The following is a 115343-nucleotide window of genomic DNA, read 5'->3' as shown; positions in this document are numbered from 1 at the left end:
GCTCGTCGACGACCTCATCGACACCGGCGGCACGATCGCCGAGGCCGTGCGCGTCATCCTCGCCGCGGGCGCGCGGTCGGTCATCGTGGCCGCGACGCACGGCGTGCTGTCCGACCCGGCGGCCCAGCGCCTGTCCGAGTGCGGGGCGAGCGAGGTCGTCATCACGGACACGCTGCCCATCGCGGCCGAGAAGCAGTTCCCGCAGCTCACGGTGCTCTCCATCGCGCCGCTCATCGCGCGCGCGATCCGCGAGGTGTTCGACGACGGCTCGGTCACCTCGCTGTTCGACGGCAACAGCTGAGGCTCAGCCCAGCCACCCGGCCAGCGCGGTGCGCAGCCGGTCGCGCTCCGACGGGGTGAGCCGCAGGCGCACGACGCGCGACCGCACGGCGCGGGCGACGTCGTCGGGAAGCCCCTCCTGGGGCAGGGCGCCCACGTCGTGCGCGAGCAGCACGTCGAGCACGTCGCAGCGGCCCGGGAGCGCCGGGAGGTCCGCCGCGAGGTGCGCGGCGGCGCGCACCCTCGCGGCCTCCTCGGGCGTCGTCCCGAGGAGCGCCGCGAGGTCGGGCGGGGGGACCGCCACGATCCGCTGCTCCGTCGTCAGGCCCCACGCGCGCAGGGCCGGCGCGTACCGGGCGAACGGCGCGACGGAGAGCAGGTCGAGAGGGTCCTGGCCGAACTCCGCGGCGTACTCCGGCCGCTCGCGGTACGCGGCCAGCATCGGGTCGTCGTGGAGCCACGTGCGCAGGTCGGCGAGCACGACCGCGCGCCGCAGTTGGTCGGTCGTGCGGAGCGCGTCCGCGGCATCGAGCGGCTTCGTGCGGACGGCGTACGTGCACGCCAGGTTGTACTCGCCGGTCGGGGTCGTGGGGGACGGCGGGTCCGCGCCCTCGGGGTCGCGGGCCAGGGCGGCCCGGTAGGCGCGCCGCAGGCGCTCCCGGGGCGTCTCGGCCGTCTCGCTCGGCTCGGTCCGCCCGCTCGGGTCCGTCCGCGGTGCCGCCGGCGCCCCCTGCGCTGCCACGGGCTCCAGCGCCCGGGCCGCGGCCTCCGCCTGGCGGTAGAGGCTCTCGACGGCGTCCTGGAGCCGGACGACGAGCGCGTCCTCCCGCCCCGCGGCACGCTCCACCGCGAGCGCCTCCAGCAGCGCGCGGACCGCGTCGACGGCGGTCGCGTCGAGCCCGCCCGCCGGGTCGTCCCCGTCGCGGCCCGGGGCGAAGCACGCGTTCACCGTCGTCGCGGCGCGCGAGTACTGGGCCCGCAGCCGCAGCGAGCGGTACCCGCTGCGGCCCTCGCTCCGCGTGACGAACCGGTCGAGCCAGTCGCCGTACGCGTCGAGGTCCTCGCGCAGGGTTTGGTGCCGGCCCTCGGCATGGGCGAGGGCGACCTGGGCCAGGTCGTTGCGCGGGTCGACGTCGACGGCGCGCGCGAGGAGCTCCCGCTCCCGGTCCGGCGCGTCGGTGAGGTCGCTCTGGGCGACGTACTGGAGGGCGAGGCTGCGCCACGACGTCGCCCCGCACAGACCCTCGAAGCCCGCGTGGTGGCGTGCCAGCGTCAGCAGCACGACGGCCGCGGCGGCACGGTAGAGGTCGACCTGCGCCGCGGCGGCGGCCGACGTCGGGTCCTCGGGGTCGAACCGCAGGAGCCCCGCCCGGTCGAGCGCGGCGGAGCCCGCGGCCCGTCCGTTCCTGGTGACGACGACGGCCAGGTGGTCGGCGTCCCGCTCCTCGACCGTGACCCGCCAGGGGACCGACCCGACGACGCCCTGGGCCAGGCTGACGACCGCCTTGACGAACGCGCCCTGGGGCAGCTCGGACAGCGCGGACCCGCTGAGGGCGCTGATGTCCGTGCCGCGGGGCACCTCCAGGCCGCGCGGCGGCTCGGCGCCCAGCTCTGCCAGGAGCGCGACGAGGCGCGCCCCGCCCGTCCCCTCGTGCGACGTCGTCCGGTCGCCCGAGCGGCCCGACGTCACCTCGATCGTCAGCCGCAGCCGGGTCGCGAGGACCGTGGCGACGAGGAGCACGCCGAGCGCCGCCAGGACGGCCCCCGCCACCAGGGACCCCGCCGCGACGGACCCCGCCGCGACGGTGCCCGGGCCCCCGAGGGCGCGGGCCGACAGCACGACGGCCGCGACCGCGGCGACGCCGGCCACGGCGGTCGCCCACGCCCACCAGCGGGTGCGGTCGTGGCCGGCACCCGGCGCGACGAGCCGCCCGAGGGCGAGCGCCACCGCCACGACACCGGCGACGAACCCGAGCACGAGGACCACCACCGCGAGGGTCGCGCCCGCGACGCCGGAGCCCGTCCACGTGCTCGCGCCCGCGGCGGGACCCCACACGAGGAGCGCCGCGCCGGCGACGAGGGCCCCCCACCCGGCGGCGCCCGCGCGCACGCGCTCGCCCGCGGTCAGGACGGGCCAGCGCAGCGTCACGGGGACGACGAGCCGCGCGACGACGGCGAGCACGAGGACGCCGACGAGGAGCGCGAGCAGGGGCGGGCCCAGGGGCGACACCGCCTCGACGAACCCGTCCCAGGCGGACGCCGCGCGGTCCGGGACCGTCGTCTCCTCGTCCTGCGCCGCGCGGACCACGGCGGCGGCCCGCGCGTCCTGCGCGTCGAGCGCGAGCGCCTGCTCCGCGCGGGCCTGCGCGGCGGCCCAGGACTCGGCCTCCCCGGACGTCGGCCGCGCCCCGCCGGGCTCGAGGGCCTCCGCCTCGGCGGCGAGCGTCGCGGCGGTGTCCCGCGCGGCGACCGCCGCGTCCCGCACGTCGGCGCACGCCGTGGCCCGCGCCGCCGGGTCCGCGGGGGACGTGGCCGTCGCGCGGTGGGCGTCGATCAGCGCGACAGCGTCCCGGGGGCGGGAGTCGTCGAGCAGCGCGAGCGCGTCGGCGCACGCGCGCGGGGTCGTGGCGGCCGGGTCGGTGCCCGCGGCGTCCGCGGCGACCGCCCCCGGGGCGGGGGCGAGCGCGACGAGCAGCGCGGCGAGCGCGAGGAGACGTCTCACGCGGACCTCCCGGGTGCGGGGACGGGCACGACGTCGTGCCCCTCTTGACACGAGAGTGGCAGGCCGCGGGCCGTCCGTGCCGCGCTCACCCGGGTGAAACGGGGGCGACCCCGGGCGGTCCGTGCGAGCATGACGGCCATGAACGGCTCTGGGGTGACGACCACCGGTCAGGGAGCGGTGACGGCCACGCCGGACGTCGCCGTCGTCGAGCTCGGCGCCGAGGCGAGCGCGCCCGGCGTCCAGGACGCGCTCGACCGCGCCAACGCCGGGCTCGCCGCGGCGCGGGACGCGCTCGTCGCGCACGGCGTGGCGCCGTCCGACCTGCGCACGTCGCAGACGTCCACGTGGACCGAGCAGCGCGAGGACGGCCCGCGCACGACCGCCCGCCTCACGCTGCGCGCCACGCTGCGCGACGTGGGGGCGAGCGGCGAGGTCGTGCGCGCGGCGCTCGACGCCGCCGGCCCGACGGGCCGGCTCGACTCGACCAGCCTCGCCGTGGGGGACCCCGCCCCGCTCGCGGCCGCGGCGCGCGAGGCCGCGTTCGCCGACGCCCGCGCCCGCGCCAAGCAGTACGCCCGCCTCGCGGGACGCTCGCTCGGCCCGGTCGTCGAGATCCGGGAGGACGACGGCGCGCCCGGCCCGGTGGCGCGCGCCCTCGCGGCGAAGGCGACGAGCGACGTGCTCGTCGTGGAGCCGGGCAGCCAGGAGGTCCGCGCGACCGTCACCGTCCGGTGGGAGCTCGCCGACCCGGCGGACCGGGGCCCGGCGTCGCCGACGGCGTGAGACCTGCACCGGGCACCGGTGACAAACGGCAGGTGCCCGACCCCGTCGCCCGGTCCTAGCGTGGACGCATGCTCATCCTCGAGGACTACCTGCTGCTCACGCTCGACGACGTGACCGGGAAGGCCGTCGTCGACGCCTCGTACCGCGAGCAGGTCGCCGCGGGCGCGCTGCTCGTCGAGCTCGCGCTCCTCGGCCGGGCCGACCTCGCGGGCGACGGCGACGGCGGCCGGGTGGGCCGCATCGTCGTGCGGGACGCCTCCCCGACGGGCAACGCGCTGCTCGACGAGGCGCTCGACGTCGTGCGGGCGCGCGAGGGCTCCACGCCGAAGGCGCTCGTCGCGCCGATCGCCAGGCTCCGGCCCGCCGCCCGCGCGGTCGCGGCGCTCGCGGAGCGCGGCGTCCTGCGGCGCGAGGAGGGCCGCGTGCTCGGCATCTTCCCGACGACGCGCTTCCCCGCGGCGGACTCCCGCCACGAGGACGCGGTGCGGGCCGACCTGCAACGCGTCCTCGTCGAGGGGCAGGTGCCGGACGCGCGCGCGGCGGCGATCGTCGCGCTGCTCGCCGCGACGGGCCAGGCGGGCCGGGTGCTCGCGAGCGGCGGCAGCGACGCCGACGGCGGGCCCGGACGCACCGCCGCGGGCCGTCGCGACGTCGACGCCCGGGCGCGCGAGATCGCGCGCGAGAGCTGGGCGAGCGAGGCCGTGCGCGCGTACGTCGAGGAGGTCACCGCGGTCATCCTCGTCGGCGCGACCGTGGCCACGACCGTCGCGACGACCACCGCGACGGGCTGAGCGCACGATCTCGCCCGGGTGAAATGACGGCGAGGCCCTCGTGGCCGTCGCCGTCGCGAGGGTAGGTTCGCACGGTCCGCGTCGGTCCCGACGGCCGGGGGTCTCCCGGTCCGGTCGTGGCAGCGCCCGCGCGGTCCCGCCCGCAGCGTCCGGAGGTGACGACGTGCCCCGGCAGCAGACCGCCGAGCGAGTGCGCCTGCGCTGGCCCGACGCCGCGCGCGGCCTCGCGATCCTGCTCGTCGTCGTGCTGCACGCGACGCGCGCGCTCGGCGACCTCGACCTCTCCGGCGCCTGGGGCACGGTCCTGGCCGGGTGGGACCGGGTGAACGCGGCGCTCGGCACGATGCGCATGCCGCTCTTCTTCGCCGTCGCGGGCCTGTTCGCCGGAAAGTGGGTCCGCGGGCCCTGGCGCGCGCTGCTCGCCTCGAAGGTCGCGCTCTTCGCCTGGCTCCTGCTCCTGTGGCCGTTCGTCCGGGCGCTCGGCTACCTCCTCGGGGCCGTCGTCGCGGGCGACCCCGACCCGGTGCACGAGGCGCTCGTCGGGCTGGAGCTCCCGCCCGGCCTGGCGGACGACGGCGGCCCCGCCCTGCAGGTCGGCGCGGCCGCGCTCTCGGCGTGGGTGTGGCCGTCGGGGATCCGGTGGTTCCTCTGGGCGCTCGCGGTGTTCTTCGTCGTCGCGAAGCTGCTCTCGGGGCTGTCCCCGCGCGTGCAGCTCGTCGGCGCGGCGGCCGTGTCGCTCGCGGCGTTCGCGTTCGCGCTCGAGCTGCCGAACAACGCCTGGGACAGCGCGCCGAAGTACTTCGTCTTCTTCCTGGGCGGCCTCCTCCTGCGCGACCGCGTCCTGGGGCTGACCGAGCGCCTGACGCTGTGGACCGGCGCGGGGGTCGTCGCGCTCTGGGTCGCGGGCTGCGTGCTCGCGGCGCACGTGGCGTCGGGCGTCCTGCTGTGGGTCGTGTGCGTGCTCGGGGTGGCCGCGGGCATCGTGCTCGGCGTCGCGACGAGCGGGCTGCGGCCGCTGCGCGCGCTCGGGACGCGGACGCTGCCCGTCTACCTCACGCACATGCTCGTCATCCACGCGATCCTGCTCGTCGGCGGCGACGCGCTCGACGCCGTGCCCGCCCCGGTGGCCGCGCTCGCGCCGCCCGTGCTGGCGCTCGTCGCGACCCTGGCCTCGGTCGGCGTGTACGCCGTCGTCTCCCGGACCCCGGTCTACTGGCTGTACGAGCTGCCCCGGGGCCTCGCGCGCCGCCTCGCCGGCCGGCCCGCGCCCCGTCCCGAGACGGCCCGCGCCGACGCGACGCCCTGACGTCCGTCCCGACGACGGCCGCACGCCTCGCGGCCGCGGTTCCGGGTCCGGCGGCGGGGAGCGGGTTTCCGACTCGCGCCGCGCCCGGGTACAGTTATCAGGTTGCCTCGGCGAGGGACGTCTGACGGCCGGCAGCGCTGGACCGGTGAGCACACCGGCGGCGCGGGACCGCACGTGTCAGCCAGACCTGTTGGATCTCCGTTATCGACTGGGCGGTCGTCCTCCTGCGCGCCCGTCACACGTCCCGCGCCGACGCAACCGCCCGTCCGGGAGGCCCTCTCACCGTCCGGACAGCCGACCGTCCCCCACTGGCGGCCGGCCCGCAACGCATCTTCCAGGAGTGATCCACGTGTCCGAGATCAAGCTCGCCGCCGAGGCCCGCACCGAGTTCGGCAAGGGCGCCGCGCGCCGCATCCGCCGCGCCGACAAGATCCCCGCCGTCCTCTACGGCCACGGCAGCGCTCCGGTGCACGTCACCCTGCCGGGCCACCAGACGATGATGGCGCTCAAGCACTCGAACGCGCTCTTCTCCATCGAGCTCGAGGGCAAGGGCCAGCTCGCCATCGCCAAGGACGTCCAGCGCGACCCGGTCCGCAACGTCATCGAGCACGTCGACCTGCTCATCGTGAAGAAGGGCGAGAAGGTCGCCGTCGAGGTCCCGGTCGCCGTCACCGGCGAGTCCGCCCCCGGCACCATCCACCTCGTCGACCTGCAGACCCTCGCCATCGAGGCCGAGGCGACGCACCTGCCCGAGTCCGTCGAGGTCTCCATCGAGGGCCTCGAGGCCGGCACGACCGTCACGGCGGGCGAGGTGAAGCTCCCCTCCGGCGCGACGCTCACGACGGACGCCGAGCTCGTCGTCGTGACGATCTCCGTGCCGCAGGACAACTCGGCGGACATCGAGGCCGCCGAGGCCGAGGCTGCCGAGCAGGCCGCCGGCTCCGAGGCCGCCGCCGAGGCGACCGCGGGCGAGTGACCCCCCGCGCGGACGTCGTCCGCGCCATGCTCTCGTCGAGGCGTCCGGCACCCTGGTGCCGGACGCCTCGTGCGCGTCGGGAGCCGGGACCGTGCAGGACGTCAGCGAAGGAACGGTGCACATGAGCGACCAGCCGTGGCTCGTCGTCGGGCTCGGGAACCCGGGCTCCGGCTACGCCGGCAACCGCCACAACCTCGGCCACATGGTCCTGGACGTCCTCGCGGGCCGGGCGGGCGCCCGGTTCGCGCGGCACCCGCGCGCGCAGGCCGCCGTCGCGGAGGCGCGCCTCGGCATGCTGCCCGGCGGGCGACCCGGGCCGCGCGTCGTGCTCGCGAAGCCCACGACGTACATGAACGTCTCGGGCGGGCCCGTGGCGGGCCTCGCGAAGTACTACGGGATCGACCCCGAGCACGTGGTCGTGGTCCACGACGAGGTGGACATCCCCTTCGGCGCGGTCAAGCTGAAGATCGGCGGTGGCGAGGGCGGCCACAACGGGCTGCGCGACATCACCAAGGCGCTCGGCACGAAGGACTACGTGCGCGTCCGGGGCGGCGTCGGGCGTCCGCCCGGCCGCATGGACACCGCCGACTACGTGCTCAAGGACTTCAAGGGCACGGAGGCGAAGGAGCTGCCCTTCCTCCTCGACGACGCGGCCGACGCGGTCGAGATGGTGCTCACCGAGGGGCTGCTCGCGGCGCAGGGCAAGTACCACGCCCGCGCCTGACCAGCCCCGCCCGTCACGGCCCCTCCACCCCGTGCCGCCGGGGAAATCACCCGGGTGAGGCTCCGGGAACCCGGCCCCACGGGCCCCGCGCACCACTAGCCTCGCAGGAAGGCACAGGGCGGCAGGGCGGGAGTGACGGTGGCGGCGACGCTGAGCATCGCGATGGTGGGCACGCGCGGCGTCCCGGCACGGTACGGCGGCTTCGAGACGGCGGTCGAGGAGGTCGGCTCGCGCCTCGCGGCGCGCGGGCACCGCGTCCGCGTCTACACGCGCACGGGGAACACCGAGGACGTCGTCCGCGAGCACCTCGGCATGGAGGTCGTCACCGCGGGCGCGCTCCGCAGCCGCTCGCTCGAGACGCTGAGCCACACGGCCGTGTCGGTCGCCCACCTCGTCGCGCACCGCACGGACGCGGCCTTCGTCTTCAACGCGGCCAACGCCCCGTTCCTGCCGCTGCTGCGCGCGGCGCGCATCCCCGTCGCGACCCACGTCGACGGGCTCGAGTGGCGGCGCGCGAAGTGGGGGCCCACGGGCCGCCGTTACTACCGCGCGGCCGAGACGACGGCCGTCCGGTGCTCCGACGCGATCATCGCCGACGCCCGGGGGATCCAGGACTACTACGCGCGCGAGTACGGCGTCCCGTCGTCGCTCATCGCGTACGGCGCCCCGCTGCTCGACGACGACCGCGGCGCGCGCGTCGCGGAGCTCGGGCTCGAGCCCGAGGGCTACCACCTCGTCGTCGCGCGGTTCGAGCCCGAGAACCACGTGCAGGAGATCGTCGAGGGCTACGTGCGGTCCGCCGCGACGAAGCCCCTCGTGGTCGTCGGCTCGGCGCCGTACTCCGCGGAGTACACCGACCGGATCGACCGGCTCGCGCAGGGGGACGAGCGGGTCCGGCTGCTCGGCGCGGTGTGGGACCAGGAGCTGCTCGACGACCTCTACGCGTCCGCGTTCACCTACGTCCACGGCCACTCCGTCGGGGGGACCAACCCGTCGCTCCTGCGCGCGATCGGCGCCGGCGCGCCCGTCGTCGCGTTCGACGTGGACTTCAACCGCGAGGTCGTGCGCGACCCCGGCCTCTACTTCCGCGGCCCGCACGACCTCGCCGGGATCCTCGAGGAAGCCGAGCGCGACGAGCTGGGGACGCTCGAGCGCGGCCGCGCGAACCGCAAGCGCGCCGAGGACTACTCGTGGGACGACGTCGCCGACGGGTACGAGCAGCTCGCGCGCGACCTCGCGGCCCGGCGCACGCCCGGGCCGTGGCGGACCGCGCGCCGTCGCGCTGCGGCCGCGGACCGGCAGGACGCGCCCCGCCCCGCCGCAGCCGCCGGTGACCCGGCCCGCGACGACTCTCCCCGCCGGGTCCTGTTCGACGCCTACTGGTGGGACCGGGGGCCGTTCTCGAACCGGTCGGTCCAGCGCGCGCTCATCCACCACTGGCACGAGCGGTTCCCGCAGGACGAGCTCGTGCTCGCCGTCCGCGGTGGCGAGGGCGCCGCGCCGTCGGACCTGCCGCCCGGCGCGCGGACGATCGGGACGCGCCTGTACCCACACGCGCTGTCGAACGCGGTCGAGCTCGGCCGGCTCGCGCGGACGGTCCACGCCGACGTCGTCGTCGCCCACAACTACACGCCGGTCGGGCGGGTCCCGGCGGTGACGTTCGTCCACGACGTGATGTTCCGCGACCACCCCGAGTGGTTCTCGCGGACGGAGCGCGCGTACTTCGCGCCGATGATCCCGCTCCTGCGCGCGGCGGACGCGGTCGCGACGTCGTCGCGCACGGAGGCGGACCGCATCGAGGGCCGCTCCGGCCGCCCGGTCACGCCCGTGGGGCTGGGCGTGCCGCGTACCCTGACCGACGCCGTCCCGCGCCCGCCCGCGGGGATCGACCCGGGGCTCCCGTTCGCGCTGTGCGTCGGGCGCCTCAACGTCCGCAAGAACCTCGAGGCCGTGCTGCGCGCCGTCCCGCTGTCCGCGCGGCTGGGGCCCGAGGCGCCCCTCCTGGTCGTCGGGGGAGCCGAGCACTCCGGCGTCGCCCCGGACCTCCCGCCCGGCACGGACGCGCTCCTCGCGAGCGGTGCGGTGCGGCTGCTCGGCGCGATCGACGACGCCGAGCTCGCGTGGCTCTACTCCCGCGCCGCCGTCACGGCGTTCCTGTCGCGCGACGAGGGCTTCGGGTTGCCCGTGCTGGAGGCGACGCACTTCGGCTCGCCGCTCGTGCTGGCCGACACCCCCGTGTTCCGCGAGCTCGCCGACGGCCTCGCGCGCTTCGTCCCGCTCGACGCGCCGTCGCGCGACGTCGCGACCGCGCTGGACGCCGCCTGGGGGACGACCCCGGACGCCGCGCTGCGCGAGCGGCTGCTCGCCCGGTACGAGTGGGACCGCGTGGTGGAGCGGCTGCGCGGGCTCGTCCCGTGACGCGGCCGCGCGTCGTCGTGCACCTCGCGCACGAGCAGGACCCGGTGGCGTGGCGGGCGCGGTACGCGGCGGGGGAGACCCTGGACCGCACGCCCTACGGCTACGACCTCGCCGCGGGCACGGTCGACCTCGCGTGGAGCGTGTCCCACCGCGAGCGGCCGTCCGTGGCGCGCGTGCGGCGCGCGCTCGCGGCACGGCTCGGGACCGACGTCGTGCACGCGTGGCGCAACCGCGCGCTCCTGGGGAGCGCCGACGTCGTGTGGACGCACACGGAGCGCGAGCACCTCGCGGTCGGCCTCGTGCGCGCGACGCTGCCCCGGCGCCGCAGGCCCGCTGTCCTCGCGCAGTCCGTGTGGCTCTGGGACCGGTGGGACGACCTCGGTCGCGCCCGCCGCCGTCTCTTCGCGGCCGTGCTGCGCAGGCACGCGGTCGAGGCCGTGCACAGCGACGTCAACCGGCGCGTGGCGCTGGACCGGGTGCCCGGTCGTCGGGTCGTCCTCGTCCCGTTCGGGACGGCGCCCGCCACGGGGGAGGTGCGGGCGGCCGGGACCGACGGCGCCGCGTCCGCGCCCGAGGTGCTGGCCGTGGGCAACGACCGGGACCGGGACTGGGCCGTGCTGCGCGCCGCGCTCGACCTGCTGCCCGGGGTGACCGCGCGCGTCGCGTCGCGGTCGGCGGCCGCGGCCCGGGTCGCGGTCCCGGGCCGGGTCGACGTCGCGCCCGCGACGGGCCGCGCCGAGCTCGCGCGGCTCTACGCGGGCTGCCGGGTCGTCGTCGTGCCGCTGCGCGAGAACCGGCACGCGTCCGGCGCGACGGCGTGCGTCGAGGCGATGGCGGCGGGCCGCGCGCTCGTCGTGACCGACGCGGGCGGGGTACGCGACTACGTCGCGGGGACGCGGGCCCGGCTCGTCGCCCCGCACGACGCCGCCGCGCTCGCCGAGGCGGTGCGGCACGCGCTCGGCCCGGGGGAGGCGACGAGCGCCGCGGACGTCCGGGCGCGGGGCCTGCGGCAGGAGGACTACGTCGCGCGGTACGTGCTGCTCACGCGGGCGCTCGTCGCTCAGGCGGAGATCCCCGCCGCGGTCTCGTCGTTCGAGCCGGTCGCCGAGGAGGCGGGCGTCGCTCCCTGAGGCGTCGCGCCGTCGCGGGCGTACTGCCGGTGCAGGTGCCCGAACGCGCCGGCGACCATGCCCCGGCCCCGGTGGCTCGTGCGCAGACCGCGCGCGTCGCTCTCCAGGTCGCCCGTCCAGCGGCCCCAGACGTGCCGGGCCGCGCCCGCGACGGTGCGTCCCGCGCCCCCGACGAGGGCGCGCGCCCGCACGAGAGCCCGGCGCGCGGGCCCCCGGGCGAGGCGGAGCTCGACCTGCACCGCGCCGTTGCCGCCGTTGAACGCGCGCCGCATCGCCCAGGCCCGGGTCATGCGCTCGGCCGGGACGAGGTCCTCCGCCTCGGACTCGTTGCACCACACGATCCGGCCGCCCGCGGCGACGAGCGCGCGCGAGAAGAGCGTGTCCTCGCCCCCGGCGAGGCCCAGCGTGACGTCGAACCGGGTCCCGAGCGACCGCACCTGCCGCAGGTCCAGCAGGAGGTTCCCGCTCGCCGCGACGGGGATCTCGAGCCCGGTCGGGCGCGGTCGACGGCGGAACACGCCCGTCGCGAGCAGCCACGGGTCCGGCTCGTGCGCGAACACGGAGATCACGCGGCCCATGACGGCCGCCGGCCGACCCGTGTCGCGCCACGTGTCCACGAGGGCCGCGAGCCACCGCTCGCGCGGGCGCTCGTCGTCGTCGAGGAACGCGAGCAGGTCGGCGTCGGCCGTCTCGTCGAGCGCGCGGTCGCGCACGGCGGCGATGCCCGGGCGCGGCTCGACGACGTAGCGCACGGGCAGCGGGGCGTCCCGCACGACCTCCCGTGCCGACCCGGCGGGGTCGTTGTCCAGGACGAGCACCTCCACCCGGGCACCCTCCACCTCGGCCAGCCGCTCGGGCAGCCGCGCGAGCAGCCCGGCGAGCGTGGCGGGGCGCCGGAACGTCGGGACCGCGACGACCAGCCGGAGCTCAGGAGGGGGCGTCACTGCGGATGAACCTCATCTTCCCGCCCACCTGCGGGATGTGGTCGACGAGCTCGAGCGTCACCGGCACGAGGCCGCGCGTCGCGCGGCGCAGCGTCGCGAGGGCCTGCTCGATGTCGGCACGCTCGTCGCTCGCCGGGATGCAGCGCAGCGTCACGGCGTAGTCGTGGGCCTGCACGATCTCGAACTGCCGCACCGAGAGCGGCGCGTGGTCGAAGATGTGTCCGAGCGCCCCGGCGATGGTCGTCCCGTCCGGGAGCCGGACGGCGTCGGAGGCCCGGCCCGAGACCGCGCCGAGCCGGGGCAGGGAGCGCCCGCACGCGCACGTCTCGCGGTGGATGCTGCTCACGTCGCCGAGGCGGTACCGCACCACGGGGAAGACGCGGTTCGTCAGGTCGGTGACGACGACGTTGCCCTCCTGCCCGTCGGGGACCGGGCGGTCGTCGTCGTCGAGGATCTCGACGCGGCGCACGTCCCAGAACACGTGCATCCCGGACTGCTCGGCGCACTCGCCGGCGATCCACGGCACCTCGGCGCTGCGGTAGTGGTCGTAGACGGGCGCCCGGAGCGCCGTCGCGATCTCCGCGCGGACGCCCGGGGCGAGCGGCGCGGCCGTGACCGCGACCGCGCGCGGCGGCGCGAGCTCGATGCCGAGCCGTCCCGTGCGCCGGACCAGCTCCAGCACGCCCCCGCCGTAGCCCAGCAGGAAGGGCGGTCGCAGGCGGTTCCAGCGGCGCGCGAACTCGGTGACCGTCTCGTCGGTGATGCGGAACGCGTCGAGCTGCACGCGGCGGCTCGGGAGCCACTGCAGGTCGTGGCGGACGCGCGCGAGGCCCTCCAGCATGTGCCGCGTGATGATCCCGCGGTCCTCCCACGGCTCGACGCCCCACCACCGGAACAGCCGCCACTCGAGCGCGCGCGCCGGGAAACGCAGGTCGCGCAGCACGTGCAGGGGGAGGCCCGTGCTGCCGCCCGTGCGCGACGTCGCCGACGTGCGGTCCGTCGCCTCGTCGGTGCGGATCGTGTCGAAGTGCTCGCGCAGGGCGGGCTTGTCGACCAGGGGGAGCGCGGCGAGCACCGCGTCGTCCCGGAGGTCGGCCGCGGTGATCCCGGCGTCGCGGTAGAGGTCCCGGTAGAACGGGCTGTGCTCGGACGCGAACCGGGCGTGCCGCAGGGCGCGCTCGCGCGAGAGCTGCTCCAGCGCCGGTGCGGGGAGGGCGTCGTGCCGCACGAACGCGTCGAGCTGGGCCGTGCTGTCCCGGCCCACGACGGCCGCCTTGGCGCGGAACGCCGCCTCGGCGATCACGCGGCTCCCTCCCGCCCGGCGCGGCGGCGCGACCGGCGGCCTGCGAGCGCGGTGCGGTAGGCGCGGGCGTGCGCCGCCCCCGCGTCCGTCCACTCGCGGCGCGACAGGTCCGGACGCGCGCCCTCCGGGATCGCGGCCGCCTCGGCGAGCGCCCCGACGAGGCGCTCGCCCGTGAGCCGGTCGTCGAACATGAGCACCCACTCGTCGCCCACCTCCTTCGCGAGGGCCTCGTTCACCGCGTTGCGCGGCACGAGGACCGGACGGTCGAGCGACAGGGCGGCGAGCACGCTCCCGGAGTTGTGCATGAACCGGTAGGCCAGCACCACGAGCTGGGACCGCGAGGCGAGGGCGACGAGCTCGTCGTCCTGGAGGAAGCGCAGGGTCAGCTCGACGCCGGGCAGGTCCGCGGTCTCCGCGCGCAGCGAGGTCTCGAGCTCGGCCGACGACGGGCGCCCGCCGATCTCCAGGCTCAGGTCGTCGCGCAGGGCGCGCGCCTCGCGGTAGGCGCGCACGAGGTCGCCCACGCTCTTGTAGCGCCGCACGCCGCCGAAGTAGCCCGCACGCCCCGGGACCCGCTCGTCCCGGGCGTACCGGGCGAACCAGTCGCGGTAGTGGCCGTGGAGGATCGTGGTGCGCGGCTGCTCCGGGGGCAGCTCGGTCGTCTCGTTGAGGACGATGCGATGGTCCGTCGAGCGGTCGACGCGGACCAGGAGCCAGCGCGAGACGCGCGGGACGTCGGGCAGCTCGACGTTGTGGACCGTCCGCACGACGACCACGCGGCTCAGGCGGTGCCGCACGAGGATCGCGGCGACGAGCGCGTGCTTCGCGGCGGCCTTCCACCACGTGGTGCCCTCGAGCTTGCCCTCGGGCCAGTGCCAGTGGAAGACGTCGTAGCGGCCCACGATCGCCGTGCGCCAGTCGAAGCGCAGGTGCTCCACGGACGGCTCCGCCGCGAGGGCCGCGTCGAGCTGGGTGATGTACGGGTTCGTGGTCGGCCGCGGCGCGCGGAACGACTGCATCACCCGCACGGGCCTCACGAGGGGACTCCCGCCGTGGTCGCCGCGCCGCGTTCCAGGGCCTGGAGCGACCGGTACCACCGCACGGCCGCGAGGGGCAGGACGAGCGCGTTCACGACGGCCAGCGCGGTGTACACGACGAGGAACGCGGAGGGGAGCCACAGCAGCGCGAACGAGAGGCACAGGAAGCCGTAGTCGGTCGGGAGCACCGCGAGCGTGTAGAGCGGGTGCTCGCGGAGCCGGCCCCCGGTCCCGTGCGCGGCCCCGCCCGGCGAGCCCTTGGCGCGGCGCACCAGGTCGACCGCGACGATCCCGAAGAAGAACGTGCTGCTCACGACGCAGAACGCGAGAGGCACGACGAGCCAGCCGGCGTCGACGTCGTAGTACCGGAACCAGCAGACGAGCACCGCGAGGTGCAGGGCCACCGTCTTGAGGGCGTCGAAGAAGTGGTCGAGCCACTCGCCCGCCGCGCTCCCCGACCGCGAGAGCCGCGCGAGCTGGCCGTCGGCGGAGTCGAGGGCGTACCCGAGGACGAGGAGCACGACGGCCGCGAGCGACGACGCGAGCGTCGGCTCGGCGAGCGCGATGGTCGCGATCCCGGCGAGCGTGGTCGCCGCGCTGACGAGCGTCACCGCGTCCGGCGTCAGGCCGAGCACGTACGCGCCTGCGGCGAGCGGGCGGCCGAGCGGGCGGTTGACGAAGCGCGAGTACGCGGCCGCGCCGCTCGAGGACTTCTGCGCGTCGTGCAGTCGCGTCATCGCCGCGCCGAACTCGGACATGGGCACCTCGCGAAAGAGACGGGGAGAGCTTCTGGGAAGCGGCGGCGACGGATTGTCTGCCCGCCCCCGACCGTGCCGAGAATCGTATCCAGGCGGGGGCGGGTGAACAGCGGGTGAGGTTGTATCTCGCCCGGGTGAATTCCGGCGTCACGGCCCGACGGCGGGCTTAGGATCGCCGCGACGGCCGACGTGTCAGGACCTGGAGGTGACGACCGTGGACGACGTCGCGGACGCCTCCGGCGACCTCGCGATCGTGATCGTGAGCTACGGCTCCGCCGCGCTCCTCGAGCGCAACCTCGGCGCGCGCGGCGCGGTCGGGGAGACCCGCGTGGTCGTCGTCGACAACCGCTCGACGACGCCGGAGCGCGAGCGGGTCTCCCGCCTGGCGGACGAGCGCGGCTGGGACCTGCTCGCCCCGGCGGAGAACCTGGGCTTCGGCGGCGGCGCCAACCTGGGGATGCGCGCGGCGTTCGACGCGGGCGCCGCCGAGGTGCTCCTCCTCAACCCCGACGCGACGATCGCCGCGGCCGACGTCCGGACCCTGCGGGCGGCCGTCCAGGACGACCGCCTGCTCCTCGTGTCCCCGGTGGTCCTCACACCCGCCGGGCGCCGCTGGTTCGGGGGCCTCGACGTCTACCTCGACGACGGCACGTTCCGCGCGCCGTCGCGCCGCGACGAGCACCCGGGCGCCGCGCGCGTGGAGTGGCTCAGCGGCGCGTGCCTGCTCGTCACCCGGGAGGTCTGGGAGCGCACGGGCGGGTTCGACGACGCCTACTTCCTCTACTGGGAGGACGTCGACCTGTCCTACCGCCTGCAGCGCGCGGGCGGCCGGGTCGCCGTCGTCGAGGACGCCGTCGCGGTCCACGACGAGGGCGGGACCCACCGCGACGGCCGGCAGCGGCCGGAGGCCAAGTCCGAGACGTACTACTACTACAACATCCGCAACCGGATGCTGTTCGCCGCGCTGCACCTCGACGAGGTGTCCGTGCGGCGCTGGCGGCGCAGCGCGCCGGGCAACGCCCGCGCGGTCCTGCGGCGCGGCGGCCGACGCCAGTTCCTGCGGCCGGTCGTCCCGCTGCGGGCGGCCTGGCGCGGGCTGCGCGACGGCCGGCGGGCGGCCCGGCAGGGCGCCGCGACGGCGGACCGGCGCGAGCCGGCACGGAGCACGACCGGAGGCGGACGATGAACGCGGAGAACGACGGCGCCCCCGAGGACGCCACCCCGACGCGGCGGCCCTCCCGCCGTGCCGTCGCCGTGATCGGGGCGGCGGTCGCGCTCGCGGTCGCCGTCACCCTCGTCGTGCTGCAGCCGTGGCGGTCCGACGGCGACCAGTCCCCGGGCGGGACGGTCACGCCCGCGCCGGTCGCCTCCCCGGAGGAGAGCGGCGACGCCTCGGCGGACGCGACCGCGGACGACGCGGGCGACGCAGGCGACGGGGACGGCGCCGCCGCGGCGGGCGGCGACGCGACCGCCGGGACGGCCGAGGGCGACGGGGCGGACCCCGCCGTCGTGCCCGTGGCCCCCGAGCTCGAGCCGGCCGAGCCCGACCAGACGGTCCAGGCGCCCGACGGCGTCACCGTCCGGCTCGCGCAGGTCGAGCACGTCGAGGGCGAGGCCGTGGCCGCGGGCGAGACCTCGGGTCCGGCCGTCCGCCTCACCGTCGAGGTCACGAACGGGACCGACGCCCCGCTCGACCTCTCCTACGCCGTGGTCAACGCCTACACGGGCGAGGACCGCGCGCCGGCCGGGCGCCTCGTGCAGCCCGGCGGCCGGCCCTTCGAGGGCGAGCTCGCCCCGGGCGAGAGCGGGACGGGCGTCGTCCTGTTCTCCATCCCCGAGGCCGACCGCGACGACGTCACCGTCGCGGTGGAGTACGCGCCGGGCACGTCGACCGTGGTATTTCGCGGCGATCTGTCCTGACCCGCGCGGGAAGGGGCGGTAAATTTCGCCCGCTCGCGCCGTTCTGCGGCCGGTTCTCCGGCGCTACAGTCACAACGTCCGGCTGATGGACCGGCATTTCCGCGGGTCCGCGACGAAGAGAGTGACCCATGAAAAACAATGATGTGAGTCGGACGGTCGTCCAGGGCTCTCTTCGTGGCGCGCCGCCGGGACGGCGACGTGTCGTCGGCCGGGTCGCCGGGCTGACCGTCGCCGCCCTCGTCGCGACGGCGCTCGTCGCCCCGGCGGCCGGCGCGGTCGAGAGCGCGGCGCCTGCCGCGGCCCCCGCCGCCGTCGCGCCCGACGCGCCGGTCGCCGCGGCCGCCACCCCGGCCGACTCGACCGTCCCGGTCACGGCCGACCCCCTGCCCACGACCCAGATCGACGGGATCGTCTGGGCGCAGACCATCGTCGGCGGCCGCGCGTACGCCGGCGGACAGTTCACCTCGGCACGCCCCGCGGGTGCGGCGGCCGGGACGGGGGAGACCCCGCGCGCGAACATCCTGCGGTACGACGTCGAGACCGGCGTGCTCGACGGGTCCTGGAACCCGGGCACGAACGGTCGCGTCCTCGCGATCTCGTCGTCGCCGGACGGCAAGCGGCTCTACGTCGCGGGCGCGTTCACCGAGATCGCCGGCCAGACGCGGTACCGCCTCGCGGCGTTCGACACCGCGACCGGCGCGCTCGTCTCGAGCTGGAACCCGGGCACGAACTCCACGGTCTACGACATCAAGGCGACGAACTCCACGGTCTACATCACCGGCGAGTTCTCCAACGTCAACAACACCGCGCGCGCCCGCATCGCCGCCCTGGACGCGTCCACCGGTGCGCTGCTCGGCTTCGCGCCGGAGCTCGCCGGCGGGTACGGCGGCCGCGCGATCGAGATCTCGCCCGACGGCGCCAAGGTGGTCGTCGCGGGCTCCTTCACGAGCACCAACGGGTCGACCAACCCCGGCCGCGGCATGGCGGCCCTCGACGCGACGACGGGCACCGTGCTCCCGTGGGCCGTCAACTCCGTGATCCGCAACGGCGGCGACAACGCCGCGATCTACTCGCTCGCGTCCGACGGCGACAGCGTCTACGGGTCGGGCTACGACTACGGCGGCAGCAAGACGGAGGACGACTTCGAGGGCTCGTTCCGCGCGAGCTGGTCCGACGGGTCGCTCGTCTGGATGGAGGACTGCCACGGCGACACGTACTCCGTGTACCCGGCCGGCGACTCCGTCTACGTCGCGACGCACGCGCACTACTGCGGCAACATCGGCGAGTTCCCGCAGACGGACCCCTGGACGGTGAACCACTCGCTGGCCTTCGCCAAGGAGCCGTCGGACCGCAAGATCACGCCGGACATCTGGGGCTACCGCAGCTTCACGGGCCAGACGGCGGGCAAGCTGCTGCACTGGTACCCGACGTGGAGCACGGGCAGCGCGTCCGGGATCTCGCAGGCCGGGTGGGACATCACGGCCAACGACAAGTACGTCGTGTACGGCGGCGAGTTCACGCGCGTCGCCGGCGCCCGGCAGCAAGGGCTGGTGCGGTTCGCGCGGCGCGACGTCGCCCCGACGAAGATCGGCCCGACGATCCAGGGTGGGCAGTACGTCATCTCGACGCGGTCCCTCGTCAGCGGGAGCGCCCGCGTCTCCTGGCCGGCGAACATCGACCAGGACAACGCCGAGCTGACCTACGAGCTGTACCGCCGCGGCACGACCGCGCCGATCTCCACGCAGAAAGCGTCGTCCACGTACTGGGTGCGCCCGACCATGGGCTACACCGACTCGGGCCTCGCGCCGGGCAGCACGGTCGAGTACCGCGTCAAGGTGATCGACGGCGACGGCAACTCCACGGTCTCGAACTGGACGCCGGTCACGATCGCGGCGCAGGGGTCGAGCACGGCCTACAACGACTCGGTGCTCGGCGACTCGCCGGTGAGCTACTGGCCGATGAACGAGGCGAGCGGGAGCAGCGCGACCGACTGGGCCTCGCTGTCCGACCTCGCGCTCACGAACGGCACGACCCGCGGCGTCGACGGCAAGGACGTCCCGCCGACGGCGAAGGCGACGCGCTTCTCGGGCGCCAACGGCGTCTCCGGGAGCACCCCGACCGCGACCACCGGTCCGCAGCGGTTCTCCGTCGAGGCCTGGTTCCGCACGACCTCGACGTCGGGCGGCAAGATCGTCGGCTTCGGCAACGCCAAGACCGGCACGTCGTCGAGCTACGACCGGCACATCTACATGAACAACTCGGGGCGCCTGACGTTCGGCGTCCACCCGGGGATGGTCCGCGAGATCACGACCGCCGGCTCGTACAACGACGGCGCGTGGCACCACGTGGTCGGCACGCTCGACGGCTCCGGCATGACCTTCTGGGTCGACGGCGTCAAGGCGGGTCAGCGCAGCGACACGACGTCGGCGCAGTCCTACTCGGGCTACTGGCGCGTCGGTGGGGACAGCCAGTCGGGCTGGCCGAACAGCGGGAGCTCGAACTTCTTCAACGGCACCATCTCCGACGTCGCCGTGTACGACCGTGCGCTCACCCGCGGCGAGGTCGCCGACCACTGGACGGCGAGCGGCCGTCCCGCGGCCGGGGCCACCGCGCCGCAGGACGCGTACGGCCAGGCGGTCTACTCGCTCGAGCCGACGCTGTACTGGCGGCTCGGCGAGTCCTCGGGCTCGGTCGCGAAGGACTCCGGCCCCGACGCGTCCGACGGCTCGTACTCGGGCCCCGTGACGAAGTCGCAGACCGGCGCGCTCACGGGCGTGACGGACACGGCGGTGCGCTTCCAGCCGACGAAGAACATCTTCGGCACCTGGAACGGCGGGCTGGTCGCGAGCCAGCGCAGCTACGCCAACCCGACGGTGTACTCGGTCGAGACCTGGTTCAAGACCGACACCACGACCGGCGGGAAGCTCATCGGGTTCGGCAGCAGCCGGACGGGCACGAGCTCCAACTACGACCGCCACGTGTACATGTCGGCCGACGGCAAGGTGAAGTTCGGCGCGTACGACGGCGCGCAGCAGGTGCTCAGCACCACGGGCTCGTACCGGGACAACGCCTGGCACCACGTCGTGGCGACGCAGTCGAGCGAGGGCATGCGGCTCTACCTCGACGGCGAGCTGGTCGGGTCGAACGACAAGGCCGTGCCGGAGAACACCACCGGCTACTGGCGGCTCGGCGGCGACAACGGCTGGGAGGGCGACACCTACTGGAAGGGCTACCTCGACGAGGCGGCCGTCTACCCGGTCGCGCTCACGCCGGCCCAGGTGAAGCAGCACTTCCAGCTGGGCTCCGGCACCACGCCGAACGTCCCGCCGCAGGCGGTCGTGACGGCGCAGGCCGACGGGCTCACGGTGTCGGTCGACGGCTCGGGGTCGAGCGACCCGGACGGTACCCTGACCGGGTACGCGTGGGACTTCGGTGACGGCGCGACCGGCACCGGGGCGACGGCGACCCACACCTACGACGCGCCGGGGACGTACACGATCACGCTCGACGTGACCGACGACCGCGGGGCGACAGCCACGGCGACGACCTCGGTGAAGGTGCTCGCGCCGAACGTGAAGCCGCAGGCGGCGTTCACGGCCTCCGCGACGGACCTCACCGTCGCGGTGGACGGCTCGTCGTCGAGCGACCCGGACGGCACGATCGCGTCGTACGCGTGGAGCTTCGGGGACGACGCGACCGCGGAGGGCGCCACGGCCTCGCACACCTACGCGCAGGCCGGGACGTACACGGTCACGCTCACGGTGACGGACGACCGCGGGGGCACGTCCTCCGTGTCGCACGACGTCGTGGCGACCGCGCCGGCGGAGGACGTCGTCGCGCGCGACACGTTCGACCGCGCGGTGACCTCCGGCTGGGGCACGACGACGTCGGGCGCGGCGTGGTCCGCGCTCGGCGGGGCCGCGGCCTTCTCGGTCGCGGGCTCGGCCGGCACGTTGACGATGTCGCCCTCCTGGACGCGCGAGGCGCGCCTGGCGGGGGTCTCGGAGTCGCGGGCCCGCACCGAGACGACGTTCTGGTCGGACGTCGCGTCGGTGGGCGGGACGACGTCGGTCACGCTCATCGGCCGGCAGGTCGGGACGAGCACGTACTCCGCGCGTGTCCGCCTCGAGCCCAACGGGCTCATGCGGCTGTACCTGCTCCGGGACGAGACGCTCCTCGGGAACCAGCTGCTCCCCGCGACGTACGCACCCGGCACGCGGTACACGGTGTCGGTCTCGGCGGTCGGGACGTCCCCGACGACGCTCTCCGCCAAGGTGTGGCCCACGGCGGCCGGCCCGGCGCAGGCGTGGCACCTCGAAGCGACCGACACGACGGCGGCGCTCCAGGCGCCCGGCACGGTGAGCATCAAGGTGGCGGTGAGCTCGGCGTCCACCAACCCGACCACGCGCGTGTCGTTCGACGACGTCAAGGTGGTGCGCGAGCCGTAGGCCCGCCGCCCCGCACGTCCGCCGGTGCCCCCGGGTCCTCGACCCGGGGGCACCGGCGCGTCCAGGGGGCTCGGTGGGTGTTCAGGGGCTACCGAGCGGGGTGGTGCTGCCGCGGTCGGGCAGCGTGTACGGCGTCGCGATCGCCACGCCGAGCATGAGGACGGTGGCGGACACCGAGTAGAACGGGCTGAAGAGCAGGTCCCACGCGCACGAGAGCGCGAGGTAGAGCAGGAGCGCCGACGCCGCGTTGCGGCCGAGGTCGGCCAGCGTGCCGCGCCAGACGACGACGACGCACGCGACGGCGAACAGCATGCCGACGAGCCCGAACCGGATCCACTGGTCGCCGAGCACGGAGTGCACCTCGAAGCCCGACCCGAAGAGATACTTCTCCACGTAGCCGTTGTTGGGGTCGTAGTTGAGACGTGCCATCCCGGTCTTCGCGGTGAGCAGGTCCTGGAGGTTGGGCACGGCCCCCGCGCCGTACCCCCAGGGCCGGGCCGCGACGAGCGCGGTCGCAGCGCCCATCTCGGGCCGTCCGCCCGTGAAGACGGAGCCCGACGTCTGGATCTGCATCTCCGTGCGCTGCTGCGCGTCCGCGCCGAGGTAGCCGTCGAGCACGAGCGTCTGCATCCCGAGGAAGACGACGAGCGCGAGCACGCCGAGCTGCGTCGCGACGCGCACCCCGCCGGACCGCACGCGCAGGCCGGTGCGCATCGCCTGCCAGGCGACGAGGAGAGCGACCATGAGCATCGTCGTCGCGGCCGAGCGCGAGTCGTTGACCGCGGAGACCCCGGCGAGCGCGAGGGCGGCGACGACCTGCAGCCCGCGGGACCGCGTGCTGAGGCACAGCGCGAGCACGAGCACGGTCACGGGCATGCCGTACGTGTACTTCCAGGGGTTGTCGGCGCCGCCGGTGCGCAGGGCGGCCGCGACGAGCGCGCCGACCCCGAAGAGGACGGCGACGGTGGACGTCTCGAGGACGGCGCGGCACCACAGGAGCACCCCGGCGCCGAGGACGAGCGCTGAGAGCGTGATGAGACCGTCTCGCAGGGCCAGCGACGACAGCACGCGGTCCGGGGCGGAGAGCTCGGTGAGCAGGACGCCGCTCAGCAGGGCGAGGACGCCGAGCCCCACGAACCACCGGCCGGGCCGGGACCGGCGCACGACGGGGAGCCACACGGGGAGCAGCACGAGCCCGACGACGATCGCCGGGGTGATCCCCGCGACGATCGGGATCCAGGCGCCGCACGCGAGGGCGGCCGCGCCGGCCGCGATGCGCGTCGCGACGTCGGACACCCCCGGGAGGGGCTCCGCCGTCGGGACGGTCGTCGAAGGCCCGGTCCCGGGCTCGGCCCCGGCGCGCGCCGTCATCGCGTCGTCACCCGGTCGTCACGGCGTCGTGCGGCGGTCCGCGTCCTCGACGGCGCGCGGCGCCGCCGCGTCGTCGGCCGTCGCGGCGGGGCTGACGTCGGGGGACCCGGCCTCGCGCGAGAACGCGCCGGGGACGCCGACCCGGGAGTCGTTGACGTAGTAGGCGCTGCGCCCGCGCGGCTTGACGTCGTTGAGCACGATGCCGATGACGTCCGCCTCGCCCCGCTCGAACTTGTCGACCGTCTGGCGCAGCCGCGAGATGCGGGTCTTGCGGGCCCGGGCGACGACGAGCACGCCGTCCACGGCGCGCGAGAGCCAGAGCGGGTCGCTCAGCGGGAGGATCGGCGCGGTGTCGATCACGACGTAGTCGTAGTGCGTCCGCAGGTCGCCGATCACGGCGACGAGCCGCTCGGAGGACAGCAGCACGCCGGGGTTCGCGGGCAGGACGCCGCTCGGCAGCACGAAGAGGTTGGGGCGCGTCCAGGGGAGCACGATGTCCTCCTGGGCCACGTCGCCGACGAGCAGGTTCGTCAGGCCGACCGACCCCTCCAGCCCGGTGACGCGCGCGATCGAGGGCCGGCGCAGGTCGGCGTCGACGAGGAGCACGCTGCTCCCGTCCTCGGCGAGCGAGAGCGCGAGGCTGATCGCGATCGAGCTCTTCCCCTCGCCCGCGTCGCCGGAGGAGACCATGAGCACGCGGCGGCCGTGGTCGACGTCCGCGAAGCGCACGTTGGCGACGAGCGTGCGCACGCTCTCGGACGGGCGGCTCCCCGGACCGGCGGCGACGACGGCGGGCAGCGACGTGCGCGACGGCACCTTGACCACCTCGCCGAGGAACGGCACCCCGAGCATCGACTGGATCGACGACGAGCTGACGACGCGGCGCGCGAGCAGCTCGCGCAGGACGGCGTACGTCACGCCGACGGCGAGCCCCGCGGCGAGGCCGACCATCATGAGCATGCGCGTGTTGGGCGCGATGGGGTTCACGGGCTGGCGCGCGGGGGCGATCGTCGTGATCCGCACGGCCGACGAGCGGTCGGCCAGCTGCGGCGACAGCTCGGGGACGGCCAGCGCGAGCTGGTCGCTGATCCCGTCGGCGATCTCCCGCGCGCGGTCCGGCGAGGTGTCGCTCACCGCGATCTCGATGACGACCGTGTTGAGCGGCGTGTTCACGCTGACGCTGCGGGCCAGGCGGGCGGGCGTGGTGTCGAGGCCCAGGTCCTCGATCACGGGCTCGAGCACGTACGGCGACTGCGCGAGCACCGCGTACGACGCCACGAGGTTCTGCACGTAGTTCGAGCCCTGCACGAGCTCGGCGGCGTTCTCGCCCTGCTCGGGGACGACCATCACGGACGCCGACGACTGGTACACCTTCGGTTCCGAGCGCGCGTAGCCGAACCCGGCGACCGCCCCCAGGACGGCGCACACGGCGACCACGACCCAGTGGCGCAGCACCGCGGTCACGTACTCGCGCAGCGTCATCTCTCGCCCTCCGCGGCCGGTCGGCACCGTCGGCGACGGGCCCTGCCGTCCACCGTAGTCGGGCGCACCGGACGGACGCCGCAGGTCGGGCGGGATTCACCCTCCCGCGACGGTCGGATCTCGTGGAGAAGGTCCTAAGATCGTGAATTCCGGGCAGCGGACCGGCGCTCGGGCCTGCGGGCGACGCACCGGGAGCACGAGGAGGACGAGTGGGCCTCTGGCGTTCGGTGACCGGGACGGCCGGCGCCAAGGTCGCCGTGATGGGCCTGGCGGGGCTCCTCGGGATCGTCACCAGCCGCCTGATCATCGAGCACTTCGGCGTCGCGTCCTACGCCCAGTACGGTCTGCTCAACGGGCTGCGCAACCTCCTGCCGTTCGCCGACCTGGGCATCGGCGCGGTCGTCATCAACGCCATCGCGGAGGCGTCGTCCCCGCGCGAGTCGGAGCGGGTCCACCGGACGCTGACGACGGCGCTGCGCGTCCTCACCGTCTCGGGCCTGATCATCGCCGCCGTGTGCGTGGCGATCCAGCTCCTCGGGTGGTGGCCCCTCCTGCTGGGCGACGGCCTCGTCGCGGGCGGGGACGTCGTCGCGACGCTGTGCCTCGTCGTGTTCGGGCTGTCGCTCCCGCTGGGGATCGGCATCCGGGTCCTCATCGGGCTCAAGCAGAACGTGCTCCAGACGTTCCTCCAGGGCGTCGTGTCGCCGCTCTTCTTCGTCGGCGTCGTCGTGCTCGTCCTTGTCGGCAAGGGGCAGGGCGGCGACTACGTCGCCCTCGTCTCCTACGTCGCGGCCGGGCTCGCGTCGGCGATCACGGTGAGCGTCGCGGCGCGCCTGCTCGCGCCCCAGGTCGGCCGGGCGTTCCGCGACGTCCCGCGGCGCCGGGCGGTGCCCGGGGTGCCGGTGGCCGCGGTCGCGGTGCCGATGCTCGTGCAGTCCGTCGCGATGCCGGTCGCGATGCAGAGCGACCGGCTGCTCCTGTCCCACCTGTCCACGACGCAGGCGCTCGCGCAGTACACGTTCGCGACCCAGCTCTTCGGGCTCGTCATGCAGGCGATCATCGCGGCGGGCGTCAGCATGTGGCCCTACTTCGCGCAGGCGCGGGCGCGCGACGAGGTGATGAGCCCGTTCCGGATCTCCCTCGCGTTCCTCGCCGGGGGCGTGCTGCTGTCGACGGTGCTCGCGCTGTGCCTGCCGTTCCTCCAGGATGTGGTCGCCGACGGCAAGATCACCGTGCCGCTCGCGCTGGTCCTGGGCTACTGCGCGCTCGTCGCGGTCCAGGCGCTCAACTACCCGCCGGGCATGTACATGACCGACGAGCGCGGCCTGCGGTTCCAGGTCGTCCCCGTCCTGCTCATGACCGTGAGCAACGTGGCGCTCTCCTGGGTGCTCATCGAGCCGCTGGGCGCGGCCGGGCCGGTCGTCGGGTCGGCGGTCGCGATCCTCGTCTTCCAGGTGGTGCCGAACTCGATCTGGGTCGCCCGGGACCTGCGCGCCCGACGGCGGGCCGCGGCGGCGGGGCGCTCGGAGGAAGCCCCGGTGGCGGGGGCCTGACGCACGCCCGCGCGCGGAACGATGTGGGTCCACGCGCGTAGTGTGGACGCCGGACCCGATCGCCCGCCCCGGTCGGGACCGTCGTCGTGCCCTCTCCTCGAAGGACCTCCATGAACCTCACCGGCATCCTGCCCGCGCTGCTCGCCGACCAGGCCGCGGCGGCCGCGGTCGAGCACGTGCGCGCCCGCGGCGAGGCCGACGTCGTCGGCCCGGCCGGCGTCCGCCCGCCGCTCCTCGCGGCGATGGCGGGGGCGCGCGCGACGGGGCCGGTGCCGGACGGCGACGCCCCGGCGTCGGGCGGCGGGGGTGGCCCGGCGTGGGCCGCGGGCTCGCGCCCGCTCGTGGTGGTCACCGCGACGGGGCGCGACGCGGACGAGCTGGCCGCGAGCGTGCGCGCCTACCTGCCGGACGAGCTGGGCGACGTCGTCGCGGTGCTGCCGAGCTGGGAGACGCTGCCGCACGAGCGCCTGAGCCCGCGCGCGGACACGGTCGCCAAGCGCATCGCGGTGTTCCGCCGCCTCGCGCACCCGGACCCGGAGGTCGGCCCGTCCGGTCCCGTCCGGGTGCTCGTCATGCCGGTCCGGGCGCTCCTGCAGCCCGTCGTGGACGGGCTGGGGGACCTCGAGCCGGTCGAGCTGCACGCGGGCACGACGGCGGACCTCACCGACGTCGCGGAGCGGCTCGTCGCGGCGGCGTACACGCGCGTGGACATGGTCGAGCGGCGCGGCGAGTTCGCGGTCCGCGGCGGCATCCTCGACATCTTCCCGCCCACGGAGGACCACCCGCTGCGCGTGGAGTTCTGGGGCGACGAGGTGTCGGAGATCCGCTGGTTCGCGGTCGCGGACCAGCGCAGCCTGGAGATCGCCGAGCACGGGCTGTGGGCGCCGCCGTGCCGCGAGATCCTGCTCACGGACTCGGTGCGGGCGCGCGCCGCCGCGCTGGTGGAGGACCTGCCGGGCGCGACCGAGATGCTCGACCGGCTCGCGGCGGGCGTCGCGGTCGAGGGCATGGAGTCCCTCGCGCCGGTGCTCGTGGACCGCATGGTCCCGGCGCTCGAGCTCGTGCCCGACGACGCGCTCCTCGTCGTCGACGACGCCGAGCGCGTGCGCCGTCGCGCCCACGACCTGGTGGCGACCACGGAGGAGTTCCTCGCCGCGGCCTGGACGGGCGCGGTGGCGGGCGGCAAGGCGCCGGTCGACCTGTCCGCGGCGTCGTTCGAGACGTTCTCCGAGGTGCGCGCGGTCGCGCAGCGCCGCGGCCTCGGCTGGTGGACGCTGTCGTCGTTCGCGCTCGACAACCCCGACCTCGACGTCCCGCCGGACGCCGACGGGAGCGCCGCTGCGGACGCCGCCACGTCGAGCGGCGGCGCGGGCACGACGGCCGCCCACGTCGGCGAGAGCGCCGACGGCGTGCCGACCTTCACGCTCGGCGCGCGCGACGTCGAGTCCTACCGCGGCGACGTGGCGCGCGCGCTCGACGACGTGCGGGGGCTGCAGCACGCGGGCTGGCGGCTCGTGCTCACGACGGAGGGCCACGGGCCGGCCAAGCGCATGGTCGAGCAGCTCGGCGCGGCGGACACGCCGGCGCGCCTCGTGCCGCGGCTCGACGACGAGCCCGAGGGCGGCATCGTCCTCGTCACGCCGGCGATGGTCGGCAAGGGCTTCGTCGCGCCGGGGCTGCGGCTCGCCGTCTTCTCCGAGGCCGACCTCACGGGCCGGGCGGGGACGAGCACGCGCGACATGCGCAAGATGCCCAGCCGGCGTCGCAACGTCGTCGACCCGCTCCAGCTCAAGGCGGGCGACTTCGTGGTGCACGAGCAGCACGGCGTGGGCCGCTTCGTCGAGCTCGTGCAGCGCACGCTCGGCACGGGCGGCAACGCCGCGACGCGCGAGTACCTCGTGATCGAGTACGCGTCGAGCAAGCGCGGCCAGCCGGGCGACCGCCTGTTCGTGCCCATGGACCAGCTCGACCAGGTCACGAAGTACACGGGCGGCGAGGCACCGAGCCTCAACAAGATGGGCGGGTCGGACTGGGCCAAGACGAAGTCCCGCGCGCGCAAGCACGTCAAGGAGATCGCGGGCGAGCTCATCCGCCTGTACTCGGCGCGCATGGCGACGCAGGGCCATGCGTTCGGCCCGGACACCCCGTGGCAGCGCGAGCTGGAGGACGCGTTCGCGTACGTCGAGACGCCCGACCAGCTCGCGACGATCGACGAGGTCAAGGCCGACATGGAGAAGACGGTCCCGATGGACCGGCTCGTGTGCGGCGACGTCGGCTACGGCAAGACGGAGATCGCGATCCGCGCGGCGTTCAAGGCGGTCCAGGACGGCAAGCAGGTCGCGGTGCTCGTGCCCACGACGCTGCTCGTGCAGCAGCACCTCGAGACGTTCTCCGAGCGGTACGCGGGCTTCCCCGTGACGGTCAAGGCGCTGTCGCGCTTCCAGACCCCCAAGGAGTCCGAGGAGGTCGTGGACGGGCTGGCCCAGGGGACGGTGGACGTCGTCATCGGCACCCACCGCCTCATCACGGGCAGCGTGCGGTTCAAGGACCTGGGCCTCGTCATCATCGACGAGGAGCAGCGGTTCGGCGTCGAGCACAAGGAGACGCTCAAGCAGTTGCGGACCAACGTGGACGTGCTCGCCATGTCCGCGACCCCGATCCCGCGCACGCTCGAGATGGCCGTCACGGGCATCCGCGAGATGTCGACGCTCGCGACCCCGCCGGAGGAGCGGCACCCCGTCCTCACGTACGTCGGGGCGTACGAGGAGAAGCAGATCGCCGCGGCGCTGCGCCGCGAGCTCCTGCGCGAGGGCCAGGTGTTCTACGTGCACAACAAGGTCGAGACGATCGAGCGCACCGCGGCGCGGCTGCGCGAGCTCGTCCCCGAGGCCCGCGTGGGCGTCGCGCACGGCAAGATGAACGAGCACCAGCTCGACCAGGTGATCCGGGCGTTCTGGGAGAAGGAGCTCGACGTCCTCGTCTGCACGACGATCATCGAGACGGGCCTCGACATCTCCAACGCGAACACGCTGATCCTCGAGCGCGCGGACATGCTCGGCCTGTCCCAGCTCCACCAGCTCCGCGGCCGCGTGGGCCGCGGGCGCGAGCGCGCGTACGCGTACTTCCTGTACCCGCCCGAGCGGCCCCTCACCGAGACCGCGCACGACCGCCTCGCCACGATCGCGGCCCACACCGACCTCGGCGCAGGCATGCAGGTCGCCATGAAGGACCTCGAGATCCGCGGCGCGGGCAACCTGCTCGGCGGGGAGCAGTCCGGCCACATCGCGGGCGTCGGGTTCGACCTGTACGTGCGCATGGTGGGGGAGGCCGTCGCGAACTACCGCGGCGACGGGCCCGAGGAGCAGCCGGAGGTCTCGATCGAGCTCCCGGTCGACGCGCACCTGCCGGAGTCCTACATCGCGACCGAGCGCCTGCGGCTCGAGGCGTACAAGAAGATCGCCGCCGCGGCGGACGCGCCGGAGCTCGCCGAGGTGCGGGCCGAGCTCGTCGACCGCTACGGGGCGCTCCCGGACGTCGCGTCCGCGCTGTTCGACGTCGCGGACTTCCGCAACCACGCCCGCCGGGCGGGGCTCACGGACGTCACGGCGCAGGGCAAGTTCATCCGGTTCGCGCCGGTCGACCTCCCCGAGTCGGCGCAGCTGCGGCTCAAGCGCCTCTACCCGGGCACGCTGCTCAAGCCCGCGATCCGCGCGATCCTCGTGCCGTACCCGACGACGGCGCGCATCGGCGGCCGCCCGCTGCGCGGTGCGGAGGTCCTCGGGTGGGCGCGCCAGCTCATCGACGCCGTGGTGCTCGGCGAGGTGAGCGCGGCCGCGACGGTGGGGACGTCGTCGGCCCGCTGACGCGCGGTCAGCGCAGGCGCCAGCTCCGCCGGCCGCCGTGCCGGGGGGAGCTGCTGCCGCCGCGCCCGGTGGGGTCGGTGCCGTCCCCGCCGCCGGGGAACGGCGGCGTGCGCGCGCCCCGCTCGGTAAGGGTGGGGGACCACTCGAGGCGCCGGGCGGCGGGCGGGTGCACGACGCGGGCGACCGCCGCGACCGCGGTGTCGATCGTCGTGAACGCCTGCCGGTAGGCCCGCTCGGAGCGGCCGTGCGGGTCCGGGATGTCGAGGGGCGTGCGCGGGGTGATCGTCCGGACGCGCTGGGCGCTCGCGATCTCCGGGAGGCGGGCGATGCGGTCGGCGTCGCTCTCGTCCGGGTCGACGGGCAGGTCGATCGCCGAGAGCAGCGCGGCGAGCTCCAGGAGCGTGTAGGTGCGTCGGACGGCCTGCGGGACGAGGGTGACGACGGCGGCCCGCTGGGCCCGGGACATCGTGAGGACGAGGTCCGCCTGCTCGATCATCGCCGCCGTGAGCTGCCGCCCGGTGTGCGTCGCCGCCTCCAGGCCGCGTGCCGCGAGCAGCCGCGCCATCGGCTCGTCGAGCGGTGCCCCCTCGAGCGCGTGCGTCCCGGCGCTCGACACCGTGACGCTCGTGTCGCTGCGGATGCTCAGCAGCCTCTCGGCGGTGGGGGAGCGGCAGACGTTCCCGGTGCACACGGTGAGGACCTGGGACGGCATGACTGAGGTCGGCACTCCCTCCGGTGCGCGGGGACGTCGTCCGGAAAGGCGACCGACCGAAGGTAGCACGCAGCGATCGGGCCCCTGCCGGGCGGGCGGGCGGGCGGGTGCGCTCCCACGCGCTCGTCGTGCCCACAATTCACCCGGTGGGCCGCCTTCTTCACCCTCGCAGGGCGTGGTTGCGGGCCTCCTCCCGGTCCTAGCCTGGACGCGGCCCCCTCGCCGTGCGGGGCGCGCGGCCGAGGACGGGAGGACGGGCATGAAGGTCGGGTACGCCCCCGGTGCGTGGGACCTGTTCCACGTCGGGCACCTCAACGTCCTCCGGCACGCCCGCAGCGAGTGCGACTACCTCGTCGCGGGTGTCGTGGACGACGACATGCTCGAGCTCGCCAAGGGCCGGCGCCCGGTCGTCCCCGTCACGGAGCGCGCGGAGATCGTCCGCCACGTCCGGTTCGTCGACGAGGTGTTCGTCGAGACCCAGCCCGACAAGCTCGAGACCTGGCGCCAGCGCCCGTTCGACGTCTTCTTCAAGGGCGACGACTGGCGCGGCACCCCGAAGGGCGCGGAGCTGGAGCGTCGCTTCGCCGAGGTGGGCGTCGAGGTCGTCTACTTCCCCTACACGGTGCACACGTCGAGCACGGCGCTGCGGCGCGCGCTGACGCTGCTGGAGCCGACGGCCGGGCTCACGGTCGAGGGCTGAGCCCTCCCGCGGTCAGCTCTTGCGGCCGTCGAGGAAGTAGGCGATGGGCCCGACCCAGTTGACGAGGAGCGCGAGGCCCCACGCGAGCTTGGTCCCGTTCACCTGCTCCGCCGGCCGACGCACGAGGTCCCGGTACGCCGCGGCGGTGAGCGTGACCTGGGCGGCTCCCACGACCCCGACGGCGATCCGCTGACCCTTCGTCAGGTCCTTCCACCGGCGCTTGGTTCCCATGGCGTCTCCTCTCGGTTCGTCCTCCGACGCTATGCCGTCCGGGCCGCCGCCGCACCGGCACGACCCGTCCGCACGACCCGTCGACACAGGTCGTGACAGCCCGCGCCTGCCTCTGTAAGGTTGCAGCAACATCCGGAAACATCCTGCAAAGCCGCAGGTGCCGGTCGCGCCCGCCACCCCGGGGCGCTCGTCATCACCGCGTGGCCCGTCCGTGCTCGACGCCGAGCGAGGGGCGGCCGCATCCTCGAAGGAGCTGCAATGACGCGCACCACCGACCTCGCCGGACCCCCGGCGCCCATCCCCGTCCCCGCAGGACGCCCCGCCCGCCCGCGCGGCGGCCGCCTGCGCCGCGTCCTCGCGGCGGGCGCCTCGGCGGCCCTCGCGCTGACCGCGGCGCTGGCCGCGGTCCCGGTCGCCGCACCCGCTGCGGCCGCGCCGCCCGTGCCGACGCCCGTCGTCGACTCCCCGAACGGACGGGGCGACGTGATCCTCAACCTCTTCCAGTGGACGTGGGACTCCGTGGCGGCCGAGTGCACCAGCACCATCGGCCCGGCCGGGTTCGGCTACGTCCAGGTCTCACCGCCGCAGGAGCACATCCAGGGCACGGCCTGGTGGACCTCCTACCAGCCCGTCAGCTACAAGCTCGAGTCCAAGCTCGGCACCCGCGCCGAGTTCCAGCGCATGGTGAGCGCCTGCAAGGCGGCGGGCGTGGGCGTGATCGTCGACGCGGTCGTCAACCACACGGCGGGCGCCGACACCGGGTCCGGCACCGGGACCGGCGGGACGAGCTACTCCGTGGACAGCTTCCCCGGCGTCCCGTACGGGCCGAACGACTTCAACGACTGCCGGTCGAACATCAGCAACTACGGCGACCGGTACAACGTCCAGAACTGCCGCCTCGTCTCGCTCCAGGACCTGCGGACGGGCTCCGACTACGTGCGCGGCAAGATCGCGGGCTACCTCAACGACCTCCTGTCGCTCGGCGTCTCGGGCTTCCGCATCGACGCCGCGAAGCACATCCCGGCCGCTGACCTCGCGGCGATCAAGGCGCGGCTCACGAACCCGGACGTCTTCTGGGTGCACGAGGTCATCGGCGCGAGCGGCGAGCCGATCCAGCCCTCGGAGTACCTCGGTTCCGGCGACTCGCACGAGTTCTTCTACGCGCGCGAGCTCAAGTCCCGGTTCGACGGCCAGATCAAGGACCTGCGCACCATCGGCGACAACAAGCTCCCCTCCGACCGCGCGGGCGTCTTCGTCGACAACCACGACACCGAGCGCAACGGCGAGACGATGAACTACAAGTGGGGCGCCAAGTACCGGCTCGCCAACGCGTTCATGCTCTCGTGGCCCTACGGCGCACCGAGCGTCTACTCGGGCTACACGTGGAGCGACAAGGACGCGGGTGCGCCCGGCGCCTCGGCCACCTCCGTGCCCGACGCGAGCTGTGCCGACAGCGCCTGGGTCTGCACGCAGCGCTGGACCGAGATCGCGGGCATGGTCGGCTTCCACAACGCGGTCGCCGGGACCCCGGTGACGGGCTGGTGGGACGACGGGAACAACCACATCGCCTACGGGCGAGGCGCCAAGGGCTACGTGACGATCAACAACTCCGCGAACGCCGTGACGCGCACCTACCAGACCCCGCTCCCCGCCGGGACGTACTGCGACGTCGTGGCGTCGAAGGACTGCTCGAAGACCGTCTCCGTCTCCGGCTCGGGCACCTTCACGGCGACGGTGCCCGCGTACGGGGCGCTCGCGCTCCACGTCGGGGCGCGCGGCGACGGCGGCACCGGGGGCCCCGGGCCCGTCGACCCGGCCGGCACGACGACCGTCTACTACGCGACCGACAAAGGCTGGAACGCGTACAACGTCCACTACAAGGTCGGCACGGGCGCCTGGACCGCCGTCCCCGGGGTCCCGATGACGGCGGCCTGCACGGGCTGGGTCTCGCGGCAGATCAGCCTGCCCAGCGGGGCGACGGGCGCGGCCGCGACCGTCACCGCCGCCTTCACGAACGGCTCGGGCGCCTGGGACAGCAACGGCGGCAAGGACTACTCCCTGTCCGGCGCCGCGGTCGCCGTCTCCGGCGGGACGGTCACGGCGGGCGACCCGTGCGACGGCGGCGGGTCGCCGGGCGGGCCGGTCGAAGGGCAGGGTGACGCGTCGTTCTCCGTCACCGCGACCACCACGTGGGGCCAGACGGTCCACGTCGTGGGCAGCATCCCGGCGCTCGGCTCCTGGGCGCCCGCGAACGGCGTCCCGCTGTCGTCGTCGGCCTACCCGGTGTGGACCGCGCGCGTCGACCTCCCGGCCGGCACGACCTTCCAGTACAAGTACGTCAAGCGCGACGGCGGCGGGAACGTCGTCTGGGAGAGCGGCGGCAACCGCACGGCGACGGTCGGCGCCGACGGCTCCGTGACGCTGTCGGACACCTGGCGGTCGTAGCGCTTCCGCCATCCCCACCACGCGGTCGTGGCCCGGCCCGGGTCACGGCCGCGTGCTCGACCGGCAGCGACGGCACGCTCGACCGGCGTCGACCGCGCGCCGCCCGGCGAACCTACGATGAGGCGGTGACCGCCCCCGAGCCCTCGGCCGCCCCGGACCCGCACGAGCCCACGCACGACCGCGCGCCCGGCACCGCGACCGACCCGCTGCGCGACGTCGTCGCCGTCATGGACCGCCTCTACTCCCCGGGCGGGTGCCCGTGGGACCGCGAGCAGACGCACGTCTCGCTCGTGCGGTACCTCCTCGAGGAGGCGCACGAGCTCGCGGACGCCATCGAGACCGGCGACCGCGCCGGGATGCGCGAGGAGCTCGGCGACCTGCTCCTGCAGGTGCTGTTCCACGCGCGCATCGCGAGCGAGGAGCCGGACCCGTTCACCGTCGACGACGTCGCCGCCGACCTCGCGGCGAAGCTCGTGCGGCGCCACCCGCACGTGTTCGCGGACGCCGACGCGACCGACCTGCACGGGCAGTGGGACGCGATCAAGAAGGCGGAGAAGCAGCGCTCGTCGGTGCTCGAGGGCATCTCGCACACGCAGGGGTCGCTCGCCCGCGCGCAGAAGGTCCTGTCCCGGGCCGGGCGCGGCGGCCTCGGCGACGTCGTCGGCGCGGCGCTCGCGGCGCCGTCGGGCACCGGGACGGGTGCGGTCGGCGAGGACGGCGCCGACCCGACGCCGGACGAGCGGCTCGGGCACGAGCTGCTCGCGCTCGTGGCCCGCGCGGAGGCCGACGGGCTCGACGCGGAGGCCGCGCTGCGGGGCGAGCTGCGGCGCGTCGAGGCGCGGATCGTCGTGGCCGAGACGTCGGCAGGGACGCCTGCGGAGCCCGGCCCGGCGGCGCAGGGCTGAGGCGGGACGTTCGTCCCGATCGTCGACGCGCAGGTCCCCGACCCGGGGCCCACGGACCGGACGCAGCGGCGCAGGTCACAACCGGGCACTAGGCTGTGGTCGTAAACCCACCATCGTCGCGGGCGCGCACGCGGCGTCCCGGGTTTCCCTGCCCGGGTCCGCCACCACCGTTCGAAGCGCCCGCAGCCCTGCCCCGAAGGAGCACCTGTGGCCAGCATCGAAGCCGTTGGAGCGCGCGAGATCCTCGACTCCCGCGGAAACCCGACCGTCGAGGTCGAGGTCGTCCTGGACGACGGGACGTTCGCCCGCGCCGGAGTGCCCTCGGGCGCGTCGACCGGTGCGTTCGAGGCCGTCGAGCGTCGTGACGGCGACAAGTCCCGCTACCTGGGCAAGGGTGTCGAGGGCGCGGTGAACTCCGTGATCGACGACATCGCCCCGGAGCTCATCGGCTTCGAGGCCGAGGACCAGCGCCTCATCGACGCCGCCCTCATCGACCTCGACGGCACCCCGAACAAGGGCAAGCTCGGCGCGAACGCCATCCTCGGCGTCTCGCTCGCCGTCGCGAAGGCCGCCGCGAAGAGCGCGGGCCTCGACCTGTACCGCTACGTCGGCGGCCCGAACGCGCACGTCCTGCCCGTGCCGATGATGAACATCCTCAACGGCGGGTCGCACGCGGACTCGAACGTGGACATCCAGGAGTTCATGGTCGCCCCGATCGGCGCGTCCTCGTTCCGCGAGGCGCTGCGCACCGGCGCCGAGGTCTACCACGCGCTGAAGTCCGTGCTCAAGGAGAAGGGCCTGGCCACCGGCCTGGGCGACGAGGGCGGCTTCGCGCCGAACCTCGCGAGCAACCGCGAGGCGCTCGACCTCATCCTCGTCGCGATCGAGAAGGCCGGCTTCGCGCCGGGCACCGACGTGACGCTCGCGCTCGACGTCGCGTCGACCGAGTTCTTCAAGGACGGCGCGTACCAGTTCGAGGGCGGCGCGAAGACGCCGGCCGAGATGATCGCCTACTACGAGCAGCTCGTGCGCGACTACCCGCTGGTCTCCATCGAGGACCCGCTGTCCGAGGACGAGTGGGACAGCTGGTCGCAGCTCGTCGCCGAGGTCGGCGACCGGGTGCAGATCGTCGGCGACGACCTGTTCGTCACCAACCCGGAGCGTCTCGCGAAGGGCATCGAGCTCAAGGCGGCGAACTCGCTCCTCGTGAAGCTCAACCAGATCGGCACGCTCACCGAGACGCTCGACGCCGTCGAGCTCGCGCAGCGCAACGGCTTCACCGCGATGGTGTCGCACCGCTCGGGCGAGACCGAGGACACGACGATCGCGGACCTGTCCGTCGCGACGAACGCCGGCCAGATCAAGACGGGGGCCCCCGCCCGCGGCGAGCGCATCAACAAGTACAACCAGCTCCTGCGCATCGAGGAGGCGCTGGACGACGCCGCCCGCTACGCCGGCCGTGGCGCGTTCCCGCGCTGGACGGTGCAGGGCTGACCTGCGGCTGACCGTCGGTCGCGCACGACCCCGCCGGGGCGACCCGGCACCCGGAGCCCGGAGGGCCGCTCGTCGGCCCGCCGGGCTCCGGCGCGTCCGGGCGGGTGAAGAAGTCGTGTCGATCGCCTCACGTTCGCGGGCGCACCGCGCGTGCTCCCGGCGCGCCGCGTCTCGCGGCAGCACAATCGGGGCATGCCGTCCTCGCGTCGTCCCCCGCGCCCCGGTGCCCCCGCGCGGCCGGGCTCCGGGCCCGCGCGCGGCACGTCCGGGACGAAGCCCACGAAGCGCTCCGCGTCCTCGGGGGCCGCGAGCCCGCGCCCGGCGTCCACGGGCGCCCCGCGGACGGCGTCGGGCTCCTCGGCGAAGTCCCCGGGCGGCGGCTCGACCGCCCGGACCCCGTCGTCGTCCGGCGCGCGCCGCCCCGCAGCCCGACCGAGCAGCGCGACGTCGACGCGACGTGCGGCCGGCCCGGCGCCCGAGGACCGGCGCCGGAGCCGCTACGGCTTCCTCCTGCCCGAGGTGGTGACCGTCCGGACCCTGGTCCTGTCCGTCGTCGTGCTCCTCGCCGCGGTGCTCCTGCTGCCGACGCTGCGCGCGTACGTCAACCAGACGGGGGAGCTGCGCGAGCTGCGCGCCGGCCTCGAGCAGGCGCAGGCGGAGCACACCGAGCTCGAGGCCGAGCTCGCCCGCTGGGACGACCAGGCGTACGTCGAGCGCGAGGCGCGGGACCGGCTCAACTTCGTCATGCCGGGGGAGCGGCCGTGGCGCGTGCTCGACCCGGAGACGGTCGTCGACGACACCGACCCGCAGACCGGGCGGACGATCACGGACGGGCCCGTCCGGGGGTACGAGGAGGGCACGCCCTGGTACGAGGCCATCTGGGAGTCGGTGCAGGTCGCGGGCGGTCCGCGCGCGTCCGCGGGCGACGACGCGGGAACGCCCGACGGGACCGCGCCCGCGGGCGAGGAACCGGCCGGCGACGAGGACGCTCCGCCGAGCGGGGAGAATGGGTGAGGCGTCGTCCCGACGCCGCCGACCGACCCGAAGGAAGTCCCGTGCCCGACGCCCGCCTGGCCATCCCTGCCGACGACCCGGACGCCGTCGTCTCCGAGCGCGACCTCGAGACGCTCGCGGAACAGCTCGGGCGCACGCCGCGCGGTGTCGTCGGCATCGCCGCGCGGTGCGTGTGCGGGCGTCCGCTCGTCGTCCGCACGGCGCCGCGGCTCGAGAACGGCACGCCGTTCCCCACGACCTTCTACCTCACGAGCCCGGGCGCGGTCGCGGCCGCGTCGACGCTCGAGGCGAACGGCGTCATGAAGGAGATGTCGGAGCGGCTCACCGAGGACGAGGAGCTCGCCGCCGCCTACCGGCGCGCGCACGAGCACTACCTCGCGCAGCGCGAGGCGCTCGGCCACGTCGAGGAGATCGACGGCATCTCGGCGGGCGGGATGCCCACGCGCGTGAAGTGCCTGCACGTCCTCGTGGGCCACGCGCTCGCGGCCGGCCCGGGCGTCAACCCGCTGGGCGACGAGGCGCTCGAGCGCGTGCGCGACGTGTGGCGCCCCGACCGCTGCACCTGCTGACCGCGTGGCACGCTTGGACGCATGACCTCTGGCTCCACCTCTCCGCTCACCCGGGACCCGGGCGCGACCGCCGCGCCGGCCACCTCGCCCGCCCCCGTCCCGCCCGGCGCCTCGCGCGTGGCGGCGATCGACTGCGGCACCAACTCGATCCGCCTCCTCGTCGCCGACGTCGACCCGCAGGCCGGGACGCTCGTCGACCTGGACCGCCGCATGGAGGTCGTCCGGCTCGGCCAGGGCGTCGACCGCACGGGCCGCCTCGCCCCCGAGGCGCTCGCGCGCACGCTCGACGCCGCGCGTCGCTACGCGCAGGTGATCGCCGACCTGGGCGCGACGCGGACGCGCTTCGTCGCGACGTCGGCCACGCGGGACGCCGAGAACCGCGACGAGTTCGTCGCGGGCGTCCTCGACGCGCTCGGCGTCGAGCCCGAGGTCGTCTCGGGCGAGGAGGAGGCGGCGCTGTCGTTCCGCGGGGCGACGTCGACCGTCGCGGCCGTGCGCCCCGGCCCCTACGTCGTGGTGGACCTCGGCGGCGGCTCGACGGAGCTCGTGCTCGGCACGACGACGCCCGACGCCGCGTACTCGATGGACGTGGGGTGCGTGCGCATGACGGAGCGGCACCTGCGCTCCGACCCGCCGACCCCCGCGGAGGAGGCGGCGGCCCGTGCGGACGTGCGGGCCGCGCTCGACGACGCGGCCCGCGTGGTGCCGCTCGGGCAGGCGGCGACGCTCGTCGGGCTCGCCGGGTCCGTCACGACGGTCACGGCCCACGCGCTCGGCCTCGCCCGGTACGACCGCGACCGGATCAACGGGTCCGTGCTGCCGGTCGACACCGTGCTCGCGGCCTGCGACGACCTGCTGCACCGCACGCGCGCCGAGCGCACCGCCCTGGGGTTCATGCACCCCGGGCGGGTCGACGTCATCGGCGCGGGCGCGCTCGTGTGGTCGGAGGTCGTGCGCCGCGTGCGCGACGACGTCGCCGCCGCGGGCGGGTCGCTCACCGAGGTCGTGACGAGCGAGCACGACATCCTCGACGGGATCGCCTGGTCGCTCGCCTGACCCGGGGTCGCCCCGGCGACCCTTCCTGCCCGACCGCCGAGCCCGGCGTCGCGGCACCGGACACGCCGGTGCCCGCGGCCCGGGCTCCGGCGTGTCCGCGCGAGGGGCGTGTCGTGTGCACGGTACTGCGCATCGCGCGGTAGTGTGCATCCCGTGATCCCGGTGGCCGAGCACCGGGACGGACCGGGGCCACGCCCGACGGAGGGACGGATGGACACCACGCAGCTGCTCAAGGGGGTGCTCGACGCGGCGGTGCTCGCCGCGGTCGAGGCCGAGGACGGGTACGGGTACGACGTCGTGCGGCGCCTGCGCGCGGCGGGGCTCGAGGACGTGGGGGACGCGTCCGTGTACGGGACGCTGCGGCGCCTGTACGCGGGCGGGGCGCTGACCACCTACGTCGTGCCGTCCGACGCCGGGCCGCACCGCAAGTACTACGGGATCAACCCGCAGGGCCGGGCCATGCTCGACCTGCACCGCAAGGAGTGGCAGACGTTCGCGGGCACCGTGTCCGCGCTGCTGCGGACCGGAGAGGTGGCCGCCTGATGAGCACGACGACCCCCGCGCAGCCGCCCGCCGGCGCGCCCGTCGGACGCGCCTTCTACGGGCACGTCCACGCCTACGCCCAGCAGGTGCGCGCGCACCTCGCCGACCTGCGCCCCGACCAGGTCGAGGAGCTCGCCGACGGGCTCGAGGCCGACCTCGCCGAGGCGGTCGTCGACGCGCCCGGCGCGCTCCCGCGCCGAGCCCCCGCTTCGGCGCCGTCCGACGGCGCTCCGGCCGGCACGGCCGGCACGGCTGGCACGGAGGCGCTCGACGACACGGGCCTCGACCTCGTCGCGTTCTTCGGTCCGCCCGCCGAGTACGCCGCCGAGCTGCGCACCGCGGCCGGCCTGCCTCCCGTCGCCCCGGGCGCCGTGCGGGGCCCGCGCCCCGGGCTGCGCCGTCGGCTGGCCGGGCTCGGCGCGATGCTCGCGGCGGACTGGCGCGCGGGGTGGCAGCCCGTCACCTCGTCGCCGCAGTGGGCCTCGACGGCCGAGTTCCTGCGCGCCCTCACGCCCGCGTGGTGGATCCTGCGCGGCTGGGTCGTGGCGACGCTCCTGCTCGCCCTGGTCGCGGGGTACCAGGTGGCCGTGCTCCCGCCGGACCTGTCCGCGCGCGTCGTCGTGCTGATCGCGGTCGTCGTGAGCGTGCAGTGGGGCCGGGGCCGGTGGCTGCCCACCCGCGGGCTGCGGAAGGTCGGCCGTCCGCTGTCGGTCGCCGCGGCCGTCGCGGCCGTGCCCGCCGTCCTCGTCGCCGCCTCGGCGAGCGCGTCGAGCCCGTACGCGTGGGACCGCGGCTACGAGCAGGGCCGCAGCGACGCGAGCAGCGGCCTCGTGAGCAGCGTGTCGTTCGGGAGCGGGGACTCCCCGGGCACGGCGGGCGTGTGGGTCGACGGCGCGCAGGTGTCCAACCTCTTCGTCTACGACGCGGCGGGCGAGCCGCTCCGCGACGTCCAGGTCTTCGACGACCGCGGCCGCCAGGTCCGCACGGTCACCGAGGAGGGGGCCTCCGGGATGTGGGCGGTGCCGGACGTCGAGGGTATGTGGTACTTCCAGCCCGCCCTCGCGACGGACGGGCGTGAGCGGTGGAACGTCTACCCGCTGCGCGCGGTCGCCGAGGAGGACGTCGAGTACCCCGAGGGCGACGGCCGCCCCGTCCCGGCGACGGGGACGCGCACGCGCGACATGCCGTGGCCGTTCCTCCAGGCACCGACCGCGGTGCCGTCGAGCGTGGGGACGGGGGAGACGTCGTCGGGCACGGGCGGTACCAGCGACGCGCCGGCCGACGAGCCGGCCGAGGGCGACCCGGCGCCGTCGCAGGAGGCGCCCGCGACCCCGCCCGCGGGCGGGGTGCCGCCCGCACCGACCGGCCCGACGCCCGTCGTCGGCGCGATCGGCTGAGCGGTGGGGCCGGGGTGGTGCGCCGTCGGCGGACGGCGGCGCCCCACCCCGGCCCCGGGCCCTGCGGAATGTCGCCTGTGCCCGCGTGTGCCCGCCTCTGTGCCCGTCCGTCCGCGCGGCGTGGGGCGCGTCACGCCCGTCAGGCGGACGCTCCGGCTCGCCTGTGCCGCAACCGGTAATACTCTGGAACCATGCCTCAGAATGACCTGACCTCGGTCAGCCGTGCCCAGACCGCTTCGCCGCGGCCCCGCAAGGTGCCCCGCGTCGTCGTCCTCGGCGGCGGCTCCGTGGGTCTGTACGCCGCCCGCCGGCTGCGCAAGAAGCTCGGTCGCCGCGAGGCGGCGATCGTCGTCGTCGACCCGCGCCCGTACATGACGTACGCGCCGTTCCTCCCCGAGGCGGCCGCGGGCTCGATCGACGGCCGCGACGTCGTCGCGCCGCACCGCCGTGCGCTCAAGGGCGTCGACGTGCTCCAGGGCAAGGTCGTCTCGATCGACCACACGGACCGCCGCGTGACGATCCACCCGGAGGAGGGCGACGACTACTCGGTCACGTACGACCACCTGATCGTCGGCCTCGGCTCGGTGTCGCGCACGCTGCCCATCCCGGGCCTGGCGGAGAACGCGATCGGCTTCAAGAACGTGGAGGAGGCCATCGCGGTCCGCAACCACGTGCTCAACCGCATGGACGTCGCGTCGTCCACGTGGGACGAGAAGCTGCGTCGCCGCATGCTGACGTTCACGTTCGTCGGCGGCGGGTTCGCGGGCATCGAGGCGCTGGCCGAGATCGAGGACATGGCCCGCTACGCGACGCGCAACTACGCGACGATCGAGGAGAAGGACCTCCGCTTCGTCATGATCGAGGGCGCGGGCCGCATCCTGCCCGAGCTCAGCGAGCCCATGGCGCAGTACGCGCTCGACGAGCTGAAGAAGCGCGGCATCGAGTTCCACCTCAGCACGTTCCTGTCGTCGTGCGTGGACGGCCACGTCGTCACGTCGACCGGGGTCGAGTTCGACTCCGACACGATCGTCTGGACCGCGGGCGTCAAGGCGAACCCGGTCCTCAAGGAGTCGTCCGACCTCCCGGTCGACAAGCTGGGCCGCATCACCGTGCTGCCGACGCTCCAGGTCGCGGACGCCGACGGCAACGTCGTGCCGAACGCGTGGGCCGCGGGCGACTGCGCCGCCGTCCCGGACGTGCTGAACCCGGGCAAGTTCTGCCCGCCGAACGCGCAGCACGCCATCCGTGAGGCCACGCGCCTCGCCGACAACCTCGCGCTCGAGCTGCACAGCGAGCCGCCGGTCGAGTACCGCCACAAGAGCGTCGGTACGGTCGCGTCGCTCGGCCTGTACAAGGGCGTGGCGGAGCTGTTCGGCGTGTTCAAGCTCCGTGGGACGCTCGCGTGGCTCATGCACCGCAGCTACCACGTCATGGCGATGCCGACGGGAAACCGCAAGATCCGCATCTTCATCGGCTGGATCGGCCAGTTCCTCATGGGCCGCGAGCTCGTGTCGCTCGGCTCGCTGCACGACCCGCGCGCGGAGTTCCGCGCCGCGTCCGTCCCGCCCAAGAAGGACGGCGACCCGGTCAAGCAGACCGCGCAGGGCTCGGCGGCCGCGGCGGAGTCCGGTGCGGGCACCGTCGACGCCGACGACCGGACGCCGGCGGCGAAGGCCTCCTGAGGTCGCGGCCGGGCCCCGGCCCGGCCGTCGTGCCCGACGACGAGGGGCGAGCCGCGCGTGCGGCTCGCCCCTCGTCGCGTCCAGGTCCCGGGCGGGCGGCCGTCGTGCCGACGGGCCCGGAGAGCGCCGCGCGCGCGGTAGATTCGGCCCGCGCCCCCATGGCCCAACTGGCAGAGGCGGCCGGCTTAAACCCGGCGTGTTCCGGGTTCGAGTCCCGGTGGGGGCACCATGCCGACGGGCGGTCGGCTCCGCGGCGCCAGGCCTCCCCGGGCTAGGACAGCCCCGTCGGGCCCTCCGGCTCGGCCGGGGGAGCGGCCTCCTGGCCGAGGATCACGACGGTGCCGTCCGGGTCCTGTACGCGCGCGACGCGCTCGCCCCACGGCTGGTCCGCGGGCGGTTCCAGGACGGGCACGCCCGCGGCCGCGAGGTGCTCGACGGCGCGGTCGCAGTCGTCGACGTACACCCACAGCACGACGCGGGTGTCCGCCGGAGGCGGGTCGCCCTGCCCGAGCCCGAGCGGTGACCCGCCCACGCGCACGCTCACGTAGACGGGCGGGCCGTCGTCGGGGAACGCGTACTCGACCGTCCCGCGCAGCAGGTCGCGGTAGAAGCCGAGGGACCGGTCGAGGTCGGCCACGGTGAGGACGGGGAAGAGGCTGCGGAACACGGTCGCTCCTCGGTGCGCTCGGCGGGTCCTCCCATCGTGCGCCTCGTGCCCCGGCCGCGCGCCCCGTGCCCGGGGCGCCGCGCCTCAGCGCGCGAGCAGCTCCTCGGTCGTGGTGCCGGGGACGGACAGCGTCACGCGCGTGCCCCACGGGTCGTGCACGACGACGGAGCGGCCGTCGTCCGCGTGCTCCAGCCCGCGGGAACGGAGGCGGGCGACGAGCGCGTCGAGGTCCTCGCGGCCCGGCACCGTGACGGCGACGTCGCCGAGCCCGAGGCTCGCGGCGCGGGGCCCGGCGCCCGCGCTGTTCCACACGTTCATCGCGACGTGGTGGTGGTACCCGCCCGCGGACGCGAAGAGCGCCCCGCTGTACCCGGTGAGCGTCGCCTCGAAGCCGACGGCGTCGACGTAGAAGGCGTGGGCGGTCGCGACGTCGCCGACCTGCAGGTGCACGTGGCCGACGCGGCCCGCGAGCGAGGGGCCGGCGTCGAACGTCTCCTGGTCGAGGTGCGTGCGCAGGTAGGCGTTCGGGTCGAGGAACGTCGTCGTCATGAGGATCTGGCCGTGCTCGCGCACCCACGTCTCGCGGGGGCGGTCGGTGTAGAGCTCGACGCCGTTGCCCTCGGGGTCGGTGAAGTAGAACGCCTCGCTGACGAGGTGGTCGCTCGACCCGACGAAGGTGCCGCGGCGGTCCTGCGCGGCGCGGTAGACGGTCGCGGCGAGGCTCGGGCCGTCGTCGAACAGGAAGGCCGTGTGGAACAGGCCGGCCTGGCGCGGGTCGACGGGCGGCAGCCCGGGCGTGTGCACGAGGCGCAGCATGGGTGTGCGGCCGCGGCCCAGCACACGGTGCACCTCGGCGCCGCGCGACCGCTCCTCGAGCGGGGCGAGGGCGAACGCGCCCGTGTAGTACGAGGTCATGAGCTCGAGGTCGCCCACGCGCAGCGTGACGGCGTCCATGCTCGTGGACGGGGACAGGAGGCGGTCGGTCGGCGCGCCCGGCGTGCTCGTGGTCATGTCTGCTCCAACTTGTTGTCGCTACAACTATATTCCCACACCGTGGCGAGGGCTCCCGCACCGGCGCCGTCCTTGCTAGGGTCGGCGCGAACCACGCGGGGCGTCCCGCCCGGGCCACGGCCCGGGCCGAGGGACTGAGACGAGCGGTACGGCCGCCCGGACCCGTCGAACCTGATCTCGCTAGCACGAGCGGAGGAACGTGGGCATGACGACGCCTGCTGCCATCACCCTGAACCCTGTCCTCGCGGACGACCCGACCGCGCTCGTCCGGCAGGAGGAGACCGGCTTCACCGCCGACCTCGCCCGCCGGTACGCGGACCTCTTCGAGACGTTCTACGACCACCCCTTCCTGGCCGGGCTGCGCGACGGCTCCGTCGAGCCCGCCGCGGTCCGCCACTACGTGGGCCAGGACCACCAGTACCTCACGGCCTACCTGCGCTGCTACGGCCTCGGCATGGCCCTCGCGCCCGACCGGTCGTGGGCGGCCTACTTCCACGACAAGGCCGGCTTCCTCCTCGACGACGAGTCGCACGCGCACCACGCGATGTGCGACTTCCTCGGGGTGACGTACGAGGAGGCGCAGACGCACCGCCTCGCGCCCAGCGCGCAGGCCTACGTCGACCACATGACGGCGGCCGGCCGCGACTCGCTCGGCGTGCTGCTCGCCGCGCTGCTGCCGTGCCCGTGGACCTACATCTGGTCCGCGCGGCGCTTCTGGCTCGGCGAGCGCCAGACGACGCCCGGCGCCCTCGGCGACGACCACCCGCTCGCGGGCTGGTGGCAGTTCTACGCGGCCGAGCGCACCGAGGACGTCCTCACCGACCTGCGCGCACGCCTGGACGCGCTCGCCGCGGACGCGGGCGAGGCGGAGCGCGCGCGCATGGAGCGCGCGTTCGAGCTGAGCTGCCGCCACGAGATCCGCTTCTGGCAGATGGCCTGGTCGCTCGAGCGCTGGTGACCCGCCCGGCCGGGCGCGCGGCCGACGTCGCGCCGTGCGCCCGGCCTTACGCCAGCAGCAGATACCCACCCGGGTGCCTCGGCACCCGGGTGGGCCGCGGGTAGCGTGAACGCATGGACGCGACGAGCGCGGTGCCGGGCACGCTGCCGAACGTGGTGCCGGACGGGGTGATGCCGAGCCCCCGCTCCCGGGCGGGCGGGCGGGCGGAGCCCCTCCTGCGCCACGTCATCGGGGGGATCCTGCGGCGGGCGCGGCTCGCGCAGGGGCGCACGCTCGTCGACGTCGCGGCCGCCGCGCGCGTCTCCACCGCCTACCTGTCCGAGGTGGAGCGCGGGCGCAAGGAGGCGTCGTCCGAGGTCCTCGCCGCCGTGTGCGGCGCCCTCGGCCTGCGGCTCGTCGACCTCGTCGCCCGCACGGGCGAGGAGCTCCGGCCGCTCGCGCCCGTCCGCGTGCTGTCCTCCGCGCGAGAGCGCGGTGCCCTCTCCGCGCCACGGCACGTCGCCCCGGTGGGCGAGCCCGTGCGGGACCTCCCCGTCGCCGAGACCTTGGGCCGTCCGACAGCGCGCGCCGGCGACGTCCTGCTCCTCGCGGCCTGAGCGACCGTCCCCGCCGTGCCGCGTGTCGTGCGCGGGCCGGGCGTCGTGCGCGCCGCTACCGTCGGTCCATGACGGAGCCGCAGACCGCGCACGGCACGGCAGCCCAGGACGTCCCGGCCCTCCAGGACCTCGTCGACGACGCCGCGTTCCTCTCCCACGAGCACCAGCTCCACCTGACGGACCTCCACGGCGACGACGCCTGGGCCGCCGACCTGACCACCGGGGTCTTCACCTTCACCGCGCCCGACGGCGGGACCGCGACGTCCCGCCTCCAGTTCCTCGGCACGGCCGCGCCGGGGCCGGGCACGTGGATGTGGGCGTGGCAGAACGTCAACGGCTTCCCCGAGGCCGTGCTCACCGCCGCCGAGAGCACGCGCCGGACCGGGCTGCGCGAGGCCGCCGAGCCGGAGCTCCCGCTGGCCGACGACCTCGCTCACCGGCTCGCGCTCGCGGCCAAGGCGGTGACCGGCTCGTTCGCCCACTACAGCGCTCCCGTCGGCGGCGGCACGCGCGCGTGGTTCCTCCTGGACGACGCCGACCTCGCCCTGCCCGCCCCGAGCGTGCCGCGCGTCGTGCGCACGCTGAGCGAGGGGCTGCTGTCCGTCACGGTCGTCGACCACCGGCGCGCCGTCGCGTCCTACGCGAGCGCGCGCGGCCTGCCGGCCGTGGAGGACGGGACCGGCGCCGTCGTGCTGGACGTGCCCGACGGCACCGTGACCGTGCGGTTCGACGAGCGCGGACGGATCGCGGGCATCTCCGCGTCGTCCGGGCGGACCGCCGCGCCCGAGGCCGCCGCGCCCCTGGCCGCCGAGCCCGAGGCCGCAGCGGCGGAGCCCGAGGCCGCGGCGGCGGAGCCCGCGATGCCGGAGCCCGCCGCGGCAGACCCTGCGGCCTCGGCGCCGACGGCGCCCGCGCTCACCGTCCCGGAGTCGCCGGCGGAGGAGCCGGCCGCGCCGGAGCCTGCGCCCGCGGAGCAGGAGCCCGCCGCGCCCGAGCCGACGCCCGCCGAGGCGGCACCCGAGCCGCGCCGCCGGTCGTGGTTCCGACGACGCGGCTGACGACGCGGCTGACGACGCACGGTGTCACCTCCGCGGTCGGGCGTCACGCCGCCGCGGCGAGCTTGCGCGAGGTGACGACGGCGTCCGCGACGCCGTACTCCACGGCCTGGCGCGCGGTGAGCACCAGGTCGCGGTCGGTGTCGGCGCGCAGGCGCTCGACGGTCTGGCCCGTGTGCCGCGCCAGCACCTCCTCCGTCTCGGACCGGATCCGGAGGATCTCCTCGGCCTGGATCGACAGGTCCGAGATCGTGCCCTCCCCACCGCCCGACGGCTGGTGCAGCAGGACGCGCGAGTGCTCCAGCACGAACCGCTTGCCGGGCGTGCCCGCCGCGAGCAGGACGGCCGCGGCCGAGGCCGCCTGGCCCATGCAGATGGTCGAGACGTCGCAGCGGACGAACTGCATCGTGTCGTAGATCGCCATGAGCGCGGTCGCGGAGCCGCCCGGGGAGTTGATGTACAGCCCGATCTCCTGGTCCGGGGCGTCCGACTCCAGGTGCAGGAGCTGCGCCATGACGACGTTCGCGACGCCGTCGTCGATCTCCGTGCCGAGGAACACGATGCGCTCGGACAGCAGGCGGGAGAAGACGTCGAACGCGCGCTCGCCCAGCGGCGTGCGCTCGACCACGGTCGGGATCGTGTAGCTCGCCATCACAGACCCACCTTCCGAGCCGCACGAGCGGGGCGGACGTCGTCGACGCTCTCGACGATCCGGTCGACCATCCCGTACTCGAGCGCCTGCTGCGCGGTGAACCAGCGGTCGCGGTCGGAGTCGTCGGCGATGGTCTCGACGGACTGCCCGGTGCTCTCCGCGAGGAGCCGGTGCATGAGCCCCTTGGTGTAGACGAGGTTCTCCGCCTGGATCGCGATGTCGACGGCGGTGCCCCCGATCCCGGCGGACGGCTGGTGCATCATGATCCGCGCGTGCGGCAGCGCGAACCGCTTGCCCGGCGTCCCCGCGCACAGGAGGAACTGGCCCATGCTCGCGGCGAAGCCCATCGCGACGGTCGACACGTCGTTGGGGATGAGCCGCATCGTGTCGTAGATCGCGAGGCCGGCGCTCACCGAGCCGCCAGGGGAGTTGACGTAGAGCGCGACGTCCGCGCGCGGGTCCTCCGCCGAGAGCAGGAGGAGCTGGGCGCACAGGCGGTTCGCGACGGCGTCGTCCACGGCCGTGCCGAGGACGACGATGCGCTGGTGGAGCAGGCGCGTCGTGAGCTGGTCGTCGAACGAGGAGGCTGGCGGGGCGGCAGCCTCCGCGCGCGGGGTCCGGTGGTGGTCGCCGACGGCGGGTCGGCCGGTCAGGTGCGTGGTCATGCGACCACCCTGCGCCCGCCCGGGTCCCGTGAGGAGGCCGATCTGCCGTCGGCTCATTCGCCGACGGCAGATCGGCCGTCGCCGGGCTATCTGATGGGCCAGTCCCGGTGCTCGACCACGATGCCGCTCGGTGCAGGGCTGATCGTCACGTAGACCTTGGCCGTGGCCCGCGTGCCGTACGGGTTGCCCAGGATGCACCCGAGGTCGACGTAGCCGCCCGCGCTGAGGTGCTCGGTCCACGTGAAGCTGCCGATGCGGTTCCCGTCGTAGTAGCACGCGAAGGTGTAGGTGCCGGAGGGGAACGTCGCGTTCGCGTTGACGCGGAAGACCGTGCAGACGCTGGTGTTCTGGCAGTCGCCCCACGAGCCGGTGGCCTTCCCGGGCCCACGCGTCACCCAGATGGTCGGCGGGACCGGGCGCGGGTCGGTGCGGTGCGTCGCCCACCCGCTCCACGCTCCGCAGCCCGCGGCGTTGCACGCCTGCGCTCGGAGGCGGAACGTCTGGTCGTAGTCGTTCCCGACGTCGACCGTCCGCCCCGAGCCGCTGGACCCGCCCTCGATCTGCCAGTTGTAGCGCGAGACGTCGTTGCCACCGTTCGACGAGGGCGCGGAGATCGAGAAGCGGCCCGAGGTCGCGCTCAGTCGGGACACGGACACGCCCGGTTCGCTGGGCTTGCCGTACGCGCTGATCTGCCCCGACGCCGGGCTCGACGTGGACGTGCCGCCCTTGTTCGTCGCGGTGACGGTGAACGTGTAGTTCCCGGCGGGGAGGCCGGTGAAGTCGACGGACGTGCCGTCAACGTCCTTCTTCGCGCCCCCGGGCGCCGCCGTGACGGTGTACTTCGTGATCGGGCTGCCGTTCGCGTCGGCGGCACCCCAGGACACGCGCGGGATGCCGCTGTCCTGCCCGCCGCCGCCGACGTTCTGCACGCTCGGCCGGGGCGGAGCCTCGGGGCGACCGTAGGGGACCACGGCCGCGGACGCCGCGCTCTCCGCCGTCCGGCCCGCCTTGTTCTCGGCCGTCACCGTGAACGTGTACGACGACTCGTTGTCGAGGCCCGTCGCCTTGTGGCTCGTCGCGGTGAGGGAGAGCGCGGCGCCGTCGCGGGAGCCGTTCTTGTACCGCTGCAGGGTGTAGCCCTTGATCGCGTCGCCGTTCTCGAACGGCGCCTTCCACGACACGTCGATCGAGCCGCCGTTGAGCGGCGAGTCCGCGGCGCGGACCGCGCTCGGCGTCTCCGGGACGTCCGGCAGGCCCGCCGGGATCTCCTCGGCCGAGTACTCGCCCCAGTCCGAGGGGTCGGGGGCGAGGTTGTTCGCCCGGACGCGGACGCTGTACGCGGTGCCGTTCTCGAGCCCGTTCCACACGTACTGGGTGCCCGAGAGCGCCGTGACCTGGACGGCGCCGCCCTTCGGCGCCGGGGAGATCTCGAGGTCGACCGTCTCGATCGGCGAGCGGTCGGTGTAGGTCTTGTTGGTCCAGGTGACCGTGAGGGACTTGTCGCCGAACTCGAGGGTGGGCGCGGCGGGCGGGTCGGGCTTCTCGTCGGGTCGGGCGACGGCGGAGGCCGGGGAGGCGGGGCCGTCGCCGACGGCGTTGGTCGCGTAGACGGTGAAGGTGTACTCGACGTTGTTGGTCAGGCCGTCCAGGGTGCAGGTGGTGGTGCCGCAGGCCTTCTCGTAGCCGTTCTGGGAGCGCACGGTGTAGCCGGTGATGTCGGCGCCGTTGTTGTTCGGCGGGTCCCAGGCGAGCACGACCGTCTTGGAGCGGACCTCGACGACCTGCGGGGTCGAGGGCGCCTCGGGCTTGCCCAGCACCTTGAGCTGGACGCGGCCCTCGACCATGCGGTCGGGGTCCTTCGTCGCGTCCTGGATCCGGTAGACGACCACCATGACGCCCACGAACGAGTCGGCGGGCGTCACGACGACGTCGCCCCCGCTGTACGACACGTCGCCGCTGCCCGTCTCGACGCTCGCGCCGACGATCTCCAGCGGGGTGTCGGGGAAGGGGTTGGAGTCGTTGGCCAGGACGGGGACGGTGGTGGCCTTGCCCTGGTGGGCGTCGTCGACGGTGTCGGGGTTGGCGCGCGCCAGGGGCCGGGTCGAGGCCACGACGGTCAGGGTCGCGGTGCCCTCGACCGGGGGGTGCTCGCCGTCGGTGACGGTGATCGGGACCTGCACGACCGAGCCCTTGGGCACGTCCGGGGTCGCCTGGGCGCGCAGCGTGGTGCCCTCGACGGTCACGGTCACGCCCTGGGCCTGGCCGGTGGCCTGGAAGGTCAGGGGGTCGCCGTCGGGGTCGGTCGCGAAGCGCGCGAGGTCGATCGAGGCCTCCTCGCCCGCTGCGACGTCGAGCGTCGGGGTCGACAGCTCCGGCGGCAGGTTCTCCGGCGGCACGACGCTGATCGGCAGCGTGAGCAGCGCGGTGTGGCCGTCGGGGTCGTCGGGACCGGAGCCGTCGGTGACCTCGAAGGTCACGGCGGCGGGACCGACGTAGTCCGCCGCGGACGTGTAGGTGATCTCCGTGGTCGAGAGGACCTCGCGCGTGCCCTCGAGCGCGGTGACCTTCTCCTCCGTGGTGAGCCGGGGAGTCTTGCCCTCGACGACCAGGACGTAGTCCGTGATGTCGATGGGCAGCGGCTCGCCGCTCACGACCTCCAGGGGCGTGATGCCGGGACGGAGGGTCGGGGCCTGGTCGGTGAGGCCGGGGACCTTGACGAAGGCCTTGGCGGTCAGGCCGTCGATGTCGGTCGCGGTGTAGGTGATGACCTGGCGGCCCTCGGTGAGGGTGACGGTGAGCTCGCCGTCGGGGGTGACGCTCGCGGTGGTCGCGTCGGTGGTGACGGTGAGGTCGCTCGCGGCGCCGTCGGGGTCCTCGTCGTTGTCCAGGACGGGGACGGTGACCTCGGTCTTGCCCAGGATGTCCTCCACGGGCACGGTGTCGTCGCGCGCGACCGGGGGCAGCAGGGGCGCGTTCGCCGAGACGTTCACGGTGACCGCGCCGGTCGCGCGGGCGCCGTAGGTGTCCTGGATCTGGTAGTAGAACGTGTACGAGCCGTCCTGGTCGGGCGAGGTCAGCACGATGCGGTCGGCCACGACCTCGGCGTCCAGGTCGTGCGTGTCCTCGATCCCGCCCGGGACCAGGCCGACCTGGTCCCCGTCGGGGTCGGTGTCGTTGGCCAGCGCCGCGACCGAGACCGTGCGCCCCGGGCGCACCGTCACCTCGTCGTCCACCGCGACCGGCGACTGGTTGGTGTCCGCGGGACGGGCGATGCCGACGTTGACCGTGCCCGTGGCGGTGGCGCCGCGGGCGTCGAGCACGGAGTAGGTGAACGTGTCCGCCCCGGTCGCGTTCTTCGACGCGGCGTACTCGATCATCCCGTCCACGACCCGGGCGGTGCCCTTGCCCGCGGGGGTGGCGATGCCGGTGACCTGGACGGAGTCGCCGTCGGGGTCGATGCCGTCCAGCGGCACCGCGATGCGCACGCTGGACCCGGACAGCACCCGGGCCTCGATCTCGCGCGGCTGCGGCGGGGCGTTGTCGTCGCCGTCGCGGATCCGGATCGTGACCTGGGCCGAGTCCTCCTGCCCGTTGACGTCCCGCACCCGGTAGATCGCGTACGCCGTGCCCGCCTCCGGGCCCGCCTTGAACCGCACCGTGTCCTCCGACACGAACGCCTCGCCCAGCGCCGGGTCCACGTCCTGCTCCAGCTCGGGCTGCAGGAACAGCTCCAACCCGTCCGGGTGCGTGTCGTTCTTCAGCACCGGGACCGTCACCACGTCCCCCGCGTGCACCGTCACCTCGTCCGCGACCGCGTTCGGCGGCTGCAACCGCGTCGGCGCCGGCACCGGCACGACCCGCACCTGGCCGGTCGCGGTCTCGGTGCCGTTGGAGGCCGTGTACTCCACCGTCACCGGCGCGTCCAGGCGCCGGATCTCGGTCACCCGCAGCATCTGGTGGGCCAGGATCGCGACCGACACCCCGGCGTCGGCGGGCACGCGCACGGACTGCACGACGAGCACGCCGCCCGCGGGGTCCGTGTCGTTCGCGAGGACGTCCACGAGCGTGGACCCGCCCGCCGGGAGGAGCGCGGTGTCGGTGACGACGACGGGCGCACCCTCGGCCTCGGACGGCGGCAGGACGTCGACCCGGACGAGGCCCGTGGTCGCGTTCGGGCCGTCCGTCACCTGGTACGTCAGGTCGTAGGAGCGCGGCTCCATCGAGAGGAACGTGAACGTGCCCGCGTCGTAGTTCGGCGTGATCTGCGCCGGGGCGGACTCCGAGACCGACGCCAGGCGCAGGTCGTCCCCGTTCGGGTCGGTGTCGTTGCGCAACGGCTCGACCGTCACCGGCTGCCCCGCCGGGACCACCACGTGGTCGCTCACCGCGACCGGCGGCTGCGGACCGGGTACCACGTCGACCAGCAGCTTGCCCTCGAAGGACAGCTCGCCGTCGGAGACGAGCAGGGTCACGATCTTGCGCCCGGTCGAGCCGCCGCCGTCGCGCAGCTCGACCGTGCCGTCGGGGCGCGAGCGCACGTCGTCGCCCGCGACCGTCGCGGCCGCCGACGCGAGGTACAGGTCGTCGCCGTCCGGGTCCTTGAAGAAGGGCAGCACCTTGATCGTCGCGGCGCCGCCCTGGGCGACGCGCAGGACCGGGTCACCGGTCTGCTCGGGGGGAGCGTTCTCGCCCCAGGGGGACACCTTGAGGGTGACGCCCGCCTCGGCGACGCCGCCGCGGCCGTCGGACACGGAGTACCGGAACGACCCGGTGCCCTCGGCGTCCTCGGGGACCACGGCCTGCAGCGCGGCGCCGCCCATGATCGTCTGCACGGTCGCGTTCGACGGCGAGTCCCCGACGAGCGACGCCGTCATCACGTCCCCGTCCGGGTCCACGTCGTTGCCCAGCACCGGCAGGATCGTCGTGCGCCCCGGACGCACCCCGAACGTGTCGTCCTTCGGCTGCGGCGGCCGGTTCGGCTGGGACCGGTCCGCGATGAACTGGTCCACCTGCTCGGGGTTCGTCAGCTCCGCGTCGGCCTCCTCGCCCTCGGCCTCCTCGGGCATCTGGACGTCCCAGTCGTCGACCTTCTGGTACTCGTCCGCCGCCATCCACAACGTCCCCGCCGACAGGTCGTTGAGCACGATCACCTGCCGGTTCACCCGGTACTCCAGGCGGGTCTGGGGGTCGAGCCCTTCGAGGCGCTCGTCGACGTCGCGGTCGGTGCCCTCGCAGTCGCGGATGACCTGGCCGGTCGAGGCCCACGCCCCGTACGTGCACGACCCGAGGCGCACCGGGGCGGCCGGGACGCCCTGGGCGGCGCGGCGCTGGGCGTCGCCGCCCTTCAGGGGCTGGGTCACGAGCGCGTCGGTCGTCGCGACGACGACGTCGCCCGACCCAGCGGACGGCTGCTGGAGCCGCGCCTGCTCCGCGCCCTCGACCGCGACGGTCCGGCCGCCGGGCAGCACGAGCTGCGAGGCGGAGCGGTCGAGGACGACGGGCTCGTCACCGACGGCCGTCACCTCGACCTCGGCGCCCTTCCCGACCGGGAGGGACGTCGACGTCGGGTCGCCGGAGACGGCGCCCTTGCTCGTGGTCTCGACCGTCCACAGCGCTCCGGTCGAGGGGATCGCGACGAAGACCGTCCCGTCCTCGGACACCGTCAGCGCGCCGTCACCGCCGACCTCGGCCGTCGGGTCGAGCTCCTCGGCGTCGAACGAGGTGGCGCCGTCGAACGGCAGGACCCACAGCAGGCCCTCCTCGCCGTCGAGGATCGCGGTCGTCGCGCCGCCGGAGGCGACCTGCGCCCCGGCCGGCAGGCGGATCTGCCCGGTGAGCTTGAGGTGGGCGACGTCCACGGGGGACGACGTGCTCGTCCCCTGGTCGTCGAGGAGGACGCGGCCCGCGTCCTGCTGCACGTCGAACGACGCGCTGCCCGCGTTGAGCGTGCCGTCCATCGCCTGGGACTCGTAGTTGAACCGCCCCACCAGGCCCGCGGACGTCTTCGTCACCCACACGCCCGAGTCGTTGAGGTCCACGTCCGCCGTGGCCTCGCCCTCGTAGAGCAGCGCCATGCCCACCAGCGCCGTCGAGAACACCGACACGGTGCTCACCGACGCGACGGTACGACGATGCTCGCGGATGGTCGTGAGAAGACCCACCTGTGCTCCTCTGTGCCTGGGCGGGGCACACGTCCTCCGGGTCCCGCCGAGCGGCGGTGACGAGGGGAACGGGTGCTCCGGTGCCCGCAGACTGCCCGCAGAACGCCCCGACGAGGGTAACCGAGGCAGGGTCGCTCAGGGCATGGGGAGCAGTCCCCATGGAGGGTGGAATATTCCCCTGATCAGGGCAGAAGGGACGCACGGGACAGCGCGGCCCGGTCGCGCGTGCGGTCCTCGGTCGTGCGCAGCGACGCACCGTCCGGGCGGACGACGGCCTCCGCGGCGCGCGGGGTGGTCGACACCCGGGACCGGGCCGCCGCGCGGCGGCGGCCGAGGTCGGCCAGGGCGGAGCCCACGAGGACGAGCAGACGGTCCGTGCCACGGGGCTCGACCGTGCGGGGCAGGGTGGGGGAGTACGCGCTCATGAGGGGTTCTCCTTGCCGTCGATCGTCGGGAAGACGTTGAAGTGGATCTGCACGGGCCGTGCGCCGGGCGTCTGCTCCTGGCCCTGGAACCGCTGGAGCGTCGCGTCGAACGCGTCCCACGCCTCCGCGACCTCGAGCATCTGGTCGGCGGTGAGCCACATGCTCGCCGTCGTCAGACGGCTGCCGTCGAGCCACCGCGTCGGCAGCTCGGGGGAGCGCTCGAGGAACGCCTGGATCTTGCGCGCCCGCGCGGACTCGAACTCGCGGCTCACCATCGCGCCCGCGAGCGTGGCGGCGGCGTCCTCCTCGTCGTGCGGGACGTCGACCGTGAACCCGCCCGGCGGGCGCTCCCACCAGCGCTCGCGCGCCGTCCCGCGGCCCGCGACCTCCCGGACGAAGCCGTGCCGCGCGAGCTGGCGCAGGTGGTAGCTCGTCGACCCGCTGGACTCGCCCACGAGGTCGGCGAGGCGGCTCGCGGTGAGCGCGCCGTGCGTCGAGAGCAGGTCGAGGATCTGCACCCGCAACGGGTGCGCGAGCGCCTTGAGCTGCGCGGGGCCGAGCGCGGGGTGGCGTTCGGCCGGGACGGGTGCCGGTGCGCTGTCGGTGGGCATACGACGACCATAGCGATGCAAACGACTCTTTGCAAGAGTTTCTTTGCAGCGGGATGTTGGCATCTGTCGGACGGCCCGCGCGGGGAGCGGGGGCGTGCGCAAGGTGCGAGCATCGAGCGCATGACGCAGGTGGCGGAGCGGGTGCGCGGCGCGGCGGAGCGCGCCATCTTCCTGCGGGTCGCGGGCCCGGACGCCACGGCGACGCGGGCACGCATCCACGAGACGCCCGGCCCGCGCTGGTTCCCGCCGGGGTCCGCGGTCCAGCGCGTGCACGGCGACGCGTCGATGTTCGTCGGCGGGCTGCGTGCGCTGCTCCTGCAGAGCCTGCACCCGCTCGCGATGGCCGGGGTCGCGGCGCACTCGGGCTACCGGGGCGACCCCTGGGGGCGCCTCCAGCGGACCTCGACCTTCATCGCCACGACGACCTTCGGCACGGCCGACGACGCCGCCGGCGCCGTGGCGGCGGTCCGGGCGGTCCACGAGCGGGTCCGCGGCGTCGCGCCCGACGGCCGCCCCTACCGCGCGAGCGACCCGGACCTGCTGCGCTGGGTCCACGTCGCCGAGACGCAGAGCTTCCTCGTGGCGCACCAGGAGTTCGGGCACCGCCCGCTCGGCGCCGCCGGGTGCGACGAGTACGTCGCGCAGGCGGCGGTGGTCGGCCGCGCCCTGGGCGTCGAGGACGTGCCGGTCACGGTGCGCGAGCTGGACGACGCCGTCGCCGGGTACCGTCCGGTGCTCGGCCTCACCCCGGCGGCGCTCGACGCCGCGCGGTTCCTCCTCGTCGAGCCGCCGCTGCCGTGGGCCGTGCGTCGGGTGTACGCGGGGCTCGCGGTGGCCGCACGCGCGTCGCTGCCGGACTGGGCGCGCGCGGGCATGCCGCGCGTGCGGGGGCTGCCTCAACGGTGGGCTCACCCCGCGGGCGAGGCGGTCACGCGGCTGCTGCGGTGGGCCCTCCCCGGAGCCTGACGGCGAGGCGCCCGGCGGGTCAGGCGTCGGCGCGGCGTCGGCGGTAGGCGTCGAGGTCGTCGTTGAGCCGGCCGAGGAGCTCGGCGAGGAGGGCCCGGTCGAGGCGCGACCAGTCCCCGAGCACGTCCGCGTAGAGCGCGGTGCGCGCCGCGCGGTGGGCGGCGAGCTCGTCGAGCCCCGCGCCCGTGGGCTCGACGACGACGGCCCGGCCGTCGTGCGGGTCCCGGGCCCGGCGCACGTGCCCGGCCCGCTCGAGCACGACCACCTGGCGGGTGACGGTGGAGGCATCGAGGCCGAGGCGCTCGGCGAGCGCGTTGACGTGCAGCGGGCCGTGGGTGCCGAGCGTGTGGAGCAGCAGGTAGCCGGACCGGTCGAGCGTGCCGCCCCGGCGCGACGTCCCGGGGCTCCCGGAGGCGCGCGTGCGCTCCGCGCGGCGCAGGAGCTGGGCGACCTCGAGCTCGATCGTGCCCAGCACGTCCTGGGCGGTCGCGTCCCCGCGCGCCTCGGCATGCGGCTGATCGTTTCCCTCGGCAACCGTCATGGGTGTATTCTACAGATAGTTACCTGCTAGATACAGGTACTTCTCCCGCCGCCGCCCCTCGTGCGGCGGCCTCCCTCACCAGGAAGTGCGACCGAGTGGCCTCCACACGCAACGAACCGAACCGCACCGCCATCTACGCGACCGCCCTCACCGCGTTCTTCGCGATCGCCGGCATCGCCGTCGTCGACCCGATCCTCCCCGTGATCGGCGAGGAGATCGGGGCGTCGACCTGGCAGATCGAGCTCCTCTTCACCGCCTACATCGCCGTGATGGCGCTCGGCATGATTCCCGCCGTCATGGCGACCGGGCGCTTCGGCTACAAGAAGATCCTCGCCACGGGCGTCAGCCTGGTGGCCGTCGCGGCCGTGCTCGCGGCGCTGAGCACGAGCATCGGCCAGCTCGCCGCGCTCCGCGGCCTGTGGGGCCTCGGCAACGCGATGTTCTTCGCGACGGCGATGGTCCTCCTGGTCTCTCTGGCGAACGACCGCGAGTGGGTCGTCGAGCTCTTCGAGACGTGCGTCGGCCTCGGCTTCGCCGTCGGGCCGCTCCTCGGCGGGCTGCTCGGCGGCATCTCGTGGCGCGTGCCGTTCTTCGTGTGCGGCGTCTTCATGCTCGTGGCGCTGCTCGTGTCCGTGACGCGCCTCAAGGACCCCGCCGAGAAGCCCGCGCCGCTGCGCGTCGGCCAGGTCTTCCGCCTGTTCCGCAAGCCCGGCTTCCTCGCGCTCGCCGCGGTCACCGCCGCGTACAACTTCTGCTTCTTCGTCGTGCTCGGGTACACCCCCGTGTTCCTCGGGCTCGACGTCGTGCCGCTCGGTCTCGTCTTCACCGCGTGGGGCGTGGGGCTCGCGGTCGGGATCCTCGTCGTCGGGCACCGGCTCGCGCACCGCGTCGGCGCCGTCCAGACGCTGGGCGTGGCCGTCGTGGGCGTCCTCGTCGCGCTCGTGCTCCTCGCGCTCGACCTCGGGACCGCCTGGTCCGTCGTCGTGCTCGTCGGTGCCGGCGTGTTCATGGGCATCGCGAACGCCAACCTCACGGACCTCTCGCTCGCGCTCGGCGACCCGGACCGCCGCGTGACCACCGGCGCGTTCAACCTGGTGCGCTGGGGCTTCGCCGCCCCCGCCCCGGTCATCGCGGGCCTCCTGCACCCGGTGTCCGCGACCGCGCCGTTCTGGCTCGGGGCGGGGATCCTCGTGCTCGGCGTCGTCGTGTTCGTGGCGTACGGGCACCGGATGGCGGGCGAGCTCGGCGAGCGCGTCCTGTGGTCCCGGTGGAACCGCACGGCCCGGACCGTCGAGGGGACGCCCGAGGAGGCGCTCGGCGAGGTCTGAGCCGCCGCGGCGCCGGCGGGGGAGAGGGTCCTGGGCCGCGCGGCCCAGGACCCTCAGTCCTCCGGGTCGGTCGCGGCGTCGGCCGAGCCGTCGCCCGAGGTGCCCGAGAGCGCGCTGGCCGCCGGGTCGGGGTCGGCGGCGGCCGACTCCGCGGCCCGCGTGAGGGCCTCGATCCCGGCCGTCAGCGCGCGCAGGTCGGCGACGTCGAGCCGGTCGAGGAGGTCCGTGAGGGGCTCGTCCTCCTGCGCGACGAGCCGGCGCACCGCCGCGGCGCCGCGCGGGGTGGCGGCGACGAGGCGCACGCGACCGTCCTGCGGGTCGGGGCGGCGCGACGCCATGCCCGCCGCCTCGAGCCGGTCCACGATCCCCGAGAGCGTCGCGGGGGAGATGCCGAGCACGTCCGCGAGTCGGTGCGAGCTCGTCTCCCCGTCGAGCTGCAGCACGGCGAGCGCGCGGAGCTGGGGCACCGTCAGGGTCGTGCGGAGCAGCGGCTCGAGGCGCTGCGCGAGCAGCAGGTCGGCGAGCCGGCGCTGGGCGTCCTCGAGGCGCCGGGCGAGCGCCGCGCGCTCGTCGTCGGCGGGGTGGGTCACGGCGCAGACTCTATCGGTGGGCGCGGGAACCATCCCGAGATGCTTCGCGTTACGCTAACGAAATCGCGACGCCGACGTCGTCTCCCGCCCGACCTGGAACCCCTGGAGGCTCCGTGTCCCGTCTCGCCCGGCTGTCGCTGGCCAACCGCGCGCTCGTCGCGCTCGCCACCGTCGCGATCGCGATCTTCGGCGTCCTCAGCATGGGATCGCTCAAGCAGGAGCTCATCCCGAGCCTGCAGATCCCCACGGCCGCCGTCGTCGGCGCGTACCCGGGCTCGGCCCCGGCGATCGTCGAGCAGCAGGTCACCGTCCCCGTCGAGACGGCCGCGCGCGGGGTCAAGGGGGTCGAGGACGTCACGTCGACGTCGTCGACCGGCCTCTCGGTGACGACCGTCCAGTTCGCGTACGGCACGGACATGGACGCCGCGTCCTCGCAGCTCCAGACGGCCGTCACGCGGCTGCAGTCCCAGCTCCCGGAGGACGTCGAGCCGCAGGTCGTGACCGGCTCCGTGGACGACCTCCCGGTCATCCAGCTCGCCGTGTCGGGCGGCGCGGACGAGGCGGCGCTCGCGGACACCGTGACGTCGAGCCTCGTCCCCGCGCTCGAGGACGTCGAGGGGGTCCGCAGCGTCGCGGTGAGCGGCGTCGCCGACCAGCAGGTGACGATCGCCCTCGACCCCGCCGCGCTCGCCGCCGCCGGGCTCAGCCCGCAGCAGGTCTCCACGATCCTCCAGGACAACGGTGTCGTGGTGCCCGCGGGCACCGTCGCGGAGGGCGACCGCACCCTCAGCGTGCAGGTCGGCACGGCCGTCACGACCGTCGACGAGCTCGCCGCGCTGCCCCTCGTGTCCCCGACCGCGGCGCCCGGCACCCCGCCCGTCGCGCTCGGCGACGTCGCGACCGTCACCGCGGGCCCCGAGCCCGCGACGTCGTTCTCCCGGCTCGACGGCGAGCCCGCGCTCGCCGTCGCCATCACCAAGACGCCCGCCGGCAACACGGTCGAGGTGTCGCACGCGGTCCAGGACGCGGTCGACGACCTCTCCGGCGTGCTCGACGCCCAGGACGTGCGCGTCGAGGTCGTGTTCGACCAGGCCCCGTTCATCGAGGAGTCCATCGAGGGCCTCGCGACCGAGGGCCTGCTCGGGCTCCTCTTCGCGGTCGTCGTGATCCTGCTGTTCCTCGCGTCGCTGCGCTCGACGCTCGTCTCCGCCGTGTCGATCCCGCTGTCGCTGCTCGTGACGTTCATCGTCATGAACGCCACGGGCTACACGCTCAACATCCTCACGCTCGGGGCGATGACGGTCGCGATCGGCCGCGTGGTCGACGACTCGATCGTCGTCATCGAGAACATCAAGCGGCACCTGTCGTACGGCGAGGAGAAGGTCGGCGCCATCATCGGTGCGGTCAAGGAGGTCGCGGGCGCGGTCACCGCCTCGACCGTCGCGACCGTCGCCGTGTTCCTGCCGATCGCGCTCGTGGGCGGCATGGTCGGCGAGCTCTTCCGGCCGTTCGCGCTCACCGTCGCCATCGCGATGCTGGCCTCGCTCTTCGTCGCGCTGACGATCGTCCCGGTCCTCGCGTACTGGTTCATCACGTCGCCGCCCGTCCCGGCCGACCCGGAGGCCGCGCGCCTCGCGGGCGAGCGCGCCCGCGCCGCCGCGGAGGCCAAGGAGCGTCGCGGGCTGTGGCAGCGCGCGTATCTCCCGACGCTGCGGGCGGCCCTGCGCCACCCCGCGATCACGCTGGGCGTGTCGGTCGCGATCCTCGCCGGGACGCTCGCGCTCGTGCCGCGGCTCGAGACCAACTTCCTCGGCGACACCGGCCAGGACACGCTCACCGTCACCGAGTCGTTCGCGCCGGGCACGTCGCTCGACGCGCAGGACGCCGCCGCGCGCGACGTCGAGCAGGCGCTCCTCGACGTCGACGGCGTCGCCACGGTCCAGACGACCGTCGGCACCGCGGGTGGCCCGGAGGCCGCGTTCTTCGGCGGCGGCGGGTCGCCGACGGCGACGTTCGCCGTCACGCTCGACGCGGACGCCGACGCCGTGGCGGCCCAGGAGGACGTGCGCGACGCCGTCTCCGGGCTGGGCGGCGACGCGAGCGAGGGCATCGAGGTCGCGGGTGCCGACGCCGCGTTCGGCAGCTCCACGGTCGACCTCGTGGTCCGCGCGCCCGACACCGACACCCTCGCCGCGGCGGCCGCCGAGGTGCAGGAGCTCGCGGAGGGGACCGACGGCGCCGCGCAGGTGACGAACAACCTCGCCGCCGCCCAGGCCACCGTCCAGGTGACCGTCGACCGCGAGGCGGCGGCCGCCGTCGGGCTCACGGAGACGCAGGTGGCCGGGACGGTCGCGGGGGTCATGTCCCCGGCCCCGGTCGGCACGGTGAACCTCGGCGACGGCCCGGTGCAGGTGCGGGTGGTCGCGGGCGAGGCGCCGGCGACGGTCGCCGAGCTCGAGCAGGTCGTGCTGCCCACCGCCGCGGGCCCCGTGCCGCTCACGCAGGTCGCCGAGGTCGCGGAGGTCGAGGTCCCCACCTCGATCACGCGCGTCGACGGCGAGCGCAGCGCGACGATCGCCGTCACCCCCGCGGGGCAGGACCTCGGCGCGCTGACCGCCGAGCTGACGACCGCGATCGACGGCCTCGAGCTCGAGGGCGGCGCGACGGTCGAGGTCGGGGGCGTGGCCGCCGACCAGGCCGACGCCTTCGCCGACCTCGGCCTCGCGCTGCTCGTCGCGATCCTCATCGTCTACCTCGTCATGGTCGCGACGTTCCGCAGCCTCCTGCAGCCGTTCATCCTGCTCGTGTCGATCCCGTTCGCCGCGACGGGCGCGCTGCTCCTGCTGCTCGCCACGGGGACGCCGCTGGGCGTGCCGGCCCTCATCGGCCTGCTCATGCTCGTCGGCATCGTGGTGTCGAACGCGATCGTGCTCATCGACCTCATCAACCAGTACCGCGAGCGCGGGCGGGCGCTCGACGACGCCGTCATGGAGGGGTCGCGCAAGCGCCTGCGCCCCATCGTCATGACCGCCGCCGCGACGATCTTCGCGCTCACGCCCATGGCCATCGGGATCACGGGCGGCGGCGCGTTCATCTCCCAGCCGCTCGCGCTCGTCGTCATCGGCGGCCTGCTGAGCTCGACGCTGCTCACGCTCGTCGTCGTGCCGGTGCTCTACACGCTCGCCGAGCGCCGCGGCGAGAAGCGCGCGGCGAGGAAGGCGGCCAAGGAAGAGGCCGCGGCCCAGGCCGAGGCCGACAAGGCCGCCGCCGCCGAGGAGACGACGGCGAACGCCTGAACCGCCCGACCATCCCCGGCCCCCCGGGACCCCCCGGACCCCCGGACCCGTAGGGACCGCCGACCAGGCGATCCCCGCGGGCCGAGCAGGTGGTTCTGGCGCGTCAGATGTCCAGGACGCGCCGGAACCACCTGCTCGGCGCCGGAGGTCGGGAGAGTCAGGAGGGGCGGGCGACGCCCGTCTCGTAGGCGAGCACGACGGCCTGGACGCGGTCGCGCAGGCCGAGCTTGCCGAGGACGCGCCCGACATGGGTCTTGACCGTCGCCTCCGAGAGCACGAAGCGCTCGGCGATCTCGGCGTTCGTCAGCCCTTCACCGAGGGCCTCGAAGACCTCGAGCTCGCGCGCGGTGAGGTCGGCGAGGCGCGGGTCGTCCCGGCCGGTCGGCGCCTGGGCCGGGGCGGCGGCGCCGTCCTGCGGGAGCTGGCCGGAGAACATCTCGAGCATGCGGCGCGTGATGCGCGGGGAGACGGCGGCGTCGCCGCTCGCGACGGCGCGGATCGCCCCGACGAGCTCGCCGGGCTTGGCGTCCTTGAGGAGGAAGCCGCTCGCCCCGGCGCGCAGGGCGGCGAACGCGTACTCGTCGAGGTCGAACGTCGTGAGGATGATGACGCGCGACCCGGGCTGGGCGGCGACGATCCGCTCCGTCGCCTCGATGCCGTTCGTGCCGGGCATGCGCACGTCCATGAGCACGACGTCCGGCGCGAGCGCGGAGGCCTGCGCGACGCCCGTCTCGCCGTCCCCGGCCTCGCCGACGACCTCGATGTCGTCCTCGGCGGCGAGGATCATGCGGAAGCCCATGCGCAGCAGGGCCTGGTCGTCGACGAGCAGCACCCGGATCGGTGCCCCCGTTCCCGTCATGTGCGTTCCCGTCCGTCGTCGCGTGCGCCGGCCTGGCGGCCGGGGTCGAGGTCGAGGCGCAGGCTCGCCCGCACCTCCCAGCCCGTCCCGCTCGGCCCCGCGGACACGGTACCGCCGTAGACCGCGGCCCTCTCCCGCATCCCGATGATCCCGCGCCCGGTGCCGACGGGGACGCCGGGCGGGTGCTGCTCCGCGACGGACGGCGGGAGCCCGCGCTCGTCGGCGCTCGCGCCCTCCCCGGGACGACGGCCCGCCTGGTTGACGACGCGCAGCTCCAGCCAGTCGGCGCCGGGCTCGGCGCGGCGCGACACCTCGACGAGGACCACGGGGGACAGGGGCGCGTAGCGCAGCACGTTCGTCAGGGCCTCCTGGACGATGCGGTGCGCGGTCTGGCGCAGGGCGGGGCCGGGCGTCGGCTGCGGGCCGGAGCGCACGAGCCGGACGGGCAGCCCGGCGGTGCGGAACCGCTCGACGATCTCCTCCAGCTCGGGCGTCTCGTGCGCGGGCGCGAGGGGCACGGTCTGCTCGCCGCCCGGCTCGCGCAGCACGCCGAGGACGCGCCGCATGTCGGCGAGCGCGGCGCGGCCGGTCGCGGTGAGCTCGTCGAGCGCGTGGCCCGCGAGCTCGGGGTTCTTGGCGCCCGACGCCTTGGCGCCGTCCGCGAGGGCGACCATCACGGTGAGGGAGTGCGCGACGACGTCGTGCATCTCGCGCGCGATGCGCGTGCGCTCGGCGGCGGCGGCGAGCTGCGCCTGCTGGTCGCGGTCGCGCGCGATGGAGTTGGCGCGCTCGACGAGGTCGGACACGTGCTGGCGGCGCGCGCGCACGTTCGTGCCGATCGCGAGCGCGACGAGGCAGAGGATGGTGGTCACGAGCATGCCGACGATGCGGTCGACGGTCGCGCGGCCGGGCTCGACGCTCTGGCGCAGGACCTCGCCCTCCGGGGTGGTGACGACGTCGTACCAGAGCAGGGTCGCGCCGGAGAGCGCGAGGACGGTGATCGCGAGCACCGGCCACGCGATGCGCGAGGGCCGCGACGCCGCGACGGCGTAGACGGCGAACATGGCCGCGACCTCGAACCCGGCCGTGTCGCCGGTGACGCCGATGGCGACGACCCCGACCACGGTGAGCGCGAGCGCGACCGTGACCGGCCGACGGCGGCGCCAGTACAGGAGCACGCCGCCGACGAGGAAGAACACGAGCGACAAGGCCGTCGTCCCGCGGGGCTGCGACGCGGTGAGCGCGTACAGCACGCCGGGCACGACGAAGACGGCCACGACGACCCAGTCCATGACGACCGGGTGCCGCGCGAAGTACCGGCGGACGGGGCCGAGCCGGCGCGCGTCGAGCTCGGTGAAGGGAGCGGGCGCGGGGCGCAGGGGGTGGGTCGACGAGCCCGGGTCGCCCGGGGCGGCGGTCTCCGCCTGCTCCGGGCGCGCCACGGCCGACGCCGGACGAGCGGTCTGCTCGTCCGGCGTCGGCGGGGTGGTGGGCCGGGTGGTCACGCGTCCCGGCGCTTGAGGACGACCGCGGCCGCGGCGACCAGCGCGGCGGTCCAGCCGAGGAGCACGGCGTAGCCGGGCCACGGCGCGATCGTGTCGCTGCCCGACATGTTGCCGCCGAGCACGATCTGCTCGCCGGCGGACGCGGGCAGGGAGTTGTAGAGCGTCTGGACCCAGTCGGCACCGGTCACGCCCATGACGATCCCGAGGACCATCGACAGGACGAAGAACACGGCGACGAGCGTGAAGATCGCCCCCGCGGAGCTGCGGAGCAGCACGCCGACCGCGACGGAGAAGAGCGCGACGGTCGTGAGGTAGAGCACGACGCCGATCAGCGCGCGCTGGTCGTCCGCGGACGAGAAGTCGACGGTCATGTCCTTGCCCGACAGGATCGGGTACGTCACGAGCCACGACAGCCCGACGGCCACGACGGTCGTCACCGCGGTCACCACGCCGACGACGATCATCTTCGCCGCGAGCGCGGGGAGACGGCTCGGCACGGCGGAGAGCGTGGAGCGGATCATGCCGGTCGAGTACTCGCCCGTCACGGTGAGCGCCCCGAGCACGGCCACGGCCAGCTGCGCGAACGTGTAGCCGACGGTGATCACGGTGATGCCCACCCCGTCGGCGGACCCCATGCCGGCCTCCTCGGGCGTGGCGCCCGCGGACTGCATGGAGGACATGACGGCCGCGAACATGAGCGAGAAGCCCACCATGACGACGACGGTGATGCCGAGCGTCCACCAGGTGGAGCGCAGGGTGCGGAACTTGATCCACTCCGAGCGCAGCACGTGGCCGAACGAGAGCCGGTAGGGGGAGGTGCGGGACGCCGTCGGGCCGGCGCCGGTGGCGAGGGTCGTGGCGCTCATCGCTGCGCTCCTTCGAGGGAGTCGGTGGGGGCCGGTGCGCCCGCGGTCGCGCCCGCGGCACCGTGGCCGATGTGGTTCTGCGCGGAGTCGGTCTGGTACTCGACCGCGTCCGCCGTGAGGGCCATGTAGGCGTCCTCGAGCGTGGACGTGACCGGCGTGAGCTCGTGCAGCACGAACCCCTTGGCCGCGGCGAGCTCGCCGATCCCGGGGGCGTCCGCGCCCGTGACGACGAGCAGGCTCGGCTCGTCGCTCGTGACGGTCGCGCCGTCGCTCGTGAGGAGCTCGGCGAGCTGCGTGGCGTGCGGGGTCCGCACGCGCACCGTGCGTTGCTGCGAGCCGTTGACGATGTCGCTCACCGGGGCGTCCGCGATGATGCGGCCCTTGCCGATGACGATGATGTGGTCGGCGGTGAGGGCGACCTCGCTCATGAGGTGGCTCGACAGGAAGACGGTGCGGCCCTCGGAGGCGAGGTAGCGCGCGAGGTTGCGCACCCACAGCACGCCCTCGGGGTCCAGGCCGTTGACGGGCTCGTCCAGGATGAGGGTCTTGGGGTCGCCCAGCAGCGCTGACGCGATGCCCAGGCGCTGGCCCATGCCGAGGGAGAAGCCGCCCACCCGCTTCTTGGCGACCGGCTGCAGGCCGGTCATCTCGATGACCTCGTCCACGCGCTGGGTCGGGATGCCGTGCGTGGCGGCCATCGCGAGCAGGTGGTTGTAGGCCGAGCGGCCGGTGTGCACGGCCTTGGCGTCCAGCAGCGCGCCGACCTCGGTCAGCGGTGAGCGGTGCTGGGCGTAGGGGCGCCCGTTGACGGTGACGGTCCCGGCGGTGGGGCGGTCCAGGCCCATGATCATGCGCATGGTCGTGGACTTGCCCGCGCCGTTGGGGCCCAGGAAGCCGGTCACGGTCCCGGGACGCACGGTGAACGAGATGCCGTCCACCGCGGTCTTGGGCCCGTACCTCTTGGTCAGGCCGCGTGCTTCGATCATGACTTCGCCCCTCCGAGGGTCGTTCGTCCGGGATGGTCGTGGTGCACCGCGGGAAGGTCGCTCCGGTCCGGCCGGGCCCCTCACCGCGAGGTACGTCTCGAGCCTACGGACGGGCTCGGCGCCGGGCAGCCACCTTGCGACGTATCTTGCCGCCGTCGTGACCCGGGGCACGTACGCCGCGCGGCGTACACGACGTCCCGGCGCGTGGTCCGCTGGTCGGGACTTCGCCCGCGAGGCGCGGAAAACCCGCGGGAACAGTGGCCGGGACTCGCACGTTCCCTAGGATGAACACAGGCCAGCGACACCCGACTCGAGGCGAGACGCCGATGACGAGGCCCGCTGAGAGGTAGTGGACGCCGCGACCAGGAGGAGCTCATGAGCAACCCCGTCTTCAACAACAGCGCGGTCTTCGGCGAGCCGAAGAACCGGCGCGGTGGGGCGGCCACGCAGGCCGCACCCGCCTACGGGAGCCCGCCCGCACAGGGCCAGGGCCCCGCGTACGGCACGCCCCCGCAGGGCGCGCAGTGGGGTGCGTACGGCGCCCAGACCGCGGACGCGGCGCAGCTCGACGCGATGTACAGCGCGCCGTCGGCGACCACGGCGGACACCAAGCGCCTCACGTACGACGACGTGATCATGAAGACGGGCGGCCTGCTCGCGCTGCTCGTCGTCGTCGGGGCGGCGTCGTGGTACCTCACGCCGCAGATGCCGTTCCTCTACCTGCTGGGTGCGATCGCCGGCCTGGTGCTCGGCCTGGTCAACGCGTTCAAGCGGAACCCGAGCCCGGCCCTGATCATCGCGTACACCGTGGCCCAGGGCCTGTTCCTCGGTGGCATCAGCCTCGCGTTCGGCACCATGACCGTCGGCAACGGCGGGAACCTCACGGACATCGTCTTCCAGGCGGTCCTCGCGACCGTCGCGACGTTCGCGGCCGCGCTGTTCCTGTTCCGCTCCGGCAAGGTGCGCGTCACCCCGAAGTTCACGCGCTGGTTGCTCATCGCGATGGTCGGGTACCTCGCGTTCTCGCTCGTCAACGTCGTCCTCGTGCTCTTCGGCGTCCTCGACGGCTGGGGCATGCGCGGCGGCACGATCGGCATCGTCGTCGGGCTCATCGCGGTCGGCCTGGCCGCCGCGTCGCTCATCGTCGACTTCGACTCGATCAAGCGTGGCGTCGAGGCCGGCGTCCCCGCCAAGTTCGCGTGGTCGGCCGCGTTCGGCCTCATGGTCACGCTGATCTGGCTCTACCTCGAGTTCCTGCGCCTCTTCGCGATCCTGCAGAGCAGCGACTGACGGTGGCGCGCAGCACCCGTGAACCGGCACCCGCGGCGGACCTCCCGCCGCGGGTGCCGGTGTTTCTGGCCGGGCTCGTCGTCGCGGCGGCCGCGATGCTCGGCGTCCAGGTCCTGTACATGGTCGTCTCGGGCGCGCCGCCCGCGTGGCTGTCGTTCGCGGCGCTCCTCATCCTGCTCAGCGTCCCGACGGCGGGTGCCGCCGTCGCCTGGCTCGGCACCCGGATCACGCGCGACGCCACGGAGCGCCGGGCCGCGCTCGTGTTCGCGGCGCTCGGCCTCGTGGCCGGAGCGCTCTGGGGGTCGTTGCTCGCGGGCGGGATCGCCCGACAGCTCGCCGACGCGGGCGTGGGCGGCGGGGGCGCGCTCGTCGCGGGTGCGGCCGCCGTCGTCGGGGTCACCGCCGCGGTCGGGGCGGGTCTCGGCCGGCTCGTGGCGCCCGAGGCCTCCGACCGCCCGCTGCTCGTCGTCGTGCTCGGCGTCGTCGTGGTCCTCGTCGCGATCCTGGGTCTCGTCGGCTGACGGCCCGCCCCGTGAGTGCGGGAAGGAGCCGCGGTCGGACGTCTCCGCCGTGACTCCTTCCGCACTCAGCGGGTGGGGTCAGGCGGGGAGGCGGCCGGCGGCCGAGGCGAAGCCGAGCCACGTGTGGCGGTTACCGGCCCAGCACCAGCCGACCTTCGGGGCGCCGCGGCGCTCGCGCCCGTCGCGTCCCGTGCCGTTCGAGATCCAGAGCGCGGGGGTGCGGGTGTCGAGGCGGCCGTCGGGCTTGCGCAGCCGTGAGCCGACCGTCATGTAGCAGTGGTTGCGCGCGAGGACGTCCGGCGCCTGGAGCGCCCAGTGGATCCCCTCGTGCAGCAGGAGCGGCGTCCGACCGCGCGCCGTGAGCTCCGGCAGTGCCTCGTCCGGGGACCAGCTCGCCAGGTCGTCGCCGCGGTCGACGCCCGTCACGAGCGAGAGCGGCCCCGGCGGGACGACGATCCCCTCGATCGGCGCGAAGCGGTCCACGTCCGTCATGTCGACGACGACGAAACCCTCCTTCTCGCCGTCCTTCGCCGGGAGCCGCAGCAGGGGTGCGAGGGCCGACGGCGGCGCGAGCGCCGGGTCGACGACGAGCAGCGCGCCCGCGGGGGCGGTCGCCGCGAGGTCGGCCGCGGCGGCGCGGAACGCGTCCGCGGTGAGGCCGGCGATGTCGTGGACGCCGAGCGCGACGAGGCGCTCGGCCTGGGCGACGACGTCGGGCAGCGGGGGGAGCGCGGGCGGCGCGGAGGCCGCTGCGGGGGACGCGGGACGGGTGGCGGCGGTCGTGGGCTCGGGCACGGGTCACCTCTCGGTCGGGGCTGTCGGCGTCCTCAACGTTCTACACCGTACGGGAATTCCCGTCGCGAGCGACCCGCACGGCGGGCGTCGGTCGGGACGGTGCCCGGTCGAGCACGCGCGCGGCGCCGGATCGGGGATGATCGGGGCATGAGATACGCAGAGCACGTGTCCGAGCTCGTCGGCGGTACCCCGCTCGTCCGGCTGTCCCGTGTCACCGCAGGCCTCAGCGCGACGATCCTCGCCAAGGTCGAGTACGTGAATCCCGGCGGCTCCGTCAAGGACCGCATCGCGCTGAAGATGGTCGAGGCCGCGGAGGCGTCGGGCGAGCTCCGGCCCGGCGGCACGATCGTGGAGCCGACGTCCGGCAACACGGGCGTCGGGCTCGCGCTCGTCGCGCAGCGCAAGGGGTACGACTGCGTCTTCGTGTGCCCCGACAAGGTGAGCCAGGACAAGCGCGACGTGCTGCGCGCGTACGGCGCGCGCGTCGTCGTCACGCCGACCGCCGTGGCCCCCGACCACCCGGACTCCTACTACTCGGTCTCCGACCGGCTGGTCCGCGAGATCCCGGGCGCCTGGAAGCCGAACCAGTACGCGAACCCGAACGGCCCGGCGTCGCACTACGAGTCGACCGGCCCCGAGGTCTGGGCCGACACCGACGGTCGCGTGACGCACTTCGTCGCCGGGGTCGGCACGGGCGGCACCATCACCGGCACGGGCCGCTACCTCAAGGAGGTCTCCGCGAACCGCGCGACCTCCGACGGCGGGCGCGTGCGCGTCGTCGGCGCGGACCCGGCGGGCTCGGTCTACTCCGGCGGCGACGGGCGCCCGTACCTCGTCGAGGGCGTGGGCGAGGACTTCTGGCCCGACGCCTATGACCCGGCGGTCCCCGACGAGGTCATCCCGGTCAGCGACGCGGACTCGTTCGCGATGACCCGGCGCCTCGCGCGCGAGGAAGGCCTGCTCGTCGGCGGGTCGTGCGGCATGGCGGTCGAGGCGACGCTGCGGCTCGCGCGCCGGCTCGAGGAGGAGGACCCGGAGGCGGCAGCGCGGGCCGTCATCGTCGTCCTGCTGCCGGACAGCGGGCGCGGTTACCTCTCCAAGATCTTCAACGACGCGTGGATGCGGTCCTACGGGTTCCTGCCCGACGAGGAGGGCGTGACCGCGGGCGACGTGCTGCGCGCGAAGGACGGCCGCCTGCCCGACCTCGTGCACACGCACCCGAGCGAGACGGTCCGCGACGCCATCGAGATCCTGCGCGAGTACGGGGTGTCGCAGATGCCCGTCGTCGGCGCCGAGCCGCCCGTCAAGAGCGGGGAGGTGGCCGGGTCGGTGAGCGAGCGCGCGCTGCTCGACGCCGTCTTCTCCGGCCGCGCGTCGCTCGCCGACCGCGTGGACCAGCACATGGAGCCCCGCTTCCCGCTCATCGGCGCGGGCGAGGGCGTCGAGGCGGTGCGCACCGCGCTGCACGACGCCGACGCGCTGCTCGTCGTCGAGGACGGCGACCCGGTCGGGGTCCTCACGCGGCACGACCTCCTGGGGTTCGTCGCCGCGCGCTGATCCCCACCGGGCCCCCGCGCGCCTCAGGCTCCGGCCGGCGGGCGCGCGAGGGACGCCAGCCCGGCGAGGAGCGCGCGGACGTGCAGGTCGAAGCTGCGGTCGAGGTCGTCGGGCAGGCGGTAGCCGCCGCCGAGCTCGAGCGCGACGAAGCCGTGCAGGCTCGCACGCACGGACCGGACGGCGTCGACCGTGCGGTCCTCGGGGAGTTCGAACCCGCGCAGCACGGCGGCGACGACCTGGACGCTGCGCCCCGCGGCCGCCGACAGCGCGGCGTCCGCGGGGTCGTCCGGGTCGGGGGCGACCTGCACGGCCGCGTACCGGCCGGGGTGCGCCCGGGCGTACTGCCGGGTCGCGTGCGCGAGGGCGGCGACGGCGTCGGGCCCGGCGAGGCCGACCGTCGCGTCGGTGAGGGCGCGCGTGTAGTCCTCCACGGCGACGACGGCGACCTCGCGGCGCAGCCCGGCGAGCGAGCCGACGTGCTTGTAGAGGCTCGGCGTCGCGACGCCCGCCTGCGCGGCGACCTTGGCGAGCGTGAGGTCGGCGAAGCCCGTCGGGCCGCCGGCGTCGACGAGGTCGAGCGCGATCCGGACGACGGCGTCGTGGGACAGCCCGGCCCTAGCCACGCGCGTCCTCCGACCGCGCGTCGCCCGGGCGCGCGTCGCCGTCGGGCAGCCCGGCGAGGAAGTCGAGGGTCGCGGCCACGACCTCCTCGGGCGCCTGGAGCTGGGGGTAGTGGCCGACGTCGGGCAGCAGGAGCGTGGTCGCGCCGAGCGCCTGCTCGGCCCACGCGGCCTCGGCGGCCGGGTCGGCGTAGTCGGGGTCGAGCGCGCCGCAGACCGCGAGCACGGGCGCCTCGACCTGGGCGACGCGCGGCTCGACGACGCGGTGGTCGAGCTGGAGGGTGAGGTCCCGGAAGGAGCGCAGGCGCCCCGGCTCGGAGAGGTTGGCGCGGATCGCGGCCTGGTGCGCGGCGAGGCGTGCGGGGGTGCGGCCCTTGTTCAGCGAGCCGTAGAACGAGGCCCAGAACGCCGCGCCCCACGGTCGTGCGAGCGCGACGCGGTAGAGCATGCGCATCGCGCGGAGCCTCGCGGGGGACGACGGCTCGCGCAGGAACCCGTCGAGCAGGACGAGCCCGCGCACGAGGTCGGGACGCAGGGCCGCGGCGACGACGGCGGCCGACGCCGCCATGGAGCTGCCCAGCAGGACGGCCGGGCCGGCGTCCAGGTGCTCGACGAGCGCGACGTAGTCGGACGCGGTCGCCTCGTCGCCGTGCGTCGCGAAGGTCGTGTCGCTGTCGCCGTGGCCGCGCAGGTCCATGACGACCACGCGGTGGCCCGCGGCGACGAGGTGGGGGACGACGTCGTCGTAGGTGGCGCGGAGGTCGCCCATGCCGGGCGCGGCGACGACGAGCGGGCCGGAGCCCTGGTCGGTGTAGGCGAGGCATCCCTCGGCGCGGGCGAGGTGGCGCACGGTCGGGTGCTGGCTCGTGGTCATAGCTGCAAGGCTAATGCCATTAGTCAACGAGGGCAAGAGCTCCGGCGATCGCGCCCGGCCGGGTCGTGGCGACCCGCGTAGGGTAGGGAGACCCGCGCCCGCGCGGGCCTTCCTGCACCCGACGAGAGGCAACCTCGTGACCGACCAGCCCACCCTCCCCACCGCCTCGGGATCCTTCGGCGAGAAGCCGACGCTCACCTTCCCCGAGACGGACGCGCCCAGCGGTCTGCAGGTGGTCGTGCTCACCGAGGGCGACGGCCCGGCCGTCACGTCGGGGCGCAACATCGTCGTGCACTACCTCGGCCAGACCTGGGGCGGGCACGTCTTCGACAACTCCTACGACCGCGGCGACACCATCGCCTTCCCCATCGGCGTCGGCGCCGTCATCGGCGGCTGGGACAAGGGCCTCGTGGGCCAGAACGTCGGCTCCCGCGTGCTGCTCTCGATCCCGCCGGAGCACGGCTACGGCCAGCGCGGCGTGCCGCAGGCCGGCATCGGCGGCACGGACACGCTCGTCTTCGTCGTGGACGTCGTCGACGTCCAGTGACCTCGTGAGCGCGGGGTGCCCGTCGTCGCGGTGATCACCCACGACGGGCGCCCGCCGCTCAGCGCCGCACGGACCGCGTCACCGTGAAGCGCGGGTCGCGCGCGACCTGCGTCGTGGGCCCGACCGCGCGCTCGAGCGCGGGGCGGTACCGCAGGTGCGAGTTCCAGACGCACCACAGCTCGCCGCCCGGTCGCAGCACGCGCCCCGCGGTCGCGAACATGCGGTGCGCCGCGTCGGTGCGCACCGCCGCGCCGTCGTGGAACGGCGGGTTGAGCAGCACGACGTCGGCGCTCGCGTCCGCGAGGGTCGCGCCCGCGTCGTCGCGCACCGTGCGCACGCGGTCGGCCACGCCGTTCTCGCGCGCCGTGAGCGCCGTCGAGCGGACGGCGGCGTCCGAGCGGTCGGCGGCGACCACCCGCGCGTCGGGCCAGCGCCGGGCCGCCCACGCGGCGAGCAGGCCCGTCCCGCACCCGAGGTCGACGACGTCGCGCGGCGCCGCACCCTGCCCGCCGGGGGTCGGCGCGTCGTCGGCGCCGAGCCGGTCGAGCAGGAACCGCGTGCCGAGGTCCAGGCCCGCGCCCGCGAAGGCGGCGCCGAACGCCGCGACCCGCAGGCCGACCTCGGCCAGGTCGGTGACGACCGGGTAGGTCAGCGGGCGCGCCGGCCGGGGCGCCGACGCGACGAGCACGCGGGACTTGCCCCGGGCGAGGCTCGCGCGCACCTCGCCGAACGACTCGGCGAGGACGTCGTTCATCGCGCGCGTCATGTGCTTGACGCGCGCGCTCCCGAGGAGCACGACGTCCGGACCGGCCTCGCGCGCGACGTGCTCCGCGACGTCGCGCAGCGCCGCGAGGCCGCGGGGGAGCCGCAGCAGCACGACCCGCGCCCCGGCCAGGAGCCCCGCGTCGAGTCCGCGGCGGTCGTACGCCGTCGTCATCCCCGCCGCGCGCGCGTTCGCGTCGAGCGCCGCCTCCGCGGTGCACGCGTCCTGGTGGACGCGCACGCGCCCCGCGGCGGGTCCTGCCCCGGTGAGCAGCGCCGCGCCGAGGGTGAGGGCGCCGTACCGGTCGTCGACGACGGCCACGGCCCCCGGCGCGACGCCGGCGAGCAGGGGCGACGCCTCGTCGAGCAGCAGGCGGTCGGCCGGGTCGACGGCGACCGGTGCGTCCTCCCGGTCCGGGCCGACGTCGTGGGTGCGCAGGCGCTCCAGGAGGGCGGCGAGGTCGGGCGAGGTCGTCACCGCCCCAGTCTCCCCGACGCCCGGTGGTCGCCGCGCCGCGCGCCCGGCGGAGCGCTACTGTGCGACTGCGGAGAGCGAGGAGGCACCCGTGGACGTCCCGCGAACCCTGGTCGAGTCCCGTGCCGTCGGGCGCGCGCTGCGCGACCGGGTGCCGCGCCGCACGCAGGGCGCGCTGCTGCTGCCGGAGCGCGACCCGGTGGCGATCGTCGAGGAGCAGAACCGCGACCGGCTCCAGGACCTGGTCCCGCTGCGGATCGGCCGGATGCTCGAGTCGCCCTTCGCGTTCTACCGCGGCACCGCCGCGACCATGGCCCACGACCTGCGCGACGGCCCCCGGACCGGCGTCCAGGTCGTCGCGTGCGGGGACGCGCACGTCTCCAACTTCGGGCTCTTCGCGTCGCCCGAGCGGCGGGTCCTGTTCGACCTCAACGACTTCGACGAGGCGTCGGACGCCCCGTGGGAGTGGGACGTCAAGCGCCTCGCGGCGAGCATGTACGTGGGCGGGCGGGACAAGGGCCTGGCCGAGCACGACTGCGCGGACGCCGCGCGCGGCGCGGTGCGCGGGTACCGCGAGACGCTCGCCGAGGCGTTCGCGCGCGACGCCCTCGCGCGCTACGCGTTCCTCGTCGACACCGCGGTCATCGAGCCCCTGCTGCTCGACGGCGGGCGCGAGGAGCTCGAGCGGACCGTGCGCAAGGCGCGGCGGCGCACGTCGGAGCAGGTGGTGCGGAAGATCACGAGCCGGACCGCCGACGGCCGCACCCGGATCGTCGACCAGCCACCGGTCACCCAGCACGTGGACACGGCGAGCGTCGACGAGCTCACGACGCTGTTCGAGGCGTACCGCGAGCCGCTGCGCGCCGACGCCCGGCTCCTGCTGAGCCAGTTCACGGTCGTGGACTTCGTGCTGCGCGTCGTGGGCGTCGGGAGCGTCGGGACGCGCTGCTACATCGTGCTCCTCGAGGGGCCCGCGGGGGAGCCGCTCGTGCTGCAGGTGAAGGAGGCGACGTCGTCGGTCCTCGCGACGTACGGCGGGATGGTCGACGCGCTGCCGTCCGGGCTCGTGCCCGCCGGGGCCCTGCCCGCGCAGGGCCGCCGGGTGGTCGCCGCCCAGCGCATCCTGCAGGCGCAGTCCGACCCGTTCCTGGGGTGGACGACCGTCGAGGCGCCCGACCGCACGGGCCGCCCACGCGTCGACTTCTACTGGCGCCAGTTCCGCGACATGAAGGGGTCCGTCGAGCTCGGCCGGCTCTCGGCCTCGCAGTTCGTGCGGTACGGGGAGCTGTGCGGGCGCGTGCTCGCCCGCGCGCACAGCCAGTCGCCGGGCGCGCGCGTGGCGCACGGCTACCTCGGCCGCTCCGACGTGTTCGACGAGTCCCTCGCGCGGTGGTCGCGCGCGTACGCGGACGTCGTCGAGGGGGACTACGCCGCGCTCGAGGCCGCCGTGACGAGCGGCCGCCTCCCGGCCGAGCGGGGCGTCTGAGCCGGTCCGACGGCGGTGGACGGCCACCCGCGCGCCCGGCCGTCGCCCGTACGCTGGGCGCCATGACGGACGACGCCGCTCAGCCCGGCCCGCACGCCCCCGCGCCCGCCGAGGCGCCTGCGGAGTCCTCCGCGCGGGCAGAGGCTCCGACCGCGCCCGCCGAGGCGCGCGGGACCGCGCGCGTGGCGGTCGAGTACTGCACGCAGTGCCGCTGGCTGCTGCGCGCGGCGTGGGTCGCGCAGGAGCTCCTGCAGACGTTCCGCACGCGCCTGGGCGAGGTGGCCCTCGTGCCCGGCACGGACGGCGTCTTCCGCGTCACGCTCGACGCCGGGGACGGGCCGGTGCTGCTGTGGGACCGCCGCGTCGACGGCGGGTTCCCCGAGATCCCGGACCTCAAGCGCCGGGTGCGCGACGCCGTCGCGCCCGACCTGTCGCTCGGCCACACCGACCGCGCGGCCACCGCGACGGACGCTGCGACGGACGCTGCGACGGAGGCACCGCGCCCGGACTGAGGCCGGTCGGGCCGCCCGGCAGACGCGGTCCCGCAGGACGCGGCTCAGCCCTTCTTCGCGCGCGCGGCGGCGAGCCGCTCCTCCTCGGCACGGACCTTCTTCTGCACCTCGCGCTCGGCCGTGAGCCACTCCGGCGGGTCCTGGCGCAGCGCGTCGATCTCGTCGGTGGTCAGCGGCTCGGTGAGGCCGCCGCGCGTGAGGCCGGAGATCGAGACGCCGAGCCGGCCCGCGACGACGGGCCGCGGGTGCGGGCCGTTGCGGCGCAGGTCCGCGAGCCACTGGGGCGGGTTCTTCTCCATCTCCTCGAGCTGCGCCCGGGTGATGGTGCCCTCCTGGAACTCCTGCGGCGTGGCGGGCAGGTACACCCCGAGCTTCTTCGCCGCGGTGGCGGGCTTCATGGTCTGCGCGGACTGCTTGGGGGTCATGGGCTCCAGGGTAGTCGGCCGGTCGGGTACCGGCGGCCCGCGGTCGGGCGCGCGGCGGGCGTCCGGCGGGCCTGCGACGGACCGGAGCCGGGCCCGGTGCACGCCGGGCGGGAGCGCGCGGGACCGCGCGCCTAGGCTGTCCGGGTGGACGACGACGCGGGCACGGCTCCCGAGGCAACGACCGACGGCGGCGGGGACGACGGGGCCGGCCGCCGGTTCCGGCTCGCGTACGTCCCCGGCGCGACCCCGGCCAAGTGGGTGCGCACGTGGCGCGAGCGCCTCCCCGACGTGCCGCTCGAGCTCGTCGCCGTCGAGCCCGGCGACGCGGAGCGGGCCCTGCGCGACGACGAGGCCGACGCCGCGATCCTGCGCCTGCCCGTCGACCGCGACGTGCTGAGCGCGATCCGCCTCTACGAGGAGGCGCCCGTCGTGCTCGTGTCGCGCGACCACCTGCTCGCCGCCCTGGAGCCCGAGGAGCCGGTCGCGCTCGACGACCTCGCCGACGACGTGCTGCTGCGGCCGCTCGACGACGTCGTGCCGTGGGCGGGCGAGGCCGGGGCGCCGGACGACGCGCCGCAGCCACCGGGGCGGCCGGCCGACGAGCGGCCCGCGACGACCGGCGACGCGGTCGTGCTGGTCGCCGCGAACGTCGGGGTGGCGGTCGTGCCGCAGTCGCTCGCGCGCCTGCACCACCGCAAGGACGTCACCTACCGCCGCCTGGAGGGGGCGCCGTCGGCCCCCGTCGCGCTCGCGTGGGTCGCGGACCGCGACGACGACCTCGTCGAGGAGATGGTCGGGATCGTCCGCGGCCGCACGGCCAACAGCTCGCGCGGGCGTCGGGCGACGGCGCCCGCGGAGGATGCCGCGCCCGCCCGCGAGCGCCGCGACCGCGACGCGCGCGGTGGCGCGGGCCGCGGGGGAGCGGGCGCCGGTCGTGCGGGAGCGGGTGGCGGGCGCGGCGGGGGTGGCGCGCAGGGCCGCGGCACGCCGAAGGGCCGGGGCGCCCGCGGTCGGGGCGGGAAGCGGCGGTGACGGCTCCGCCGCCCGCGCCGCAGGCTCCGGGTGGCCCGGTCGAGCTCGTGCTGCTCGACGCGGTGCCCCCGGACGAGCGGGGCCGGCTGCTCGCCGCCGCGCTCCGGCTCCGGCTGGGACCCGGGCAGGAGGAGTTCGTGCCGCCCGCGGCCGACGTCGTCGCCGCGGCCCACGCCGACCCGGGCCGGCACCTGCTGGTCGCCCGGCCGCCGGGCGGCGACCCCGTCGCGCTCGGCGTGCTGCACCCCGGCGGTGCCCCGGCCGAGGTCGCGGCGCTGCTCGACGGCGTCGCCCCGGACGACGTCGTGCTGTTCCGCGGCTTCCTCGTCGACGTCGCGGCGCAGGGCGGCGGCGTCGGGTCGCGCGTCGTGCGGGACCTTCCCGGCGCGGTCGCGGCGCTCGCGGCGCTGCGCGGGCGGACGGCGCCGTACGGGGCGCTCGTCCTCACGGTCAACGACCGCAACGCGGCGGGGCGGCGCGCGTACGCGCGCGGGGCTGCACGACCGCGGCGCGTACCTCGGGGGGAGCGCCGGGCCGCAGCGGGTCATGGCACGCGCGCTCGCAACATAGGCATTGACTTATATAAGCGCAGGCTGAAAGATGGGGGTCATGGAAGCGTTCGACGTCCTCGGCGACCCGGTGCGTCGTCGGATCCTCGAGCACCTCGCGCACGGCGAGCAGCCCGCCGGCGAGATCGCGGCGCGCGTGGGGGAGGAGTTCGGCATCAGCCAGCCCGCGGTGTCGCAGCACCTGCGCGTGCTGCGGACCAGCGGGTTCGCGTCGGTCCGCCCGGACGGGACCCGGCGCCTCTACGCGCTCGACCCGGCGGCCCTCGACGAGGTCGAGGACTGGACCGCGGGCCTGCGCCGGTTCTGGGAGCAGCGGCTGGACGCGCTCGGGACCGAGCTCGCCCGGGGTGCCCGCGAGCGCCGTCGAGCGACGGCACCCGGCGCCGACGAGGACGACGAGCGCCCCACCGACACCACGAGGAGGACAGCATGAAGGACTTCATCGCCGAGCTCGAGGCCGCGCGGCGCACCGTCGGGACGGGAGACCTGCCCGCCGGTGCCGCACGGGTCATCACCCTCGAGCGCACCTACCCGGCCGACGTCGAGGACGTGTGGGACGCCGTCACCGACCCCGAGCGCATCCCGCGCTGGTTCCTGCCCGTGACGGGCGACCTGCGGGTCGGCGGCACCTACCAGGTCGAGGGCAACGCCGGCGGGGAGATCCGCGCGTGCGAGGCCCCGCGGCTCCTGCGGCTCACGTGGGTCATGGGTCCGCCGACGCCGGAGGACTCGTCCGTCGTCGAGGTCCGGCTCGCGCCCGCGCCGGACGGCGGCACGACCCTCACGCTCGAGCACACCGCCGTCGTGCCGCCGGAGATGTGGGACCAGTTCGGCCCGGGGGCGGTCGGCGTGGGGTGGGACGGCGCGCTGCTGGGCCTCGGGCTGCACCTCGACGGCGGGGCGACGCTCGACCCCGAGGCCGTACTCGCGAGCCCTGAGCTGCGCGCGTTCAACGTCGCGAGCAGCGAGGCGTGGGGAGCGGCGCTCGCCGCGGCCGACGGGCTCGACGCGGACGACGTCGCCGCCCGCGTCGCCGCCACGACGGCGTTCTACGTCCCCGCGGACGAGGACTCCTCCGGCACCCGGTAGGGCCGCCCCCGCGGTCGCCGGTCGCGGGTCGCGCCGGCGGTCCCGCGAGGTACCGCCCTGGGTGGACGCCCCGCGGCGGACGTCCGCCGCGGGGCGGATGTTCACCCGTGGTTCACCCGGCATACCCTCGTCCGATGACTTCGCCCGATTCGTCCCGCACCACGACCCTGCCCGACCCCGTCCCGACGCGTGACGAGAGCGACGGCGAGCTGGCCGGACCCACCGCCCCCGAGCCGTCGTCCGGGCTGGCGGGGCAGGCGCTCGTGGCGCTGTCGTGGCTCGTCGGGGCGGCGCTCGTCGTCCTCGCCGCCCGGATGCTGCGCGGGCCGAGCGAGTCCCTCTACCTCGCCGTCACGGCGCGCACGGCCGAGCTCCCCGGGACGGAGCTCGTCGCCGAGGGCGGCGTGCTCGTGCTCGTGGCCTGGTGCGCGCTCGTGGCCTGGCGCTCGCGCCGGGGCGGCCCGCCCGCGGTCGCGACGACGCTCGTCGCCGGCGTGGGCGCCGTCGCCGCCTACGCCGCGAGCGAGGCCGTGAAGTCGCTCGTGCAGCAGCCGCGCGGCTGCTGGGAGCTGGTCGAGGTCGCGCACTGCCCCGCGGCGGGCGACTGGTCGTTCCCGAGCAACCACACCGCGATCGCGTTCGCCCTCGCGACCGCCGTCGTCCTCGCCGGCGCGCCGGCCGTGCGGGTTCCCGGCGCCGTGCCGGCGCGGCACGCGACCCGATCCCGCACGCGCGACCTCGCGGTGTGGGTCGTCGTGCCGGCCCTGCTGGCCGTGGCGGTCGCGGCGGCCCGCGTCGCCCAGGGCGTGCACTTCCCGCACGACGTCGTGGCCGGCGCGGCCGTGGGCGTCGCCGTGGTCGTGGCGGCGGTGACGGTGCTCGCCGGTCCCGCCACGACGGCCATCGCGGCGGCGTGCCGCGTCGACGGTGTGCGCCGCGTGCTGCTCGCCCGACCGTCCTGACCTCGCCCGCGGGCCGCGCCGTCAGCGCGGCGCGGTGACGAAGACGTCGAACAGCTCCGGGTGGTGGGCGTGCACGAGCACGGCGAACACCACGACGTCGAACAGCAGGTGGACGGCCACGACGTAGGTGAGCGACTTGCTCCAGGAGAAGATCCAGCCCTGGACGAGCGCGAACGGCACGGTGAGCAGCGGGCCCCACTCGCGGTAGCCGAGCTCCCAGAGGAACGACACGAAGACCGTCGCCTGGAGCAGGTTCGCCGTCCACACCCCGAAGTGCTCGCGGTACAGCGCGAAGACCACGCACACGAAGAACAGCTCGTCCCAGATGCCCACCGCGTTGACGCCGACGAACAGGCGCGCGATCTCCGCGCCGCCCGTGATCGGCGGCCAGTTGAGGTACGCGCCCGACCCGATGAAGTAGAACGGCAGGATCAGGTAGCCCGCCACGACGACCACGACCAGGTACACGACCTGCCCCCGCGTCCAGCGGCGCCCCGTCGCGACGGGGAACGTGACGGCGTCCTCGCGGAAGACGAAGCGGGACAGCGCCCACGGGACGAGCACCGCGAGGGAGAGCACGACGGCGAAGCGCACCATGCCGGCGTCGGACAGGTCGGCCTTCAGCGAGATGGTCGAGATGATCCCCATCCCGACGCCGACCAGCGCGAGGTCGCGGCCGAGGCGCCGGTCCACGAGCAGCCCGAGCGCGACCCCGAGGACGAGCGGGACGTACCCGAGCGGGCGCGCGTGGACCGCGAAGAGCAGCACCGCGGAGCCGGACACGAGGACCGCGGCGAGCAGCCGCAGGGGCGACCCGACCGCCCAGGGCGGGCGGGCGGCGTCGGGCAGCGGGCTGAGCGCGGGGGAGGTCACGCGCACACGGTGCCACGACCGGCGGGCCGGGGCGCGCGCCGCCGCGCCGGGACCGGGCCGTGCGGTCCCGGCGCTACAGCTCCTCGTACACCGCCGGGTCCTGGCCGTTCGTGCGCCCGTCCGCCCGGGCGAGCCCGGTCAGGGCGTTCATCTCGTGCGTGGTCAGCTCGAACGAGAACACGTCGAGGTTCTCGCGCTGACGCTCCGGCGACGACGCCTTCGGCAGCGGCACGACGCCGAGCTGCACGTGCCAGCGCAGGATCGCCTGCACCGGGGAGACGCCGTGCGCTGCCGCGACCTGCGTGACGACCGGGTCCCGGAGCAGGTCGTTCGCGCGACCGATCGGGCTCCACGCCTCCGTGACGACGCCGCGCTCCGCGTCGGCCGCGCGCTGGAGCGGCTGCGGGAAGTACGGGTGCAGCTCGACCTGGTTCACGACGGGCGTCACGCCCGTCGCTGCGATCACCGCGTCCAGGTGCTCCGGCAGGAAGTTCGAGACGCCGACGTGCCGGACCAGGCCCCGGTCGCGGCACTCCACGAGCGCCTCGTACGCCTCGACGTACCGGCCCACGCGCGGGTTGGGCCAGTGCACGAGGTACAGGTCGAGGTAGTCCAGGCCCGTGCGCAGCACCGACTCCTCGACCGTCCGGACGGCGTCGTCGTGCGCGTGGTGGCGCCCGGGGAGCTTCGACGTCACGAGCACGTCCTCGCGCGCGACGCCCGAGCGGCGCACCGCCGCACCCACGGCGCCCTCGTTCTCGTAGCTGAACGCGGAATCGATCAACCGGTACCCCGCGTCGATCGCGCGCGCGACGGCGTCCGCACCCTCCTCGCCCTGGAGCCGGTAGGTGCCGAGTCCGATCGCGGGGATCGTCGTGCCGTCCTGCGCCGCGAGGGTGGGGATCGTCATGGGCCCATCGTGCGGGCGACCCCGGCGGCCCCGCACCTCGGCGGGACGCGCCAGCGGGACGTCGCGCGGGCGAGACGCGAGAAGTGGAACCCTGATCCGGCGGGACCAGGGGCCACTTCTCACCTCTCGGCGGGTGCTACGCGGCGCTCGGGAACGGGACCCCCGTGGTCGCGTGGCAGCGGTAGCCGTTCGGGTTCTTGTCGAGGTACTGCTGGTGGTAGTCCTCGGCGTAGTAGAACGGCCCGGCCTCGGCCGCGGGGCGCATCTCCGTCGTCACCGGGTCGTACCCCTTGGCCTCGAGCACCGCGGAGTAGCGCGCCGCCGTCTCACGGACGGCCCGCTCCTGCTCGGGCGTCGTCCAGTACACGGCGGACCGGTACTGGGTGCCGACGTCGTTGCCCTGGCGGTAGCCCTGCGTCGGGTCGTGGCGCTCCCAGAAGATCTTGAGCAGCTCCTCCTCGGAGACCTTCGTCGGGTCGTACGCGACGAGCGCCGTCTCGGTGTGGCCGGTGCGCGCGGTGCACGCCTCCTCGTAGGTGGGGTTCGGCGTCGTGCCGCCCATGTAGCCGACGGCGGTGCTCACCACCCCGGGGACCTGCCAGAAGATCTCCTCGGCGCCCCAGAAACAGCCCATCGCCAGGTAGAGCACGCGCGTGCCCTCGGGCCACGGGCCGGTGATCGAGGTGCCGAGCACGGTGTGGGGACGCGGCGTCTGCAGCACGGGCGACTGGCGCCCGGGCAGCGCGTCCTCCGGGGCGATCATCGTCGTCTTGCCGGACGAGCCGAAGATCGCGTCGAAGATCGAGTTCATCGCTTACCTCCTGAGGTGCCCGGACGACCGGGGCGCTGGCCCACGACGCATCGTCCTGGCACGGGGTAGAACGCGGCGGGGGCGGTCGGTGTTCCGCGGACGTGCCGCGACCGAGGGGGTCGAGGGAGGCGTCCGGCCCGAGCCTCTCACGGGACGATCGAGTCGATGTACCCGCCGTCGACGCGCACCGCGGCGCCGGTCGTCGCCGACGCCAGCGGCGACGCGAGGTAGGCGACCATGTGCGCGATCTCCTCCGGCTCGATGAGGCGCTGGAGCAGCGACTGCGGGCGGTGCTCGCGCATGAACACGCGCTGCGCCTCGTCCCACGGCAGGTCGTCGCCGACGAGCTCGCGCGCGAACGCCTCCACCCCGCCCGTGTGCGTGGGCCCGGCGAGCACGCTGTTGACCGTGACGCCCGTGCCCGCCGCGGCCTTGGCGAACCCGCGCGAGACGCCGAGCAGCGCCGTCTTCGTCACGCCGTAGTGGATCATCTCGGCCGGGATCACGACCGCCGAGTCGCTCCCGACGAACTGCACCCGGCCCCAGCCGCGCTCCGTCATCCCCGGCAGGTACGCGCGCGTGAGCCGCACGCCCGCGAGGACGTTCACCTCGAAGTAGCGGCGCCACGTGGCGTCGTCGATCGCGAGCGGGTCCGCGCTCGAGAAGATGCCGAGGTTGTTCACCAGCACGTCGACGTGCGGCACGGCGTCGAGCACGGCCGCCGTCCCCTCGTCGGTCGCGAGGTCCGCGGCCACGCCCAGCACGTCCGCCCCGGGCACGTGCTCGCGCACGTCGGCGGCGGCCCGCTGCGCCGTCTCCTCGGAGCGCCCGTTGACGACGACCGCCGCGCCGCACGCCGCGAGCGTGCGCGCGATCGCGAGCCCGATGCCCTGCGCCGAGCCGGTGACGAGCGCCCTCCTGCCGTCCAGGTCGATCCTCATGCGCGGGCTCCTTCTGGGTCGTCGGACGACGGCCGCCGCCCGCCTCCCTACCGTGCCCCGCGGCGGTCGCGGCCGCCACCGCCCCCGCCACGGCCGCCGTCGAGCAGGTGGTCCTCGCTCGTCCGGGTAGCGGGACGGACCAGGACCGCCTGCTCGGCGCAGGGGGTGCGCCTAGGCTGGTCGGGTGACCACCTCGAGCGAGCACCCCGACTGGACCACCACCGGCTTCTCCACGCGTGCGATCCACGCGGGCCAGGACCCGGACGCGACGACCGGCGCCGTCGTGCCGCCGATCCACCAGGTCTCGACGTACAAGCAGGACGGCGTCGGCGGGCTGCGCGGCGGCTACGAGTACTCGCGCTCCGCGAACCCGACGCGCACCGCCCTCGAGGAGGCGCTCGCGGCCGCGGAGTCCGGGGGCCTGCGCCCCGACGGCGGCTCGCCCGCCGCGCGCGGGTTCGCCTTCGCGTCCGGCCTCGCCGCCGAGGACACGCTGCTGCGGGCCGTCGTGCGCCCCGGGGACCACGTGATCGTGCCCGACGACGCGTACGGCGGCACCTACCGCCTCATCGCCCGCGTGTTCGGGCCGTGGGGCGTCGAGCACACGCCCGTCGACCTCACGGACGTCGAGGCCGTGCGCGCCGCCGTGCGCCCCGAGACGCGCGTCGTCTGGGTCGAGACCCCGACGAACCCGCTGCTCGGAGTGAGCGACGTCGCGGCGCTCGCGGGCGTCGCGCACGACGCCGGGGCGCTGCTCGTCGTCGACAACACCTTCGCGACCCCCTACCTCCAGCAGCCGCTCGCGCTGGGGGCGGACGTCGTCGTGCACTCGACCACGAAGTACGTCGGGGGCCACAGCGACGTCGTCGGGGGAGCGCTCGTCGTGGCGACGGGCGCGCAGCTCCCCGGCGGGCTCTCGTCGCCCGCGGGCGGCACGGACGTCGCGGGGGCGGTGGGCTTCCACCAGAACGCGTCGGGCGCCGTCGCCGGACCGTTCGACGCGTGGCTCACGCTGCGCGGGCTCAAGACGCTCGCGGTGCGCATGGACCGCCACCAGGCGAACGCGGCCGCGGTCGCGGAGTTCCTCGACGCGCACCCGGCCGTGACCGAGGTGATCTACCCGGGCCTCGCGTCGCACCCGGGCCACGAGCTCGCGGCGCGCCAGATGTCCGGGTTCGGCGGCATGGTCTCGTTCCGCGTGGGCAGCGAGGCCAAGGCGCTCGACGTGTGCGCGCGCACGCGGGTCTTCACGCTCGCGGAGTCGCTGGGCGGGGTCGAGTCGCTCGTCGAGCACCCCGGCCGCATGACGCACGGCTCCGTCGCGGGCACGGCGCTCGAGGTCCCCGACGACCTCGTCCGGCTGTCCGTCGGCATCGAGGACGTCGAGGACCTCCTCGCCGACCTCGGGCAGGCGCTCGCCTGACGGGGAGATCCTGCGCACACCGCGCGGGCTCGCCGTGCGCAGGGGCGCGCGGCGGGGGCCGCTCCCCTAGGGTTGCGCTGTGAGCGCGCAGACGGACCAGCACCGCACCCCCGACCCGCTTCCTCCCGCGCGTCCCGGCGCAGCGGCCGTGCCCGACGCCGTGCGCTCGGCCGCCGCGTGGTCGTGGCGCCTGCTGCTCATCGGCGCGGCGATCGCGGCCGGGCTGTGGGTCGTGACGCAGCTCAAGGTGATCGTCGTGCCGATCGCGGTGGCGCTGCTGCTCACCGTGCTCCTCACGCCGGTCCAGCGGTTCTTCCGGCGGCACCTGCGCATGTCGCGCGGCCTCGCGTCGGGCGCCGCGCTCATCGCGCTCATCGTCGTGGTCGCGGGGCTCATCGCCATCGCGGGGCAGCAGATCGTCAGCGGCTTCCAGGACCTGCGCGACCAGGCCGTCGAGGGCTTCGAGCAGTTCACGAACTGGCTCGCCGACGGCCCCCTCGGCCTCGACTCCACCACGCTCTCGCACTGGCTCGACCAGGCGGGGACCGCGGTGTCCGAGAACCAGGACTCGATCGTCTCGGGCGCGCTGGGCGCGGCGACGACCATCGGCCACGTGCTCGCCGGGGCCCTCATCGCCCTGTTCTGCACGTTCTTCTTCCTGCTCGACGGCCGCTCGATCTGGTCGTGGGTCGTGGGGCTGCTCCCGCTGCGCGCCCGCGACCGCGTGCACCAGGCAGGCCGTCGCGGCATCGTGACGCTCGCCGCGTACACGCGCACCCAGATCCTCGTGGCGGCCGTCGACGCGGTCGGCATCGGCGTCGGCGCCGCGTTCTTCGTGCCGTCGCTCGCGCTGCCGCTCGGCATCCTCGTCTTCGTCGGGTCGTTCATCCCGATCGTCGGTGCCATCGTCACCGGGTCCATCGCGGTGCTCGTGGTGCTCGTCGCGCAGGGCTGGGTGCAGGCGCTCGTCATGCTCGGCATCGTGCTGCTCGTGCAGCAGATCGAGGGCCACATCCTCCAGCCCTTCCTCATGGGGCACGCGGTCTCGCTGCACCCCGTCGCCGTGCTGCTCGTCGTCGCGGCGGGCAGCTTCGCCGCAGGCATCGTCGGCGCGCTGTTCGCGGTCCCGATCGCCGCGGTGCTCAACACGGTGGTGCTCTACCTGCACGGCCACGACAAGTTCCCCGAGCTCGGCACCGACGACCGCGTCGTCGTGCGCGGCAGCCCGCAGCCGCCCGTCATCGCGCGCGCCGAGTCCGACCTCGACGACACGGGCGCCCGCCGCCCCGGTCGCCGGGCGCACGACGCCGGCGGCTCGGCGGTCGTCGAGACGCAGGACGCCGGCGTCGCCGACGCACCGGGCGAGGGCACGCCGGGAGAGGCGCGGTGACCTCGGGTCCCGTGCCCGTCCCGCTCGACGACGTCCGCGACGCCGCCCGCCTGCTCGACGGCGTCGCGTACCGCACGCCGGTCCACACCACCCGGGCCATCAGCGAGGCGGCGGGCGTCCGCGTCCTGCTCAAGTGCGAGAACCTCCAGCGCGCGGGGTCGTTCAAGGTCCGCGGCGCCTACGTGCGCATGGCGCGCCTGAGCGCCGACGAGAAGGCGCGCGGCGTCGTCGCGGCGAGCGCGGGCAACCACGCGCAGGGCGTCGCGTTCGCCGCGGGACTGCTCGGCATCCGGGCCGTCGTGTACATGCCGGTCGACGCCGCGCTCCCCAAGGTCGCGGCGACGCGCCAGTACGGTGCCGAGGTCCGGCTCGTCGGCGCCGACGTGGACGAGACGCTCGCCGCCGCGCGCGCCGAGGCCGACCGCACGGGCGCCGTCTTCATCCACCCGTTCGACCACCCCGATGTCGTCGCAGGCCAGGCGACCATCGCGCTCGAGATCCTCGAGCAGGTGCCCGACGTCCGGACCGTCGTCGCCCCGCTCGGCGGCGGCGGGCTCGTCGCCGGGCTCGCCGCGGCGTTCGCGCAGGCCGCGCCGCACGTGCGCGTCATCGGGGTGCAGGCGGAGCGCGCCGCCGCCTACCCGGGCTCGCTCGCCGCAGGAGAGCCGACGACGGCCCGGCTCGCCGGGACGATGGCCGACGGCATCGCGGTCGGGACCCCGGGAGCGGTGCCGTTCGGGATCGTCGCGCACCACGGCGTCGAGGTGCGCACCGTGACCGAGGAGGAGATCTCCCGGTCCCTGCTCATGGTCGCCGAGCGCGCGAAGCTGCTCGTGGAGCCCGCCGCCGCGACCGGCGTCGCGGCGCTCCTGTCCGGGACGGCCGCGGTCGACGCCGGCGCGGCGGACCCGGTCGAGGGACCGGTCGTCGTCGTGCTGTCCGGGGGGAACGTCGACCCGCTCGTGCTGCTGCGGGTCGTGCGGCACGGCCTCGCCGCCGCAGGCCGGTACATCCAGCTCCAGGTGCTGCTCGACGACCGCCCCGGCGCCCTCGCGCGCATGCTCGAGGCGATCGCGGCGAGGCGGGGCAACATCATGCACATCGACCACGACCGCACCGACGTGGGCCTCGCGATCGGCGAGGCGTGGGTGCGCATGCAGGTCGAGACCAAGGGCCCCGAGCACTGTGACGAGCTCGTCGCGCACCTGCGCTCCGCGGGCTACCGCGTCGAGCGCAGCGACGGCGGGTCGCCGCGGGTCTGACGAGACCCGAGAAGCGAGAAGTGGCCCCTCCGACACGTGTCGGAGGGGCCACTTCTCACGTCTCGCCCGGCGGAGTGCGGCCGCCGGGGGCGCGTCAGCCCTCGAAGGGCTTCGCGGCGGTGATCTTCACGGCGATCTCGTTGCCGTTCGGAGCGGTGTAGCTGGTCTCGTCGCCGACGGTCTTGCCGTCGATCGCGGCACCGAGCGGGGACGTCGGCGAGTACACGTCGAGGTCCGTCGTGCCGGCGATCTCGCGCGAGCCGAGGAGGAACGTCATCTCGTCGCCCGCGACGACGGCCGTGACGACCATGCCGGCCTCGACCTTGCCGTCGTCCGGCGGCGTGCCGATGCGCACGTTGCGCAGCTTCTCGGTGAGCTCGCGGATGCGGGCCTCGTTCTTGGCCTGCTCCTCGCGGGCGGCGTGGTAGCCGCCGTTCTCCTTGAGGTCGCCCTCGTCACGGGCGGCGGCGATGCGCTCCGCGATCTCGGTGCGGCCCTCGCCGGACAGGTGGGCGAGCTCGGCCTGCAGCCTGTCGTGCGCCTCCTGGGTCAGCCAGGTGACGGTGGTGTCGGTCACGGTTCGCTCCTTCCTTTCCATGGTTCGACGGTCGCGCCGGGCACGGCCGTGCAGAGACGGGCAGCCGGGGCGCGTGCTCACGCGAGCGCCTGCCTGCCCGGGTCGGTGACGCTGCCCGGGTGGCAGCGCGGAGGACTGGTTCCCGCCGGACCGCCGGGTCGCCCGGTGGTCGGTCGCCTGTCACGAGCACCGGCCGCGGGCCGCACGCGGTCGGGTGCGGGAATCCCTCAGGATAGCAAAGCACGAGGTGCGGACGGCGCGGGGCGGGCCGGTCCGGCGGCACGACGGACGGGAGTGCGGCGGCCGGGCCGCACGACGGCCGGGCGGCTCAGGGGGCCGGGCGGCAGGACTGGACGATCCCCGTCGTGGCGAGCTCCGACGTCGCGACGCTCACGGTGTAGCGAGACTCCGTGACCTCGACGGGACCGACCGTGACGTCGACCGTGCCGACCTGCGCGTAGCTCTCGGCCAGCGCGTCGAGGGTGCACGTCGCCGTCGTGCCGGGGTCCATGTACACCTCGAACGTGACGTCCACGCGCTCCGGGCTGACGACGGTGTACCCGAAGTCCTTGTAGCGCACCGGCTCGTTCGCGTAGCGCAGCCCGATGACGAACGTGACGGCGAGCCCGACGACCGCGACGAGCACGATCCCGACGACCGCCAGGCGCCGACGCCGCTCGGTGGGCTCGGGCCCGTACCGCCCCGCCGGAGGGCGCAGGGGCGTGCTCGGGCTCGGCTGCGGGGCGGTGGTCTCGTTCGTCATGGTGCGGTCCCGTGGTCGGTGCCGCCGCGCCCTGGTCGCTGGCCCGGCGGGTGCCGGCGGTGGCCGGCGGTTCGTCAGGTGTGGGCGCGGTGGTGGATCATGTCCTCGACCCATCTTCGCAGAGCCCCGGCCCTCGTCGTGCACCCACGGCGTCCCGTGCCGCGTCCCAGGCCGCGCGAGGAGACGTACGACGCACCCGGGAGGACCAGTGGCCGAACCCGCGGCCGGATCGACCACCCACCGCGAGCAGCCGGAGACGCTCCGTCTCCTGGCCGTGCACGCCCACCCCGACGACGAGTCGAGCAAGGGCGCCGCGACGACGGCGCGCTACGCGGCCGAGGGCGTGGACGTGCTCGTCGCCACGTGCACCGGGGGCGAGCGTGGCGACATCCTCAACCCGAGCTTCGGCGAGGGCCCGGCGGACATCGAGGGCATGCGCGCCCTGCGCCGCGTCGAGATGGCCGCCGCGGCGCGCGCGCTCGGCGTCCGGCAGCAGTGGCTCGGGTTCGTCGACTCGGGGCTGCCCGAGGGGGACCCGCTGCCGCCGCTGCCGGAGGGCTCGTTCGGTCTCGTGCCGCTCGAGGAGGCCGCCGCGCCGCTGGTCGAGCTCGTGCGCGAGTTCCGCCCGCACGTCGTCACGACGTACGACCCGTCGGGCGGCTACCCGCACCCGGACCACGTCATGTGCCACCGCGTCGCGTTCGAGGCGTTCCACGCCGCAGGCGACCCGGAGCGCTACCGCCGGGAGGGCGGCGCGGCGCCCTGGTCGCCGCTCAAGCTGTACTACAACCACGACTTCTCGATGAACCGCATCCGCACGCTCCACGAGGCGATGCAGGGCGCGGGCCTGGAGTCGCCGTTCGGCGACTGGGTCGAGTCGCGGTCCGCGCGGGAGATCCCCGAGCGCGAGGTCACGACGCGCGTCCACGTGGCGCGCTACTACGCCCAGCGTGATGCGGCGCTCATCGCGCACGCGTCGCAGATCGACCCGGAGGGCTTCTTCTTCGCGATCCCGCGCGACCTCGAGGTCGACGTGTGGCCGTTCGAGGAGTTCGAGCTCGCGGAGTCGCGCGTCCCGACGGACCTGCCGGAGGACGACCTGTTCGCCGGCGTGCGGGAGCTCGTCGCGGGCGAGGAGGTGGCCTCGTGAGCGCGGCACCCTTCCTCGACGTGCCGACGCTCGCGGGCGGCCCGGGCTGGGCGGCGGACGTCGTCGCGGAGACCGCGACGCCGAGCCCGTCGGACGACCCGCTGCGCGAGGACCTGGACCCGAACGACGTGTCGCCCGGCCTCGCCGGGTTCCTCGCGATCTTCGCCGTGGCGGTCGCGACCGTCGCGCTGTTCTTCGGGCTCTCGCGCCAGCTCCGACGGATGCGGCACAACGCCGAGACCCAGGGGATCGGCCCGGACGGCCCGGTCGACGCGACCGCCCCGGAGACCCCCACCGGCTCCGCGACCGCCGGCTCCGGGCCGGACGGCTCCGCGTCCGACGGCGCCGCGCCGGACAGCTCCACGTCTGGCGGCACCCACGACGGGCGCGGCCCGGCAGAGAGCGGCCCGGAGCGGCAGGGCTGACCGTGGCGACCGGCGCTCGCGTCACGATCGGGCAGCTCGAGGTCTCGGCCGACCACGCCGCGAACCTCGTGACCGTCGGCGCGGCGTTCCGGGAGGCGGCGCGCGTGCGCGCCGACCTGCTGGTGCTGCCGGAGTACGCCGCGGCGTTCGACCCGCGCGGCACCGGCGCGGAGCACGCGGAGCCGCTGGACGGGCCGTTCGTCGGCACGCTGCGCCGGCTCGCGCGCGAGCACGGTGTCGCGGTCGTGGCGGGGACCCTCGTGCCGGGCAGCGCGCCCGGCCGGGCGGTGAACGTCGTCGTGGCGGTGGACGCCGCGGGCGACCTCGTGGGGACGTACCGCAAGGTGCACCTCTACGACGCCTTCGGTCACCGCGAGTCGGACCGGCTCGACGCGGGGGACCCGGCCGCGCCCCCGCTCGTGCTGCGCGTCGGCGACCTGGCGTTCGGCGTGATGACCTGCTACGACCTGCGCTTCCCGGAGAGCGCGCGGCGCCTCGTGGACGCGGGCGCCGACGTGCTGGTGGTGCCGGCTGCGTGGGCGGCGGGCGAGCTCAAGGCGGACCAGTGGCGCACCCTCGCGCGGGCCCGCGCGATCGAGAACACCGCCGTCGTGCTCGCCGTGGGTCAGGCGGGCCGGGGCGTGACCGGGCGCTCCCTGCTCGTCGGCCCCGACGGCCAGGTGGGGCTGGAGCTCGGCGAGCGCGCGGAGCTGCGCAGCGCGGACCTCGACCCGGCCGCGCTGGCCGCGGTGCGCGAGCGCAACCCGTCGCTCGCGAACCGGCGCTACGTCGTCGTCCCGAAGGACTGAGCCGCGCGGGGCGCCCGGGTGGGCGCTCAGCGCGACGGGCGCTCAGCGTGCGGCGAGCGCCGCGATGAGGATCGCGGCGTAGTGGCACCCGTAGCCGACGACCGTGAGCACGTGGAAGATCTCGTGGAAGCCGAACCAGCGCGGGCTGGGGTTGGGCTTCTTGATGCCGTAGACGACGGCGCCCAGCGTGTAGGCGAGGCCGCCGACGGCGACGAGCCAGACGATCGCCGGGCCGTTCGTCGTCGTCCAGAACTGCGGCATGTAGCCCACCGCGACCCACCCGAGCGCGACGTAGATGGGCACGTACACCCACCGCGGGGCGTCGAGCCACAGGATCCGGGCGAGGAGGCCGAGCAGGGCCCCGCTCCACACGATCGCGAGCAGGATCGTCGCGGTCCGCTGGGGGAGCAGGAGCACGGCGAGGGGCGTGTAGGTGCCCGCGATGATGAGGAAGATGTTCGAGTGGTCGGCGCGTCGCAGCACGCCGGCGACGCGCGGCGACCACGTGCCGCGGTGGTAGACCGCGCTCGTGCCGAACAGCAGGCACGCGCTGAGGCCGAAGACGGCGCACGCGACCTTGCCCGCCACGGCCGGCGCGACGAGCACGAGCACGATGCTCGCGACGAGGGCGACGGGGAACGTCCCCGCGTGGATCCAGCCCCGCAGGCGCGGCTTGACGACCTCGGCGACCTTCGCGACGGCGTCGCCCACGTTCTCGCGGACGGACTCGAGCGCGTCGGTGCCGGATGCATGCGCGGGGCCCGGGTCGGCGGGCGGGGCGCTCGGGGTGCAGTCGCGGTCGGTCGGTCGGTCCACGACGTCTCCTCGGTGGTGGGTCCGGGCACGGAAGAGGCCGGCGCGGGGCTCCCGCGCCAACCTACGCCATCGTAAGTTACGCCAACGTAGGTTCGCGACCCGTCCCCGCCCCGCGGTGTGAAGATCCTGGGCAGGGGCGTGCGGAGCGGTCCGGGCCTGCCGGACCGGGCACGGACGAGCGGTAGCGTGTGCGGGTTCGGCCCGAGCGCCCCGCACCGGGGCGTGCCCGCCGGGCGTCCCCGTCCGCCCATCGCCGAGGAACCAGCGTGCGCCTGCCCCGCCCCGTCTACGGACTCTACGAGCGTCGCCTCGCGGCGACCCTCTCGCGCGAGAGCGTCCCGCGCCACGTGGGCGTCATCCTCGACGGCAACCGGCGGTGGGCGCGCTCGTTCGGGGAGTCGACGGCGACCGGGCACCGCCGGGGCGCCGACAAGATCACGGAGTTCCTGGGCTGGAGCGAGGACCTCGGCGTCGAGGTCGTCACGCTGTGGATGCTCTCGACCGACAACCTGTCGCGCTCGCAGGAGGAGCTGTCGGCGCTGCTCGACATCATTGAGGACGCCGTGCGCGACCTCGCCGAGACGGGCCGCTGGCGCCTGCGGGTCATGGGCCGGCTCGACCTGCTGCCGGAGCGGCTCACAGCGGCGCTGCGCGACGCCCAGCAGCGCACGGCCGCCGTCGACGGGCTCCAGGTCAACGTCGCGATCGGCTACGGCGGGCGCCACGAGATCGCCGACGCCGTGCGGTCGTACCTGCGCGAGCAGGCCGCCGCGGGCGCGCGCCTGCAGGACCTCGCGGAGAACCTCGACGTCGAGCACATCGAGGAGCACCTCTACACCAAGGGCCAGCCGGACCCGGAGCTCGTCATCCGCACGTCGGGCGAGCAGCGCCTCGGCGGCTTCCTGCTCTGGCAGAGCGCGCACTCGGAGTTCTACTTCTGCGAGGCGTACTGGCCCGACTTCCGTCGCGTCGACTACCTGCGCGCGCTGCGCGCGTACTCGCAGCGCGAACGCCGCCTGGGCCGCTGACCGGCCACCCGGCGGGTAGGGTCGATGCGAACGCATCGACCGAGCCGTCCGGGGGCGACATGACGCAGCAGCACGCCGACGACGCGGGCCCCGAGCCGGGCCCCGGGAGCGCGCGCCTCGCCGTCGAGACGTGGGAGTCCCTCTTCCGGGCCCAGGTCGCGATCATGCGGCGGCTGCAGTCCGACCCGGTGTGGGACGGCCTGACCCTGCGCGAGTACGACGTGCTCTTCTCGCTGACGAAGGGCCCCGAGGACGGGATGCGGCTGCGCGACCTCAACGCGTACATCCTGCTCAGCCAGCCCTCGCTGAGCCGCATGGTGGACCGGCTCGCGGTGCGCGGCCTCGTCGAGCGGGCGACCCCATCGGACGACGCGCGGGGCACGCTCGTCCGGCTCACCCCGGCGGGCCGCGAGCTCCAGCGCACGACCGGCCGCGCGCACGCCCGGGCCATCGCGACGTACGTGGGCGGCGCGCTCGACGACGCCGACCTCGCGACGCTCGGCGAGCTGCTCGAGCGGCTGCGTGCCGCGCAGCCGGACATCCCGGACGCCGCGCCGGGACGCGCTGCGGGCGCCCCGGGCGCCTGAGCGCGCGCCCACGGACGACGCGGTCACCCCGGCCGCCTCGGTACCGGCCTCGCGGTCTCGGCGCTGTGGCGCGGAACACGTCCGGTCCGTCCCTTCCGCTGCGGGCCGTCGCGCGTCGGCCTGCCTAGGATGCGAGCGTGTCCTCAACGCCGAGCACCACCCCGAACCCCGTCCCCGGGCGCCGCGCCGACGGCCCGCTGCGCGTCGTCGTCGCCCCCGACTCGTTCAAGGGCAGCCTGAGCGCCGCCGACGTCGCGCACGCCGTCGCGACGGGCGTGCGCAGCGTCGTCCCCGACGCGGAGGTCGTCGAGCTCCCCATGGCCGACGGCGGCGAGGGCACGCTCGAGGCCCTGCTCGCCGTGTGGGGCGTCCCGGCCCGCGAGGTCTCCACGGTCGACGCGATCGGCCGTCCCCGCACCGCGAGGTACGGGGTCTCGGCCGACGGCCGCCTCGGCGTGGTCGAGCTCGCCGAGGCGAGCGGGCTGCCCCAGGTGAGCGACGTCGCGCTCCAGCCCCTGCACGCGCACACCCGCGGCACGGGTGCGGCGGCGGCCGCCGTGCTCGACGCGGGGGTCGACGAGGTGATCGTGTGCCTCGGCGGGTCGGCGTCCACCGACGGCGGTGCGGGCATCCTCACCGGCCTCGGCGCGCGGCTCCTCGACGCCGACGGCGCGCCCGTTCCCGACGGCGGGGAGGGCCTCGCGCGGGTCGCGCGGCTCGACCTGTCCGGCCTGCACCCGCGGGCGCGCGAGGTCCGCTGGCGCCTCGCGGTCGACGTCACCAACCCGCTGCACGGCGAGCGGGGCGCGGCGCACGTGTTCGGACCGCAGAAGGGAGCCCAGCCGGCGGACGTCGCGTTCCTCGACGACGCGCTGCGGCGCTGGGCGGGAGTCCTCGCGCAGGAGACCGGCGTCGACGTGGCGGAGCTCGCGGGCGCGGGCGCCGCGGGCGGCGTGCCCGCGGGCATGGTCGGCGTCCTCGGCGCCGAGCTGGAGCCCGGCGCGCGCCTCGTCGCCGAGGCGGTCGGGCTGCCCGCTGCCATCCGTGCTGCCGACCTCGTCGTCACGGGCGAGGGGTCGTTCGACTCGCAGTCCGTCAACGGGAAGGTCGCCGACGCGATGGGCGCCCTCGCGGCACAGGCGCCGCACCGGCCTCCGGTCGTCGTGCTCGCGGGCCGGGTGCTGCTGCCCGCCCATCAGACGCGCCAGGCCGGGATCGCCGCGGCGTTCAGCATCGCGCCCGGCCCCATCGCGCTCGACGAGCTGCTCGACCGCACGGCGTCCCGCCTCGTCGACCTCGCCGCGACCGTCACGAGCCTGCACGTCGCGTCGCGGCGCTGACCGGCGCGTCCCCCGCGGCTGCCCTGGGTCGGCTCCCGGGGGACGGCGCCGCCGTCAGCGCTTCGGCCAGCCCCACGCGGGCTGGTCGAGGAGTCCCTCGCGCCCGGCGACCGTCGTCTCGCCGAACGGTGACCGCACGAGCTCGACCTCCACGAGCTCGTCCGCGCCGGGCAGGTCCGCCGGGCCCGACGCGGCCGCGTCCCGTAGCGCCTCGACGAGCGGCGGCGCGTGCGTGACGACCACGACCTGCGTCTCGCGACCCGCGGCGTGCACGAGCGCGCCGAGCGCGGGCAGGAGGTCGGGGTGCAGGCTCGTCTCCGGCTCGTTGAGCACGAGGAGCTCGGGCGGTCGCGGCGAGAGCAGCGCGGCGACGAGGAACAGGTAGCGCAGCGTCCCGTCGCTCAGCTCGGCGCCGGTGAGCCGCCGGAGCAGCCCGTCCTGGTGGAAGGCGACCTCGAACCTGCCGTCGTCGGCGTGCACCGCGAGCCGGCTGCCGGGGAAGGCCCGGGCGACGGCGTCGTCGAGCTCGTCCCCGCGGCCCAGGTCGCGCACCGTCTCGAGCGCCGCGGCGAGGTCCGCGCCGTCGTGCGCGAGGACGGGCGTGCGGGTGCCGAGCTGCGGCGAGCGCGCCGGGGCGTCGGCGTCGGTGCGCAGCTGGTCGTAGAAGCGCCACGACCGCAGGCGCTCGCGCACCGCGACGACCTCCGGCGCGCCCACCGGGTCGACGAGCTCGGTGAGCACGCTGTCGAAGGGCCGCAGGCGTGCGGGCGAGGACTGCCAGCGGCCCGCGTCGTCGCGCACGCGGACGGCCGGTCCGCGCCGCTCGACCTGGAGCGTCGCGGGCCGCGGGACGGGCCCCGACCAGACGGTCTCGACCTTGATCTCCGGGTCGAGGGCGAACGCCGACCCCGGGTGCTGCGGCAGGCCGAGATCCACCGCGTAGCCCAGGTCGTCCGGCGTGGCCCCCGCGAACCCGAGGCGCAGCGCGACGGGCGCCGTCCGGCGCGTGCCCTGGACCGCGCCGCCCGCGCGCGCGGCCCGACCGCCCTGCTCGGGCCCGGCCCAGAGCGTCGACCGCAGGCCGCCCTCCCGGGCCACCGCGCCGACGGCGCCGCCGAGCGCGCACCCGGACAGCAGACGCAGCGCGCGGTACAGGCTCGACTTGCCCGTCCCGTTCGCCCCGGTCACGACCGTGAGCCGCCCGAGCGGCAGCACGAGGCTCCGCAGCGAGCGGTAGCCCTCCACCGCGATCGTCGCGAGCATCGGTCACCTCCCGCCCGGCACGCTACGCGCCGGGTCCCACGCGGCGGCGCGGGGACCCGGCGCGGTGCGCGGCGAGGCGGCGTCGGGCCGCGTGGCGCGTCAGTCGGTGATCGCGAACGCGTCGATCTCGACGAGCATCTCCTCGCGCGGCAGACCCGTGAACACCGTGGTGCGGCTGGGGAGCACGCCCTTCGTGGTGTGCTGCGCGACGAACGCGCCGTAGGCGTCGTTCATAATCGGGAAGTCCTCGCGCTTCGTGAGGTACACGCGGAGCATGACGACGTCGTCGAACGTGGCGCCGGACGCCTCGACGATCGCGCGCACGTTCTCGAGCGTGCGCGTGGTCTGCGCGGCGACGTCGCCGGGGTAGAGGTACTCGTTCGTCGCCGGGTCGACGGGCCCCTGGCCCGAGACCTGGACGAACGGTCCCTTGCGCACGCCCTGGTGGAACGTGTGCGCGGGGGCCGGGGCGTCGGGGGTGGAGATCGCGGTCTTCTCGGTGGTCATGCGGGGTCCTCTCGGGGTGTCCGGGTGTCGTGCGGGTTCGGGGTGGGTCAGCGCTGGGTCAGAGGTCGATCGTCGCGAGGTCCACGACCTCGTCGCCCCGCACGACGGCGGCGACGCGCCACCGGTCGAACATCGTGCAGGGGTGGGAGATGCCGAAGCCGACGACGTCGCCCGGGCGGACCTGGGCGGTGGCGGGACCGCCGACCTGCCCGCCGCCGACCTCGTCCGCGTCCAGCGCGAGGTAGAGGTGCTGGTCGTTGAGCGCGGTGACACGGGTGCCGGCGAGCTCGCGCGGGGCGAGCCAGCCGTCGTCGGACTGCGAGCGCAGCCAGAGCGCGACGGGCAGGTCGATGTCGAACGAGACGTCGCGCCGGCCGATGCCGCAGACCGCGAGCCCGGGCTCCGGGACGGAGAGCACCTGGCCCCAGACGGTCGCGGCGGCGCGCAGCGGCTCCGCGCCGGGGATGCGGCTCCACGGGTCGGTGCGCGAGTAGAAGCCGTGGTCGTGCGTCACGTACGCGCCCGAGCGCACGACGACGCGGACCTCGACCTCGCGCCCGTCCGGGCCGGGGACCGGGCCGGGCAGCCCGGCGAGCACGACGTCGAGGAACGAGCTGCCGCCCGCCGACAGCACGAGCGGCTCCTCGACGCCCGCGAGACCCTCGCGCACGAACGCGGCGCCGAGCGCGCGCAGCCCGTCGCACCAGGCGCCGACGGCGGCGAGCTCGTCGGCGGTCGTGCCGCCCGCGACCGAGCCCTCGTACCCCGTCGCGCCGAGCAGGCGCAGGCCCGACGCGCGGAGCGCGCGCGCGAGGTCGAGCGCCGCGGCGGTGCTGCGGACGCCGGTGCGCCCGCCGGGGACACCAAGCTCGACGAGCACGCCGAGGCGCGCGCGGACGGCCGTCGGGGCGTCGGCGAACCCGCGGGCGAGCAGGTCGACCCCGTGCGGCGAGTCGACGCACAGCCACACCTCGTCGTCGCCTCCCGCGGCCTCGGCGCGCGCCAGGTCGTCGCGCAGCGACGCGATCTCGCGCGGGTCGAGCAGCTCGTTGGCGAGCAGCACGCGTGGCACGCCCCAGTCGCGCACCGTGCGCAGCTGGGACGGCGTCGCGACCGTCGCGCCCCACGCCCCGGCCGCGGCCTGGCGCGCGTAGAGCGCGCGCGACATCGTCGTCTTCACGTGCGGCGCGTGCTCGACTCCGCGCTCGGCGCACACGCGCGCGACGGTGCCGACGTTGTGGTCGAGCGCCGCGTCGTCGAGCGTGAGCAGCGGCCAGGAGAACGCGGCGTCGGTGACGCGCGGCGAGCCCGCGAGCACGTCCGCGACGGTGGTCCCGGCCGGGAGCCGCAGCCCCTTGGTCCGGGGCCCGACGACGTCGCGCGCCCAGGGGCGGTCGGGTGCGGGCCGCGCGGCGTCGTGCGTCGTGCCGGTCATGGGGTCCTCCTCGGGGACGGGGCTCTCATGGACGGGTGCAGGGGGCGGCTCACGCCGCCGGGGCGCCCGGGCGCAGCGGGCGGCCCGGGAGCGCGCCGGTGAGCGCGCCGTCGCGCAGGACGCGCACGCCCGCGACGAGCACGTCGTCCACGCCCGACGCCGGTCGGCGCGGGTCCTCGTACGTCGCCTCGTCGCGCACGCGGTCGGGGTCGACGAGCGCGAGGTCCGCGACCGCCCCCGGGACGACCGCACCGCGCCCGGCGAGCCCGAAGCGCGCGGCGGGCCGCGCGGACAGGTGCGTGACGGCGTCGGGCCACGTCCAGTCCCCGAGCGTACGCACGTGCTCGGCGAGGAAGCGCGCGAACGCGCCCCAGCCGCGCGGGTGGGGGCGGCCGCCGCCCCCGACCGGCGCGTAGATCGCGTCGGACCCGCCGACGTGCGCCCGGTGGCGCAGCAGGGCGCGGACGGACTCGGGGGAGTTCGTGGGCGGCTGGGCGAACACGCACGACGCGCGCAGCCGCGTCGCGACGAGCAGCCGCACCGCGGTCTCGGCGGGGGACAGCCCCAGGCGCGCGGCGACGTCGGGCAACGTCATGCCCTCCGTCCACGACAGGTCCTCGGCCGGGCCCGGCGCGGCCCCGGCGAGGGGGCCGGTCGGGACCGCGGCCATCGTCACGCGCGGCCACAGGTCGGCCAGGTGCGGGAAGTGCTCGCGGTGCAGGCGCTCGAGCACCGCGGGGTCGGCGAGCGCCGCGACGGTCGCGTCGACGTCCGCGATGGGGAGCCACGTCGGCAGCGACACCATCGACAGGATCGAGCAGCCGCGCAGGTACGGGTACGAGTCGAACGTGACGTCCAGGCCCGCGGCGTGCGCGTCGTCGACGTACCCCAGCAGCTCCGCGGCCGGGCCGTGGTAGTGCGAGACGTGCGTCGCGACCCCGGACGCGCGCGCCACGCGCACGAGCTCCGCGAAGGCCGGGCCGGCCCGGTCCTCGTAGCCGCGCATGTGGGACACGTGCGGCACGCCGCGGGCTGCGAGCACGCGCGCGAGCGCGACGAGCTCGGCCTCGTCGGCGTACGTCGCGGGGACGTACTCGAGGCCGGTCGACAGACCGAGCGCGCCGTCGTCGAGCGCCGAGGCGAGCAGCGCGAGCATCCGGTCCGTCTCGGCGGGCGTCGCGGGGCGCGCGGCGGCGCCGAGCACCGCGTAGCGGATCGTGCCGTGCGGGGCGAGGTAGCCCACGTTGACGCGGGTCGTGCCGTCGTACGTGGCGAGGAGGTCGGCGACGGACCCGCCGCGGAACGTCGGGTGCTCGCCGTTGATCGCCGCGAAGTACCCGCTCGCCCAGGCGGCGGCGTCGTGCAGGCCCGACGCCGCGGGCCCGCCGTCGGCGTCCGGGCGCGGCGAGGGCGCGTAGGACACCCCGTCCTGCCCGACGACGACGCTCGTCACTCCTTGGCGCAGCATGGCGAGCTGCACGTCGTCGTCGAGCACGGCGGCCTCCCCGTGCACGTGCGCGTCGACGAACCCGGGCAGCAGGAGCCGGCCGTCCGCGTCCAGCACGTCGGCGCCCGCCGGAGCGGTACCGGCCGCGGGCGCGACGCCCTCGACCCGGCCCGCGCGCACGGTGACGTCGACGGGGGCGGAGGGGCCGTCGTCGGGCTCGACGAGGCGCGCTCCGCGCACCACGAGGGCGCTCATGCCGGGCCGCCCGCGTCCTCGTCGCGACCCTCGACCCAGCCGCCGACGCCGCGCAGGCCGCCCGCGGCGAGCTCCTCGGCGCGGTCGCGCGGCCAGCCCGCGACCCCGGGCCGGGTCTGCCACGGGTGCGGTCCGTCGAGCGGCCGGTACTCCACGCCGGCCGCGTCGAGGCGCGGCAGGTGGTGCGCGACGAGGCGCTCGCGGAACGCGAGCGCCGCGGGGGACCCGGGGGAGCGGTCGGCCTCGGGGGACCACATGACCTCGGCGAACGCCGCGAGGCGCGGGAACGCGGCGTAGTCGACGCGGCGCGCGGAGTCGAGGTGCTCGGACCAGAGCTCCGCCTGCCCGCCGAGCAGCGCGCCCGGCGCGCGGCCCGTGGCGGGACCGCCCGCCGTGCCGCGCGCGGCACCCGCGAGCTCGGCCGGCAGGGGCTCGAACGCGTACACGTCGTCGAGCGTGGTGAGGAACCCGACCGGCACGGGCTCGTCCGGGGTGTCGCCGCCGCGGTGGTCGAGGTACACGACCTGCTCGGGCGCCATGACGACGTCGTGGCCCGCCGCGAGCGCGTCCGCGCCCACGGCCCAGCCGCGCCACGACGTCACGACGACGTCGCGCGGGAGCGCGGGGCCGAACGCCTCGTCCCACACGACCGCCCGCCGACCGCGGGACGCGACGTGCTCCGCGAGCCGCGCGAGGAACCAGCCGTGCAACCCGGCGACGTCGTCGAGCCCGAGCGCCTCCGCGCGCGCGACGATCGCGGGGTTCTCGCGCCACAGCGTCGTGGGCACCTCGTCACCGCCGATCGCGACGAACGGCGCGTCGAAGATCTCCAGCACCTCGTCGAGCACGTGCCGGAAGAACGTCAGGGACTCCTCCGACGGGTCGAGCACCTCGGTGCTCACGCCCCACGTGGTGCGGACCTCGTGCGGCCGCTTGCGCGTGCCGAGCTCCGGGTACGCGGCGACGGCGGCCTCCACGTGCCCCGGCGCGTCGATCTCCGGGACCACGGTGACGCCGCGCTCGCGCGCGTACGCGACGATCTCGCGCAGGTCGTCCTGCGTGTAGAAGCCGCCGTGCGGACGGCCGTCGGCGACGCCGGCGCGCCAGGTGCCGAGCCCGGACTCGCGCCGCCACGCGCCCACCTCGGTGAGCCGGGGGTAGCGCGCGATCTCGACGCGCCACCCCTGGTCGTCGGTGAGGTGGAGCTGGAGCACGTTGAGCCGGTGCGCCGCGGCGAGGTCGACGAACCGCAGGACGTCGGCCTTCGGCAGGAAGTGGCGCGCGACGTCGAGCAGCACGCCGCGCCACGCGAACCGCGGGTGGTCGGTGACCGCGACGTGGGGGAGCGCGAGCGTCGCGGGACCGCCTGCCCCGGCGGGGGCGCGGCGGAACGCGGCGGGGCCGGCGAGCTGGCGCAGGGTCTGGGCCGCGGCGTGCGCGCCGTCGAGGTCGGCCGCACCGACCCGGACGCCGTCGTCGCCGACGACGAGGCGGTAGCCCGACGGCGGGAGGTCGTCGTCGACCGCGAAGACCACGGACGGGGTGCCGTCGGCGGGCGCGGCGCCCGCCGGGGCGGGCACGAGGTCGAGGCCGAACGCGTCCTCGGTGACGCGCCGCCACCAGCGCGCCGCGGGGTGCAGGGCGGGGTCCGCGACGACGGACGTCCCGTCCGCGACGACGGTCGTCCCGGCGCCGGGCTCGAGCGTCACCGGGGCGGGGAGGATCCCGGCGGGGTCCGCCGTGGACGAGGTGGGCACCTTTTGGAAGGACACCGAACGAGCCTAGCGGGCCCGCGCGGTGTGCTCCTACCCGGCTGTGGACGGCCGGACGGCGCTGCCGCAAACGTGCGTTCACCGCAGGGAGGATCACGCAAGCCGCTTGCAGCCGGACGTATAGTCGACGGCATGTCGAGACGTCTGGCGGAGGTCGCCACCAAGGTCGGTGTCAGCGAGGCCACCGTGAGCCGCGTGCTCAACGGGAAGCCCGGCGTCTCGCAGGCCACGCGGGACGCGGTGCTCACGGCGCTCGACGTGCTGGGCTACGAGCGGCCCACCAAGCTGCGCGGGGAGCGCGGCCGGCTCGTGGGGCTCGTGCTCCCCGAGCTCGTCAACCCCATCTTCCCGGCGTTCGCCGAGGTCATCGGGGGCGCGCTCGCGCAGCAGGGGTTCACCCCGGTGCTGTGCACGCGCACGGCGGGCGGCGTGACGGAGGCCGAGTACATCGACCTGCTCCTGGGGCAGCACGTGTCGGGCGTGATCTTCGCGGGCGGCTTCTACGCCGAGCGCCAGGCCGACCACGCGCACTTCCGCCGGCTCGAGAAGCTCGGCCTGCCCGTCGTGCTGATGAACGCGTCCGTCGAGGACCTCGACTTCCCGCGCGTCTCGTGCGACGACCTCGTCGCGATGAACCAGGCGCTGGGCCACGTGCTGTCCCTCGGCCACGAGAGGGTCGGCCTGCTCCTCGGCCCGGCCGACCACGTGCCGTCCGAGCGCAAGCTCGCCGCCGCGCAGGCCTTCGCCGAGCGGCACGGCCACGCGCTGGACCCGGCGCTCGTCGTGCACAGCCAGTACTCGCTCGAGAGCGGTCAGGCCGCCGCGAACCGGCTCCTCGAGGCCGGCGCGACGGCGATCGTGTGCGCGAGCGACCCCCTCGCGCTCGGCGCGGTCCGCGCCGTCCGCCGCGCGGGGCTCGACGTGCCTGCCGACGTCTCCGTCGTCGGCTACGACGACTCGAACCTCATGAACTCGACGGACCCCGCGCTGACGACCGTGCGCCAGCCGATCGAGCCGATGGGCCGCGCGGCCGTCGACCTGCTCGCCGGCATGATCGCGGGTGCCGACGTCTCCCGCGACGAGCTGCTCTTCGAGCCGGAGCTCGTCGTGCGCGGCTCGACGGCCGCCGCGCGACCGTCGGGTCGTGACACGACGGTCGCCTGACCGCACCCTCTTCCTCCTGGGCCCCGGCCCGGCCGCCTCGTGCGCGCCGGACCGGGGCTCTCGTCGTCTGCCCTGCGACGGGAGCCGCCCCCGTCTCCGGCGGACAGGCGTCGCGGTCTGAGCGGGCCGAGATAGCGTTTCGATAACGCTGCTGTCAGGTTCTTGCGCGGATGCTGTCGACTAGTTACTGTCATGCCCGACGGCGCGGTCGGCACCCGGTGCACGACGGCCGTCGCGGGACCATCCCGGGACCATCCCGGACGGCATCGAACGCCGTGCGCCGACCTGACGGGGCGACCACCCCGACCACCCGGCCACGCACTCACGGAAGAGGACGCGGTGAGCAACGACCACCCCCGAGCCGCCGACGGCGCGCCCACCCCCGACGCGGCCCCCGCGGCGGCGGCACGGCCGGGGGCCTCGTCGCCCGACTGGTGGCGCAGCGCCGTGATCTACCAGGTGTACGTGCGCAGCTTCGCGGACGGGAACGGCGACGGGACGGGCGACCTCGCGGGCGTGCGCCAGCGCCTCGGCTACCTGCGCGACCTCGGCGTCGACGCGATCTGGTTCACCCCCTGGTACGTGTCCCCGCTCGCGGACGGCGGCTACGACGTCGCCGACTACCGCGCGATCGACCCGCAGTTCGGCACGCTCGCCGAGGCCGAGCAGCTCATCGCCGAGGCCCGCGCGCTCGGCATCCGCACGATCGTCGACGTCGTCCCGAACCACGTCTCGTCCGAGCACGAGTGGTTCCGCGCGGCCCTCGCGGCCGGGCCCGGGTCGCCCGAGCGCGAGCGCTTCTGGTTCCACCCGGGCCGGGGCGAGGACGGCTCGCAGGTCCCGACGCACTGGGTCTCGGAGTTCCAGGGCGGCACGTGGACGCGCACGACGAACCCCGACGGCACGCCCGGCGAGTGGTACCTCCACGTGTTCGCGCCCGAGCAGCCCGACCTCAACTGGGACCACCCCGACGTGCGCCGCGAGCACGAGGACATCCTGCGGTTCTGGTTCGACCGCGGCGCCGCGGGCATCCGCATCGACTCGGCGGCGCAGCTCGTCAAGGACCCGGCGCTGCCCGAGGTCCCGGACCACCCCGGCCCGGGCGAGCACCCGCACGTCGACCGCGACGAGCTCCACGACATCTACCGCGGCTGGCGCGCCGTCGCCGACACGTACGACGAGCCGCGCGTGCTCGTGGGCGAGGTCTGGCTCGCGGACCGGGAGCGGTTCGCCCGGTACCTGCGCCCGGACGAGATGCACACGGCGTTCAACTTCGACTTCATGGCCCGCCCGTGGGACGCGAAGGCGCTGCGCGAGTCGGTCCAGACCACGCTCGACGCGCACGCGCCGGTCTCCGCCCCCGCGACCTGGGTCCTGTCCAACCACGACGTGACCCGACCCGTGACGCGCTACGGACGCGAGGACAGCTCGTTCGCGTTCGCCACCAAGCGGTTCGGCACGCCGACGGACCTGGCGACCGGGCGGCGTCGGGCCCGCGCGGCCGCGCTGCTCTCCGCCGCGCTGCCCGGCTCGCTGTACCTCTACCAGGGCGACGAGCTCGGCCTGCCCGAGGTGGAGGACCTCCCGCCCGACGCGATCCAGGACCCGATGCACGCGCGGTCCGGCGGCGTCGACCCGGGCCGCGACGGCTGCCGCGTCCCGCTCCCGTGGACGCGCGGCGGCACGAGCCACGGCTTCGGGCCCGACGGCGGGGCGCAGCCCTGGCTGCCCCAGCCGCGCGGCTGGGGCGAGCTCTCCGTCGAGGCGCAGACCGGCGACGAGACCTCGGTGCTCACGCTCTACCGGCGCGTCCTCGCGACCCGCCGGGCCGAGCCCGCGCTCCGGGCCGGCGGGTTCCGCTGGCTCGACTCCCTCGGCGGGGTCGTGCTCGGCGACGACGTGCTCGCCTTCGTCCGCGACGCCCCGCGAGACGGCGACGGCGACGGCCGCGCGGTCGCGTGCGTCGTCAACCTCGGGCCCGACGACGTCCCGCTCCCCGCGGACGCCGAGGTCCTCCTGCGCAGCGACGCGCCCGGGAGCGTGTCCCGCGCGAGCGACGCGCCGGGCGCGGCGCGCCTGCCCACCGACACCGCCGTCTGGCTCCGGGCCTGACCGCGGCGACCGCCACGAGAACCCGGGCCGCGGGGCCCCGGCCCCACGACCCGCACCCGCTACCCAGCACCCCGTAACCCACCCAGCACTACCGGAACCCAGGAGCGACGATGAAGTCCACACGTCAGGCGACCGCCCTCACCCTCGCGGGGGCGCTCGCGTTCAGCACGCTCGCCGCGTGCTCGAGCGGCGGCTCGGGCAGCGACGACGAGAGCAGCGGCTCGGGCGGCGACGGGAAGGTCACCCTCAAGGTGGTGTCCCTCCTGCCGGGCTCCGAGCAGGAGGCGATCGACGCCTTCAACGCGCAGGTCGAGGAGTTCGAGGCCGCGAACCCGGACATCGACGTGCAGCCGGAGGAGTACGAGTGGAAGGCGACGACGTTCGCCCCGCAGCTCGCCGGCGGCACGCTGCCCGACGTCTTCGAGATCCCCTTCACCGACGCCAAGACGCTCGTCGAGAACGGCCAGCTCGCCGATCTCGACGAGCAGTTCCGGACCCTGCCGTACGCCGACAAGTTCAACCCGGCGATCCTCGAGGCCGGGACGGGCTCCGACGGCCACGTCTACGCGATCCCCGCGAAGAACGTGTACGGCGTGGGCCTGCACTACAACCGGGAGCTGTTCGAGTCCGCCGGGCTCGATCCCGACCAGCCGCCGACCACGTGGGACGAGGTCCGCGAGGACGCGAAGAAGATCGCGGACGCCAACCCGGGCGTCGCGGGCTACATGCAGATGTCGCAGAACAACACGGGCGGCTGGCAGCTCACGGTCAACACGTTCGCGCGCGGCGGTCGGACGCAGGAGGTCGCCGACGACGGCACCGCCACCTCGACGCTCACGAACGACGGCACCAAGGAAGCGCTCGAGTGGCTCCAGGCCATGCGCTGGGAGGACAACTCCCTCGGGAGCAACTTCCTCCTCGACTGGGGGACCATGAACCAGGCGTTCGCCGCGGGCCAGGTCGCCATGTACACGTCGGGCTCGGACGTCTTCACGTCGCTCGTCCAGACGAACGCGATCGACCCCGCCACCTACGGCCTCGCGGCGCTGCCGCTCGAGGGCGACGACGCGGGCGTCCTCACCGGCGGCACGCTCGCCGCGATGCCGGCGGACGTGGACGAGGCGAAGAAGGAGGCCGCGATCAAGTGGATCGACTTCTTCTACCTCGGCAAGCTCGTCGACGAGAAGCGCGCCGTCGCCGACGCCGAGACGCTCGTCGCGAACGACCAGCCCGTCGGCACCCCGGTCCTGCCGATGTTCTCCCCGGAGCAGTACCAGCAGAACCAGGAGTGGATCAAGGACTACATCAACGTCCCGCTCGACCAGATGACGAGCTACACGGACACGATGTTCGACCTGCCGCTCGTGGGTGAGCCGTCGCAGAAGACGCAGGAGATCTACGCCCTGCTCGACCCCGTCGTCCAGGCCGTCCTCACCGACGAGAACGCCGACGTGGACGCGCTGCTGGAGCAGGCGAACACCGAGGCGCAGGCCCTGCTCGACCAGGGCTGACGCCCGTCGGGGCGCGCGGGCACCGTCCGCGCGTCCCGGCCCGCAGACCCGGGTCGGCCGGCGGCGCCCCCTGCCGGCCGACCCGTACCCCGCCGGTGCCCGACGGCGCGACGCACCTCGCGTCGTCGGGCACCTCCCACCGCACCGAAGGACGTCCGCCCGTGACCGCCACCACCGCCCCGCCGCGACGGGGACCCGCCTCGCACGCGCGGGCCGACCGCGGCGGCCGACGCCGCAGCCCCGTGACGTGGTTCCGCGGCGGCGGCCTGAGCAACCTCGTGTTCCTGCTCCCGCTGATCCTCGTCTTCGGCGTCTTCTCGTGGTTCCCGATCGTGCGCGCGGTGATCATGAGCTTCCAGGAGACGAACCTCGTGAGCGACCCGACGTTCGTCGGGCTCGACAACTTCCGCCAGGTGCTCAGCGACCCGCTCCTGGGCAAGGCCGTGAAGAACACGCTCTACTTCGCGTTCCTCGCGCTGCTGTTCGGGTACCCGATCCCGCTCGTCGCCGCGGTGCTCATGCGCGAGGTCCGCCGGGCGCGCGGGCTGTACTCCGCGCTCGCGTACCTGCCGGTCGTCGTGCCGCCGGTCGTCGCGGTGCTGCTGTGGAAGTTCTTCTACAACGGCAGCCCGACGGGCGTGTTCAACACGATCCTCGGCTGGGTCGGGCTCGGCCCGTACCCGTGGCTCCAGGACGCCTCGACGGCGATGCCCTCGCTCGTGCTCGCGGCCACGTGGGCCGGCGCGGGCGGGACGATCATCATCTACCTCGCGGCGCTCACGAGCGTGCCGCCCGAGCTCTACGACGCGTCCGAGGTCGACGGCGCCGGGCTGTGGCGCAAGATCTGGCACGTCACGCTGCCCGCGCTGCGCGGCGTCCTGTTCATCACCCTGATCCTCCAGGTGATCGGCACGGCGCAGGTCTTCCTCGAGCCCTACCTCTTCACCGGCGGCGGGCCGAACAACGCGACCCTGACGATCCTGCTGCTCATCTACCGCTACGCCTTCCAGAACAGCCTGGGCGGCGACTACGGGGCCGCGACCGCGCTGTCGATCATGCTCGCCGCCGTCCTCGCCGTCTTCTCGGTCCTCTACTTCCGGCTCACCCGGTCCTGGAGCACGTCATGACCCTCTCGCCCACCGACAACCCGAGCGAGATCGGCGTCGTCTCGCAGGACTCCGCGGCGGCGACGGACGCCGCCGACGACCCGGCGGGCACCGCTCGCCGCGCCGCGGAGGCGAGCCGCACCCGTCGTGAGGCGGACCGCCGACGGCTGCGCGCGCGCCGCCGCAAGGCGCTCGACGGCGTCGAGGACCGCGGCGCGCTCTCCGAGGCGGACTGGCGCCGCCCGTCCGTGCGGTGGGGGATGGGCACGACCCACGTCCTGCTGCTCGTGGTCCTCGTCGTCGCGGGCCTCGGCCCGATGCTGCTGCTCGCGAAGTACGCCGTCACCCCGACGCAGGACATCCTCCGCACGCCCATGGCCGTCTTCCCGAACGGCATCGCGTGGGACAACCTCGACAAGGCGTGGAATGACGTCCAGGTCAGCCGGTACTTCCTCAACACGATCTGGCTCGCGGTCGGGTCGTGGGCGTCGCAGATCCTCGTCGCGACGACGGGCGGCTACGCGCTGTCCGTGCTGCGCCCGCGGTACGGGAAGGTCGTGCAGGCGCTCGTGCTGTCGACGATGTTCGTGCCCGCGATCGTCCTGCTGGTCCCGCTGTACCTGACGATCCTCGACCCGCCGCTGCTGGGGCGCTCGCTCATCAACAGCTTCTGGGCCGTGTGGCTGCCCGCAGGCGCGAGCGCGTTCAACGTGCTGCTCGTCCAGCGGTTCTTCGACAGCCTCCCTCGCGAGGTGTTCGAGGCCGCGCGCATGGACGGCGCCGGGCCGTACCGGCTGTTCTGGTCGGTCGTGCTGCCGATGTCGCGCCCGATCGTCGGCGTCGTCTCGGTGTTCGCGGTCATCGCGGCCTGGAAGGACTTCCTCTGGCCGCTGCTCGTGCTCAAGGACCCGGCGATCCAGCCGCTGTCCGTGCGCCTGCCGTCCATCGAGGCGTCGACCGACCTCGGCGTCTTCCTCGCCGCGCTCGCGATCTCGACCCTCATCCCCGTCGGCCTGTTCCTCGTCTTCCAGCGCATGTTCCTCCAGGGCGCCGGCCTCGGAGGAGCGGTCAAGGGCTGACCCCCCCCTGGCGCTCTGCCCCCCGGTCCCCGCCCCCACCCCCTCTCCGCCCCCACCTCTCCGTCGAGCACGGGGTCGGCGACCGGATCGAGACGATTCCGGTCGCCTACCCCGTGCTCGGCGGCGCCAGGGCCGTGGTCGGCGGCGCGGGGCCGTGCGGCCCCGGGGCTCAGCCGCGGCCGCGGGGCTGCATCGCGCGCAGGACGGCGTCGTGGACGTCGGTGTTGCGCTGCGCGCCCGCGAGCCGTGCGGCGCCGGGGCCCTGCGCGGTGATCGGCGTCGCCTCGCCCGTGTGGCCGCCCGTCGTCCAGTCGACGGTGAACTGCAGGTCGGAGCCCGCGAGGTCGAACGGGCCGTCCTCGGCCGTCGCGCCCTCGCCGCCCTCGTCGTCGGGGTCGACGTTCTCGATCGCGAGCCCGCCCGTCGCGTGGTCGCCCACGACGAGCACGAGCGTGTCCCGGTTCCGCTTCTGGAAGTCGAGCGCCAGCGCGACGGTCTCGTCGAGCGCCTGCCCGGCCTGGATCGTGCGCGTCGCGTTGGAGCGGTGCGCGAACTCGTCCACGCCCTCCTCCTCGACGAGCAGGAAGAACCCGTCGCGGTCGCGCGACAGCACGTCGAGCGCCTTGGCCGTCATGTCGACGAGCGGCACCTCCGGCTCGTAGAGGTCGCCCTCGCCCTCGTTGCGCTGCTCGAACATCTCCTCGTTCGCGAACAGGCCGAGCAGCTTGCGCCCGCGCGCGTCCGCGAGCCCCTCGGCGTCGCTCACGTACGTGTAGCCGAGGTCCTGCGCGCGCTCGACCAGGTTCCCCTTCGTCCCCTTGCTCTGCTCGGTCGGGTCCTTCGCGGGGTTGTCCTCCCACGCGCCGGGGTCGCCCGCCGGGTACCACCAGTCCTCGCCGCCGCCGAGGACGACGTCGGGCCGCGAGCTCTCCAGGAGCTGGCGCGCGATCTCGCTCTGGTCGCCCCGGTCGGGCACGTGCGCGCCGAACGCCGCCGGTGTCGCGTCGGTGACCTGCGCCGTCGTGACGAGCCCGGTGGCCTTGCCCGCGCCCCGGGCCGCCTCGAGGAGCGTCGGGACCGGGTTGCCGTCGACGTCGACGCCCACCGCCCCGTTGTACGTCCGGACCCCGGACGCGAACGCCGTGGCGCCCGCCGCGGAGTCCGTGACGGCCTCCTCGGGGTCGGCCGAGTCCGTCGTGGTCCACCCGGCGTGCTCGAGCGAGTCCATCGCGAGCTGCCCGTCCTTGCCCACCGTCGCGAGCCGGATCAGCTCACGGTGCGAGAGCCCGAGCCCGTCGCCCTGGATGAAGATGACGTTGCGGGCGCGGTCGTTCCCGTGACCCTGACCGCCGCCCCGGTCGTCGCCGCGCTCGCCACCGCCGCCGAGCGGCAGGAGCATCACGAGCGCCGCGGCGGCCGCGACCCCCGTCGTCCCCGCGCTGAACCGTCCTCGTCGTGCCTGCATGAGACTCCCCTTTCCCACCGGCGCCGGCTGCGGTGCCGGCACGGCCGCCGCGGACGGGGTCGCCGTCGTCGCGGGGCACGCCCGACGGCGTCGGTGCCGTCGGGACGCTCCCCACGCTAGGCACGGGTGGGGGACTGGCAAGCCGGGCCGGGGTGCGGGGCGGTCACCAGCGGTTGTGGACCTCCTCGGCCCAGCCGACGAGCCCGTCGAACCGCACCGGCGCGGGCGGGGTGCCGCCCGCACCCGGCGCGGCCGGCGGCGTGAACGTGCCCGACCAGTGCCCGAAGCACTGGTCGGTCGACGACGAGACGACCCCGAGGTGCGTGCGCGTGACCTTCGTGTGGAAGGGCACGAACGTCGCGTCGAGGCCGCCGCCGCTGACGCGCCACGGCCGGTCCGGATCGGCGAGGTCGTAGTCCCAGACGAGCTCGTCGGGGAGGTGGTGGAGACGCCCGTCGACGAGTACCGCGTTCTCGGTCGATCCCGTGCCGACCGTCCAGCGGCCGCCCACCTGGATCCCGACGACCCGGCCGTGGCTCTCGCCCGAGCCCGCGCCCCAGTTCCACCGGACGTCGTACGGCCAGCGCCCGCGGCCGTGGTCGAGCACGGCCCACGACGACCCGGCGGGCACGTCGACCGTCCGGCCGTCGACCCACAGCGTCCCGTGCGCCGGGCGGGCCACGTCCTTGACCGTGTACTGGAACCGCGTGTCGCTCCACGGGACCACCACTGCGAGCCGCTCGTGACCCGGCGGCAGCGTGGCGACGACGTCGAACGAGACGTCGCGCGTGCGTGCCCGCAGACGCGTGCCGCCGTCGACCTCGTCGAGGTCGATCGCGAGGTTCCTCGCCCGGGCGCGCGCCGGGCCGTCGCCCAGCGTGCCGGGGAGCTCGACGCCGCGCGCCGGCACCATGGTCGCGGCGGCACCCCACGTCCGGCCCGACTCCCGGTCCAGGACCCACACCTCGTGCACCGCGGCGTAGTCGATCGAGGAGACGGTGAGGGCGAGGACGTGCGTCGGGGTGGTGACGCCCCAGTACTCCCAGCGCTTGTTCCGGCCGAACCGGCGCGGGCCGCCCGCCCCGCGGCGCCCGATCGCGTCGGTGCCGACGAGCGGCTGGCGGGCCCAGCCGACGGCCCGGCGGTCGAGGCGGCCGTCGGGGCGCGTGAGCGGCACGCGCTCGGTGATCTCCGGGAGCGGCACGGCTCCACCTCCACGTGGTCGGCTCGGGCGGCTCGTGCGCGGGCGTCGGTGCCCGCGGCGCGGCCCGAGGGACGAGCGGCCCGAGTCTAGGGTGCGACCGGCCTCGCGAGGGACGAGGTGACACTCTGTCCCGTCAATGTCACGTCCGAGGTGCCCGCTTCCGGACGAGCGGGCTCAGGAGCGGGTGCCATGATCGGGAGCATGCCCCCGTTCTCCCCCCAGGACGTCACTGCCGACACGGGCCGGGCCGCCGAGCCTGTCGAGCCCGTCGAGCCCGCCGCCACCCCCGCGAGCACCGTCGACCCCGGCCCTGCGCCCGACCTGCGCCCGTACGACGCGCTGCTGCTGTACTCGTTCGGCGGGCCCAACAAGCCCGAGGACGTCGTGCCGTTCCTGCGCAACGTCACCGCGGGCAAGGGCATCCCGGACTCCCGCCTCGAGGAGGTCGGCGAGCACTACTACGGCTTCGGCGGCAAGAGCCCCATCAACGAGCAGAACCTCGCGCTCAAGGCGGCGCTCGAGGCCGAGCTCGCGCGCCGCGGCGTCGAGCTGCCCGTCGTGTGGGGCAACCGCAACTGGGAGCCGTACACGACCGACGCGATCGACGAGCTCGAGGCGCTGGGCGCGAAGAACGCCGTCGCGCTCGTGACGTCCGCGTACTCGTCGTACTCGGGCTGCCGCCAGTACCGCGAGGACCTCGCGGTCGTGCTCGACGGGCGCGGCCAGCTCGGCCCCGACGGCTCCACGGGCGTGCAGTTCGACAAGGTGCGCTCCTACTTCAACCACCCGGGCTTCGCGCAGGCGAACGTCGACGCGGTGCTCGACGGCTACGCGGCGCTCGCGGACAAGGACGGCGACGGCGCGGCCGCGCGGCTCGTGTTCGTCACGCACTCCATCCCGGACACGATGGAGGCGGCGTCGCGCATCTCGTTCGCGACGTACTCCGAGCAGCACCTCGACCTCGCGCGCGTCATCGCCGCGGAGGTCTCGGCGCGCCTGGGCCACGACGTCGCGTGGGACCTCGCGTACTGCTCGCGGTCCGGCCCGCCGAGCCAGCCGTGGCTCGAGCCCGACGTGAACGACCACCTGGAGGCCCTCGCGCAGGACGGCGTCCGCGACGTCGTCCTCTCGCCGATCGGCTTCGTCTCCGACCACATGGAGGTCGCGTACGACCTCGACACCGAGGCGATGGAGACCGCGACGGGGCTCGGGATGACCGCCGTCCGCGCAGGCACCGTGAGCACGCGCGAGCCGTTCGTGCGCGGCCTCGTGGACCTGCTCGTCGAGCGCGCGGCGCTCGCGCGCGGCGAGGACGTCGCGCAGGCCACGGTCGGTGCGCTGCCCGCGTTCCGCTCGGTGTGCGCGCCGGGCTGCTGCCTGCGCCGTGACGGAGAGCCGAGCGGCGTCCCGGCGCTGTGCAGCACGGACATCCACAGCTGAACCCCGGCGGACACCCCCGCACGGACCCGAGAGGAACCCCGATGAACGACGCCGCGCGCGTGCCCGCGGACCACGAGCAGATCAACACCACCATCCGCTACGCGATGTGGTCCGTCTTCGCGACGGCGGCGCCCCTGCCCGCCGACGCGGACGAGCGCGCGGGCCTCGTGGCCGACGCGCTGGCCGCCGTCGGCGGCGGCGACGACCCGTCCGCGACGGACGGCGACCTCGTCGTGCGCGGCTGGTACGACGTCGCGGGCCTGCGCTCGGACGCCGACCTCATGGTGTGGTGGCACGGCCCGACGGTCGAGTCGGTGCAGCGCGCCTACCAGCACCTGCGCGCGAGCGGCCTGGGCGCGCACCTCGAGCCCGTGTGGTCGAACGTGGCGCTGCACCGCCCGGCGGAGTTCAACCGGGGGCACGTGCCCGCGTTCCTCGCGGGCGAGGAGCCGCGCGACTACCTGTCGGTCTACCCGTTCGTGCGCTCGTACGACTGGTACCTCCTGCCCGACGCCGAGCGCCGCACCATGCTGCGCGACCACGGCCTCGCGGCGAAGGACTACCCGGACGTGCGGGCCAACACGGTCGCGTCGTTCGCGCTCGGCGACTACGAGTGGATCCTCGCGTTCGAGGCCGACGAGCTGCACCGCATCGTCGACCTCATGCGCGAGCTGCGCGCGACCGAGGCGCGCCGCCACGTGCGCGAGGAGGTCCCGTTCTTCACGGGCCCGCGCACGACGCTCGCCGACTGGGCGGACCGCCAGCCCCTGGCCTGACCCCACCCCGCCCACCCCACCCGCCCGCCCGGCAGGCCCGGCCCCGCCCCGGGCCTGCGGCCGAGAACGACTCTGGTGTCGGTATCTCCGCGATACCGACACCAGAGTCGTTCTCGGCGGGGAGCAGAGTCGTTCTCGTCGGCGAGCAGCGTCGTTCTCGGCGGGGGAGCGGCGACGCTCCCGAGATGCTCAGCATGCTTAGTGATGTCAGGCTGGAGGCATGACCACCGCAGCCGCCGTCCCCGCGGGAAGCGTCCGCGCCCCCGCTCCCTCCGATCGGGTCCGCCAGGTCGTCGTCCTCGTCGGGTCGCTCGTCGCGGCCGGGGCCGCCGCGTACGGCGCGGGCGCCTTCGGCGGCACGTCCGTCGAGCAGACCGCCGGGGGAGCGCTGTCCTCGACCGCGACGCCCGTCGCGCCCGACAACCCGGCGTTCCGCATCTGGTCGGTGATCTACCTCGGCCTCTTCGCGTTCGCCGTCTACCAGGTGCTGCCGCGGCACGCGACGAGCCCGCGCCTGCGCGCGACCGCGTGGTGGGTCCTGGTGTCCATGGTCCTCAACGCCGCGTGGATCGGCGTCGTGCAGGCCGGGTGGGTGCCGCTGAGCGTCGTCGTCATCGCGGCGCTGCTCGCCGTCAACGCGGTGGTCGTCGTGCGGCTCGTGCGCCGTCGGCCCGAGTCGACGGCGCAGGCCGTCGTGCTCGACGGGACGATGGGCCTGTACACCGGCTGGGTGAGCGTCGCGACGCTCGCCAACGTCGCCGCGGCCCTCACCGACGCGGGCGTCGGCGAGCTCGGCCTCGGCGCGACGGGCTGGTCGGTCGTGCTCGTCGCGGCGGCCGCCGCCCTCTCCGTCGCGTGGGCGGCGTTCGCCGCCGGGCGTCGCGCGGTCGTGCTCGGCATCGGCCTCGCGATGTCGTGGGGCCTCGCGTGGATCGCCGTCGGGCGGTTCCAGGGCGAGCTCGTGAACCCCACCGTCGCCTGGGCCGCCGTCGCAGCATCCGCGATCGCCCTCCTGTCGGCGCTCCTGGCGACAACCCGCCACCTACGCCCCTGATCACCCGCCGAGCACGGGATCCGCGACCGGATCGAGCCCAGGACGGTCGCGGACCCCGTGCTCGGCGGGGCCGAGCGTGGTCCGTCAGGGGTAGAGGCCTCGGATCTGGTGGGCCTCTGCTACGCGCTGGACGCCGATGACGAGCGCTGCGTCGCGCAGGCTCAGGTCCTCTCGGCGCGCGAGACCCGCGACCTCCTCGTAGGCGTGGAGCATGCGGTGCTCGAGCTTGTCGCCGATCTCCTCCGCGGTCCACCAGTACGCCTGGTTCGCCTGGACCCACTCGAAGTAGGAGACGACGACGCCGCCCGCGTTCGCGAGCACGTCCGGCACCACGGTCACGCCGTTCTTCGCGAGCACGCGGTCGCCCTCGGCGGTCGTCGGGCCGTTGGCGCCCTCGACGACCCAGCGCGCGCGCACGGTGCGAGCGGTGTCGCCGTCGAGCACGCCCTCTACCGCGGCCGGGACGAGCACGTCGACGTCGAGCGCGAGCAGCGCGTCGTTGTCCACCGGGTCGGCCCGGTCGAAGCCCACGACGCTCCCCGTCGCGGCGACGTGCTCGACCAGGGCGCGCACGTCGAGACCGTCCGGGGCGTGCACCCCGCCGTACTGGTCGGAGACCGCCACGACGCGGGCCCCGCGGGCCGCGAAGATCGCGGCCGCGTGCGACCCGACCTTGCCGAAGCCCTGGATGGCGACGCGCACGTCGGACAGCGGCACGCCCGCCTCCTCGAGCGCCGCGGCGGTGACGTGCACGACCCCGGCGCTCGTCGCCGTCGTGCGGCCGAGCGACCCGCCCACGGTGATGGGCTTGCCCGTCACGACCGCCGGGATCGTGTAG

At 75.2% G+C, this 115343-nt stretch carries 98 protein-coding genes, 1 tRNA gene, 1 pseudogene and 1 riboswitch (2 of these 101 running past the window's edge); of the genes and pseudogenes, 58 read left to right on the top strand and 42 right to left on the bottom strand.

Going from position 1 to position 115343, the window contains the following annotated elements:
- Positions 1–301, top strand: partial view of a ribose-phosphate diphosphokinase gene (locus HKK73_RS14620; RefSeq protein ID WP_024841193.1) — the 3' portion only. 683 nt of this gene lie to the left of the window's left edge; only the last 301 of its 984 coding nucleotides appear in the window; the start codon falls outside the window, past its left edge; its stop codon occupies positions 299–301.
- A 3-nt stretch (positions 302–304) separates the two neighbouring features.
- Here the strand turns inward: HKK73_RS14620 and HKK73_RS14615 are convergent, their stop codons facing one another.
- Entirely contained in the window at positions 305–3001 is a 2697-nt protein-coding gene (locus HKK73_RS14615; protein ID WP_171468279.1) for a hypothetical protein, read from the bottom strand.
- Between the two features lie 138 nt (positions 3002–3139).
- Here HKK73_RS14615 and HKK73_RS14610 point away from each other — a divergent pair, with 138 nt between their 5' ends.
- From HKK73_RS14610 to HKK73_RS14580, 8 genes and pseudogenes are all read left to right on the top strand, one after another.
- The gene (locus HKK73_RS14610) at positions 3140–3784 is read left to right on the top strand and encodes an SIMPL domain-containing protein (RefSeq protein ID WP_171468278.1); all 645 of its coding nucleotides are present in this window, start codon (positions 3140–3142) and stop codon (positions 3782–3784) included.
- 68 nt (positions 3785–3852) lie between these two features.
- Positions 3853–4575, top strand: coding sequence for a GPP34 family phosphoprotein (locus tag HKK73_RS14605; protein WP_034656366.1), 723 nt, complete (start codon positions 3853–3855; stop codon positions 4573–4575).
- A gap of 163 nt (positions 4576–4738) precedes the next feature.
- The gene (locus tag HKK73_RS14600; protein WP_171468277.1) at positions 4739–5881 is read left to right on the top strand and encodes an acyltransferase; all 1143 of its coding nucleotides are present in this window, start codon (positions 4739–4741) and stop codon (positions 5879–5881) included.
- Positions 5882–6230: 349 nt separating this feature from the next.
- Positions 6231–6857: a 50S ribosomal protein L25/general stress protein Ctc gene (locus tag HKK73_RS14595; protein WP_043656011.1), complete on the top strand. Its 627-nt coding sequence runs from the start codon at positions 6231–6233 to the stop codon at positions 6855–6857.
- 121 nt (positions 6858–6978) lie between these two features.
- Positions 6979–7581 carry an aminoacyl-tRNA hydrolase gene (pth, locus tag HKK73_RS14590; protein ID WP_086150902.1) on the top strand — a complete coding sequence of 201 codons (603 nt, stop codon included), beginning with the start codon at positions 6979–6981 and terminating at the stop codon, positions 7579–7581.
- 162 nt (positions 7582–7743) lie between these two features.
- Positions 7744–8862 (top strand): annotated as a pseudogene (locus tag HKK73_RS19175) (DUF1972 domain-containing protein); the annotation flags it as partial.
- A 186-nt stretch (positions 8863–9048) separates the two neighbouring features.
- Positions 9049–9999 carry a glycosyltransferase gene (locus tag HKK73_RS19170; protein WP_371810626.1) on the top strand — a complete coding sequence of 317 codons (951 nt, stop codon included), beginning with the start codon at positions 9049–9051 and terminating at the stop codon, positions 9997–9999.
- Entirely contained in the window at positions 9996–11129 is a 1134-nt protein-coding gene (locus tag HKK73_RS14580) for a glycosyltransferase (RefSeq protein WP_171468275.1), read from the top strand. The genes HKK73_RS19170 and HKK73_RS14580 overlap by 4 nt, the downstream gene beginning before the upstream one ends.
- Here the strand turns inward: HKK73_RS14580 and HKK73_RS14575 are convergent.
- The 4 genes from HKK73_RS14575 to HKK73_RS14560 are packed head-to-tail and all read right to left on the bottom strand — an operon-like array spanning position 11060 to position 15171.
- Positions 11060–12073: a glycosyltransferase family 2 protein gene (locus tag HKK73_RS14575; protein ID WP_171468274.1), complete on the bottom strand. Its 1014-nt coding sequence runs from the start codon at positions 12071–12073 to the stop codon at positions 11060–11062. The two genes, HKK73_RS14580 and HKK73_RS14575, sit on opposite strands and share 70 nt — an antisense overlap.
- Positions 12057–13376: a phenylacetate--CoA ligase family protein gene (locus HKK73_RS14570; protein ID WP_171468273.1), complete on the bottom strand. Its 1320-nt coding sequence runs from the start codon at positions 13374–13376 to the stop codon at positions 12057–12059. Before HKK73_RS14570 ends, HKK73_RS14575 begins: the two co-directional genes overlap by 17 nt.
- The gene (locus tag HKK73_RS14565; RefSeq protein ID WP_244550503.1) at positions 13373–14413 is read right to left on the bottom strand and encodes a glycosyl transferase; all 1041 of its coding nucleotides are present in this window, start codon (positions 14411–14413) and stop codon (positions 13373–13375) included. The genes HKK73_RS14570 and HKK73_RS14565 overlap by 4 nt, the downstream gene beginning before the upstream one ends.
- Entirely contained in the window at positions 14410–15171 is a 762-nt protein-coding gene (locus HKK73_RS14560; protein ID WP_114554039.1) for a CDP-alcohol phosphatidyltransferase family protein, read from the bottom strand. The genes HKK73_RS14565 and HKK73_RS14560 overlap by 4 nt, the downstream gene beginning before the upstream one ends.
- Before the next feature lie 205 nt (positions 15172–15376).
- Between HKK73_RS14560 and HKK73_RS14555 the strand changes: the two genes are divergently transcribed.
- From HKK73_RS14555 to HKK73_RS14545, 3 genes are all read left to right on the top strand, one after another.
- Positions 15377–16357, top strand: a complete 981-nt coding sequence (locus HKK73_RS14555) for a glycosyltransferase (RefSeq protein ID WP_253705659.1) — start codon at positions 15377–15379, stop codon at positions 16355–16357.
- Entirely contained in the window at positions 16354–17091 is a 738-nt protein-coding gene (locus tag HKK73_RS14550; protein WP_171468272.1) for a hypothetical protein, read from the top strand. The genes HKK73_RS14555 and HKK73_RS14550 overlap by 4 nt, the downstream gene beginning before the upstream one ends.
- A 128-nt stretch (positions 17092–17219) precedes the next feature.
- Positions 17220–21539 (top strand): LamG-like jellyroll fold domain-containing protein, encoded by a 4320-nt coding sequence (locus HKK73_RS14545; protein WP_171468271.1) that lies wholly within the window; start codon positions 17220–17222, stop codon positions 21537–21539.
- Between the two features lie 81 nt (positions 21540–21620).
- On the opposite strand, the gene HKK73_RS14540 is transcribed toward HKK73_RS14545, so the two are convergent.
- Positions 21621–22910 carry a hypothetical protein gene (locus HKK73_RS14540; RefSeq protein ID WP_194521129.1) on the bottom strand — a complete coding sequence of 430 codons (1290 nt, stop codon included), beginning with the start codon at positions 22908–22910 and terminating at the stop codon, positions 21621–21623.
- Positions 22911–22928: 18 nt separating this feature from the next.
- Positions 22929–24392: a polysaccharide biosynthesis tyrosine autokinase gene (locus tag HKK73_RS14535; protein WP_085387461.1), complete on the bottom strand. Its 1464-nt coding sequence runs from the start codon at positions 24390–24392 to the stop codon at positions 22929–22931.
- Positions 24393–24601: 209 nt separating this feature from the next.
- On the opposite strand from HKK73_RS14535, the gene HKK73_RS14530 reads away from it, so the two are divergent.
- Entirely contained in the window at positions 24602–25945 is a 1344-nt protein-coding gene (locus tag HKK73_RS14530; RefSeq protein WP_232322728.1) for an oligosaccharide flippase family protein, read from the top strand.
- 110 nt (positions 25946–26055) lie between these two features.
- Positions 26056–29808 carry a transcription-repair coupling factor gene (gene mfd, locus HKK73_RS14525; protein WP_171468270.1) on the top strand — a complete coding sequence of 1251 codons (3753 nt, stop codon included), beginning with the start codon at positions 26056–26058 and terminating at the stop codon, positions 29806–29808.
- Positions 29809–29815: 7 nt separating this feature from the next.
- Here the strand turns inward: mfd and HKK73_RS14520 are convergent, their stop codons facing one another.
- Complete coding sequence (locus HKK73_RS14520) at positions 29816–30520, bottom strand: low molecular weight phosphatase family protein (RefSeq protein ID WP_171468269.1); 705 nt, start codon at positions 30518–30520, stop codon at positions 29816–29818.
- Between the two features lie 259 nt (positions 30521–30779).
- Here HKK73_RS14520 and HKK73_RS14515 point away from each other — a divergent pair, with 259 nt between their 5' ends.
- Positions 30780–31220 carry an adenylyltransferase/cytidyltransferase family protein gene (locus tag HKK73_RS14515; RefSeq protein ID WP_021483197.1) on the top strand — a complete coding sequence of 147 codons (441 nt, stop codon included), beginning with the start codon at positions 30780–30782 and terminating at the stop codon, positions 31218–31220.
- A gap of 12 nt (positions 31221–31232) precedes the next feature.
- On the opposite strand, the gene HKK73_RS14510 is transcribed toward HKK73_RS14515, so the two are convergent.
- Positions 31233–31451: a PLD nuclease N-terminal domain-containing protein gene (locus HKK73_RS14510; protein WP_021483198.1), complete on the bottom strand. Its 219-nt coding sequence runs from the start codon at positions 31449–31451 to the stop codon at positions 31233–31235.
- A 258-nt stretch (positions 31452–31709) separates the two neighbouring features.
- Between HKK73_RS14510 and HKK73_RS14505 the strand changes: the two genes are divergently transcribed.
- From HKK73_RS14505 to HKK73_RS14465, 10 genes are all read left to right on the top strand, one after another.
- Positions 31710–33896, top strand: coding sequence for a carbohydrate-binding module family 20 domain-containing protein (locus tag HKK73_RS14505; RefSeq protein ID WP_171468268.1), 2187 nt, complete (start codon positions 31710–31712; stop codon positions 33894–33896).
- Positions 33897–34021: 125 nt separating this feature from the next.
- Positions 34022–34801: a MazG family protein gene (locus HKK73_RS14500; protein ID WP_253705658.1), complete on the top strand. Its 780-nt coding sequence runs from the start codon at positions 34022–34024 to the stop codon at positions 34799–34801.
- Between the two features lie 207 nt (positions 34802–35008).
- Positions 35009–36295 (top strand): phosphopyruvate hydratase, encoded by a 1287-nt coding sequence (gene eno, locus HKK73_RS14495; protein ID WP_021483383.1) that lies wholly within the window; start codon positions 35009–35011, stop codon positions 36293–36295.
- A gap of 192 nt (positions 36296–36487) precedes the next feature.
- Positions 36488–37309: a septum formation initiator family protein gene (locus HKK73_RS19165; protein WP_253705657.1), complete on the top strand. Its 822-nt coding sequence runs from the start codon at positions 36488–36490 to the stop codon at positions 37307–37309.
- A gap of 41 nt (positions 37310–37350) precedes the next feature.
- Entirely contained in the window at positions 37351–37878 is a 528-nt protein-coding gene (locus HKK73_RS18945) for a DUF501 domain-containing protein (RefSeq protein WP_232322731.1), read from the top strand.
- 21 nt (positions 37879–37899) lie between these two features.
- On the top strand, positions 37900–38934 hold the full coding sequence (locus HKK73_RS14485) for a Ppx/GppA phosphatase family protein (RefSeq protein ID WP_168946142.1): 1035 nt from the start codon (positions 37900–37902) through the stop codon (positions 38932–38934).
- A 210-nt stretch (positions 38935–39144) separates the two neighbouring features.
- Positions 39145–39477: a PadR family transcriptional regulator gene (locus HKK73_RS14480; RefSeq protein WP_034651541.1), complete on the top strand. Its 333-nt coding sequence runs from the start codon at positions 39145–39147 to the stop codon at positions 39475–39477.
- Complete coding sequence (locus HKK73_RS14475; RefSeq protein ID WP_171468267.1) at positions 39477–40874, top strand: hypothetical protein; 1398 nt, start codon at positions 39477–39479, stop codon at positions 40872–40874. Before HKK73_RS14480 ends, HKK73_RS14475 begins: the two co-directional genes overlap by 1 nt.
- Positions 40875–41065: 191 nt before the next feature.
- Positions 41066–42556 carry an NAD(P)/FAD-dependent oxidoreductase gene (locus HKK73_RS14470; RefSeq protein WP_043656236.1) on the top strand — a complete coding sequence of 497 codons (1491 nt, stop codon included), beginning with the start codon at positions 41066–41068 and terminating at the stop codon, positions 42554–42556.
- A 152-nt stretch (positions 42557–42708) separates the two neighbouring features.
- A tRNA-Leu gene (locus HKK73_RS14465) sits at positions 42709–42785 on the top strand.
- A 42-nt stretch (positions 42786–42827) separates the two neighbouring features.
- On the opposite strand, the gene HKK73_RS14460 is transcribed toward HKK73_RS14465, so the two are convergent.
- Positions 42828–43223: a glyoxalase/bleomycin resistance/extradiol dioxygenase family protein gene (locus HKK73_RS14460; RefSeq protein WP_076406322.1), complete on the bottom strand. Its 396-nt coding sequence runs from the start codon at positions 43221–43223 to the stop codon at positions 42828–42830.
- Positions 43224–43307: 84 nt separating this feature from the next.
- Positions 43308–44234: a VOC family protein gene (locus HKK73_RS14455; RefSeq protein ID WP_171468266.1), complete on the bottom strand. Its 927-nt coding sequence runs from the start codon at positions 44232–44234 to the stop codon at positions 43308–43310.
- Between the two features lie 86 nt (positions 44235–44320).
- Positions 44321–44449: riboswitch (TPP riboswitch) on the top strand.
- Here HKK73_RS14455 and HKK73_RS14450 point away from each other — a divergent pair.
- The 3 genes from HKK73_RS14450 (at position 44440) to HKK73_RS14440 (ending at position 46846) form a co-directional block, all read left to right on the top strand.
- A complete protein-coding gene (locus HKK73_RS14450) occupies positions 44440–45192 on the top strand; it encodes a TenA family protein (protein WP_171468265.1) in 753 nt (250 codons plus the stop codon). It overlaps the preceding riboswitch by 10 nt.
- A gap of 113 nt (positions 45193–45305) precedes the next feature.
- Entirely contained in the window at positions 45306–45788 is a 483-nt protein-coding gene (locus HKK73_RS19370) for a helix-turn-helix domain-containing protein (protein ID WP_371810558.1), read from the top strand.
- Positions 45789–45856: 68 nt separating this feature from the next.
- Complete coding sequence (locus HKK73_RS14440; RefSeq protein ID WP_171468264.1) at positions 45857–46846, top strand: DUF6882 domain-containing protein; 990 nt, start codon at positions 45857–45859, stop codon at positions 46844–46846.
- A 43-nt stretch (positions 46847–46889) separates the two neighbouring features.
- On the opposite strand, the gene HKK73_RS14435 is transcribed toward HKK73_RS14440, so the two are convergent.
- From HKK73_RS14435 to HKK73_RS14415, 5 genes are all read right to left on the bottom strand, one after another.
- Positions 46890–47495, bottom strand: coding sequence for a ClpP family protease (locus HKK73_RS14435; protein WP_009866251.1), 606 nt, complete (start codon positions 47493–47495; stop codon positions 46890–46892).
- Complete coding sequence (locus tag HKK73_RS14430) at positions 47495–48160, bottom strand: ClpP family protease (RefSeq protein WP_171468263.1); 666 nt, start codon at positions 48158–48160, stop codon at positions 47495–47497. Before HKK73_RS14430 ends, HKK73_RS14435 begins: the two co-directional genes overlap by 1 nt.
- An 86-nt stretch (positions 48161–48246) precedes the next feature.
- Entirely contained in the window at positions 48247–54273 is a 6027-nt protein-coding gene (locus HKK73_RS14425) for an Ig-like domain-containing protein (protein ID WP_253705656.1), read from the bottom strand.
- Positions 54274–54503: 230 nt separating this feature from the next.
- The gene (locus tag HKK73_RS14420) at positions 54504–54746 is read right to left on the bottom strand and encodes a hypothetical protein (RefSeq protein ID WP_171468262.1); all 243 of its coding nucleotides are present in this window, start codon (positions 54744–54746) and stop codon (positions 54504–54506) included.
- A complete protein-coding gene (locus tag HKK73_RS14415) occupies positions 54743–55357 on the bottom strand; it encodes a transcriptional regulator (RefSeq protein ID WP_061269418.1) in 615 nt (204 codons plus the stop codon). The genes HKK73_RS14420 and HKK73_RS14415 overlap by 4 nt, the downstream gene beginning before the upstream one ends.
- Before the next feature lie 120 nt (positions 55358–55477).
- Here HKK73_RS14415 and HKK73_RS14410 point away from each other — a divergent pair, with 120 nt between their 5' ends.
- Positions 55478–56323: an oxygenase MpaB family protein gene (locus HKK73_RS14410; protein WP_061269419.1), complete on the top strand. Its 846-nt coding sequence runs from the start codon at positions 55478–55480 to the stop codon at positions 56321–56323.
- A gap of 19 nt (positions 56324–56342) precedes the next feature.
- On the opposite strand, the gene HKK73_RS14405 is transcribed toward HKK73_RS14410, so the two are convergent.
- A complete protein-coding gene (locus HKK73_RS14405; RefSeq protein WP_171468261.1) occupies positions 56343–56864 on the bottom strand; it encodes a MarR family winged helix-turn-helix transcriptional regulator in 522 nt (173 codons plus the stop codon).
- Positions 56865–56959: 95 nt separating this feature from the next.
- On the opposite strand from HKK73_RS14405, the gene HKK73_RS14400 reads away from it, so the two are divergent.
- Positions 56960–58192 (top strand): MFS transporter, encoded by a 1233-nt coding sequence (locus tag HKK73_RS14400; RefSeq protein WP_051028020.1) that lies wholly within the window; start codon positions 56960–56962, stop codon positions 58190–58192.
- Positions 58193–58245: 53 nt separating this feature from the next.
- On the opposite strand, the gene HKK73_RS14395 is transcribed toward HKK73_RS14400, so the two are convergent.
- The gene (locus tag HKK73_RS14395) at positions 58246–58782 is read right to left on the bottom strand and encodes a MarR family winged helix-turn-helix transcriptional regulator (protein ID WP_171468260.1); all 537 of its coding nucleotides are present in this window, start codon (positions 58780–58782) and stop codon (positions 58246–58248) included.
- A gap of 113 nt (positions 58783–58895) precedes the next feature.
- Between HKK73_RS14395 and HKK73_RS14390 the strand changes: the two genes are divergently transcribed.
- Complete coding sequence (locus HKK73_RS14390) at positions 58896–62078, top strand: efflux RND transporter permease subunit (protein WP_171468259.1); 3183 nt, start codon at positions 58896–58898, stop codon at positions 62076–62078.
- A gap of 157 nt (positions 62079–62235) precedes the next feature.
- On the opposite strand, the gene HKK73_RS14385 is transcribed toward HKK73_RS14390, so the two are convergent.
- From HKK73_RS14385 to HKK73_RS14370, 4 genes are read right to left on the bottom strand one after another with little or no spacing between them, the layout of a single operon-like run.
- Positions 62236–62937 carry a response regulator transcription factor gene (locus HKK73_RS14385; RefSeq protein WP_021483142.1) on the bottom strand — a complete coding sequence of 234 codons (702 nt, stop codon included), beginning with the start codon at positions 62935–62937 and terminating at the stop codon, positions 62236–62238.
- Positions 62934–64442, bottom strand: a complete 1509-nt coding sequence (locus HKK73_RS14380) for a sensor histidine kinase (RefSeq protein ID WP_171468258.1) — start codon at positions 64440–64442, stop codon at positions 62934–62936. Before HKK73_RS14380 ends, HKK73_RS14385 begins: the two co-directional genes overlap by 4 nt.
- Complete coding sequence (locus HKK73_RS14375) at positions 64439–65308, bottom strand: ABC transporter permease subunit (protein ID WP_021482323.1); 870 nt, start codon at positions 65306–65308, stop codon at positions 64439–64441. Before HKK73_RS14375 ends, HKK73_RS14380 begins: the two co-directional genes overlap by 4 nt.
- Positions 65305–66294: an ABC transporter ATP-binding protein gene (locus HKK73_RS14370; RefSeq protein WP_171468257.1), complete on the bottom strand. Its 990-nt coding sequence runs from the start codon at positions 66292–66294 to the stop codon at positions 65305–65307. Before HKK73_RS14370 ends, HKK73_RS14375 begins: the two co-directional genes overlap by 4 nt.
- A gap of 375 nt (positions 66295–66669) precedes the next feature.
- Between HKK73_RS14370 and HKK73_RS14365 the strand changes: the two genes are divergently transcribed.
- Together HKK73_RS14365 and HKK73_RS14360 are read left to right on the top strand one after the other, a co-directional pair.
- Positions 66670–67584, top strand: a complete 915-nt coding sequence (locus tag HKK73_RS14365; protein WP_021482325.1) for a Bax inhibitor-1/YccA family protein — start codon at positions 66670–66672, stop codon at positions 67582–67584.
- A 2-nt stretch (positions 67585–67586) separates the two neighbouring features.
- Positions 67587–68105 (top strand): hypothetical protein, encoded by a 519-nt coding sequence (locus HKK73_RS14360; protein WP_171468256.1) that lies wholly within the window; start codon positions 67587–67589, stop codon positions 68103–68105.
- A gap of 78 nt (positions 68106–68183) precedes the next feature.
- On the opposite strand, the gene HKK73_RS14355 is transcribed toward HKK73_RS14360, so the two are convergent.
- Positions 68184–68900, bottom strand: coding sequence for a DUF5701 family protein (locus HKK73_RS14355; RefSeq protein ID WP_253705655.1), 717 nt, complete (start codon positions 68898–68900; stop codon positions 68184–68186).
- Between the two features lie 147 nt (positions 68901–69047).
- Here HKK73_RS14355 and HKK73_RS14350 point away from each other — a divergent pair, with 147 nt between their 5' ends.
- Positions 69048–70457, top strand: a complete 1410-nt coding sequence (locus HKK73_RS14350; protein WP_171468255.1) for a cystathionine beta-synthase — start codon at positions 69048–69050, stop codon at positions 70455–70457.
- A gap of 23 nt (positions 70458–70480) precedes the next feature.
- Here HKK73_RS14350 and HKK73_RS14345 read toward each other — a convergent pair whose 3' ends face one another.
- Entirely contained in the window at positions 70481–71080 is a 600-nt protein-coding gene (locus HKK73_RS14345; protein ID WP_171468254.1) for a TetR/AcrR family transcriptional regulator, read from the bottom strand.
- Complete coding sequence (locus HKK73_RS14340) at positions 71073–71951, bottom strand: alpha/beta fold hydrolase (RefSeq protein ID WP_171468253.1); 879 nt, start codon at positions 71949–71951, stop codon at positions 71073–71075. The genes HKK73_RS14345 and HKK73_RS14340 overlap by 8 nt, the downstream gene beginning before the upstream one ends.
- 136 nt (positions 71952–72087) lie before the next feature.
- On the opposite strand from HKK73_RS14340, the gene HKK73_RS14335 reads away from it, so the two are divergent.
- Positions 72088–72498: an FKBP-type peptidyl-prolyl cis-trans isomerase gene (locus HKK73_RS14335; protein ID WP_009864026.1), complete on the top strand. Its 411-nt coding sequence runs from the start codon at positions 72088–72090 to the stop codon at positions 72496–72498.
- Between the two features lie 58 nt (positions 72499–72556).
- On the opposite strand, the gene HKK73_RS14330 is transcribed toward HKK73_RS14335, so the two are convergent.
- Positions 72557–73738 (bottom strand): class I SAM-dependent methyltransferase, encoded by a 1182-nt coding sequence (locus HKK73_RS14330; RefSeq protein ID WP_253705654.1) that lies wholly within the window; start codon positions 73736–73738, stop codon positions 72557–72559.
- An 88-nt stretch (positions 73739–73826) separates the two neighbouring features.
- Here HKK73_RS14330 and HKK73_RS14325 point away from each other — a divergent pair, with 88 nt between their 5' ends.
- Together HKK73_RS14325 and HKK73_RS14320 are read left to right on the top strand one after the other, a co-directional pair.
- Positions 73827–75221 carry a DUF2252 domain-containing protein gene (locus tag HKK73_RS14325; RefSeq protein WP_216607995.1) on the top strand — a complete coding sequence of 465 codons (1395 nt, stop codon included), beginning with the start codon at positions 73827–73829 and terminating at the stop codon, positions 75219–75221.
- 182 nt (positions 75222–75403) lie between these two features.
- The gene (locus tag HKK73_RS14320) at positions 75404–75733 is read left to right on the top strand and encodes a SelT/SelW/SelH family protein (protein ID WP_034650388.1); all 330 of its coding nucleotides are present in this window, start codon (positions 75404–75406) and stop codon (positions 75731–75733) included.
- A 44-nt stretch (positions 75734–75777) separates the two neighbouring features.
- Here HKK73_RS14320 and HKK73_RS14315 read toward each other — a convergent pair whose 3' ends face one another.
- Positions 75778–76158, bottom strand: coding sequence for a DUF5997 family protein (locus tag HKK73_RS14315; protein ID WP_034650386.1), 381 nt, complete (start codon positions 76156–76158; stop codon positions 75778–75780).
- 144 nt (positions 76159–76302) lie between these two features.
- Between HKK73_RS14315 and HKK73_RS14310 the strand changes: the two genes are divergently transcribed.
- The 4 genes from HKK73_RS14310 (at position 76303) to HKK73_RS14295 (ending at position 79810) form a co-directional block, all read left to right on the top strand.
- The gene (locus HKK73_RS14310; protein ID WP_144722746.1) at positions 76303–77190 is read left to right on the top strand and encodes a substrate-binding domain-containing protein; all 888 of its coding nucleotides are present in this window, start codon (positions 76303–76305) and stop codon (positions 77188–77190) included.
- Positions 77191–77799: 609 nt separating this feature from the next.
- A complete protein-coding gene (locus HKK73_RS14305) occupies positions 77800–78192 on the top strand; it encodes a helix-turn-helix transcriptional regulator (protein WP_171468251.1) in 393 nt (130 codons plus the stop codon).
- Positions 78189–78848: an SRPBCC family protein gene (locus HKK73_RS14300; RefSeq protein WP_043660541.1), complete on the top strand. Its 660-nt coding sequence runs from the start codon at positions 78189–78191 to the stop codon at positions 78846–78848. The genes HKK73_RS14305 and HKK73_RS14300 overlap by 4 nt, the downstream gene beginning before the upstream one ends.
- A gap of 134 nt (positions 78849–78982) precedes the next feature.
- On the top strand, positions 78983–79810 hold the full coding sequence (locus tag HKK73_RS14295; RefSeq protein ID WP_171468250.1) for a phosphatase PAP2 family protein: 828 nt from the start codon (positions 78983–78985) through the stop codon (positions 79808–79810).
- Between the two features lie 21 nt (positions 79811–79831).
- Here HKK73_RS14295 and HKK73_RS14290 read toward each other — a convergent pair whose 3' ends face one another.
- The 4 genes from HKK73_RS14290 to HKK73_RS14275 all read right to left on the bottom strand — a co-directional run bounded on the left by HKK73_RS14290 (position 79832) and on the right by HKK73_RS14275 (position 83345).
- A complete protein-coding gene (locus HKK73_RS14290) occupies positions 79832–80659 on the bottom strand; it encodes a CPBP family intramembrane glutamic endopeptidase (RefSeq protein ID WP_034653394.1) in 828 nt (275 codons plus the stop codon).
- Positions 80660–80756: 97 nt separating this feature from the next.
- Positions 80757–81593: an aldo/keto reductase gene (locus HKK73_RS14285; RefSeq protein WP_085387481.1), complete on the bottom strand. Its 837-nt coding sequence runs from the start codon at positions 81591–81593 to the stop codon at positions 80757–80759.
- Positions 81594–81729: 136 nt separating this feature from the next.
- The gene (msrA, locus tag HKK73_RS14280) at positions 81730–82404 is read right to left on the bottom strand and encodes a peptide-methionine (S)-S-oxide reductase MsrA (RefSeq protein WP_043655228.1); all 675 of its coding nucleotides are present in this window, start codon (positions 82402–82404) and stop codon (positions 81730–81732) included.
- A 146-nt stretch (positions 82405–82550) separates the two neighbouring features.
- A complete protein-coding gene (locus HKK73_RS14275) occupies positions 82551–83345 on the bottom strand; it encodes an SDR family NAD(P)-dependent oxidoreductase (RefSeq protein WP_085387482.1) in 795 nt (264 codons plus the stop codon).
- Positions 83346–83529: 184 nt separating this feature from the next.
- On the opposite strand from HKK73_RS14275, the gene HKK73_RS14270 reads away from it, so the two are divergent.
- The 3 genes from HKK73_RS14270 to ilvA all read left to right on the top strand — a co-directional run bounded on the left by HKK73_RS14270 (position 83530) and on the right by ilvA (position 87420).
- Positions 83530–84768: a cystathionine gamma-synthase gene (locus tag HKK73_RS14270; protein ID WP_085387483.1), complete on the top strand. Its 1239-nt coding sequence runs from the start codon at positions 83530–83532 to the stop codon at positions 84766–84768.
- Between the two features lie 79 nt (positions 84769–84847).
- On the top strand, positions 84848–86158 hold the full coding sequence (locus tag HKK73_RS14265; RefSeq protein WP_081600043.1) for an AI-2E family transporter: 1311 nt from the start codon (positions 84848–84850) through the stop codon (positions 86156–86158).
- A complete protein-coding gene (gene ilvA / locus HKK73_RS14260; protein WP_085387484.1) occupies positions 86155–87420 on the top strand; it encodes a threonine ammonia-lyase in 1266 nt (421 codons plus the stop codon). Before HKK73_RS14265 ends, ilvA begins: the two co-directional genes overlap by 4 nt.
- A 94-nt stretch (positions 87421–87514) precedes the next feature.
- On the opposite strand, the gene greA is transcribed toward ilvA, so the two are convergent.
- Both greA and HKK73_RS14250 read right to left on the bottom strand, forming a co-directional pair.
- Positions 87515–87997 carry a transcription elongation factor GreA gene (greA, locus tag HKK73_RS14255; protein WP_021483866.1) on the bottom strand — a complete coding sequence of 161 codons (483 nt, stop codon included), beginning with the start codon at positions 87995–87997 and terminating at the stop codon, positions 87515–87517.
- Between the two features lie 328 nt (positions 87998–88325).
- A complete protein-coding gene (locus tag HKK73_RS14250; RefSeq protein ID WP_051876692.1) occupies positions 88326–88760 on the bottom strand; it encodes a DUF4307 domain-containing protein in 435 nt (144 codons plus the stop codon).
- A 208-nt stretch (positions 88761–88968) separates the two neighbouring features.
- Between HKK73_RS14250 and mca the strand changes: the two genes are divergently transcribed.
- From mca to HKK73_RS14235, 3 genes are read left to right on the top strand one after another with little or no spacing between them, the layout of a single operon-like run.
- On the top strand, positions 88969–89910 hold the full coding sequence (mca, locus tag HKK73_RS14245) for a mycothiol conjugate amidase Mca (RefSeq protein WP_051028194.1): 942 nt from the start codon (positions 88969–88971) through the stop codon (positions 89908–89910).
- Complete coding sequence (locus HKK73_RS14240) at positions 89907–90335, top strand: hypothetical protein (protein WP_171467140.1); 429 nt, start codon at positions 89907–89909, stop codon at positions 90333–90335. Before mca ends, HKK73_RS14240 begins: the two co-directional genes overlap by 4 nt.
- Before the next feature lie 2 nt (positions 90336–90337).
- Positions 90338–91144 carry a carbon-nitrogen hydrolase family protein gene (locus HKK73_RS14235; protein ID WP_253705653.1) on the top strand — a complete coding sequence of 269 codons (807 nt, stop codon included), beginning with the start codon at positions 90338–90340 and terminating at the stop codon, positions 91142–91144.
- A gap of 42 nt (positions 91145–91186) precedes the next feature.
- Here HKK73_RS14235 and HKK73_RS14230 read toward each other — a convergent pair whose 3' ends face one another.
- Complete coding sequence (locus HKK73_RS14230) at positions 91187–91960, bottom strand: hemolysin III family protein (protein ID WP_114553131.1); 774 nt, start codon at positions 91958–91960, stop codon at positions 91187–91189.
- 266 nt (positions 91961–92226) lie between these two features.
- Here HKK73_RS14230 and HKK73_RS14225 point away from each other — a divergent pair, with 266 nt between their 5' ends.
- From HKK73_RS14225 to HKK73_RS14215, 3 genes are all read left to right on the top strand, one after another.
- Positions 92227–92988 carry an isoprenyl transferase gene (locus tag HKK73_RS14225; RefSeq protein ID WP_043655243.1) on the top strand — a complete coding sequence of 254 codons (762 nt, stop codon included), beginning with the start codon at positions 92227–92229 and terminating at the stop codon, positions 92986–92988.
- A gap of 59 nt (positions 92989–93047) precedes the next feature.
- Complete coding sequence (locus tag HKK73_RS14220) at positions 93048–93575, top strand: MarR family winged helix-turn-helix transcriptional regulator (protein WP_171468249.1); 528 nt, start codon at positions 93048–93050, stop codon at positions 93573–93575.
- A 137-nt stretch (positions 93576–93712) separates the two neighbouring features.
- Positions 93713–94915 carry a glycerate kinase gene (locus HKK73_RS14215; RefSeq protein ID WP_171468248.1) on the top strand — a complete coding sequence of 401 codons (1203 nt, stop codon included), beginning with the start codon at positions 93713–93715 and terminating at the stop codon, positions 94913–94915.
- Between the two features lie 54 nt (positions 94916–94969).
- Here the strand turns inward: HKK73_RS14215 and HKK73_RS14210 are convergent, their stop codons facing one another.
- From HKK73_RS14210 to HKK73_RS14190, 5 genes are all read right to left on the bottom strand, one after another.
- The gene (locus HKK73_RS14210; RefSeq protein ID WP_171468247.1) at positions 94970–96178 is read right to left on the bottom strand and encodes an AAA family ATPase; all 1209 of its coding nucleotides are present in this window, start codon (positions 96176–96178) and stop codon (positions 94970–94972) included.
- Positions 96179–96277: 99 nt separating this feature from the next.
- Positions 96278–96685, bottom strand: coding sequence for a RidA family protein (locus HKK73_RS14205; protein ID WP_021483739.1), 408 nt, complete (start codon positions 96683–96685; stop codon positions 96278–96280).
- Between the two features lie 58 nt (positions 96686–96743).
- Complete coding sequence (locus HKK73_RS14200) at positions 96744–98120, bottom strand: alanine racemase (protein ID WP_171468246.1); 1377 nt, start codon at positions 98118–98120, stop codon at positions 96744–96746.
- A gap of 49 nt (positions 98121–98169) precedes the next feature.
- The gene (locus tag HKK73_RS14195; protein WP_171468245.1) at positions 98170–99822 is read right to left on the bottom strand and encodes an amidohydrolase family protein; all 1653 of its coding nucleotides are present in this window, start codon (positions 99820–99822) and stop codon (positions 98170–98172) included.
- Positions 99819–101594 (bottom strand): beta-N-acetylhexosaminidase, encoded by a 1776-nt coding sequence (locus tag HKK73_RS14190; protein WP_253705652.1) that lies wholly within the window; start codon positions 101592–101594, stop codon positions 99819–99821. Before HKK73_RS14190 ends, HKK73_RS14195 begins: the two co-directional genes overlap by 4 nt.
- Before the next feature lie 132 nt (positions 101595–101726).
- On the opposite strand from HKK73_RS14190, the gene HKK73_RS14185 reads away from it, so the two are divergent.
- The 5 genes from HKK73_RS14185 to HKK73_RS14165 all read left to right on the top strand — a co-directional run bounded on the left by HKK73_RS14185 (position 101727) and on the right by HKK73_RS14165 (position 108566).
- On the top strand, positions 101727–102758 hold the full coding sequence (locus tag HKK73_RS14185; protein ID WP_114553684.1) for a LacI family DNA-binding transcriptional regulator: 1032 nt from the start codon (positions 101727–101729) through the stop codon (positions 102756–102758).
- 339 nt (positions 102759–103097) lie between these two features.
- A complete protein-coding gene (locus HKK73_RS14180; RefSeq protein ID WP_171468244.1) occupies positions 103098–104870 on the top strand; it encodes a glycoside hydrolase family 13 protein in 1773 nt (590 codons plus the stop codon).
- Positions 104871–104980: 110 nt separating this feature from the next.
- A complete protein-coding gene (locus tag HKK73_RS14175; RefSeq protein WP_021483402.1) occupies positions 104981–106381 on the top strand; it encodes an ABC transporter substrate-binding protein in 1401 nt (466 codons plus the stop codon).
- A gap of 161 nt (positions 106382–106542) precedes the next feature.
- Positions 106543–107508 carry a carbohydrate ABC transporter permease gene (locus HKK73_RS14170; RefSeq protein WP_083711959.1) on the top strand — a complete coding sequence of 322 codons (966 nt, stop codon included), beginning with the start codon at positions 106543–106545 and terminating at the stop codon, positions 107506–107508.
- Positions 107505–108566, top strand: coding sequence for a carbohydrate ABC transporter permease (locus tag HKK73_RS14165; protein ID WP_081599886.1), 1062 nt, complete (start codon positions 107505–107507; stop codon positions 108564–108566). The genes HKK73_RS14170 and HKK73_RS14165 overlap by 4 nt, the downstream gene beginning before the upstream one ends.
- A 169-nt stretch (positions 108567–108735) precedes the next feature.
- Here HKK73_RS14165 and HKK73_RS14160 read toward each other — a convergent pair whose 3' ends face one another.
- Positions 108736–110031, bottom strand: coding sequence for an alkaline phosphatase (locus HKK73_RS14160; RefSeq protein WP_171468243.1), 1296 nt, complete (start codon positions 110029–110031; stop codon positions 108736–108738).
- Between the two features lie 163 nt (positions 110032–110194).
- The gene (locus HKK73_RS14155) at positions 110195–111235 is read right to left on the bottom strand and encodes a DUF2804 domain-containing protein (RefSeq protein WP_043653349.1); all 1041 of its coding nucleotides are present in this window, start codon (positions 111233–111235) and stop codon (positions 110195–110197) included.
- A gap of 201 nt (positions 111236–111436) precedes the next feature.
- Here HKK73_RS14155 and HKK73_RS14150 point away from each other — a divergent pair, with 201 nt between their 5' ends.
- The 3 genes from HKK73_RS14150 (at position 111437) to HKK73_RS14140 (ending at position 114505) form a co-directional block, all read left to right on the top strand.
- Complete coding sequence (locus tag HKK73_RS14150) at positions 111437–112675, top strand: ferrochelatase (RefSeq protein WP_171468242.1); 1239 nt, start codon at positions 111437–111439, stop codon at positions 112673–112675.
- Positions 112676–112716: 41 nt separating this feature from the next.
- Positions 112717–113451, top strand: coding sequence for a hydrogen peroxide-dependent heme synthase (gene hemQ / locus HKK73_RS14145; protein WP_061267467.1), 735 nt, complete (start codon positions 112717–112719; stop codon positions 113449–113451).
- 220 nt (positions 113452–113671) lie between these two features.
- On the top strand, positions 113672–114505 hold the full coding sequence (locus tag HKK73_RS14140) for a tryptophan-rich sensory protein (RefSeq protein ID WP_043653356.1): 834 nt from the start codon (positions 113672–113674) through the stop codon (positions 114503–114505).
- 84 nt (positions 114506–114589) lie between these two features.
- On the opposite strand, the gene HKK73_RS14135 is transcribed toward HKK73_RS14140, so the two are convergent.
- Positions 114590–115343 carry the 3' portion of a Glu/Leu/Phe/Val dehydrogenase gene (locus tag HKK73_RS14135; protein WP_249355976.1) on the bottom strand. 593 nt of this gene lie beyond the right edge of the window, so only the last 754 of its 1347 coding nucleotides appear in the window; its start codon lies off the right edge, out of view; its stop codon occupies positions 114590–114592.

Source organism: Cellulosimicrobium sp. 72-3 (genome assembly GCF_013127315.1).
GTDB classification, from domain to species: domain Bacteria; phylum Actinomycetota; class Actinomycetes; order Actinomycetales; family Cellulomonadaceae; genus Cellulosimicrobium; species Cellulosimicrobium funkei.
The sequence above is the reverse complement of the archived record's forward strand: the minus strand, read 5'-3'. Positions and strand labels throughout refer to the sequence as shown.

What these genes read in the sequence shown, in the direction of transcription:
- HKK73_RS14610 (WP_171468278.1), top strand. Translation starts at nt 3,140, where the DNA reads ATGAACGGCTCTGGGGTGACGACCACCGGTCAGGGAGCGGTGACGGCC.
- HKK73_RS14605 (WP_034656366.1), top strand. Translation starts at nt 3,853, where the DNA reads ATGCTCATCCTCGAGGACTACCTGCTGCTCACGCTCGACGACGTGACC.
- pth (WP_086150902.1), top strand. Translation starts at nt 6,979, where the DNA reads ATGAGCGACCAGCCGTGGCTCGTCGTCGGGCTCGGGAACCCGGGCTCC.
- HKK73_RS14560 (WP_114554039.1), bottom strand. Translation starts at nt 15,171, where the DNA reads ATGTCCGAGTTCGGCGCGGCGATGACGCGACTGCACGACGCGCAGAAG.
- HKK73_RS14550 (WP_171468272.1), top strand. Translation starts at nt 16,354, where the DNA reads ATGAACGCGGAGAACGACGGCGCCCCCGAGGACGCCACCCCGACGCGG.
- HKK73_RS14545 (WP_171468271.1), top strand. Translation starts at nt 17,220, where the DNA reads ATGAAAAACAATGATGTGAGTCGGACGGTCGTCCAGGGCTCTCTTCGT.
- HKK73_RS14540 (WP_194521129.1), bottom strand. Translation starts at nt 22,910, where the DNA reads ATGACGGCGCGCGCCGGGGCCGAGCCCGGGACCGGGCCTTCGACGACC.
- HKK73_RS14535 (WP_085387461.1), bottom strand. Translation starts at nt 24,392, where the DNA reads ATGACGCTGCGCGAGTACGTGACCGCGGTGCTGCGCCACTGGGTCGTG.
- mfd (WP_171468270.1), top strand. Translation starts at nt 26,056, where the DNA reads ATGAACCTCACCGGCATCCTGCCCGCGCTGCTCGCCGACCAGGCCGCG.
- HKK73_RS14520 (WP_171468269.1), bottom strand. Translation starts at nt 30,520, where the DNA reads ATGCCGTCCCAGGTCCTCACCGTGTGCACCGGGAACGTCTGCCGCTCC.
- HKK73_RS14515 (WP_021483197.1), top strand. Translation starts at nt 30,780, where the DNA reads ATGAAGGTCGGGTACGCCCCCGGTGCGTGGGACCTGTTCCACGTCGGG.
- HKK73_RS14510 (WP_021483198.1), bottom strand. Translation starts at nt 31,451, where the DNA reads ATGGGAACCAAGCGCCGGTGGAAGGACCTGACGAAGGGTCAGCGGATC.
- HKK73_RS14505 (WP_171468268.1), top strand. Translation starts at nt 31,710, where the DNA reads ATGACGCGCACCACCGACCTCGCCGGACCCCCGGCGCCCATCCCCGTC.
- HKK73_RS19165 (WP_253705657.1), top strand. Translation starts at nt 36,488, where the DNA reads ATGCCGTCCTCGCGTCGTCCCCCGCGCCCCGGTGCCCCCGCGCGGCCG.
- HKK73_RS14485 (WP_168946142.1), top strand. Translation starts at nt 37,900, where the DNA reads ATGACCTCTGGCTCCACCTCTCCGCTCACCCGGGACCCGGGCGCGACC.
- HKK73_RS14480 (WP_034651541.1), top strand. Translation starts at nt 39,145, where the DNA reads ATGGACACCACGCAGCTGCTCAAGGGGGTGCTCGACGCGGCGGTGCTC.
- HKK73_RS14475 (WP_171468267.1), top strand. Translation starts at nt 39,477, where the DNA reads ATGAGCACGACGACCCCCGCGCAGCCGCCCGCCGGCGCGCCCGTCGGA.
- HKK73_RS14470 (WP_043656236.1), top strand. Translation starts at nt 41,066, where the DNA reads ATGCCTCAGAATGACCTGACCTCGGTCAGCCGTGCCCAGACCGCTTCG.
- HKK73_RS14455 (WP_171468266.1), bottom strand. Translation starts at nt 44,234, where the DNA reads ATGACCACGAGCACGCCGGGCGCGCCGACCGACCGCCTCCTGTCCCCG.
- HKK73_RS14450 (WP_171468265.1), top strand. Translation starts at nt 44,440, where the DNA reads ATGACGACGCCTGCTGCCATCACCCTGAACCCTGTCCTCGCGGACGAC.
- HKK73_RS19370 (WP_371810558.1), top strand. Translation starts at nt 45,306, where the DNA reads ATGGACGCGACGAGCGCGGTGCCGGGCACGCTGCCGAACGTGGTGCCG.
- HKK73_RS14440 (WP_171468264.1), top strand. Translation starts at nt 45,857, where the DNA reads ATGACGGAGCCGCAGACCGCGCACGGCACGGCAGCCCAGGACGTCCCG.
- HKK73_RS14435 (WP_009866251.1), bottom strand. Translation starts at nt 47,495, where the DNA reads ATGGCGAGCTACACGATCCCGACCGTGGTCGAGCGCACGCCGCTGGGC.
- HKK73_RS14430 (WP_171468263.1), bottom strand. Translation starts at nt 48,160, where the DNA reads ATGACCACGCACCTGACCGGCCGACCCGCCGTCGGCGACCACCACCGG.
- HKK73_RS14420 (WP_171468262.1), bottom strand. Translation starts at nt 54,746, where the DNA reads ATGAGCGCGTACTCCCCCACCCTGCCCCGCACGGTCGAGCCCCGTGGC.
- HKK73_RS14415 (WP_061269418.1), bottom strand. Translation starts at nt 55,357, where the DNA reads ATGCCCACCGACAGCGCACCGGCACCCGTCCCGGCCGAACGCCACCCC.
- HKK73_RS14410 (WP_061269419.1), top strand. Translation starts at nt 55,478, where the DNA reads ATGACGCAGGTGGCGGAGCGGGTGCGCGGCGCGGCGGAGCGCGCCATC.
- HKK73_RS14405 (WP_171468261.1), bottom strand. Translation starts at nt 56,864, where the DNA reads ATGACGGTTGCCGAGGGAAACGATCAGCCGCATGCCGAGGCGCGCGGG.
- HKK73_RS14385 (WP_021483142.1), bottom strand. Translation starts at nt 62,937, where the DNA reads ATGACGGGAACGGGGGCACCGATCCGGGTGCTGCTCGTCGACGACCAG.
- HKK73_RS14375 (WP_021482323.1), bottom strand. Translation starts at nt 65,308, where the DNA reads ATGAGCGCCACGACCCTCGCCACCGGCGCCGGCCCGACGGCGTCCCGC.
- HKK73_RS14370 (WP_171468257.1), bottom strand. Translation starts at nt 66,294, where the DNA reads ATGATCGAAGCACGCGGCCTGACCAAGAGGTACGGGCCCAAGACCGCG.
- HKK73_RS14365 (WP_021482325.1), top strand. Translation starts at nt 66,670, where the DNA reads ATGAGCAACCCCGTCTTCAACAACAGCGCGGTCTTCGGCGAGCCGAAG.
- HKK73_RS14350 (WP_171468255.1), top strand. Translation starts at nt 69,048, where the DNA reads ATGAGATACGCAGAGCACGTGTCCGAGCTCGTCGGCGGTACCCCGCTC.
- HKK73_RS14340 (WP_171468253.1), bottom strand. Translation starts at nt 71,951, where the DNA reads ATGACCACGAGCCAGCACCCGACCGTGCGCCACCTCGCCCGCGCCGAG.
- HKK73_RS14315 (WP_034650386.1), bottom strand. Translation starts at nt 76,158, where the DNA reads ATGACCCCCAAGCAGTCCGCGCAGACCATGAAGCCCGCCACCGCGGCG.
- HKK73_RS14305 (WP_171468251.1), top strand. Translation starts at nt 77,800, where the DNA reads ATGGAAGCGTTCGACGTCCTCGGCGACCCGGTGCGTCGTCGGATCCTC.
- HKK73_RS14300 (WP_043660541.1), top strand. Translation starts at nt 78,189, where the DNA reads ATGAAGGACTTCATCGCCGAGCTCGAGGCCGCGCGGCGCACCGTCGGG.
- HKK73_RS14295 (WP_171468250.1), top strand. Translation starts at nt 78,983, where the DNA reads ATGACTTCGCCCGATTCGTCCCGCACCACGACCCTGCCCGACCCCGTC.
- HKK73_RS14285 (WP_085387481.1), bottom strand. Translation starts at nt 81,593, where the DNA reads ATGACGATCCCCACCCTCGCGGCGCAGGACGGCACGACGATCCCCGCG.
- msrA (WP_043655228.1), bottom strand. Translation starts at nt 82,404, where the DNA reads ATGAACTCGATCTTCGACGCGATCTTCGGCTCGTCCGGCAAGACGACG.
- HKK73_RS14275 (WP_085387482.1), bottom strand. Translation starts at nt 83,345, where the DNA reads ATGAGGATCGACCTGGACGGCAGGAGGGCGCTCGTCACCGGCTCGGCG.
- HKK73_RS14250 (WP_051876692.1), bottom strand. Translation starts at nt 88,760, where the DNA reads ATGACGAACGAGACCACCGCCCCGCAGCCGAGCCCGAGCACGCCCCTG.
- HKK73_RS14220 (WP_171468249.1), top strand. Translation starts at nt 93,048, where the DNA reads ATGACGCAGCAGCACGCCGACGACGCGGGCCCCGAGCCGGGCCCCGGG.
- HKK73_RS14210 (WP_171468247.1), bottom strand. Translation starts at nt 96,178, where the DNA reads ATGCTCGCGACGATCGCGGTGGAGGGCTACCGCTCGCTGCGGAGCCTC.
- HKK73_RS14205 (WP_021483739.1), bottom strand. Translation starts at nt 96,685, where the DNA reads ATGACCACCGAGAAGACCGCGATCTCCACCCCCGACGCCCCGGCCCCC.
- HKK73_RS14200 (WP_171468246.1), bottom strand. Translation starts at nt 98,120, where the DNA reads ATGACCGGCACGACGCACGACGCCGCGCGGCCCGCACCCGACCGCCCC.
- HKK73_RS14195 (WP_171468245.1), bottom strand. Translation starts at nt 99,822, where the DNA reads ATGAGCGCCCTCGTGGTGCGCGGAGCGCGCCTCGTCGAGCCCGACGAC.
- HKK73_RS14185 (WP_114553684.1), top strand. Translation starts at nt 101,727, where the DNA reads ATGTCGAGACGTCTGGCGGAGGTCGCCACCAAGGTCGGTGTCAGCGAG.
- HKK73_RS14175 (WP_021483402.1), top strand. Translation starts at nt 104,981, where the DNA reads ATGAAGTCCACACGTCAGGCGACCGCCCTCACCCTCGCGGGGGCGCTC.
- HKK73_RS14165 (WP_081599886.1), top strand. Translation starts at nt 107,505, where the DNA reads ATGACCCTCTCGCCCACCGACAACCCGAGCGAGATCGGCGTCGTCTCG.
- HKK73_RS14160 (WP_171468243.1), bottom strand. Translation starts at nt 110,031, where the DNA reads ATGCAGGCACGACGAGGACGGTTCAGCGCGGGGACGACGGGGGTCGCG.
- HKK73_RS14150 (WP_171468242.1), top strand. Translation starts at nt 111,437, where the DNA reads ATGCCCCCGTTCTCCCCCCAGGACGTCACTGCCGACACGGGCCGGGCC.
- hemQ (WP_061267467.1), top strand. Translation starts at nt 112,717, where the DNA reads ATGAACGACGCCGCGCGCGTGCCCGCGGACCACGAGCAGATCAACACC.
- HKK73_RS14140 (WP_043653356.1), top strand. Translation starts at nt 113,672, where the DNA reads ATGACCACCGCAGCCGCCGTCCCCGCGGGAAGCGTCCGCGCCCCCGCT.